Below are 115,343 nucleotides of genomic sequence, written 5' to 3'. Positions count from 1 at the left end.
GTCCTACAAAACATGGAGAGTTACCTTCCGTGCATGGAAGGGGTAAGGATGGTAACTCATCCGATCAACGCCCATGTATCTCAGTTTGACCTCATGCTGGAAGCGATCGAGAGAGAGGACGAAGGCATCCAGTTGAATCTGGAATATTGCGTCAAGCTGTTTGCCAAAAACACGATGGAGAGGTTGCTGCACCATTACCGCAATCTGCTAGAACAACTGGTCCGTAATGTCGATCAGCTTCTGGAAGATATGGACATGCTGTCAGCAGATGAACGAGAGCGCCTTGTCTATGGCTTGAATCAGACCACCACCGAATTTCCTTCTGAGCTAAGCATTGCACACATGCTGGAGAAACAGGTTGAACAACGCCCCGAGGAGATCGCTGTCGTGTTCGGTGAACAGCTCCTCACTTACCATCAATTGCATGCGGCCTCCAACCGTATCGCTCATGCCCTGCATCACAGGGGAATCGGAGAAGGAGACGTTGTTGCCGTGATGGCCGAGCGTTCGCTGGAACTCATTACAGGCCTACTTGGAGTGCTAAAAGCCGGAGCTGCCTATACCCCAGTTGACCCCGGCTATCCAGCGGAGCGTCTTCGTTACTTGCTACACAATTCGAGTGCGAAGTTGTTGCTCGTCCAGCGTGCATTTCAAGACCGTATTGCCGACACGGATGCAGATGTTGTTGCGGTGGAAGACCTTCTAGTGGCTGAGTTTCCAAGTGAAAACCTGCTTCTTCCATATAATCCTGAGCGATTGATGTACGTACTTTATACCTCTGGTTCAACGGGAAATCCCAAAGGTGCTATGATCCGGTCTCATGCCTTTGTCAATCTACTTCACTGGTACACAAGGGAGTTTAGGTTTACCGAGAACGAACGGGTCCTGCTCATTGCTTCAGCCAGCTTTGATCTGGCGCAAAAAAATCTATATGCGCCCTTGATTACTGGTGGACGCTTAATCCTTTTCGAACCGGGTTTGTATGACTACGAACAGATGTCGGCGACCATTGAACGTGAAGGCATTACCGTAATCAACTGCACACCTAGTGCGTTTTACCCGTTGCTCGAGGAGAATGCAGACGACGACTACAAAAAACTGAAAAGCCTTCGATGGGTATTATTGGGCGGCGAGCCGATCCACATGACCAAGCTGGGTCCATGGGTGCGCAGCGAGAACTGCCAGGCGGAAATCGTAAATACCTACGGCCCGACTGAATGTACTGACATCGCTTCCTATTACCGCATGCGCAGCGAAGACTGGCAAGGCGAAGTCGAGCTGCCGATTGGCAAGCCAATTGATAACGTCCGATTGTATGTGGTGGACAAAGAGATGAAGATTGTCCCGGAAGGTATGGAAGGTGAGTTGTGTATCGGGGGCGTGGGGGTCGGCCTTGGCTATTACAATGCTCCCAAGTTAACGGAGGAACGCTTTGTACAGAGCAACGAGTTGCCCGAGAGAGTTGTGTACAAGACAGGAGACATAGTCAAGCGGATACCAGATGGCAACGTGGTATTCATAGGAAGGGTAGACCACCAAGTTAAAATCCGTGGATTCCGCATTGAAATTGAAGAGATCGAGAAGAAGCTAATCGATCATCCTCAAGTAAAGGAAGCAGTGGTTACGGCTGTACAGGATGTGGACGGGGACGCGATACTCCGAGCATATGTAGTTCCGGTCAGCTCTTTGACAACCGACCAGCTCTATCATTACCTGCAAGACGAGCTTCCAGGCTATATGGTCCCGCAATACCTCATATTGCTAGAGTCACTACCGCTGACTCCGAACGGCAAAATTGACCGCAAAGCGTTGCCATTGTGGCCCGATAACATGGTTCTGATTGAGGAGGACGAACCGAGGGGAGCAACAGAGCAACAATTAGCCGCTCTGTGGCAGGAAACACTTGGAATCCGCAAGGTAAGCGTTCATGATCATTTCTTTCAGTTAACAGACCAAACCTTCAAAGCGCTTGATGTAATCGCCAAAATAAATAAGGCTTTTGGCGTTAAATCGAATCTTAATCTGTTGATTCGTAATCCTACCATTCGAGAACTAGCTAAACAGATCGAAATTTGCTCTTTGAATCCATTGCCTTCACTGGAAGTAGTTGCCGAGCGTCCTTTCTACCCAGCATCCTCAGCACAAAAGCGGCTGTTTATGATCAATAAACTACTAGGTAGCGGAACAACTTACAACGTTCCAGTCATACGCAGAATGAAAGGGAGACTGGACATTCAACGTGTTGGGGAGGCCATGAAGGAACTTGTCCAGCGACATGAATCACTTCGGACATCCTTTCAATTGGATGTGGAAACCGGTGCGTTGCTCCAAAAGGTGCATTCTGACGTTTCGTTTACCTCTTTCGTATATGAACTGACCGAGGCAGAAGCGACAGAAATGATTCAAGATTTTGTCAGGCCGTTTCGCCTGGATAGACCACCGCTGTTTCGATCAGCGCTAATCAAGCTGATAGATAAAGAAGAGTGCATCCTCATCATTGATATGCACCATAGCATAACAGATGGTATGTCAATAGGGATTATACTAAAAGACTTAGTAGCCCTTTACGAAAAAAGACAGATGGACACCCCCAAGCTTCAATATAAGGACTACGCTGTCTGGGAAAATCAGCTCATGAATACGAGAGAATGGAAAAAGCAGGAGAAATACTGGCTAGAGATATTCAAAGAGCCTGTTCACCCGATACAAATGCCAGTCAGTCGCCAAGCTTCCTTGGCAGTAGATGCCAATACCCGTACGATCTATTTTTCCCTAGAGGAAAACACAGCTGTGGCCTTGCAGAACCTTGCTCAGTCAACAGAGACGACCCTTTTTATGGTGTTGATGACCACCTTTACTATTCTGTTGTCCAAACTCTCTGACCAGGAAGATATTGTGGTTGGTACTCCAATTTCGGGAAGACATCACGATGAGCTGGAGAATATTGTAGGGATGTTTGTCAATACGTTGGCAATTCGTAACTCGCTACGACGCAGCTTGAACTTTCTGGAGTATTTGAATCAGGTGAAAGAGCGACTGCTAGAAGCATATGAAAATCAAGAGTATCCTTTTGATCATCTGGTGGACAAACTGAACGTCCCGCGCGAGATCAGCACAAACCCTTTGTTTAATGTCATGTTCCAATTTGCACAAAAGGACGAAGTAGAGAAAATTGCCGGTCTGGAGATGCTCCCTGTCGAATATGATTGCGCTCCAAGTAAATTCGATATCCACTTTGTTGTCGTACAAGAAGATCAGCGGACCCTGTACCTGGAAATGACATACCGAGATACGTATCTCCCAGATGAATCGGCTAACGAGTTCATTGCTCAATTTATTGACTTGGTTCAGCAAATTGTTCATGATACGAGCATTTGTCTAAAAAAGATCATGACAAACCAACGAGTACAACCCTAGCTTCCGGACATAGTCCCGCCTTCTACATTGGCGGGATTTTTTTACATCCACCCTGAAGTAAATATAGGAAGCACCCCCGAACACGAGGTTGCAGACTGTAGCGTCTAATAGAAGAGAACAAGGACAGGAGAGAGATTGAATGATGGATAGCAACGTTTTGTTCAAGGAGTTTCCAGTATTGAAATCGGACAAATTAACACTTGGCCCGATTGAAGATCATCATTTAGAAGAAGTGTTTGAGATATACAGCAATGATAGAGTATTTGAGTATTGCGGTATTATTCCAAATCACAAAAAGGACAGCGTAATGACCATGATCAGGCATTTTAAAAGGGATTATCATAAAAAAACAAGGTTGAAATGGGGGATTTTTCCTGATAACCAGAGCAACACATTAGTTGGTATTATCGAGGCTTTCGAGTTTAATCAAAGAATAAACAAGGTAACAATCGGCTACTTTTTGGCCGAAAGACACTGGGGAAAAGGAATTGCCTCAGAGGCGGTCAACATGGTCGTACGCTTCTTGATTGAAGATGCCGAAGTGAGCAGAATTCAAGCAGATGTAATGCCTCCGAATGAAGTATCCAAAAGGGTATTGCTTAAGAATGGCTTCATTAAGGAGGGAACGCTAAGGCAAGCAGCATCCTGGTCCGGTAAAGGAATTGTAGATTTAGAGATATATAGCTTGTTAAAAGAAGATTTCCAAAGAGAGAAATAGTAAGATAGTAGATCGTGAAGAGGAGTGCTAAAATCATAAATGAGAGAAAAGTGGAATTGATAGGATAGCACTTTAAATTAAAAAAGAAGGTTTCATCCCCGAACCGGATTTGAGGATGAAGCCTTCTTTTTTTTCAAAAAAACTTGACAATACGGGGGAGAGTTTTCACAAATTAAATAACAAGAATGTTGGTCACCCTCAATCATTAAGAAAAAACTGAACAAATGTATTCAAGGCAATGATCTCAACCGTTTCACAAAACTTGTCGTTCTGCGCGCAAGCAGTAAGAGTATATTGGTCATCGAGAAAGAATATCTTAAAATACCAATTACAATGATCATATACACGCAATCCCTCAACCCCGCCTCCTCGAACAGTTGAAAAGCTATTTAGTGGAATCGAAAGTCCATGGCCGATTGCTTTTACATAACTCTCCTTGGCCGTCCAGACTTTAAAAAAGCGAGAGTGCCTTTGCTGGGCATTCTGTTCATTCTCAATAAACTCATATTCTTCTTTTGCAAAAAACTGTCTTGCAATTTGTAGATCAATCGTATGAATTCTTTCTATATCAATACCCACAGGGTGCTCGTCTATTATGCAGACTATCCATTTTCCCGAGTGTGAGATATTAAAATGAAGTAGGTTCAACGGAATGTAAAGGTACGGTTTTCCAAATGTGTTCTTGCTAAACAAGATACTTTTCGGAGGAATAGCAAATTTTTCAGAAACGATTTTTCTAATAAGGAGGTCGCCCAATAGTCCTCTGATCAGATCTTCACGGTGGAGGAACTTGGATAGTCTTTGTTTCTTTTCTTCAGTAACAAAGGTTAAGAGGTGTGAAATGTACTCATCTGGTAATGTAGATATAGGGACAGCGTATATTTGCATAATGTTCAACCTCCAGTACAGTAGTAATGCTTTCAGGGGATTTGAACATTTAGCATTTACCTATGATGGCTAAATGAATTACACACTAGGCTCAATAAATTCAATACCAAGGTCGATAATTCGCTCATCTCCCATAAGGGAAACAAGCACTTTTACCCTTCTCCTGTGCTTATCGATTTTTTTAATAATACCTTCCATTCCTTTTAATGGGCCTGATTCTACATAAACTTTAAAGTCTTGCGTGTATACTTGGGAAAAATCGATCTGATCATCATTATTCAGAAGTTTAAGAATAATCGACATTTCTTCTTCGGGAATCTTTTTAAAATAATGCGCTTCTTCATAATTTTGATTCCCACGGCAGTTTCGGGGGGAAACGGTACTATCGTATGTTAGGTCTATTTTATTTAGATAGTTTAGTATGCGGATGATTTTTGAATGCCGTTTAATGGAGTAGTATGTTGAAAAATTCATTTCTGTTTTTACAAAAATATATCCGGGGAACAAATTCTTCTCGACACGCAAAAGTTCACCGTTTTTTTTCTCAGGAATGATTCGTTTTGGAACGATTGAGTACAAAGTTTCTTTATCAAAGGATTTATTCAGCCAATCTTTTACAGAATGTTCATTACCCGATTTAACAAAGAGAACATACCAGTTCATAGAGGTAAATGACTCCTTTTCGAGATGTTTCTCAGATAATTGGTAGTAACAGCAGCCCTAGAATTAAATGCTCAACAGTACTTGAGTCATGTAAAACGTTGTCGTGTAACAATTATTGAGACCCTCTACTCTGAATCCCTTGATCAAAACTTTTTCAAGTCCATCAACTTAAAATGATAATAGACATTTTGATTGTAATTCACGTTAATTGAAAAAATTATTATTTTTTATATTTATTACCAACACTATGGTAACCCCACACTAGCTTATCGTCAAGTTCATTCTCGCATTTCAGTTGAGGTTCAATTGCTGTCGAATTATAAAGGAAAAGCTATCCTGCTGGTAAATTCCATGCCCGCCCAAATTGTTCAGAACTTTAGTAATGGTGGGCTCTGCTAAGTTACCATGAGTAAGCGTCACCAAGAGCTTGTATACGAAGTATTGTATTCGGAAACAGAAAACGTGAAGGACTTGTTTACATGAGAAGGTCAGTTTGGTTATGAATCTCGTAATCTTTATAGCCTACTGAACCCCAGTTGTACACGGAAACAAGGTACCAGTACTTAAATGGATTACTTGTATAGAACACTTTTTCGCTTTATTAGAGTACTGAATCTGCTATGACTGCCTAATGCAAAGGTTTACATTTAGCATCCAGATCAATGGTGAACCGACTGGTAATCGATTAAGGCCTATATAGTATTCTTTTTTACTTGTCTATAAAGTAGCGATGTATGAACAATTTTAAATCATAAAAAAATCCGACTAATATATGATTTACATATATTCACAGTACAAAAAATCATTTACACTGGAAAAGTCAGGCAGTTCCTGTCCGATCCAGCGTATTGGGTCGCTTGTAACAAGAATTTCCCTTTTGCTTTAATTCGGTAACTCATTAAGATTCTAGAACTGTATCAACCAGTATACAAAACTACTGTTGGAACGATGTAATCACGCTAGAGTAGGAAGCCATAGGAGATAAATCAACTAAACTCACAGATTTACTTGTGTTATTTAAGACAAAGAGTATCTGTGCTATGGTGTTGACTATAATAACACACCAAGAGATTCATCAAGTGGTTCTTGCGGAAAATAGTAACGTTCTTGCCAAGATGGGAAAGCAGGCGGAAGCACACTTTGCTATTCAGTACGAAATTAAACAAAAGAGAAATTAGAATGAGGAGGGCTTTCAATGATTTGGAAAGGTAAAGAGCTAAAAACAATCGAAGACCTAATGTGGTACGGTATCGACCAGTGTGAGTCACCAGAAGAGGCTCAAGAGTTTATGCGCCAGTACCGTCAGGAAAACCCGGATGCTGATTCAAATGTCGGATATGTCAGCGGTTATTATTCGTCTGAAGAAATGGAACGCATCCTGCAATGGTTTGGGGTTGCTCATCCGAAATTCGGAACGAAAATTCCTAATGCTGCGGAAACATTTTATGGTTTAGGGTTTGAAGCGGCAATTAATTTACTCCGAAAAGGAAACTATAGCGCTGATGACATAACAAATATTAACCAAGATCTAGATGGGTTCGGCTTCACACTTAAAAAATCTGTGGTGCTAAAATCGGTAACTAATGATAGTTCAGGTGCATATGGGATTTTTAACGTCTTAAAAGCACCTATTGATCAAAGTATCGTTAGGGATATAGGCATTCTTTCAGCCCATATTCTTGGGGATGACACACTTAAAGATATAGTGGAAGAACTGCTGATTGAAGTGATTAAAGATAAGTCGGTAAGAGAAAAAGTATTTAAATATGGTGAAGTGAAAATAGCTATTGAAGAAGATAATTTGGTAGTCACTATTACACAAATGTTAAAATAATTCTTTTGAGTTCCAGGTAACAATGAACCCCAAAGAATAAACAAACGTCTCTCTGAGACCACCGCCGAGTAGTGAAATTATGACGGATATTTATGTGAAAACTCATGTGATACTTTGCCTTAATGTTTGTTTCGATATTCCAAATTCATTTAGACTAGGACATGCTATCGGTCATTCCACAAATCTTGAAGAGGGACTTAGTTTATTAGGCCATTATTTAATAGGCTAGATAATAACTCTGTGAAGAAGAATAGGGAGGGGGAAAGTCAGTTAGATTTTCCTCTCTATTGCTTGAGGATGATGAATCCAGAAACGTCGTTATCCTTTGGGTATAATTATAACGATGTGACCTTTGAATAACCGCGCGGGGTAGAGAATAATTTAGAGCATGCTAAAGATATCAGTTCCAATTCCATTACTTCATAACGTCAATGTTGCCCCAACAGGCGATGCCCTTCTGAATGCTATATCTGGTGACCATGGATGTCTTACTGGAACGGACGGGTCAAGTCCAAAACTGGGGACAAATTCTTTTGCTACTATCCGTTTTCTTCGAAGAAAGTGTAAAGCCGTACATCCGTTAACAAATGAAAGGCTTTATCCCCGAGGGACTTCTCTTTCTCTCCGCAAATCATACTTCTCTCCAATAATTGGAGAATACATTACAATAACTCCACTAGTGATGTCCCAATTTGATTGAGGTTACTAATCGAAAGGCAAATCCAACGGATATTGTTTGGTTAATATCTCATCTGAAACATTTTCAGTATGATATAGGCAAGATGGCAACCGTAATTTCATCACACGATAATTTAGCAATTGTATGCAAAAAATAGTATTCCCTTTTGTCTGCCAGTTGGGTTTAATTCTTTTATCGGATATACCAAATTGGGTACATAAGAAAAATCAGCTCAATACTGGAAAACCTCCTTTTATAAGGAGGTTTTATTATGTCCATAGAAACGAAAAACGTACCAGAGATTAATCATCGGAGGCAACAAGCACTAAAGCTTATCGAAGAATGAATCGAACAAGAAGAGGAGAGGTTCGTGAAGTCCAAAAATGAGAACATTCCAACAGGCTTGATTGAAAAATGTAACACTCGTTTCGAAAAGCCATCTGATACTCGAGATACTACGCTAAAAAACGTAAAAGAAAAATAAAATGAGGTTGGGAAACATATGGTGGATCCGTTTTTAATTGATGAACAGATCAGTTCGAATTCAACCATTTCGGAAGCATTAGAAGCTATGCAGGAATATAAGTGTTGGTCAGAATCTGCAATTACAAGTTATCGAAAAGATGTAATGCATTTTGAAGAGTTCCTCTGTGAAATAAATATGAATTGTAGTTTATTAAATGGGAAGATCCACCTCATACAAAAATGGATAGAAAAGCAGCATGAAGAAGATGTAGCATATTCCACCATAAAGAGGCGAATCGCACCCTTATCTTCTATTTTCTCTTTTTACCATGACCTTGGGGTCATCCAGAACAATTGTTTCAAAGCTATAGAAATTCCACCGGGTCATCAAGAACACCATTCACCAATTCTCGAGATTAATCAGCTCAAGCATGCATATCAATATGCAAATGAATTAGAAGAGGACGAAGCTCATATTAGACCAACCATAAAGCTCCTTATTTTATCAGGTCTTCGGAATCATGCACTTACGAACTTGAAAGTAAAAGATCTTCACATTGAAAAATCACTTTTATGTTTAAATGAATACGCAGAAACCATAAACACAAAAAAGAAGGTTCTGTATAGAGATAACAAAGTTTTAGACTGATTAATAAAGTACTAGACTGGATAATAAAGTTTTAGACTGGGGCCGTTAAACTAACGGGGAGTTTAGTTCAACAATTCGCTGAAGTCTGGCGTGTTTAGCCAGCATTATGGCACCTTGTGCTAGTTACAGCGAGGGTTTGTCTGTGTTCAATGACACTTACTCGTACCATGATCGCTTAACTTCATGATCCATCTCACATCGAAATCCAAACTTCTTGTAGAAATGCTCTAATCGTTCTATATGTTCCCAATCAAATCCACCCGGTAATTATTGTACATCCAGTTCGTGTGCGAGCTGCATAAGGTCATTCATCATGATCGATCCATACCCTTTGTTAACTTGATCGCCTTCCATGCGGATGTCCGCAATCCGCAAATGCTTTTGTTCGAGCGATATTAAGCGGAGGTCTCGTGCAACGCCCCTCCAGTCTCCATGAACGTATTATCACTTTCAGCTGACGTATTAGCAGTTGTGAAATAAATGAACGCCAAACATTATTGGAATGGGAACAGAAACACAGTGTGATAAATTTAACTATCCAACCTGGGGGGCCGACAAGGTGATTGGCCGCCTTTTCTCAACTGAGGGCAGAATAGTCCAAATGATCAGGAGTGGAACGGATGGTTCTTAAGCATTTACTCCTGGTCTGTTGATTTTTCGTATACCTTGATTGATCCACCGCTTACTCCATATGCTTCTGATGTATGTGTCCAACCGTATTTTTCGTAGTAGTCTTCCAGGTCAGTCGTTAAATAAACGCTTTTAAAGCCTTTTTTGGCCGCCTCTTGAATCGCATGTTCCAAGAGTAGGGAACCGATTGCTTTTCCCCTATACTCAGGATCGACATATAAACAGGCTAGCCACGGATATAAATCTTGACGGCTGTTTAGATCGTTCCTGATTAAGGCATAAGTACCGATGATCCTCTCATTTCGTAGGGCAATATATAATCTGGGGATTTCATCGTTTGTCTCACAAGAATGTTGCATGCAATCGCGGTAAAAGTTGTAATTTTTCTCATTTCCCCATTGTTTCCAAAAAACCTGTACTGCTTCATCAAACAGGTCCATTTTCTGCTGAATTTGAACGATCTTCACTGAGTGCCTCCCTATGAAATCAATGTTATTGAAGGTTCTTCAAAGTATATAGTCGGTTATCTTGGCTTGCGGATACTAACTCAAGATGGCCGGTAGATGTTTTCTCATCTAAATAAAGTGCAACCAGGTAATATGTACGAGGCTTCCCAGTAAGGTAACGATCGTGTTGCAAACCCAATTCATTTGCGACTATGTTCGCTACATCCAGTGCAGTTACAGACTTTTGTGATGCTTGTGTCAATGACTTGAGGCAACGTTCAATGGCATTAATCCATAAAAGGGGGATTTTATATTCCACTTGCTCACTCATCGATGTAGATGAAAAGCGATTTCTATTAGATTGGGTGAGGCTCTTGTCTACTAGAGAAGTGGATTCATCATAAAAGTTTGTAAATAGGTCGACTTGATAATCCTCTGTCCGTGATTTTTCATTTTCAGCTGCTCTTGAGGAACACTGCCGCGCGTAGTTCTGTACGAGGACATTCAACCTAGCTAGTTGTCGATCAAGCAGAGGTAAGCCTACTGAAAGGTGTTCTCGGATATCTGCGGGCAACTCAAGATCATCTGGTACAAAGAATGGTAGACGCCATCCATCTTCGATTTTACGCAGTATTTCATCACGTTCTAAATCGATGCTTTCCATTCCACGCTTAATGCGTCCTACGGTAGCAGCATCTAAGTTGGTGTAGTCTTGTATGCACTTGCTACCCAGGAGGAGCTCATCTCGGGTATCAAGATTTGTTACATGGTACACATGGCGGATCGGTCGCCCACATTCACATTTTTGATCGCGGACCCCTCGATCTTCGTAATTGCTAAGGACCCAACCTCCCACCTTACTAACAATGGTGTCATAGTCATCACTATCGACTAGAGATATTCCCTTAATCTCGGCCATTATGTTTAACCATTGAGTTCGTTTACCACGGCGCATATGATTATCTATGAAGTCTTTTTGTTCAGGAAGCAAACGACTAATAACCTCGTCTCGAATTAGCTCATTTAACTTCGAATACCCCATAAAGCACCTCTCTTAACAAAACTAATAACCCGATTTAGGATTTAATATGATTCCTTTCTTTAATCCATCCTTTAACTACGGATTCAGTTTTTTCAAGCCTTGTGACCCGCTCCTTTGCTTTCAGAACTTACGCAAATAGTGCTACTTCTAAATTGACCAATTTTTCTTTACTTTTGTTGGTATTCAGTTATTACTAATATAACCAATTTGTTCTAAATCGTCATGCAATTTGTACAAGTAGGATAAATTTATGGTTTCCCGAAATCTTCATCTAAATCTTTATACGCATAAGCTAACGGAGAACGTTAGCGCAAAATAAGCAGCCGCAGTCTAAGACTTTATTTTTCAAGTCATTGTCGGCGGCTTTTTAAATGTGGGTATGAGTCTAAATCTTAATTTGTACGACTGAAGATTTTTCCTGAAACAACTCCCTCCATATCAAGGATTCCAGTCTATTACTTTATTATCAATGAACAGGTTCAAATCATCCCATTGCCACCTAATTTAATGACAGAACTTATCGAGCATGTAAATAAACATCAATTAAAAGCAGAAGACAAACTGCTATTCGGATTAGGTGGACTTCCGTTAGGTGACAAAGCGTTAAACCGTATTACGAATCGCTTGTCGTCAGTTTTACAATTAAGCGGGGATGAGAAGATTACGCCTCATGGTTTTCGTGCAACAATTAGTACTCTTCTTTCCGAAAGAGGGATCGACCTTAACTCCATTCGATTTTTGCTTGGGCATTCAGAAAAAGATAACCTTCATTTTTACATCCGACGTTACGGAAGACATATCCAAGTCCTTCGTCGTGAGTTAACACGTCTCGAAGAAGAACTTTCCCAAAAGGGCGATGAGGTGATAATTTGGAAACCAGACTTTAAAGAATCGTCAAATAAGGAGCGGGAAACTGATACGTCGCAATCTCCGATCATTCCAAAAGAAACATTGATACAATTGCTCCAAACTCATCCAGACGTTGCAGCTATGATCCTACAAAAAGGATTGGTTCAGCTGTAGGGAGGAGTAGTGATACAAAACCCTATTGTCGTCCTGGATTCATAACATACCATGAGAGTAGCACAGGTTTTAGTCAATCGGTAACAAAACCATTGTAGTAAACGAGGGTTAAGAGGGGGAGGTTCAAAACAAACTAAAGAGCGTATAGGGTAATTGAGAATACAGTGTGTGAACGAAAGAATATGTAGAAGAGGAATTATAGAAAAGTCAATAAAAAGAATCATCTGAAAATTTTGTTTTGTTAAAAGCTCGATCAAAAAAATCTATAGTTTTAATAAGATTAAATCTAGTTCATAAAATTGCTATTTCATGAACTGAATTCCATCCAGAATGAACATATAGGGTGTATACCTATCATAAATACGTTCGGGCTTTTGGATCTCTTATATATGCCTTGGCTTAAGATCACAACATCATTTTATCGCTGCGCTTTTCTTTTCAAATTATGTATTAGATTACACTATATACAAACGTTGTTATATCAAGGCTTTGGCGTGCATTTAGGTAATTTCAATCTATTATGTAACGTGTATAATACCTATAACAACTTGGACAAACAACAAGAACTAATGTGATTAAGTTATCATTCAATATCATAAACGGCACTAAAGTAAAGTTGCAATTTTTTTGTCGACAAACACCAAACAACGTTTTTCCACGTAAAGGAAGTGACTTTGATTAATAATTTTTACTTCGCAAAATATGGATTTTGTGTAGTAAAATATGCTATTCTTTGTAAAAAGTGAGGTGATCTAGTTAGTGGAGAAGAGAACAATTGATGACTTGAACGATCAATTTGCAGTCTATTTGGAAATTAACCGCGGTTATTCCAAAGGAACTGTTGAGAACTACCATCGTTCAGTTTTTCGACTTTCGACCTGGTTAGAAGCGCGCCGTAACGTCTTGTATATTGATGAAATAACGTCTGCAGACCTTGAATTATTCCTCGGAACTCTAAAAAATCCTGATGGTACAGTATTTGAGCCTACAACCCGTCACACGATAATTTCAGGAATCCGTCAGTTTTTTCGCTGGGCTGTTAAATATAAGTATTTAGCTTACGATATATCCCAGAATATTGAAAACCCGAAGTTAAAAGAACAGCTTCCTAAAAGTTTGAGCGTTGAAGAAGCTTTAAAAATGATGAATTCCGCCCAAAAAAGAAAAATGCATGAACGCGACTATTTAATGACATCGATTTTTTTAATTCTTGGGATCCGGGTTTCAGAGTTAGTCGGAATGAATCTAAACGATATCCATGAATCCAAAGGCATAATAAAAATAAGGGGTAAAGGAAGTAAAGAACGCGAATTAACCTTCACCCCAAAACTGATTCAAGCAATCGATCGATACAAGCCCGTTCGTAAAAGAATTCTTGAAGAACGGAATAATAAAGACGAAGTCGCACTGTTTATAAATGAAAAGCATGGTAAGCGTTTAACCCGACGTGGAGTTGAACATATTATTGAACAAATTGCACAAGCAGCCGGTGTAGAATGTGATTTTAATGTATCTCCACATAAATTAAGACATACATGCGCAACCATTCTATATAACGAAGGTAACGCAGATCTACTTGCGATTTCTGAACTGCTTGGGCATAAAGACCCCAGTACTAGCAAAATTTATACGAAGATTAAACATGAAAAAATGCGTTCAGTGATTGAATCCAACCCATTAAACTATTAGAGATCTCCTTCTTTTGAAGCAAATGTGGTTGCATAACGTACAATTGAACCAAAAGTGATTGCAGATATGCTAACAGCTACAACTGTCAGTTTTCAACCGATTTATGCAATCGCTCTGGGTTCATTTTTACGTAATGCAACCTATTTTGCTTCATTTATGCAACCACTTTTGCTTCAACGGACACCAGACAGGAACCAAGAACCTTTAGTTATTCTCCCACTTGCTCTTTTTATCAGTTTACATAATATATATTATCGGACTCAAAATGAAATGCGTAATTTCTGAGAGGGGTACTCACCTGTTTATCAGTTTTATGTTACAAACTCGTTCGTGCATGGATCTAAAGATGGTGAAAAACATGCATGCGCCGAAACTTGTCCTTTTAAGAATCTAATTAGCAATCAGAAACTCTTCCAGTATGTTTATCAGTTTCACCATAAGATATTAACAAGCAGTAACAAAATTACTGTCTGAACCAGACATCATCTACAATCTACATAAAGCACTTAAATTCCAATAAAATAAAAAAATTCACTTTAAATAAAAAACATTATTTACATTTATTGTAAATTCATTTATATTATAATTAAGATCAATATAACTAAAAACGCCCGGAGGTCCCCAAATGACCAAAGTAATCCCAAAATCTAAAACGATCGCCCCTACACCGAAAAAAAGATCGTACGAAAATACGTTGAATAACCTGGCACAATACCTCGAACGAAATAAGAAAAAATAACCAATAAAAAGAGTGCCACTGAAGGCACTCTACTTTGGCGTCTATAAGCTTTTCTTCTCTCTTCCTTCCCCGTTTACCCCGACTTCTATTCTTCAGCAGTTCTCATCCAATCCAACAAGTAAAAATCTGTTACCAAACGTGCGATCTGTCCTTCCGTATCATAACCGATATAGCTCGCGTAGCTGCCGTCTCCCCAACCTGTTGAAAACATAGCAACATTAGAGCCTTCCGCCAAATCTATTAGCCCCCAACTCCGCGTGTGTTTATACGTTTGATCCATTTTCTTTGTCAATGTCTCAAAAAACATCTCGTCCTTCTCCATTTCTCGTTCCAAAAGCGCGCAAGCTTCTGTATCCATGAACGAGCCTGTCCCCGCATCCACACCGTAGCCAAAAAATTCACCTTCGCCAAGCTGTGACACATCTGACTCCGGCCAAACAGCCATTTTCCAAGACACGACAGGTTTATCTGAGAAGACAATCCGTGCCAATGCTACCCGTTCATCTGGCTCCAGAGCGTCATCCGTCTGCTCATCCTTTGACAGGGATTGAACTTGCGCAATAGCAAGCTGTACGGAAAAGCTCCCTTTTGGGAAAACCTCCTGAAACGGTTCAGTCTCAAACATGACAAACGGATCGTTCGCCACGATTTTTCCGGTTTTTATCTGAAGCTTGCCCATATCTTCACGGAACAACCTGTATATATAGCCATCCTGCTCTTGCGTATACCCTTCGTCAAATGCCGTTTCAAAAAAGGCAGGGCAGTTATGTTTCATGATTCCATCCCCTTTTTCCATTCTCTACATAAAATCCCACTGACGATAGTTTGCCAGTGGGATGTCGTCTGCATGCTAATTTACTTGATCAAAGCTGCGTCCAGCGCCACTTCAATCATTTCGTTGAAAGTCGATTGGCGCTCGTCAGCGGAAGTTTCTTCACCGGTAAGAATGTGATCACTCACGGTAAGGATAGACAATGCGTTGCGTTTATATTTTGCAGCCAATGTGTACAGCGCGGAAGATTCCATTTCAATAGCAAGCACTTGGTAGGATGCCAATTTTTTGTACAAATCCAAGCTCTCGCGATAGAAGCTGTCGCTCGTAAAGATATTCCCTACCTTGACGGGCAGATTACGCTCAGTCGCTACTTGATATGCTTTGTGCAACAATTCAAAGTTAGCAGTAGGAGCAAAATCAATCTGGTCGAATAAGAGACGATTCGTTTGGGATTCGGAGGATGCGCTCATGGCGATAATCACGTCACGAACTTTGATGTCTTCCTGGATCGCGCCGCATGTGCCAACGCGGATCAGGTTTTGAACGCCATACGATTGCATGAGCTCATTGGCGTAGATCGAGATAGAAGGAACTCCCATGCCCGTTCCTTGTACAGAAACGCGCTTACCTTTGTATGTACCTGTGAAGCCGAGCATGCCACGCACGTTGTTGTAGCACTCTGCTCCTTCGAGGAAAGTTTCAGCAATGTATTTGGCCCGTAGCGGATCTCCCGGCAGCAGGATGGTTTCAGCAATTTGACCTTGCTGTGCTCCAATATGGATACTCATAATCTGTTTGCTCCTTTATCAAGAAAAAATGACCTACTTGCCTATCGTACTACAAAAACCGAACAATGCAAAGTCAAGAGATCAAATGATTCCAGCGGCTTATGATGGCGCTTTTGCGCGTGACTTTTGAAAATAACGAATAAGCGATACCCACAGTTGGCATCGCCTCGACAACGGTATCATTCATTTGAGGGGCATTACGTAATCCATTGCTTCTAGATGATCTCCCAAGATCGTCTGGTTAACGCTCGATTTCTTCTTGCTTGGTGTCGCTCTTTTTCTCGTAAGCTTTGGTGCACTGTAAGAAGATGACACGACATGCAATTGTTTGTGTAGTGCAATGGCGTGCGCAACGGCAGGTACGGCCAAATGTTGAACGCCGATGGTAGCGGCAGCTTGTCGTGTCATAGCAAAAGGTAAATCGTACATCGAGGAAGTTCTCAGTTCATGACGTGAAGCCAAGGAATTGAGAAATGTCTTCGCTAGCAAAATGGTATCCGCTTCCATAGATGATTGTCGAAGGGGTGTCATGCACCTTCTCAACGCGATGTCTGCTCCTCGGTAACACGTTCTGACAAAGGATTGCATATCATTTGCAGCTACGACTTGATCTGCATCGAGAAACAACCACACATCTCCTGTGGCCTCCCTGGCACCAATGGCTCTCCATACATCATCCCCCAAAGAAAACGGGTACACAAGCGCGGTGAGTGGACAGGAGGAATAAGCGAGCTTTTTCACCGATTGATCCGGCCAGCCTTCCACAACGAGTACGATTTCCATGGGCCGAAGCTTCTCAATTTGTCTGAGTACTTTTTGGATTGTCCGCTCGTGGTGAACAGAAAGGATGACACTTAATCGATATCCATTCTGGCCTTTTTCTTTGCCATTAATGTGCTCTTCTCTGCGTTTTTTTGTGGGATCGCGCATATTTCGCTTTGCGTTTGCCACCCCGTCCACCGCCCTCCTTAACGCGCGATTCTAGATGAATGACCGAGCGCAGATGCAAAACGTCCGATGCATGCACCAAGTCACGGTGTCGTTGACCATCCTGCTCTGCGCGGCGCTGCTTCGTTCCACCCGTTAGTAGCTGGATTGCCTTCGCATGCTCCCGATAAATCGTACGAATGTCTTTTTGCACGATATCACGAGTACCAATTGGTTGGTTTTCCGCAGCAAACGGGGCGATTGTCGTCATTTTGAGCCCCAAGACAGACGCTTGAACCATAGCAACCGCCGGATGGCATAAAGTCTTGAAACCAATGGCCTCCAGAGCATTTCTGCTCAACGCAAACGGAATATTTTCAAAGGAAGCGGACCCCATGCTTTTTTGACCAAGAAGATGGTTCAACAGGCAATAGGCACTGTGTGCTGAACGTTCTCCTCTTTTGAATCCCCAGTGGTCGGAGCATGTCGTGATAATGACATCCCATCCCTTTTTGACCAGTGTGACATATTTCTTCAAATATAAGAGAGGCATGGCGAGTCGTCCGTCGATAAAAAGGACAACGTCTCCCCTCGCATGAGCAGAGCCGATCGCTATTGCCTCATGACTGTCAACTTCCAGACCGGTTGAAAGGACTAGTACTCCCCATTCATTGGACAGATTAGCTTCTTGGGAGCTCACTCCGTTGCACACGACGATTACTTCCGTGTGTGGATCTATTCTTTTGACAACAGAGAGTAGTTTTTTCATATTCCTGGTGTTGTCACTCATTGGGATGATGACGGACACGGCAGGGCGATCATAGATTCGGTTGTCCATCTCACTCCCCCTCACCAGAGAAAAGTTTCTTTCTCTAATGTACGCTCGTTTTCCACAATTGGACACGGCATCTATCCCCCACAGAAGACCTAACTAAAAAACAGGACGCGCATAGTGCTACGTCCTGTTTGGATTCTCATATTTGTATTAGTAGAACCGCCGTTGCAGACTGCGTTCGCGAATTCGTTTATTCCTCTGGACACGGGAAAACGTATACACGATTAAGAAAAAGTTCATTCCTAACCAGACGATTAATACGCTATAGCGCGCCAGTGGATGTGGGTTGCCACTTTCTGAATCCCCAAATATAGTAGCAGGAGCTGGAGCAGGCGGATCATGGCGAAGCAACGGATAAGAGATGGCTAGCTTGCCAGCCTGGACAGACAGGCTCCCATTTGCTTCTAGCTCTACCAAAGGCTCCACCCCTTTGGGAACCGTCGCATACAAATCTTCCTTGGCTGTAAAAGTCACAACCGAGGTATTACCAGGAACAGCTACTTCTGAAAAGGAATCTCCTTTTTTGGCAACAGATTTGGTCTCAAATCCTTGAAAGCCAAAGTCCAGTAGCTTTTTTATATCTTTGTATGCATTTGCACTAGTAGAGGCTTTCATTGTGACAGCGATGAGCTCTGTTTCTCCACGCTTGGCAGAGCCTACCAGCGTATGCATCGCCTGATCTGTAAACCCGTTTTTGATGCCAGTCGCCCCTTCGTATTCGCGCAGGAGCTTGTTATGATTCACTAGCACTGTTTCCCACGTTTGTCCATGCCAAGGCAGCCGCTTGGTACCGACAATTTCCCTAAATACGGGGTTTTTCATCGCGTACCGCGATATTTTGGCCATGTCAGCGGCAGTCGTGTAATGATTCGGGTCATGTAGTCCGTGTGGATTGGCAAAATTCGTTTCGGTGACCCCTACTTTTTCTTTCAAATAGGCGTTCAAATCCACTGCAAAACGCTCTGTCGTCTGACTCATATGCTCCGCAATCGCTGTACCAGCGTCGTTGCCCGAATTCATGAGCAGTCCGTACAACAAATTGCGTAGGGAAATCTTTTCTCCCTCTTCCAAATAAACACGTGTTCCTTCTTCACGGCGTGCTTTTTTTGAGACGGTGACAGTGTCATCCAGATTCCCTTTTTCTATCGTGTAAATACCTGTTGCGATTTTCGTAATACTAGCAGGGTACAACTTCTCATGAGGGTTCTTTTCAAACAAGACTTGTCCCGTTGTAGCATCAATCAGAATGGCTGATTGTCCAGTGAGAGTGTTAGGCTCCATGCTTGATGACTCCTCGGCAAAAGCGGAAGGCATGCCTAGGTTGAACAAAACCATCACCACAACGAGTAGGTTCGTTAGTAAAAAGCGCATGTTAGTCTATATCCTTTCCTACTTTGTCGCGTTTTTTCAGGTTACATTTGGTCTGTAGACAACTAGAGACGTTATTTCAACCGTATTCCCAACAAATCGTGAATCATTTTAAACTTAGGATTGTCCGCAAAAGCCTCTTCGAAACCACTGACATGTTCCCTGTACAAGGCTGCGGCGGAATCCAAATCTTGCTTGACGTACAAAGAAAATATTTCTTCCAGTTTTTCTTCCAGTGTCGTATCAACTTCTGCCGGTGTGAGAATTTCTTGGCGCAAATTGTTCATCAACACGTCGAGCTGATGCGTGATTACAGACGCTTCATGAAGCTGTTGCAACACGTCTGTCGGAATGTTGCCCGCATATTTGTAGCGCAGTTCATGTTCATTTGTCGCCCAGAAGTTCATTCCCAATGTACGGATTTGAATCTCACAAAAAAGTGTTCTCTTTTCGCTGCCGTGGTAGACCGTATACGAAACGATCATGTGAATACTTCTGTAGCCGGATTCCTTCGGAGCTGCTATATAGTCTTTGACATCGTGAATGACAATATCCTCCCGCTCCTGCAACAACTGCAGCACCTCGCGCACGTCGTCTACATAGCGGCATACGACTCGAAGGCCCGCGATATCCTGGACTTCCCTGGCGACGTCACTTTGCCAATGATCTCCCAAAAAGTCGATTCCTTTTTCATTTGCCTTCTTTACTAAACTGTCGACTTTTTTCACTCGTCCGACAACGAATTCAATAGGAGAATAACGGCCGCTTTTTTGAAAGCCGTATTTAATTCCTTTTAGTTTTAACTTTAGCTCTTCAACTGCCTGTTCATACGGCGCCAAGAAATGAACCATGTTGTTGAGTACTTTGCTTGGCACATTTGTGACTCTCATGAAGACACCTCCAAATTACTTCCAGAGGAAAGGTGATGCATCAAAAAACGGCTGTGGATTTACATACGTATTACCTACTAACATGCCGTAATGAAGGTGAGGACCTGTAGAAAAACCGGTGCTACCCATTTGTCCAATCACCTGTCCCTGTTTCACTTCTTGCCCTGTCTTTACATCTAGCTTGGACAAGTGAGCATAGATGGAAAAAATATTTAACCCGTGATCGATGATGATGGTATTGCCTGTTAAGTATAAAGAGTCGGCCAGAACCACTTTCCCGTGGTTGCTCGCCCCAATTGGCGTACCTGTTTTGTTCGCGATGTCAATCGCCGCATGTCTGTTGGCTGGTACACCGTTTACTACGCGCTGATAGCCAAATGGAGTCGTTAATTTTCCGACTGCTGGCTGTTGAAACGGCTCCGAGAAATACGGAATCGCTCGCGAGTTTGATCTAGCTGCATTGATCTTTTTTTGATCTGCATTGATTCGTTTTGTATCCTGTCGCATGTTGTTGAGCTGTTTACTTACCGTAAGCTTGTCTACTTCAAATTTTTTCGGTGCGATTGTCACCGTTACGGAAAGTTTTTTGTCAGCAGATGTAACTTTATAGGTCCCTGCTTTCGTGTTAAAAGGAATCGGGATAAACCGGGCATACTCATCCTGTGTCTTTTGCAATTGATAGTTCTGAGAGAATACCGTTACGGTTTGTGGCTCTTTACTGCGTACAAAAATAACGTCCCCAGGATATGTTTTGGCTGGCGTTACGCTAATCGCTGGTTGTTGTTTCGTCGTTTGGGCGTAAACCCCTTCTACTGTCTGGCTAAATATGCTTGTCCCAGGGACGAGCGTCAATGCTGTGGCCAACATGAGACTAACCATTGATTTGAACATAGACATGCTCCCTCCCATTTTCTAGTATAACAAAACACACCCTGAAAGGAAAAAGAAAAAGAAGGCTAATGAGCTAGCCTTCTCCAATCATTCCAAATGTAATCTTACTGTTTCTTCGAATAATCCGACATCATTTCCATGATGGATTGCACGCCTGTCAGCATTTCGCTTGCACGTTTAGTTTTTTGTGAGATGCCTTCAAAATCAAGTAACCCTTTTTTCCGTTCGTTCCATCTTTTAAACAATTCTTCCGCCATACCGGGGTTGCTTTTAACCGCTCTAATCCGCATGGAATCTTCGAGGACCCATGCTTCAAATTCGGGATGCTTTTTTAAAAGCTGCTTGACCTCTTTTTTCTTCATAGCCGGACGTCGCTCCTTTCCACTGGACAAACGAGGATAGTTAACTGTTCGTTACACCATATGACTAGTCCGCGATTGTGCTTGTGTGTTTGCACCACACAGGAAAGAAAAGGGCTATTCATGGCAAACATAGAAAGGCCCCTAAAAAGGGACCTCTCTTCATCCAGCTATTTACTTGTCAGTACGTTAGACTTGGCGACCAGCCATTTGTTGCTCAGCAAAGCTCACCAGACGCTTCGTAATTTCTCCACCAACAGAACCGTTTTGGCGAGAAGTAGTGTCTGGTCCGAGATTTACACCGAATTCAGATGCAATCTCATACTTGAGTTGATCCAAAGCTTGGTTCGCTTGAGGAACTAGCAGGTTGTTGGAGCTTCCACCGTTGTTTGCCATGATTGATTCCTCCCAACGCTTTTTTTCTCCCGGGACGGATTTGAACCGTCTAGCGTTTATTGCTTCTCACCTTGAGACCGGAAGTTGATTTTCAAGAGGTGGTTGCTGACCTCTTGTGGTACTATCATCCCACCGTAAGAAAAGTACATGCACGTTTTCTCCCGATATTTCTGTTGTAAAATCTGACAAGGTTGTCCCGCTCCTTTATGCTATAATGGTGCGTATAGTTTGGTAGTGAGAGGGGCAAGGTTTTGTGAGTGATTCTGGAAAAGTACTGCTCATCGATGGTATGAGCTTTTTATTTCGCGCCTTTTATGGTTCTGCTTGGGGTGGAGCCTATCGCCAGACTTCAACAGGTGTGTACACAAATGCGGTTTATGGATTTACAAAAATGATGCTCGATTACGCAGAGTTGACACGTCCTTCTCATCTCGTAGTGGGCTGGGATGTCGCTTCGCGCGAGTCTTTGGTGCGCAGTCAATGGTATGACGGCTATAAATCAAATCGCCAAGCAGCACCGGATGAGCTCATTCCACAATTCGATTTGGTAAAAGAAGTAACGGATGCGTTCTCGGTTCCGAACTTGGGTTGCCCTGGCTATGAAGGTGATGACGTATTGGGTACGCTCTCCACACGTCTTTCCGAAGAAGGACACGAGGTCATCATTGCGACAGGTGATTACGATAGCTTGCAGCTCATATCTGAGCGAGTGAGTGTAAAAATCCTGAAAAATGGCGGTAAACACGAGCATTATAATCCTGCGAGCCTCTTGGCATTGCGTGGAATTACACCTGAACAGGTCGTGGATGTCAAAGCTTTAATGGGAGATGCCTCTGACTGTATTCCAGGCTGCCCAGGAATTGGTGAGAAAACAGCGACAAAATTGATTACCGAGCATGGTGATCTGGACAACCTATATGTAAATCTGGCAAGCTGTACGCCAAAAATGCGCAGCAAGCTGGAAGAAAATCGCGATCAGGTATACTTAAGCAGAAAACTGGCTACGATTATTCGGGATGTTCCGGTGGAGTATGCGCTGGAGGATGCCCTATGGGAATACGATCGTCAAGTCGTTCAGAACAAATTCGATGAGCTTGAATTCGGACGTACGATGGCCGCGAGAGTTGGCTAATTAGGGTCATGAGCATCGGCTGAGAAGAAGCGGACTATCCCTTTTTTTCAGCCGATTTCTTTATGCACTGCATAATCGCTCTGTCAGTGAAACCCACACAATCCTGCGATCCATTTGGTCTCGGTACCTTCGTACCAAATTTTCCTCCTCCAGCCTACTAATTAAGCCTGAAGTTGTACTGTTTGACAAATCAATAGCCTTACTAAGGTCCCCCATTGTTCTTGGCCCGTTTTCAAGAATTTCGAGAATCAATACTTGTTGCCAATTGATTTCATTTGTTTTTAGCTCTTTTCGTGCAATATTTGAAAATAATACATTGGCTCCACGTATAAGCTTGGCCAGCTTAATCAGTCTCTCCATAGTCTCCTCCTTCTGCTATTTAATTGGCTACGCTCAGCATAGGCGAAACAATTAAAGAAAACAGTGGGTAAGAGTTAAAATTTTTCTTAACTGAAATGAAAAAATCCCGTCCCACGAGTGAGACGAGATTTGGAAGTACGTCGAACAACTTATTTGGCTGTTTGAAAAACATCTAGGAGCAACCCTGTATTCTCCTCCCCATCCGCTTCCCAGCTCGTCGCAAATTTGACGCGATGAGAAACTCCCAGCAAATCATACGCTTGTACGAGATGCTGCCTCGCAGAACCCACAATCAAGCTGTGCAAACGAACTTGTTTATGCTGGCCCAAAGAGATGAGTTTTTCTTGGACATAAGGAGAAATTCCCCCAATTCCATCCGTTACCATGACAAAATCTGCTCCACGCCACGCCTGTTCCTTTTCAACCAGCTCGATGGCTCGCTTCATCGGAGCGTCAAAGTGAGTCCCACCGCCAAACGACATTTGCGCCAGGCCGTAAAAGGCAGGCCAATCTGGCTTCTTGTGGTAGAGCGGTTGCTCCTTAATCTCTCCTTTTGCCCCGAACAAGAGGAGGATAAAATCGCGCTTTTCCAGCATCGAGAGGGCAGCAAACGTCATGATGAAAATTTGTGCAAGCCGCAGCTTACTTCCGCGCATCGAATGGGATGTGTCCAGCATGCAGATCACCGGACCCTTTGGCGGCTCTTCTACCCATCCCGAGGTATCGTAGGTCATGAGCTTTTGCTCCAGCCATTTGAGCATGAAGTAATTCTCGAAGTCCGGATCAGCGAGAAGCACAGCTTCACCAGGCAGCATGTGCGCAATATCGCCCGATTGTCGCAAATCATAGTATTCCTCAGGAAAATGTCTGGAACGAATTTCTTTGCGCTTAACACGAAAGCGATGGACTTGCCTGCCTACCTCGTTCAGAAAAGCGACCAGATCCGGATGGCGCCTCAATTTCTCAATCCATTTCAAATACTGCTCAAAGCTTTGCCTACGCAGCTTTCCTAACTCATGCCCCCAGCTTCGGTTGGCAAAACGCTGACTAGCCGTAAATACCTCTTCGACAAAAAGCGTATCGAGTTCCTCGGTGGATAACGTCGCCTTTAACGATTGCTCCAGCCATTGTCCCAGCTCTTTTTCAAAAGCGGCGATCGCTTCCTTCTCTTGCTTTTCCAATCGATCCAGCTGCTTTTCGCGTTGGACGAGCTCCCCCTCCAATTTTTTCACCTTTTGCAGAAGCTTGGTCCGTTTCGTGAACTGCACTTTCATTTCTTCTTGCAGCTCGGTAATGCGATTTTGCAAGGACAGTACCTCTGCCCGCACTAATGGCTTGGTGTCCATGGCTTCCTGCTTATCCTCCACGACGCGCTTCCCCTGTTGAAGGGTATAACCGACTAACTCGAGCTTGGCCTTTTGTTTTTCTGTCAGTAGCTCGGAAAGCTGTGCTTGTTGACTTCCCTCCCGGCCTTGCTGGTCTTTCAAGCCAGTTAAGAGCGGAGAGGGCCGTTGATCCTTCTCCCGCTGCTTCACTTCCTCGGAAAACGTCTCTGTTAGCCACAGCAAGGCCTTGATTGCTGTTTTGAACGATGAACTTTCCTGCCCGAATGTCCGCGGATGAATCATACGTGTAAAATACTGCTTCATAAGCGTACGAATCATCCAATGATGAAAAGGAGTGGATTCTTGCGTCAGATCGATCTCCGGCTTTTCCAAATAAAAGACGAGGAAAAAGTCAGCCAAGAGATCCAAATCAAACCATGCTGCTCGTGCCCGTGCTTCATGAACCCATTCCTGAGCCGTGCGCGAAGAGGCAAGGTATGTTTCAAATACATAACGATCAACACCACTAGCGCGAATGATCATACGAGCTACCCCCTACAACGTAAAATCATAATCCGCCCCGGGGATTTCCTTGTCAAAAATCGTCCGATACGTGCGCTGGAGTTGTTGTAAAATCCGTTCGCCTTCAATTCGCAGGTACGAATATTTGACCGCGTATTTTTCTACATGGGGAATCAAGCGGTTTTTTTCCAGGACATAGGCATGCAGATCGTGCTCCCGCTTCTCCCACTGAATAAGACGATTACGCAAGTCTCGTGCCGTCTCTTCTACCTCTTCGCGACTCTCCTCTAACAACCGGACATTGCGCTCCATCGCTTCCTTGCCCAGCTTTGCGCCCACTTCTTTTTTAAATTGGAAGGCATGCAGCTCTGATTCTTTTTCCTTCCATTTATCTGCAATTTGTCCGAAGCGTTGGAGTGGTAATTCATTCTCCATATCACTCTTCAGCATTTCCGTAAATTGTTGTTCAAACGCTTCCTGCATAACAGGTAAATCTTCAGGGACATTCCACAGCATATGCGGAGTGAAAACCGTGTCCCAGATCGTCACTTGCTCACGTCCATGCAAGGCAGCAGAAGTACGCCATACATTTGCGATTTTGCTCCAACGGCGGTCGGAGAGCATATACTCTTTTGCTTCCAAGTCTTGTTTGAGGCGGTACAGAAAATAAATGATGGTTTCTGGAATGACCACTTGCTTCGCTGCTGCTTGAATATCCTTCACGTCATACAGTGAGAACACAACGGGAAGAGGAGTCGTCGGCAAAGAAAACATGCGCTCATAGCTTGCAGCATGTTTCAAATAGTGAACCTCATAACGGAACAGGAAGCGGTCATAAAGAGCTGTCAATTGATCATCGTCATCAGGAAGCTCATTTGATGCAGCGATTAAAAACTGCAACGGAACCTCCTCTTTTTCTCTGCCATTGAAATAAACTCGTTCGTTCAATATAGAAAGCAGCGCATTCAGAATCGCGCTGTTCGCTTTGAAAATTTCGTCTAAAAACGCAAACTGAGCGTTGGGTAAATAACCAGCTGTTTTTCGTACGTATTGATCCAGTTTCAATTGCTGAAGGGAGACTGGACCGAATATCTCATCAGGAGTCGTAAAACGGGTAAGCAAATACTCGAACCAATGCTGCGATCCAAAAAGCTGAGAGACTGATCGTGCCAGCTGAGACTTCGCTGTTCCCGGCGGACCAATTAACAAAGCATTTTCCCCGCTCATGATGCCCAGCATTAAAAGGCGAATCAGTTCACTTCTTTCCAGGAAACGGCGCTCCAAAAGCTCAATTGCCTGGTCCATTTTACGTTGGATGGGTGTAGTCGAATTCATCGTAGTTGGCTACACGACGGACTGATTAGGAACGTCGATGTGCCGATCCCCCTCTCTTGCTTGGAACCCAAAGTTACGTCATTCATTAATAGTGGCATATCGTGGACAAAAATGCCAGTTTCCAGTTGGTTCACTCGTCTGCTCTGTGATGTGCGTTCACCCATGGCCTATTTTTCGCATATGTTGTGGCAACAAGGTACTTCCACCGGAGTAACGAAGAAGGAGGGAGCGACATGGGAATCGAGCTTTTGTGGATACATGGTGTGTATGTCTTGTTCGTGATCGGCATTATTCTCGTAATGGTTTTGCGAAAAGATACGAGTCTGATTAGTATCGTAGGCATAGCGATTATCGGCTTCGTCGCGACTAGCTCTGTGACAACAGCCGTCGGTGGAATATTCGGCAGCTTCATCTATGCGATTACCGAGCTATTACCGACGATTTTAGTCATCTGTATCATCGTTGCGATGAGTCACATTTTGACTGATACAGGCGTAAATGAAACGATGATTCGGCCGATGACCCATTTGGTTCGAAATCCAACATTGGCTTATTGGGTCATCGGGATCGTCATGATGGTCATTTCCTGGTTTTTCTGGCCTTCTCCAGCTGTCGCACTGATCGGTGCTGTCATGTTGCCCGTCGCATTGCGCGCTGGCCTGCCGGCGATGGGTGTCGCCGTTTCGATGAACTTGTTTGGACATGGAATTGCACTGTCCGGTGATTATATTATTCAAGGCGCCCCCACTTTAACCGCCAAAGCCGCAGGAATTCCTGTCACGGACGTGATTTCGGCCAGTGTCCCTCTCGTGATTATTATGGGCGTCGTGACAACTGCAATCGCATTCTGGTATTTGAAAAAAGACATGAAGCTCGGCGTGCTTCCGTCTCCCAAAGAGACTGTCGTACCCGATGCTGTTTTTACTTCCGCACGAGTCCCTTTGTCAGATGGCGTGCGGCGTACGTTGGCTGGACTCGTACCGTTATTATTTGTCCTCGATGTCGTGGCCATGTTTGCTTTTGATTTACACGGTGGTGATGCAACGGCGCTTGTGGGCGGAACTGCCTTGCTCATTCTCGTCATCGCGACGATGCTCGCGCACAAGAAAACTGGTCTCGAGCAGGTAACCACCCATCTCATTCAAGGCTTTCAGTTCGGTTTTAAAGTATTTGGTCCGGTCATCCCGATTGCTGCTTTCTTTTATATGGGGGACAGTGGGTTTATTAAGGTGTTTGGGGAGGTCCTGCCGCAGGGTTCACACGGAATCGTGAATGACCTCGGCGTGGCGCTCGCACAGACGATTCCCATTAGCAAGGAAGTAGCTGCTCTCACTGTATCCGCAGTAGGTGTCATTACAGGGTTAGATGGCTCAGGCTTCTCCGGGATTACACTGGCTGGCTCTTTGGCTCAACTATTTGCAACTGCTCTCGGTGCCGGTGCCGCTATGTTAACTGCACTCGGTCAAATTGCCGCTATCTGGGTCGGTGGTGGAACGATCATTCCTTGGGCATTGATTCCTGCTGCAGCAATTTGTGGAGTAGACCCTTTTGAGCTGGCGAGACGAAATTTGTATCCCGTGGCGATTGGGCTTTTGGTCACGACAATCGCAGCGATGTTTCTTTTGTAAAATGTCGGTATCTATTCGAAAAAGCGAATGGTCACGAGCCATTCGCTTTTTTCATGGGATAGCTAATCAGATTGACGCGTTTTCTCATTCTGTTTTTCTCCGAAACTCATACACTTGTACTAGCCTCTATTTGGATGAGAAAGGAAAAAACCAGTATGAAGTTGTGGGGAAAAAGTATCCAGGTCGCAGCAACGTACATTGGAACCGTCGTAGGCGCCGGGTTTGCGAGCGGTCAAGAAATCCTCGCGTTTTTCACCGCCTACGGCCATGCCGGAACAATTGGCATCCTGCTCGCCACCTCTCTTTTTGTTTGGCTGGGCTACAAGATGATGCTAATCGCTCATCATTTGCGCACACCTTCCTATGAATCCTTTAATCAAAAACTGTTTGGACCGATGATCGGTCGTACGATGAATATTTTGGTCTTTCTCACCCTTTTTGGCGTCACGACTGTCATGTTGGCGGGAGCGGGGTCGGTCTTGGAGGAGCAGTTCGACATTCCGTATTTGGTCGGGACCGTCGCCACCGTTCTGTTCGCCCTGTTGCTTCTGCGAAAAGGGTTGGAGCAGTTACTCGTCGTGAATGCGATCGTCGTTCCGTCCATGGTATTGTTCGCTTTGCTCATTTTGCTGGATGGCACCGCAGAATCTCCCATGCCGCTCTCGCCCCCATCTGATTACTCCTTCTTATGGAAGACAGTCTTATACGTGTCCTTTAATCTAGCCATGGCCCAATCCGTTCTTATCCCGATCGGCTATGCGATCCGCGACAAGGTTGTTTTGTTACGGGCAGCCGTCATTGGCGGAGTCGTGCTTGGATTTATGCTCCTCGTCGTCCATACGGCCATGTTGGCCAACTGGGACGATGTCCGCCTCATGAATATCCCGATTCTTTTTGTAACAGAGCAATGGAACGAATGGCTCCAGCTGTTCTTTGTTTTCGTGCTCTACTCCGAGATTTTTACCACGCTGATTTCCAATGTGTTCGGGATTGGTCAGCAGCTGCGTGAATTATTGGATGTTCCGGAAACGCGGCTTTACTTGTATTTGTTTTCTACTGCTTTCGTATTGTGCCTGATTGGATATAGTCAGTTGCTCATGTTTTTGTATCCATTGTTTGGGTATTTGGGGTTGTCTACGCTCTGTCGGATTTCACTTCCAGGAAATGGAATTAGAAAGCGGTTTTGATTGGACGACCATTAGACATTTTCTATCCATCATCCATGTCAAGAACGTTCGGATTTAAGGTAATCAAATGGTCCACTCAAAAGTATTACCCCCGTAATTTTTTTAACAACGAGCAAAAGGCTATCTAAAAAACCGAACAATTATCATATGTATAGTCATAAAGTATGGAATTCGTTATCTCAAACATTTTTCTTTCGTAATAGTTCTGCATACTTTTCTATAGATTCCAGTTCCATGAGCCGAATCAAATTCATAGCCTTGCTTTCCCATTTCTCGATTTGATCCTCTTCATATAGCATTTCTATGAATGGTTCGTACAAACACGGGCTTTTGGTTGCGACAGGATGTTTTCGGTCCACTAGATGCGCCCACTCTAGATATCGCTGGCAAATCGAGTAAGCGATGCTGCCGTCATCAGTCTGTAACAACGGGTAATCATAGCATAGTTTTGACAGGACTTGATCTGTATGAACAGAAGCGAAAGGCGATTCAGAAAGAGCATTCCCTAGACGTCTTTCTGAACGTGTAAGCGCTGCTTTCAACGCTTCGTCATTTCTCTTTGATTTACCAAAGTCCCGCTCCACCGTATACCCGATTTTCTTATCCCATTTCACGCGTTTGATTTGATCAATGGCAAACTCTACATTCCGATTTCTCCAGGCTTCAGCTGTTCTTTGAAACACATCGAATGGTTCTTTACCAGCCCTCGCCTGCCAACTTGAGGGATAAAAGGCGTTACCACCAACCTCAATAAGCCCATGATCTACCCGTATACTTCCTTCGAGTGCATATAGTAAAAGCATAGGTTCATAGATTCGATAGATGCGAGCAGCGATCTCATTTCCTTCTTTGGCACAAGTCATATAGTATAACGTTAGCTCACTAACGGATTGTGCATGGTTCCCCCTCATTCTTGCCACAACTGTATTTTTCTTTGCGATATCATGCTCGGCTGGTACACCTGCTGCACGATAGGGATGAAAGTACAATGGATGAACATTCATTGGATGAGTTTCGATGAATACGTGGATCCGTCGCAAATATTCATGGAAAAGTAAATAATCCACGTTATTCTCAGCTGAAGTACTTCTATGGTTATGGTGGTTTGCCAGATTGGCTATATAAGTGATCAGCTTTAAAATCCGTTCATCTCCGTTGCACAAAGCAAATTCCAGCAGACTATGATCAAAATCTTCGATAGGCAGTTCAAGCGCTGGAAATTTCAATAAAAAGTCTTCGATTGGTCGCTCTCTCTGGTAGGTTTTCTGTCCCGTTACATACAAATAGATGTCTTTCGCTTCCTTTACCTGGGGAACGGTGATCCTGGAATAATCACAGGTTTTGTATAAACGAGATTGAAAATGAAACATTTCCATCGTATTCTTGACTTCAGCACGTTCACGATCATATTGGTAAGAGCAATCAAACGGAAACCCACGCAGAATGAAATAACTGCTAAGGTCGAGCTGCGTAAGATCATCGAACTCCATCGCATAAGCCACCGCATATATTCCCAGTCCATTTCGAACATGAACATATAACCGGCCATCTTGGCTCTTCCACCACTTTTGATATCCCTGGCTCGCCTGCTCAATAAGAATTGGTTTCTGTTCTATATGTGAGAGCCAATGTGCAACGTCTGATTGTTCTATCCATTTTACTACCCATTGTTTTTTCTCTCGAAGTAGGCTGTATTTGACACCTTCACTCTCTAGCAGTTCCTCCATATTTTCAGCAAATACTTGAAACGTAGTATAGAGTAACGTATACAACTTGCCGTTCTCATCTATATATCCACCCTTACTCAACCGATCATCCATCACATGAAAGCACTCTACAACCGTTTGACCTTCATAATTTAAAACCTCGGGTATTCTCCGTTCCTCTCCATCTCGATGCGCAAAGCTCCCCCATAAATCGATGCAAAAACGATTGTCGATCTCTCCCCCAAATGAATAGCTCAAACCTCCATACTTTTCCTGCACATCCAACAAAGCATCAAAAGCTGGAATGCCCTTCTGTTGTAGGATTTTTTTTACTTGCTCTCTGTCCGTAATGGTTTCCCTTCTTGTACATTGCTGAACAAAAGCCTTCGCTGTTTCTGACAATTTGTCACCGTCAGGCATATTCGTAGCCTCCTTTCGAGATTTTAGATTTAATTTTTACACCAATGGTAACATTTGTCACAGTTGAAACGTCATTCGTTAAGGCCCAACTCATCAACCTACTAGAAAGGGATTCCTATCATGAAATTTTCTACGCTATTAAAAACCATGCTCGTTCTGTTACTCATCTTCTTCTCTACTTCGCCAATCAAGGCCGAAGAGCAGCAAGACCCATCAAGAGAACCGCAATTACCAGTGGTGTATCAAAACCTGCAAATACCGTCTCATTTGACAGAGCCATTCTTTCTTTTCACGAAGCAACCACTTTACAAGTATGATTCACCTCCAAAGAGTTACACCATGTCATTGGTTTCACCGTCTGGAAAAGTAATAATAAGCACTTCGCTCGCTTATAAAAGTGAAGTGTACCCGCTCCAAAATGGATACGGATATTATTTTAATTCCCCCTTTTTAAACATATGGACTATTTCCTTTACGATAAACAGGGCAATGTTAAGAAAATGACTACTTGTTGCGATATTGGCTCTTTCAAGCAGATACATGGGGAATGGTTTACGGGCGGACTATCCAGGAAACCTGCCGTATCTGTACAATGCCAAAACAGGGAAAATTACCAAGAAGTTTCCGGACGCGGATCATCCAATCTACTTAGCCGAACCGACTACGAAAACGTTTGATCCGTATTACTTGCCCTATGGTGGACTGGTAAAAGACGCAAAAGGGGACGAATACTACAAGTTGGGCATGAGAAATATTCATGGAAAAATACTGAGTAAGCCATTTTTTGATGAATATTTCGGATATGGTGAAGGCTGGCATCGTGTGAAAATAAACGGCCAAACGCATTTTATCAGTAATGAAGGCAAAATTATGCGGAAGCCTTCCCGTAACTATAAAGTCGAATCGAATATGCACAGTGGAGCATTCATTGTCTCAGGCAAGCTGGGGAACGAAGAATTTTATGTGCTGATGAATAAAAAAGGACTCATTGTTTCTAAAAAGTATGCGTTTATCCACCCAACATCCGATGGACACTTTCTCGCTGTGACGAAAACCAACAAGCAATATACCTTTACCAAAATAAATGCAACGGATAAAGTCGTCTCACCCCAACAATATGTGCTAAATAAGCCAGAACAAATGAAAGAGCTCAAGCAGACGGGACAGTTGTTCCATACCGATACCCAAATCACTGCGAACACAGCTAACAACCAAAGCTTCAACTTTCCACATCAATTGCTGATCACTCCTACCATTGAGACAGTCGCCATCGAGTACACCATCTCAGGGACTAAAAAGATCGGCGTGTATACGCATGACGGCAAGCTGATCTACGAGGAGATTATCAAATAAGTAGGTACCAGTGAGCCTGACTTCTCTTACATTCTCATACTAATAAATAAAAGCACGACAATGCCCTGAAACAAGGGGATGGTCGTGCTTTTTCCTATTAAGTTCCTTGTACTCCCAAGTGATAATGATTATTCCAATCCCGCAGGTTTTTCCCTTCCATCCAACGGATACCAGCGAAGCACATCACGCGGAGGACTTGCCAACCCTTCCTCCAACAAGACACACTTCCAAATTTCTTCACCTGGCCCATCAGTTGTATCGCCGTCATTGATAACAGGACCATTCTCGTATACATAGTTCGATATATTACGCAGGAAACTCGCAACCTCATTCGGATCGTAGGCATCCCCATTAAATACCGCCTCATGATCGATCACATCCAACTGCTGCATGCCGACGGTATCCATCAAGAGCCATCCCTCTGGAAGATTGAACAACCGAACATTGGACCATAGCTCCAGTGGAAGAAGCTGGATTTGCTCATAACGTTGATTCAGCTCTTGCATCAGCTCGGCAGACGCGAGGCACTCTCCATTCGGATTAAAAAAGCAAAGAGCTTCTGGCATTTTCAACAGCGACTCTGCAATGGCGGCGACAGTCATCAACTCCGGGAGCGACTCATAATCCTTAGGCAGTACTGGAGCCTGATCGTCCGACTCCCCCAAGACGAAAGAAGAACGAATACGGATAAACGCTCCGTGCTCGGATGCGGCTTGCTGTCCTTCGGGAAATCCCCACGACTGCTGAGCTGCCCGCTCCAGGCTATTCGAGAATGTAAACGGTCCGAAAAAGCCCATCGACCAAGCGCCAAACAGCATCGTATCTTCTGCCGGATCTCCCATACTATCCGGCCAAGACTTATCGACGATATCGACCTGGATATATCCGTTTACTTCTGGACGGTACGGAATAAGCAGGCTAGGGCCGCTGAACACCCATTGGTCGAACGTTTCTATGATATTCGCAATTTCGAATTGATCCTTGAGTCTGTCTGCTATTTTGTGAATCGGAACCGCTGTTGACAACAGAACGGCAACCCCTTGAGAATACATACCTTTTGGCATATCGTCATCTTCTTCCTAATTGTATTTGTATGAGTCAAGACGTACTTTACGCAACTGTAAAACCGATTGCTTGAAACTCCTTCATCGCCATTTCCAGATCAACTTCTGGATTCAGCTCCATCATCATTTCTTTGGTGATGGAAGTATTCGTAAATACATAACCAATTACATCAAGTGGGACCTGCACCTCGTAGTAGTCCTCTGCCCACTCCAGATAGTCTTCTGGGTTATCATATATCATCCCAAGCAAAAAATCTGATCCGTCATCCAGCCCTTGGGGATTATGTACCTCTCCCGTTTTCCATACGTGATCAGCAGATTCTCGCCATAAGCAGAAAGTAACTTCCTCCTTGGTCAACGCTTCGTCATTGAGACGGTGAAGCAAAGCGGGAGGGACTTTCTCATAGATACCAGGCCAAACCTCGTATTCTTCCCTAGCATGTGGACTCATTTTCGATTCATGATCGAATCCTTTTACAATAATGCCCTCGGGGGTGAACAGGATATAAAGATCGTCGCCTGAACCGTTGCTAACGCTCGCGAATGTGGTGTTTTCATCCCATTGCGGATCGAAGTGATATCGGCGCAGCCATTCCTCTTCACACAATACAATATCCAGTGCGCTCAGGATAAGCAGACGCTGTTTTAATACTTCTGGCTCCAAGAATGGCTTAGGCCAAATGTTCATGTTAGATTCTCCTTTAATTCCCTATATAATGTCAATAACCAGACTAAATACTCGCCCCTGTCTAAGAGCTTCTCACCGATTGGCTCAGGCGGCATTTTCTCTGTACATCGGGGACAATCATAGCTGTTCTTATATGTATCGGATTCTGACTCCATATGTAAATAGGTGGCATTTAGCATGTAATTGCATTTCTCGCAAATAACTGTATGAGTTTACACAAATCTTAACAGACTCGAGGACCTTGTTAGAATTTATCCAACAAGGTACTATACTCTATTCAACTAAGTCTACAGGAATCGGTTCTTTAATTCTGACCATGTGGAATTAAAAATTCAGCCTTGTTCGTAAACCCAATGTAATGCTCAAAATTTTCTTCGTCAAAAGTTGCATAATATACTCGTTGGAATATTAGAAAACCAATTTATCGACAAATTTCGCGTTTTTACTATCATTAAACTGATATCTCAAATAATTCAACGCAAAAGGGATCCCCTTCAGGATAAAAGGCAAAGTGACCATCTGCCTTTTGTCCTGAAGGGGACTTTTTTTGTTGTGATGGGATAACCATGCATATTACTACCGTTATAGCCCATGTCCGCCTTTTCTTTTGTAGGACGATCAGTCATTTGCTTCACCTCTATTTTGTCTAGTAGGTTTAGAATCCTGCCGCTTATACGGATTGTCGACGTCATGCTGGATACCTTCCACATCGCCAAGCATTGCGCCAGTAATTGTCAGAAAATCTTCGAACCCGACTTCAAAGTGACCATAGCGGAATTGATACCCCCAATTTCGATTCCCGCGCGTGAAGGTAAGCTGATCCAATAGAGTGGCAATCTTCACTTCGCGACACGGAATATAGCGGATATTCCGACGATACGGCACAAAGGATTCGGACATCGGATATTCGTAGATTTTGTCATCTGCCACTTGTCCAATGGCGGTAAATGCTTGAAGCACTTCCCCCTTAGACAAGTCTGTTCGTGGAGAGTAGTATATCAACCAATCACCGGGAGACATCCGACGCAATGGTGCCGACTTGCCATGGCAGAGCTGGGCGAATCCACCCAGCACCCCCCTTTTCACATGTGAAGCAGATACAACTCCAATCCAGTAGCGACTTTTCTGGATTGTTACATTCATCGGCATCGTTCCTATCCCTTCCTTCTTTAAAATTTATACGTTTGTATGTAGTACACCGAATCACGGATGAGTATAGTATTTTGCCATATAATCATCTTAACGTAACTATATAAAAACGTTACTGACAACAGTATGTCAGTAACGTTAGAAATATCTTTCAGGTCTACCTTCGACTTGATTTTCCGTTGGTTAAAGAAACGACTGGAATGCGCATGCGATGTTTTGCCAATCTCATGCTCCTTGGCTTGTTATCTCTACCATGTGAATAAACAGCCAGTCTTTGCCGAGCCGGTTATCTCCACGTTAAGGGTGCAACCGATTATTTTGTCGAATTAGCTTGTCCATGGGTTATTGTTTCCACCTATTAAAAATCAAATTTGTCCGGGTCTGGTCCGACTCGATGATTCTGATTCAAGCCATCGATCCGATCCATCTCTTCTTTTGTCAACTCAAAATCAAACACCGATGCATTTTCAACGATTCGATGTTCTTTTGTAGATTTTGGAATCGTTACGACACCATTTTGCAAGTCCCAACGCAGGATAACTTGTGCAATGGATTTGTGATGCTTATTAGCAATCTCTTTTAATACTGGATTATCCAACAGTTGTCCTTGCATTAACGGAGACCATGCTTCAAATTGAATGCCTTGCTCCCTGCAAAAATCTTGAAGCTCCTTTTGGGTCAAACGTGGATGGTGTTCCACTTGATTCACCATTGGTTTAATCTCCGCATCTTTCATCAACTCTTTGAGATGATGAATATGGAAATTACTTACCCCGATTGCTTTTACTCGTCCCTCTTTATAAAGTGTTTCCAATGCTCTCCAAGCTTCTTTAAATTTCCCTTCCACAGGCCAGTGAATCAGGTATAACTCCAGATACTCCAAATTCAATTTTTTTAAGCTGGCTTCATAAGCTGCCAAAGTTGACTCATATCCTAAATCTGCATTCCATACTTTTGAAGTAACAAAAAGTTCCTCTCTGGAAATACCGGCCTCTTTCAGCCCTTCACGGATCCCGCGGCCGACTCCCTCTTCATTTCCATAAATAGCAGCTGTATCAATACTGCGATATCCATGCTTGATGGCTGTTTTTACCGCATTCTCAAGTTCTGGACCTTCCTCCACTTTAAATACTCCCAAACCAAACCAAGGCATTTTAACACCATTGTAAAGAATCGTAGTATCTTGCAAATTTTTCGCCATTGAACATTATCTCCCTTATTATTGTTATTTTATTGAGCCAATTTCCATTGCTAATATGAAAACTGTTTACAATTGTCGACTTTTTGAAAGAAAATCTTTATCTGCTCCTGTCACACCACTTTGCCCCCAATTACCTGGTCAAACGTATTCCAAATATCAACTGTAACGACAGCCATACCATTTATTTCAGTGTCATCTGTGTGATAAGACTCTTCTGTAACCCAATTGATACGCCGGCTCTTAAGAGCAAAGTCATGATCCGTTGCGGAAGCGCCTGCCTTCCCCCAGTTTTCTTTTTCAAGTTCATGTATCAACACTTGAATTTTATCCGGCACGATCTTTAATTCGTTTGTTGTTAACTCTGTTGTCTGTGCAATGAATTCTTTTTTCATATCTTTCGACATAGCTGGCCATGTATTTAGTACAATGAATGGCATTTCATACACATCCTTGATTATTTGATAAAAAGGAGCAGCTTACTTAAATATATCCGAACGAATGTTTTTATAAGCTTGAACCACCTGTGAATGCTAATCTAATTATTGACCACTTTGCAGTATAACGCTCAAAAAAAAATTGACCACCTGAGCACCTCTTTCCTATATCTTGAAGTTGCTGAGACTAACAAGATATAGGAGGAAAGGAAATGCTTCAGATGGCTAATTATGAGTTTATCAGGAAACAGCACTTCGTGCTAGGCAAACCGATTCGTCAAATTTCCAGAGAGACAGGATATTCTCGGCAAGTCATACGTAAAGCCTTAACAACAACAGAAATTCCTGTATACAAGCTTTCTAAACCGAAGCCGAAACCAGTCATTGAATCCGTTAAACCAATCATCTTGGAATGGCTGCGTCAAGATGAACATGCTCCTCCAAAGCAGCGACATACTGCCAAACGCATCTATCAAAGACTCGTAGAAGAATATGGCTTCATAGGCGGCGAATCAACCGTTCGTGGCTATGTTAGACAATTACGAGTTTCTCCGCCAAAAGCGTACGTTCCTCTTGAATTCCCACCAGGGAAGTTTGCTCAATTCGACTGGGGAGAGGTGGATATCCTACTGTTTGGAAAGCAAGTTACCGTCCAGGTATTCTGTTTGCGCTGCACGTATAGCCGGAAAATATTTATCCAAACATTCTTTCATCAAAAGCAGGAAGCACTTTTACAAGGTCATGTAAATGCTTTCGAGTTTCTTGGAGCCGTACCTCAAACCATTGTCTACGACAATTTAAAGACAGCTGTGAAAAAAATTCTGGAGGGGAAAAATCGAGAAGAACAGGAACGGTTTACCCAATTACGAGCACACTATTTGTTCGAAAGTTACTTTTGCGAGCCCGCAAAAGGGAATCAAAAAGGACAGGTCGAGAACCTTGTGAAAATGGTCAAACAGCAGTTTTTTACGCCAATGCCCTCCGTATCCTCTTTAGATGAACTAAATCGTTGGCTATTGGAAAAATGCGTGTCTTATGAAAAGACTAAGGTTCCGCGATCAACCATTACAGTGGCGGATGCTTTTATTGAAGATAAGGAGCGTATGTTGCCACTTCCGCCTCAGCCTTTAGATTGCTGTCGAATGGTAACCGTCAAGAGCAATTCGCTCTCCTTGATTACCTTTGAGCAAAACGCGTACTCTGTACCTGTTTCATATGCATCAAAGGAGTTAGTATGCCGAGTTTACGCTGATGATCTTGCGATCTATCATAATGGAGAGCTAATCGCTACCCATAAACGCTGTTTTGAAAAAGGAAAAGAGATTTTCGATTATGACCATTACCTCGATCTCATGTTGATCCGTCCTGGATCTGTTCTTTACGCTCGGCCCTTGCAGAAGGCCAAATTCCCTGATGTTTATCACCAGTTTCTAGATCGGTGCAAACATCGGTCTGGAGGAATGAAAGACTTTATTCGTATTCTCTTATTGCATCGGGAGTTCGAGCCCACCTTAGTGGAGAATACATTGCGCGAATCAGCCCAAAAAGGGATTTTCCAGTACGATGCCGTAAGGCAACTTCTTCTCCAACGAACAATACCAGAGCATCGGGTTCCGTCTCTTGCTTTTGAGACTGACAGCCATGTCCCTGTTATCCGAGTAAAGTCCCCTAATCTTACTCAGTACAATGACTTGTTGCGAAAAAGGAGTGTGGTTCATTGAGTACATCATTTTTACTTGAAGCCTATGCAAAACGTCTACGGTTGCCCGCAATCAAGAAATCCTATAAGGAAATGGCTCATGATGCCATGGAGCGTCAAATCCCTTATGAAGATTTTCTCTTGGCTCTTTTGGAGCAAGAGGTTTTGCAACGAGATGCGAATCAAATTGCATCCCGCACCAAACAAGCAAAGTTCCCTACAATTAAAACCATAGACCAATATGATTTTTCAGTCATGCCAGCTCTAAATAAACCGAAGGTTCTCCAGCTTTCTCGTTGCGAGTACATCGAGAAGGCTGAGAATGTAATCTTTATCGGAAATTCAGGCACCGGGAAAACACATTTATCGATTTCCCTTGGGATGGAGGCGCAATCAGAGAGGCGCTTGCTTCAATTGGAGAAACAATGGTTAAAAGTCGATCTAGCCATTCTTGATGAGGTAGGCTTTGTTCCTTTAAGTAAAACAGGTGCTGAGCTACTATTTCAATTTTGTGCTGCTCGTTATGAAAAAGGAAGCATGATCCTTACTAGCAATTTGGACTTCGCTAACTGGACTCAAGTGTTCAAAGATGAACAAATGACGGCCGCTTTAGTGGATCGACTTACACACCGAGCTCACATTTTTGCAATGAACGGTGATAGTTACCGATTTAAGCAAAGTCTGAAGCAATCGTGATCATGAAAAAGTTACCCACCCGTCGGGTGGAATAATTTTTGCCATGGTGGTCAATTTTTTGATGAGCACGGTGGTCAACATTTTGATTGACATTCACACCACCCCCTTAAATCAGAAGATTACTCTTCTAATTATCTGTTTAAATAAGAGCGGATTGCTTTTGTAACCAATTCATGATCTTCTTCGGGAGTTAGTCCTGATACCGTTATGGTCCCGATGATCCCAACGCCTTTAGCCATGATGGGAAAAGCTCCCCCATATGCCGCGTATTTAGAGGCATCCACTCGAATTGATTCGTGATAAGGAATTCCAGTTATTTCACTTTGTCTTTGCAAATAATAGGAACTGTGATCATGCAGGGCTACCACACGATTTTTGCGTTGGATCCATTCGGTATTTACCTGAGATGTGCCTGTCATCTTAAAGTGAAACAATTGCACGCCATTTTTTGTTATATCTACAGCGATCTGTTTTTCTTCTTGTTTGGCCATATCAACAATCAACAAACCTAATTGAAGAGCGTCTTCGTTAGTAAATGATGTGAATTGCAACGTTTCCTCATCATTTATTATCTTTTTCATCATTTCATCAAAGGATTCTGTACTCATATTTATCACCTCATGGATTTTATGCCGGATTTTTTTGGTCTTTTCGTTCTAATGCCATACTTCAATCAGCCAACATCACAACGTCCAGGCACGTTCATAAAATGAAGTAACCCCATCAAAATAATCGAAATTAACCCAATAGCTGTAAATGGAGCAGTGAACGTTAAGAGAAAAAACACAACTGCTTTCAAAATAAACATATAAAACAGGGCAACAACCGGATTTCGTTTTCCCCCTTACCGGCAAGTGTTATTATGATCCATAACTGTATTTGGCAAGTAAAAAGTGCAGAGTTCGGCAGCCATTTTGTGCATAGCCTTGCCAGGCTAAATTTTTATTATTAACGGTGGGAAAGAGCATGCCGAAGGCGATAACTCTCTCCTGTGAAAGCTACGATGTGAGCATGATGCACAAGACGGTCAATCAAGGCAGCGGTTAAACGGTTATCTCCGAAAACCGTATTCCATTGGCTGAATTCCAAATTCGAGGTAACAATGACACTGATTCGCTCATAACATTCTGAGATTAGATGGAAAAGTAGGTCAGCACCATCCTTGTGAAACGGAACAAATCCTAACTCATCTAAGATTAGTAAATCAGCATCCATTAATTCCTTCTGAAATCTCGGTAGATTGCCAGCATGAAACTTGGTTTGCAAAATGGAAACCAACTCTGCAACCCGATAAAACCTCACATTTTTCCCCTGTTTACACGCCTCTACACCAATTGCCGTGGCCAGATGCGTCTTTCCTGTGCCTACGGCACCCAGCAAAATAACATTTTCCTTTCGTTCTACAAACGAGCCTCTCTTCAATTCCTCAATCGTTACACTCTCAGGTAGCGAAACCGACTCGAAAGAGTACCCTTCAAAAGTCTTTATTTGCGTAAATCTTGCTTTCTGTAACAATCGTCGGATTTTTCCCTGCTCACGGGAACTTCGTTCCGCTGATAGAACCGCATGAAGAAACTGAGTTGGGTGTTCAAACGGTACTTGATCATAGATATTCATGACATGTGCTAATCTCATCTGCTTGCATAGTTGACGTAATTCTTCTCTCATTTTCGTACCTCCGTCCGTTGAAGTTGATCATATCTCGAAAGATCTGGCTGATACCCAACGAAAACAGACGGTGTTCGATTGTCTTTCATAGGTGTTGGGATTATCTCTGGATGACGTAAACGGTACAGAACATGCTCCAATCGACTCACATCATCCTGCTTTTCTTGCGTAAGGCATCTTTCGATCTCCTCAATTTGGTATGTTCTTAGCATTCGAATGATCCAGCCGATTCTTGCTTTGCGACTTTTTCCTTCCACAGATTGAAGAAAAGCTTTTGTTTGGCTGGGAAGCAAAGCAAGGACAGAACTGTAATCGAGAGCCTTCGGCCTATTATAAAGTGGCTCCAACAGCGTTTGCAGATCAATTGGGATCGGCTCGTCTATATATCCCCTTGGTAGTGAAATGAGGACTTCATAGCTGTCATTTAGTACGTCTACTTTGTTCCACCAATACTTCAGCCATACTCGTTCGTGAGAACGGATAGATGGAACCTTTAACGTTTTTTGATCAACGAGAACTTCACCGTATCCATTGGCTTTTACGGATTCTAAACGGAAAGCCTCGTAAGGTACGAGAGGAAGTTCCAAAAGCTTGATTTTCTCTCGCTCCCAAAGCTCTTGCTGTAAGACTCCCTTCGCATAATGGAGTCTTTTCAAATCCTCAAAGGCTTGCTGATTGATAACATACTGTAGTTGTTCCAAATCATTGGCTACAGGTAATGGAACACACCAATTTCTTCGTGCATAACCAACTTTATTCTCAACATGTCCTTTTTCGTTTCCCTGAGCTGGATTACAAAATACAGGCTGGAAGCGATAGTGAAGAGCAAATCGTTGAAATTCGTCTGTAAGCTTTCTCTTTCCATCGGTTCCTACAGATACAACTGCCGCTGAAAGATTGTCAAACCAGATTCGATTAGGCACTCCGCCGCTCATCTCAAATAACCGCCGTAACCCTTCCAAGAAACACTCGGTGTTCTCCTTCGGAGTAACAAAAACAAATGCCGCGTTGCTGTAAGGGTAGGAGAGGATCAACATTTTCCGCTCTACCAGTTCACCGCCAATAATTGCTTGAAATGTTCCAAAGTCCGCCTGAGCTTCTCCACCTGGATGTTTTAAACGAATATAAGGTTCCGATTTTTCGATTTGCAGTTCTAACTTCCGCTTGGCAACATAGTACCGTACGGTACGATCTGATCCTGCAAAGCCAAATTCGGAAACAAGGCGATCATAGATACGTTTTGCCGTGTGCCTCTGCTTTTTGGGGCGGGTTTGATCTTCCATAAGCCAAGTATCCACTTGCTCACGATAAGCTTCCATAATAGGGAATTTTCCTCGAAGAGGACACTCTTCTTTGTTCCAGTCCGAACAATCTGCATATTTCTTTGCTGTTCTCCAGTTAACACCAGTTTGTTCTGCTATCTGGGAGATCGATTGATCTTTTACGTCCCGCAAGTATTTGATATAGTATTGTTGAGCCATTGCCAGCATTCCTTTCATCCCTCTCCTATCTGTTCCGCAAATAGAAGAGTAGGGGGTTGTTTAGTTAGCTGGCAAGGCTTTTTTCATGTTCGGAAATGGTCTGCACTTTTCGGTTGCCAAAGTGTGTACTTTTATTTTGCCAAACACATCCATAACAAATCCAATCAAAAGTACGTACTTTTTTGTGCTATAGGTACTGAAAAGTTCCTATAGCATTTTAGTAGGAGTGATCTTATGAATAAATATAATATTTCGATTGAAGCTACATACCAGTGAATTGAAACGTATTATGCCTGCGATTACAAAAAAATGTTAACCCAGCACTAATTAAGCTGGAAAATGGCGGGATCATCAATCGAATAACATACAGTACGTTCCCCCCAAAAAGTGGATTATGAACGAAGCGAATAACAGTTCCTTTGAATCATTTTCCTTGATATGATTTTTCATTTAAGTTAAAGGCCGCAAGAATCCGATTAACCAATCGGCCTGCGCTCGAGCTTGCGCTTCATAAAATAAAGGGCGTTTTGCATATTCAGGCAACATACTTTGAAAAGATTCATTACACTATCTTTTGTAAGTGAACTCGTCCAAAGCCGTTTAATTGGCTTCTTACATCCAACCAGATTAAGTATGGGTCTGGCGATCACCTCACCAAGCAAAAAAAGAGCAACCCTTATCAAACGAAAAATCGCATGATAGAGTGCTCCTCTGAATGTTTAGTTTCGTTATTTTATACTGCAACCATGTATTGATACGCCCCGATTTTTTAGGTTTTTTCACAATAATTTATTATTTCGCAATATACCCACTAAACCTGAACAAATTTAGAAATTACCAACTCCTATTCATTTTTGCCACCACGTTCTCAAACTGGCGTGGGTTATCTCTGTCGATACGCCTCTCTCACACGCTCAATCTGGGCAAGGTGAACGCGCACATGCTGGATGCGATATTCCAGCAATTCTTTGAAAGTGAATCGCGCTCCATCGGGATACACCCCTACTCGCTCGCTCTGTTGTATTGTCAGATTGGTCAAAATTGGCAGCATACTGTTGCGTAGCAATTGGAAGAGCAGCAGATGCTGTTCGAGATCCAACTGATCATACCCCACTCCATTCACCCATGAGTCTTGGTCAAACGAATAGAGATTCGCCTCTTCCTCCGCCAGGACTTTTCTCATCCGGTGCGTCGACAAAATCTCGGAATCTGTTACATGAATAAGTATCTGGTGGATGCTCCATTTGTCCGGTGCAGGTTTGAAACGAAGCTCCTCTTCCGCCAACCCCTCGATGGCTTCCCGCAGCATTTTGTATCCACGACTGTACTCTTCCAACCATGTTTCCATCTAGTGCCTCCTTCATTTAAAGCCTTTTTCCATATTTTACATCATCTCTCCATTGAATAAATACGCTCTCGAAAGCAGCGGTTCATAATACCTAATTCAAGTTAAGCCTACTCGTCCTTGCAAATTGAGCAATTCTTCCTTTAAATATTGCAAAAACAATTTTTTAGTCGAAGATATATTTTCTATGCTGCTTTTTTGTAACAAGCCAATAGGAATATACGGATCTGACATTTCGACCTGTATGGTGACCACATCAGACGATAGTGGTAAGGAATTCGGGATTACTCCGACAGACGGGATTTCTTGTACGAATGATGGTATTGAAGAAATTTGACTGACTGAATAATAAAATGGCTTAGCAGAATAGCGGGAAAATTCTTTTTCCAAACGCATATGGTACAAGCAGTTTTTTCCCCCGACGATCAACGGGTACTCATACAGTTCTTCCAGTGAGAGAGAGGGTTTCAAGGCAAAGGCATGATCTTTAGACACGATAAAGGAAATCTTTTCGTTGTATAGAGGCTCCAGGTGTAAGGAAGGTAGATTGTACGGTTCTCCACAAACGGCGAAGTCAAGTGAGTTATCAAGTAATGCCTGAGAGAGAGAGTCCGTATTTCCAACGACAAAATTACAGGTAATATTTGGTCTACATTCACGGAATTTGTGAAGGACTATCGGCAGCACAGTTGCTGTCAAGGTTTCGATAACTCCGATATTCAGTATCCCAATCTCTTCTTTTTGCAAAGATTTGGCTTGTTCCAATACATAATTCCAATGATGAATCAGTTTATCAACTTCCTCAGCAAATATTTTTCCTGATGCCGTTAACTCTGCATCCCAGCCTCTTTTAAAAAGTTTGATGCCAAATTCCTTCTCCAGTCTCTGCACTTGATTGGTGACAGTAGACTGCGCGTAATTCAACTTTGCGGCTGCCTTGGTGAACGTGCCCTCTTGAATGATGGTACGAAATGTGGTTAGTTCTTTCAAATCCATGCCATCAACTCCATCTAAAAAAATGAAAAATATTATGTTTTAATTCAATTATACAGATGAAGATGGAAGGCGTAAAATCGAGTTATGAAAATGAAAGGGGTGATACAAGATGCCATTCGTACGAGTGGGTTACTTAGAAAATCAATATACGGAGAAGGATTTGCCCATTATAAGTCAATGTATCATGAGCGCCTTGCGAGAACATTTCAGTGTTCCAGAAAATGATTTTTTCCAAGTCTTTCACGCCCATAGACAGAGCGAATTTTATTACAGTCCTGATTACTTGAATATTGCTAGAACAGACCGGTTGCTTTATATCCAAATAACATGTGGATCAGGAAGGAGCAGAGATCAAAAAAGAGCGTTTTATAAAAATTTAGCCGTGCTCTTGTCCATTCAGTGCAACATCCGAGAAGAAGATGTATTTGTTGTTCTGGTTGAAACGGAAGTGGAGGATTGGACGTTTGGAAACGGAATTGCCCAAATGATTTGATATGCGGCTTTGTGTGGGTAAAAAAGAGAAAGTAGGAATGACGATGAGACATAAACGGATTACATCGACTGTTCGAGAAACCATTGGAGATATTGCTCCAGCCTTTGTCGGTTATACGGAAGAAATTCTGTTTGGTGATGTATGGGGAAGAGAAGAACTGTCGCTCCGGGAGCGGAGTCTCATTACGGTATCCGCTTTAATAGCTAGCGAGCATACAAGTCAACTCCCTTATCATCTCAACCTTGCCAAGGAAAATGGTCTTACTGAAGGAGAACTGATAGAAGTGATGACACATCTTGCTTTTTATGTAGGATGGCCACGTGCTGGATCGGCAATTCTTCTTGCCAAAGAGGTTTTTCATAAAAACGAAAATTGACGATCAAAAACATAACGGGAAACTGACCACCATGTTAGAGCGCTACATCGGCAGTGTTAATTAATAGGTAAGGTATAATAGATTACCGACTTCAACCAAGCTCATAAACAGTTTGCCGATTAAGTAAAAGCCGATTGCGTGGACTTTGACAACGCCCTCAGGAAAGCACTGTGCCTGAACACCGGTCATAAATGGTTTGGAACGGATAAAAAAACAGCGAGTGCTATTTCAGCACCCGCTGTTTTTTATGGAACCATCCATGACAGTAAATTGGACTGCAAATACGTGATAATACCGATTATTACAACCAAGAGTAAACTGTGTTTCACTGTAAAGCGGAATAAATCAGATTCTTTTCCGGCGAGTCCTACCGCAGCACAGGCAACGGCAATCGACTGCGGCGAAATCATTTTACCCGCTACACCACCGCTCGTATTGGCTGCAAGGGCCAAAACAGGTTCCATTCCCACTGAAGTTGCTGTGACTTTTTGCAGATTTCCAAACAGCAGGTTGGAAGAAGTATCTGAGCCAGTAATAAACACCCCTAACCAGCCAAGGAACGGAGAGAAGAATGGGAATAACATCCCCGTGCCTGCCAACGCCATTCCCAGTGTGGTACTCATTCCGGAAGCGTTTGCAACATAGGCAAAACCGACAACAGACGCAATCGTGAGCAGCGGAAATTTCAGCTCGTTCAATGTCTCGCCAAAAGTGGCAAGCCAATCTCTCCAAGAGATGCTGACGATAAATTTGGTTACGATGGCAGCAAGCAATATCGCTGTTCCGGCTGCTGCCAATACTTCCAATTTGAAGAGAGCAGCAATCGGTTTTCCATTCACATCGATAATCAGGTTATGCAGACCAGGGACCTCAGGCGTGAAGCTTAAAGCTTTGCCAATGGGATTGAGACCGTTAAATAAAAGATTAGCCCCTTCATATTTGCCGACCAGCGCTTTTTTCACAGTCGGAATCCCCCAGATAGAGATAAAGGCGGTCAATACCAGGAAGGGAGACCATGCCTTGAATATTTGTCCGGTTGTAAAGGGAGCTTTGCTGTTCTTGATCGCTTGTGAAGCGGCTGCTACTTCTGCGGTAGCTGCTTGTTCCGAGGCAAAACGGAAAATCGTTTTCGGTTTCCAAACTTTTAAGAACAAGGTTAACGCAACCAAAGAAACCAGTGCAGATAAAATGTCAGGAAGCTCCGGCCCCATAAAATTGGATGTGACGTATTGTGTCAAGGAGAAAGAAATGCCGGAAACTAGGATCGCTGGAAGCACTTCAAGAGCCTTTTTAAATCCAGACATGATCACAACCAGATAGAAGGGAACAAAAACAGATAGGATAGGCAGCTGGCGGCCGACCATTTTGGATATTTCCATGGCTGGAACGCCCGTGGGACCTTCCATGGCGATAATCGGAATTCCGATCGCGCCAAAAGCAACGGGTGCCGTATTGGCAATTAGGCAAAGACCCGCGGCATACAAAGGATGAAAACCCAAGCCGACAAGAAGCGCAGCAGAAATCGCTACAGGAGCGCCAAAACCGGCAGCCCCTTCAAGAAAGGCTCCAAAAGAAAAGGCGACAAGAAGCGCCTGCAGACGGCGGTCTTCCGTGATCGATAAGACAGAGCTGCGGATAATATCAAATTGCCCTGTCTTCACCGTGAGCTTGTACAAAAATACTGAGGAAATGATGATCCATCCGATGGGCAGAATACCATAAACGGCTCCTTGCACCGAAGACATTATCGCTATTCCCGCAGGCATGCGATACACCAATACGGCAACTAGGATCACCATCAGTAAAGTGGTCAGCCCTGCCATATAGCCTTTCATACGTTTGATCGCAAGCGCCCAGAAAAAATAAAGAATGGGAATAAGCGCAACAAGCGCAGAGATTCCGAGACTCCCCCCAACAGGAGTAAAAACTTGCGTCCATGTCATGGTTTCCACCTCTTTTTTATTCTTTTCATTTGAAAGCGGTTTCGGAAATGAAATTTTAAAATGGCTTGATATCCCCCTTACGAACTTATATTTACCCGACAGTCAAAGTGTCATCATCTGATATGGTCATCTGATGTCTTCTATTCGACAGTTCTCATTATATGTACCCCAGTTTTTTTTGACAAGTATTTTTTGAATATTCGAAACCGATGGTTTAAAAGTTGAATGATTTCCCTTTTCCACTCGCAGCCAATGCCAGAAAGAATGCAGCCTTGACAACTAACTGACAATTCAGCTAGTATGAACTCATCAGATGACCCTAAGAAAGTAACGGGTGAATGCAGAATGAAAGCGATACCACAATTCAAAGTACGTAAAACGTACGAAGAAGTATCCGACTATATCAAAGATCAAATTATGAATGGAGTTTACAAACCTGGAGATCGCCTGCCTTCTCTTCGCGAATTCAGCGAGCTTTTCGGAGTCGGTCAGTCAACCATGCGAGAGGCAATCAGTGCACTCAAAACGATGGGTCTTGTGACCATTCGTCAGGGGGAAGGTACTTTTGTCACCCGCTTAAATCCAGATGAGGTATTGTCAGGATTTGAACCGATTCAACCTGTCACGGAACAAGACATCATGTCACTCTTGGAGGTTCGGAAGATCATTGAGACGGGAATTGTTCAACTGGCCGCCGAGAGACGTTCTAATGAAGATTTGCAACGCATCGAGGATGCATTGAAAGAAATGGAAGCCGCAGTTTCAAATGGAGATTTAGGAGAAAAGGCCGACTGGAAATTTCATTACGAAATCGCCAAAGCTTGTCATAACTCGGTTCTGGAATCGATCATGCAATCCATATCTGAGACCATGAGCAAGGCATTAAAGGCAAGCCGCGAAAAAATGTTTCAAACGAAAGGAAATCCGGAACGGCTCCTGGCTGAACACAAGGAAATTTTCAAGGCGATCGCCAACAAAAATTCAAAAAGAGCCGAAGAATCCATGCTCTACCACCTGCTTGGCGTAGAAAAAGAGATGTTTGATTAAGATCAAACATTTTCTTTTTAACCAAGTCATCAGATGACATCATGACCATATAGATTATAGATCATTATGGCTAACACATTCAAAAGGGAGCTGAATGAATGAAAGTATCAATGTTTATTACTTGTCTATCAGATGCTTTTTATCCTAAAGTGGGCGAAGCAATGGCACGACTTCTCGCCAGATATGGCATCAAGCTGGATTTTTCCGAACTGCAAGTGTGTTGCGGCCAACCAGCTTTTAACAGCGGGTTTTGGGATACCGCTAGAGAAGGCGCAAAAACAATTATTCATGCATTCGCAGACAGCGATTTTGTGGTTGCTCCATCCGGTTCGTGTATCGGGATGATTCATCACCACTACCCTACTCTATTTAAAGAAGATCCGAAATATCTGGCAATGGCCCATGATCTCATTGGTAAAAGCTATGAGTTCTCGCAGTTTCTCGTTCATGTGCTCGGGGTGACGGATATCGGTGCCCTCTTCCCCCACCGCGTCACCTATCATCCCTCCTGCCACGGCAGCCGTTTACTTGGCGTCAAAGACGAGCCTCACATTCTGCTCTCCCAGGTAAAAGGCTTGGAGTTCGTGCCCCTTCCTTTTGCGGAAGATTGCTGCGGATTCGGAGGAACTTTTGCCATAAAGGTCTCCGACATCTCCGGTGCGATGGTTACGGAAAAAGCAGAACATGTGCTGGAAACCAAAGCAGAAGTCCTGGTGGGCCTTGATATGGGCTGTCTAACAAATATCTCCGGACGTTTACACCATGCTGGACATCCGATTCGCGTAATGCATCTGGCAGAGCTATTGTATGAAGGGGTGAAAGAGAGGGTATGAACGCAAAAACATCCTCAACCGCAACTTTAAATGAACGCGCACAAACTGCACTAAACGATAATTTTTTACGAAATGCCGTAAAATTCACAACAGAAAGACTAAGAACAAACAAAGTTACAGCAACTGACGAGTTGGGTAACTGGGAAGAATGGCGTGAACAAGGACGGCAGATTCGCCTGCATACAATTGCACACTTAGACTACTACCTGTCGCTGTTCGTAAATAATGTGCGAGCGTTAGGTGGGCATGTACATTTCGCCTCTAATGCCAAAGAAGCTATAGAAATCACAATGAATATCGTGAAAGAAAAACATACTCGATCCGTTGTCAAATCAAAATCGATGCTTTCTGAAGAAGTGCATATTAATCAAGTGTTTGAACAACATGGAATCGAAGTGGTGGAAACGGACTTAGGAGAATATATTATTCAACTCGCTGGTGAGACTCCCTCCCATATAATCATTCCCGCCATTCACAAAAACAAAGAGCAAGTAGCAGAGCTATTTTCAAACGTGGCTGGAAAGCGCTTACCAGCAGATACTGCTGTTCTGGCAGGCTTTGCCCGATCCAAGCTGCGGGAGAAATTCCTTGAGGCCGAGATTGGGATGACTGGATGCAACTTTGCTATCGCGGAAACAGGCTCCATTGCATTGTTTTCCAATGAAGGAAATGCCCGCATGGTAAGCACGGTTCCTAAAACACAGATCACCTTCATGGGCATGGAAAGAATCATTCCCTCTTTGGAAGACCTTGAAGTAATGGCTACCTTGCTGCCGCGTGCCGCTACAGGGCAAAAGCTGACGGTATACATGTCGTTGATAAATGGGCCTCGCCGCTCAGATGACTCCGACGGACCAGAGGAGTTACACGTAGTAATTATTGACAACGGCCGTTCTAAGCAGCTGGGAGATCCCGAATTTCAGGAGGTTTTAAACTGCATCCGCTGCGGAGCATGTCTAAATGCTTGCCCTGTCTATCGACATGTAGGCGGACATGCGTATGGTTGGGTGTACAGTGGTCCGATTGGCGCCGTACTGACTCCTCTCCTGCATGAAGACAAGGAATTGGCGAATGCATCCAGCCTATGTGGGGCCTGCTATGAAGCCTGTCCCGTCAAAATACCGCTGCATGATATGCTCGTCTATCAGCGTAGACGAAATGTGGAAGAAGCTTTGACAAAGAAAGCGGAACAACTGGGAATGAAAGCCTTTAAATTTATTTCTTCCAACCACAGGCTGTTCCATCGAATTCTGCGAATCAGCCAACTGGGACAAAAGCCTTTTGTCAAAGGTGGAGTGATCACAGCCAAAATCGGACCTTTAAAGGGTTGGAATACCTATCGTTACGCACCAAAACTTGCCCAACACTCCTTCCGGGATACGTGGAAAGCGCTTGATACTGAACTTCAGTTTGAATTGCAAGAAATGGGTCCGGAAATGAAAGATCGTCTAGCCGACATCCTGAAAAAACGGGGGGACACACATGAGTCACAGTGAAAAAGAAGCACAATTCTTCGACACGATCGCAAATCGGTTAGGCAGAAGACGGATGACCACTCCTCCCCCACAACCCGTTCGCGGTGCTCCGGACTTTTGGAAAATGTACCATCTCAGCTCTGATGACAGAATAGACCTATTTATTAAAAATTGGGAGATGCTTGGTGGTGTCGCTAAACGTTTTTCTTCTCCAGAAGCGCTTTGCTCATATATCGCTGAAGTAGTCCAAACCTTTGAAGCAAAACGAATCATTCACGAAGACCACGCCCTTTTTCAAAGCATGCACCAGGACGGCTCATTTAATGGTGTAGAGATGACGATATGGCGGAAACAGGAAGAGTCTGATTTGCTGAGTAAAGCGGCGCATGCTGATATTGGGATTTCTATTGCAGATTTTGCTATTGCCCATACTGGCACAATCGTAATGACTTCGGCAGCGTCAAAAGGCCGCTCTCTCAGCCTACTGCCCACCATTTTTATGGCTGTCATTCGAACTGAAAATATCAAAACACGTATGGGTGAAGCTCTACAGGAAATCAACAAATGGAATAACGTCAAAATGCCTGCGGGCGTTCACTTTATTTCCGGTCCCAGCCGTTCAGCCGATATTGAGAACGACTTAACCATTGGCGTTCACGGTCCAGGAATTGTTCACGCACTTATCCTTGAAGAAGAGACCAAAGCATAAATGGAATCACAGACGAATGCCAGATGGAAGGGGGCTACCGGATCGAATGTTCAGTAAAGCAGTGGTAAGTCTAGGACTTTATTTTCTCGTCCAAGACTACCACTGTTTTGATTTTACTGTTCAGTCTACATCCTTCTGCCCGAATATCCTTTCATGCCTCGATTGTTTGTAGAAGATGTTTAAAGTGTTTGACCATTATCGATTGTAAAAACTTGGCCTGTAACAGATTCTTGAGTCAGTTGAAAAAGAATAGCCTCTGCAATATCATTAGGTGTTGAAATTCTCTTAAGTGGTAAATTGCCTGTAAGTTTATACATCTTTTCTTCATGACCAGACCACCACCTTGTATCAACTGCACCAGGAGATATACAATTCACTCTGATATAAGGTGCTAATGCGATAGCTAACGACCTTGTCATTGTGTGGATTGCTGATTTTGTTGCTGCATATGGGATAGATGAGCCTATTCCGGTCGTTCCTGCAACGCTTCCTATAATAAGAAAAAGTTACAGGAAATGCTTTCCTATGGAGAACTTGATGGTATTTTTATAAATGATGCATATAATTACCCACAGTTCGAAACCGTTTATAGTTATTTCGAGAAACTCGTACTCGTTTTACCTCAACATAGTCATTTTGAAAAGAAGCATGAACAAACGTTAATTGTTAATAGTGATCCAAATTGCATATATAGAAACAAAACATTAGAATTTTCCAAGGAGAATAACTTTTATGATCCGACTATCATGGAGTTTGATTCACTTGAATCTATTCTGCAAGCAGTTCAAGATGGGCTTGGTATCAGTATAATACCGGCAGACGTTGCAAAAAATCGAACAGAAGTACAATTAATTCGATATAAAGAACTGTCTGAAACAATCAAGATTGATTTTCTAATCAAACAGAGAAAACAGCAACCACAAGGTCTAAAAAAATATATTCAGTTTTTAAAGAGAAAATAATTATGGTAATAGTCTATTGCATCTAATTTCCGTAACATCTTGGTGCTGATTGATCCCAAGGAGCTGCAACATATACCTCTAGTATTAATCTCCCTCTCCCTTCGTGAAGCTTCTGTTTTTCATTCCACACACTCCTTTTCAAAAATTACACGCCAGGTTTTCTTTCCGGTATACCGACTATCTAAATTTTGGAGAGGTGAACCCCTCTTTTTCCTCCATAAGCCCTTGACCTTCACATTAGCGTGAACGTTTAGACTACATGCAGAAAGATAACTCATCCACTCAAGGAGGAACAAAAATGAACAACTATAGAGGGAAAAAAGCTGTCGTAACTGGCGGTACACATGGTATGGGCTTGGCTGTGGCAAAAGCACTGCTGGCAGGCGGGGCCGAAGTCATTGTCTCTGGTCGCAATCCGAAAAATGCCGAGGAAGCAAAACGTGAGCTGGGAGAACGGGCACATGTTGTGGTGTCTGATGTATCGAGTATGAAGGATGTGCAAGCATTCGGAGAGTATGTTGAAAAGCATTTTGGCAAGATCGATTTTCTCCATGTAAATGCAGGCACTTCCATTCTGGAACCATTTATGGAAGTTACTGAAGAGACCTACGATCGAATTTTTGAGGTAAATACAAAAGGGGCATTTTTCACCGTCCAGCGCGTGGCGCCACTTATTCATGAAGGCGGTTCGATCGTATTTACATCTTCCGTAGCAGATGAAGGCGGCTATCCTGGCATGAGCGTCTATAGTGCGTCCAAAGCGGCATTGCGTTCCTTGGCCTCCGGTTTTGCGGTGGAGTTGCTAGACAAGGGCATTCGCGTCAATGTCGTGAGTCCCGGTTTCATTGATACACCTTCCATGGGAGTTGCCGGTTTCACAGATGCGGAACGCGTTACCTTTCAGGAGCTTGGCGACAAGGTTACACCCATGAAACGTCATGGTTCATCAGAAGAAGTGGCGAAAGCGGTGCTTTTCCTCGCTTTTGACGCCACTTTTACGACTGGTGCGAGGCTAACTGTAGATGGTGGCATCGGGCAAAACTTGCATTCCTTGTAAAAAGACGGCCCCGGAGCAGCTGATCGCTTCGGGGCCGTGACTATGAACTAGTTCGTAATCTTTTTATCACGTGTAATGGATATTTGCCTCTCCAACGTTTTTTTCCACTCTTGGAGCGCCTCAATCTGTTCGTTCACTTTGCTGAGCTTTTGTTCGTAAATCGTCAGCATTTCCTCGCAATATTCGTAATCGTCGGGAGATGCTACTTCCCCTCGGAACACCATTCTGATTTCATCTGCTGTTAAGCCCAGCTTCAAGTACAGTTGAATCATCTTGACACGGTTGACTGCCGATTCATTGAAATAACGATAATCATTTTCCAGTCGTTCTGCCTGTAGCAAGCCCTTCTCTTCATAATGGCGGATTGACCGGGTACTGACATTGGTTAATTGTGATAATTCGCTTATTTTCACGCAGCAAAGATCCTCCTCGTATGAGATTGCTATCCCAATTATATGCCAGAATGGCAGAGTATCCATATCGTTTTTGATTACGAACTACCATCTATTTCATTTTTCATCCTACTAAATTAGGTAACAAAATGAGACTACCAGTCAGCAAGTATAGCGCTACCGGAAGTCTCATCTGTCCTTTTTCTATGTTTTTTTCCTACAGCTATGCTACCATTTTTTCTTAGGTGGACATATCGGTTTGCAAGGTGGCGGAAATGTCGGTTTTGGAGGTGGTGTAGGTGGTGGGGTCGTTGGAATTGGAACTTGTTGATCCTGCAAAACTTTTAGACCAAGACGCAGAACGATTTTTTCTCGGACGGTCGTGAAAGTTTTGGTTGTGTCTTTGCACCGCTTATTTTCCAAACCGATGTCTAATTCGGTGAATTCCGTGAATACCAATTCACAATACGGTCTTTCGTTGTAAACTTTTCGGTTGCCGAACAAACCTACGTTGATCTTTGCCGCATGCCCTGATTTATTCAAATATTCTCCGTGTGACTCGAAATCTGGTGCCAGTTGCAAAGTCGGTCCTGTAGCCGGAAAGGTCAGATCCGTACAGAAATCGAATGGTATCAGAGCCGTTGTATGTCGGACATCACCGCATACTGCTGTTCCTGTTACTTGGTCGACTGTGGTGTACTCGATATTTTTGCGAATAAAACCACTGACGAACAGCTTTGCAGACAACGGGTTAAATGTAGGAACCAGCTCACATTGCTCCAGAATGACACTCTTCAATACCCGAATGATCTCAAGTGCAGGCCTCTCCAAATGAACATTAGCCTCTACACATACGACAACAGCCGTTTCTGCCAACGTTACAGGTACTTTTATCGTTTTAGGAAAAATGGTTTCGGTTGAAGCCATTCCGAACACACGGGCGTTTTCTACCGTGCAGCTATTTTGCGTAACTTGAGTTTGGCCACAATTACAGCCATCGCCATGAATACCCATTTTTACTCTCTCCTTTATCAGCCACCTACTCTCTTTATATTATATGGACTAGACACAACATGGATTTGGCTGATGCCAAGCGTTATCTGCCCTTTTTTCTAAAAAAGACTGTTCACCTTTTTCGTTATGTATGGAGGCGGAGCAGGAACCAGCTGCTTCCGATACCACCATACACGACCGCTAATGGTTGCCAAGCCGCTGAACTCCTTCCATGCTGATTGCGAATGGGTGAGCGGATCTGCTGTGATGTTGATTTGCCAGTCCCCCGTCTCTATCCATCTATTCGTCGGACAAGTTGGTGTTGCATGAAAAATGGCGTTTGTTTCTACATTTCCTTTCGGTATGGAAGGGCGTAATACTGTAGCGGTAAATGGAATGCGAATCGTTTCATGCTCTACTTTTTGCGAATGGACAGTGACGCCCAAAGCCTGGACTTCCAATTCACCTGACAGCCAGACAATCTTTTTACTATCATCATGCCGAACGTGCTGGACATCGATCTTACTTTGGCATTCCACCTCTTTCCACTCAAGCTTCCAGGGAACGCGTAAGGAATGGACCCACTCTACGTCCCAAATTTCTTCTAAAAAAGCAACCTGCATAAACGATTGTCCCACGTTTTCCACGTAGACTACTTTTGCTTGAATCAGTTCTTGCTCGGATCTGTTGTTTTCTTCCGTAAGAGTCTTGGCCTCCATGGAAGTTGGAGGCGTGAGAGAAGTGGACTGCGGTGTGACTTGTTCAGTAGCTGCCTTCTTGACCTGAGATAAAGGCGCATGGTTTCGTTTACCCTTGGGTTTCCTGGAGCGATACATTTTCTGCTTATCCATGGCACCTTCCTGAGGCTTCATCTGTTCCTTTGGTGCGACAAAGAGGAGCGGGAGTGATGCTCTCGACTTTTGCAAGGCTCCTCGCTGGTTAAGAATTGGTCTTCTATTCTTCGGATTTCTCTTGTCGTTCGGCATGTCCTCACTCCTTTCCATCAAAATACGCCTTCCTTTATCCATACGTGATCGCCCGTCTGGTTGTATAGACACTTGCCCCTTGAGTAAACAATTCGTCATCGACCTTCACCAATGCCTCTGTCAGTACACTGTATGTAAGCAAAAGAAAAATCCCTCACAAGGAGGGATTACAGGCGAAACATTTGCTGTTCCGCGTATTGTACCAAACGCTTCGTCATCTCTCCGCCGACTGAGCCATTTTGGCGTGCCGACGTATCTGCGCCCAACTCAACCCCAAATTCAGCAGCGATCTCGTACTTTAATTGATCTAATGCTGCACGAGCTTGTCCATTCACCAAGGAATTCGAACGTGCCATGCTGTTCACCTCTGGTTGTGATTGTTTTCGTGAATGGTAGTATGTGCAGATTATGGGAGTGTATTCAAACATATGGTATCTCCTTTCACAAGGCCAAGAGCTAGCCCTGGAGATGCACATGATTTGAATTTTTGATCGCTAAGGTATTCTGCAGGAAGCTCTTCTAAAACGGTTCCCTGTGAACTTGTGCCAGCAAAAACCTTAAACAATGTTAATTTATTTTCCATATAATGCTAAACACCTATCTCTTTCTTTGTATAGACAGCTCATCCGGATGCTGGGGACCTATTTTTCCCATGTTTCTCGAAGTATGATGAGAGCTTGCAATTCAGTCCTGCTCTCAATTGCTTTTTTTGATTTCTTCGAACCCAACCCTGGAAGGGAGATTCTTTACATCCTCACTATGATAAGCATGGATGATATCCGGTACATACGCTTCCGTCAATCGGATGCCTGCAAGAATCATTTCCTTTTCTTTCTCTGACACGCTAAAAAACGGATCACCGCATTTTTCACAAGCCATCACCCACCGCTCCCCCAGCTTTTGCAGGTGATTCATATCCCATTGCACGTCTTGCTCACACGTTGGGCAAGCAATGATTTTCAACATCTTTCCCCCTTGTACACACAGCCTACTTTTCTTATATTTTACTAAAATGGATAAAAAAGACACTAACCTCGTGTTAGTGCCAGGCTGTCGAGAAAGTCGACAGCCATTTTTATTTCACTTAGTTTTAATACGACACCGCGTTAATTTGTTATAATTCTTATAATTACATTTTATAGTAGGTGATAATTGTGCTTACCTCCAATGATAAAAATCCGCAAATGCATTACGAATTTGTGTGCCTTGATGAATTGGTCCCAGAAGACCATTTATTAAGAGTCATCCAGAAACATATAGATTTCTCCTTCATCCGGGAAAAAGTACGTCAATATTATTGCGAGGATAACGGTAGACCTTCCATTGATCCTATTGTTTTATTTAAAATGATTTTCATTGGATACCTTTACGGTATCCGCTCAGAGAGGCAGCTCGAAAAAGAAATCCAGACTAATATCGCCTATCGTTGGTTTCTTGGCCTTTCTTTAACAGATCGAGTTCCAGATCACACAACAATCAGTTGGAATCGTCGAACCCGTTTTAAAAATACAAATGTTTTTCAGGAGATTTTTGATGAAATTGTGCGCTTGGCGATTCAGCATCGAATGGTCGCTGGCCGTGTATTGATAAGTGATTCCACACATCTTAAAGCAAATGCGAATAAACGAAAATTTAAGAAGCATGTCATCGAGAAAACGAGTCGTGCCTATCTCAAAGATTTAGAGGTAGCAATTAATGAAGACCGTGAGGTACATGGAAAAAAGGATTGAAGCCTAGAGAGGGTGTGAAGGAAGAAAAGGAAATCAAGGTGAGTACCACTGATCCGGAAAGTGGCTACATGGTTCGAGACAGCAAGCCCGAAGGCTTTTTCTATCTCGATCACCGGACTGTCGATCATAAGTACAATATTATTACCGATGTCCATGTCACTGCTGGCAATGTCCATGATTCCGTTCCTTACATAGATAGGCTGAATCTCCAAATCGAGAAGTTTGGGTTTCAGGATACAATTGAAGCTATTGCATTAGATGCTGGTTATTTAACTACTCCAATCTGCAAGGCACTTCACGATATAAATGTATTTGCTGTCATCGGTCATCGTGCCTTTACACCTGTTAAAGGTCTTTTTGCTAAATGGCGCTTTAAATATGATCTGGAGTGCGATGTGTACACATGTCCTCAAAAACATACGCTTACTTATTCGACTACCGATCGAAACGGATACAGGATGTATAAGTCCAATAAAGAAATATGTAAAACTTGTCCAAGGCTTACTGAGTGTACCCGATCTAAAAATCACCAAAAGGTGATAAGCAGGCACGTTTGGGAAGAGAGTAAGGAATGGGTTCGACAGAACCGTTTAAGTAAATGGGGAAATATTTATATAGATTAAGATACCAAACCATAGAGCGAAGCTTTGCAGATGCTAAAGAACTGCATGGGCTTCGCTATTGTAGGTTACGCGGACGCGAAAATGTCCAAGAGCAAGTATTGATGACAGCAACAGTACAAAACATTAAAAGGATAGCACTACACCTAGCGAAAGCAAGTTAGGTGCAGGCTATCCTTTTTTCAGCACTTCGTGCTGGAACAATACCAAAAGAAATCCCCCAAAAGGGGGTTTCTCTTCAGTCTGACACTAACCTCGTGTTAGTGCCTTCTCATGTGATCCTTGTGATGGGGAGGTTCCTAAGGTGATGAGAATCCCCCCATATATGTAAAGCTTATCTCCCGAACCTGCACCTGTTGTCTGCCAACCGGACTTTCCAGCACAACAGAATCGTGTGGAGCCGCTAGCAGCAGTTGCCTGCCTATGGGCGATAAGAATGAAATTCTGTTGTTATCCGGGTCAATGTCTGTGGGATACACCACAGTAAATGACTCCTCAAATTGATCTTCTTCAAATAGCACTTTAACGCTGCTGCCTAATAATGTAATTGCTTTAAGCGATTGAAAGAGTGCACTGTCTTCTTTTGCCAAAAGGCTTTCAAGTGTTTGCTTGTAACGAACGACAATCTCATCGATGGCTTGCTTTTCTTTCCCATAATTGCGTACATATTGATCGTAAAAGAGTGAATACTGCTCGTCAAAAAAGACTAGCTGGTTGATTAGATGATTTCTGGTGCCATTCAAAATACTAGGGTTCATAGTAGATTTCACCCCCCAGTTGCTTTTCATAAACATGTTTGATGAACGTAATGTTCTTCATCAGATAAACCCTCCTTAAAAAAATAGCCCCCGAAGGGACTCTCATCATTGTATCAATAATTACAAAATGATTCCATCTACTGTTAGAAATGCTTTACATTTGATCCATGGCGATGCTGATGCTGAATGATACTCTTTAGGGAACATTTAGAGTCTGCACGCTTTATGTACAGACTCTAAATGTTCCCGTTACTTTTTCAAATCGATCGCTTTTTCCTTTACCAGAGCTGCTACCATTTGCTGTTGTGCTTCTTCTTCCACTTCTTTGAACGTTACTTTATAGCAGATATCTCCTTTTAACCAAAAATAAGTGTGGTTGTACTTATCTGTAGGACTACTCAGTGTATCATCGATTTTATACGGCACTGTGCGGAATACTTCTTGGCCACCGATGTTCAAAGAGGTGACTGGAACTTCAAATTTTACCCCGTCTATTCTCTCAAAAGGGATCTTTTTTGTTTTTCTCATGTTTTCCACAATGGATTTGTCCTTGATTTGAGCAAACAACACAATCGTTTTTGGTTTTTCAGGATTTTCAAACGTGAGATGGATGGTGCGCTTTTGTTTATCCTCTTCGTTTTCAGGATAACTAAAATTGAGCTTCTTGTTCACATATGCATCTGTTGCCTTGTATCCTCCAGGGAGCTCCAACGGAAAGGCTGGTGCAAAGCCGATTATTCCTGAGAAGTACTCCACATCCTCTAAATCAAGGATGTTGTAATTCAATAAGTCGTAATTGACGTACCTTTTCCTCAGTTCTTCATTTGGAGCTTGAAACGATTCAATGACTTTTACGATCTCTTCATTTTCGAAGGAGCTATCTCCTTCGATTGAGTAATAGAGACCTTCATCACTCCAGAAATAAAGTAAGTCTTGACCAACCGAATCCTTATCATAAGTTGTCTTTCTTTTGATAACTTTTACGGTTTTTCCATTCGCAGATAGGTCTTGTTCTGCTGAGAGTGTGGAGAGGATACTACCGTCTTCCGATTTCACGTGTAAAGAATTCTCGGTCCTTTCGATTGTGCTCGTTACTATTTTGAAACTGGTATCGGAACCTTTGAAATAATGGAACACGCCATTATCCGAAGGTTCAGATTCCTCCAAGTGCTTGCCCCCAACGAGGTGTAGCACATCCACAAAAAAACATTCCCTAGAATATCCATTTATTGGTCCCTCATCACTGCTTTTTCTTTTGTTTTTCCGTCAGTATTTTTTGCAGCTTATCGATTTCTTCATTGGATAGCTGCACATCTTCGAGAAAATTGGTCATCATCGTGCCTACTGCCCCGTTAAATACTCGTTTCAAAAAGGATTCGCTTTCCGCCCGTTTGCATTCATCTTCCTGGACGAGTGGGAAATATCGGTAGCTGCGGCCAGATTTTTCATAGCTGATTGCCTTCTTTTTCAGCAGCCTGTTCAAAAACGTGCGTACCGTTTGCTCCGTCCATTCGATATCGGCTGGTAAACGCTCAATGATTTGCTCCGCTGTCGCTGGATGATCTCGCCAGATCACCTTCATGATTTCCCACTCGGCTTCCGATATTTTCGGAATGTTGTTCATCCATACATCACCTCTTAGATTTACAAGTGTAAATTCAGCTTCTATGAAAATATTACAATTGTAAATTTAAACTGTCAACCATCTTTTTCCACAACTTCTAAAAACGGCAAAATAAAAAGCACAGTAGAAAAAGAACACTCCCACTGTGCCGTTTCATCCTTTCTTTTATTGTCTGACCCTATCTGGTTGAAGCTCACCTTTTCCGTATGGGTTATTGCCAATCAATACGATCTTATCAGCTTCAGTGACCAGCACATGATAATGCGAGCCTGGCCCTTCGATCGCATAGTCGTACGAAGAAGAAATCAGTCTAACGGGAGCCGCCACTTTTTGTTTTTGAAGCGGTTCCCATTCGTGTTCGAAGATTTGCCCATCCTTGGTAATCCGCAAACGTCCGCTCATCATCGCAATGCCTTCTTCCGTTTGGGGTTCCAGCTTCACTTTGATAGCTCCAGCGTCCTTTCCTTCACTCTCAGGGTAAACCTGAATTTCCTGAACCTTGCCTGCATCATTGATTGCCCAAACTGATGCGGTATCCTTTGTATAACGGACAAAATATTCAGGCGCAAGCTCACGAATTCCTTCCAAACCAGCTATTGTCGCAAATGAAGTGAACGGTTCATCTTTCTTCCGTTCTGCGTACAATACCTGACCATTTTTCGTCACAGCAAAAAACGTATAAAGATTGGCATAAAGCTTGGTCACATCCGCAGCCATTTTTGAATCTATTTGGAGGGGTTCCACTTTTTGTGGGCGCATGTTCGTGATGACATATACCCCTCCGCGTTCGGCAGAATCAAAGCTGAATTCCACAGTCAGGAATTGGTCATCCTCCGTACGCAACAAGAGATGCTCCTCTCCACCAACAAAATCCTTAATGCGAGAAGGCAACGCCAATGTTTGACAGCTGCTAAATTCACGGGTCCACAACTGGATTTGTCCGTTCTCATTCAAGGTAACCGGAGAATCCAGGATGCTATCCATTGTTTTTACTTTCATAGGTCCTTTTACTTCATATGGCACTCGATCCGCGCCAAAACCCCATACAGAACCATCCTTCCGAACGAAGTACGGTCGATCCAGCTCAGTTACTACCTGTTTTACATCACGTAATTCGCCCAATTCTGTCCAAGTGTCAAAGGTAACAGGGATTCGCCCCAGCTGTCCTGTCATATTGCTGCCAAATGAATAGACGTTTCCTTTTTTATCGAGAGCAATTACATGGTCAGTGCCCGCTTTTACGTCCGTAATATCAGAAAGACCCGCTATTTTAACTGACTCCTCGAGCTCATTTTCCTGATTCGCACCGAGCATTCCAAGTGTATTATGTCCCCAGCCCCAAACAGTTCCGTCCGCTTTTACGATTAGGTACATTCCTTCTCCGCCAACTGCCATCCGTATGGCACCATCTGCATGAGCAGCACGCACTACTTTTTCATTTTCTTTTGTATTGTAGCTGTACACTTCGCCCTTATCTGTTTGGATCAGGGCGCGATCCGTGTAATCGACGGCTACGTGTTTGACTTTCCCAGGGATATCCATTACCTGTAGATTTTCTGTGTTCAGCTCTCCGGATTTGCCATCGAGATAAAGAAGCTTCCCTTGGTCATCTACTAGAAACAAGGAAAAGGCAGAGCTATGCATGTCACGGATATTCGAGAGCTTCGTCACCTTTTCCGCTGCTTTCGCTCCTTTTTCCCATTTCAGTACAGTACCGTCTTCATTCAGTAAAAAGAGTACGCCTTCATGAAGATCGAGCTGCTGAATGTTCTTGATTTTATCCAGACCAGCCAGTTTTTCTGGTGCTTTCTTCTCATCAATCTGCCATACTTCACCAGTGCTCGTGAGGACATAATCCGTCATGACTTGCTTGGCATCCTTGATCCCGGCTAGCTTGTGCGGTTCATACTTCTTGTCAGATTGAAAGCCCCATTTCCACACCTGCCCATCCTCGGTGAAGGCGTAAGAAATACCTGGCCTCCACCCATAGCCTGCTTCATCAAAAATGACGCCTGTTGCAATCGAAGTAATCCCTTCCAAAACCGGCTTATTCTCCAAAGGTTTCCAAGACTTCATCGTTGTATTCGATAGATCTGCTTTTGCATCATCTTGACCGCAAACCTGTAGCTTCACCTCAGTATTGCCCGTCGTGCTAACCGTTGCTTCAACCTTTTGGGAAGCTGCCTTCGCAGGGGATGCAGCAACGACGCCCCCTGTCGTCAATAGGGAAAGTACCGCGGTATAGCTCAACACTGCTACCCATTTCTCTCTTTGTACCATCATGAGTCTCCTCGCCATCGTCAAATGTAAACAAATGTAAGACGTTGGCAACTCGAATTGCGTTACTGTAGATCGCCGGCTTCGTGATCCCTACTTCTGTAGCAATTGCAACCGGATACAAAAAGAGCTTTACCATAGATTCGGCAAAGCTCCGCTATTCATTCAGTCTTGTTTTTCACTCGGGTCATCAGTAAGGCTTGGACGGGCGAGACTTCTGTTCAGCTTCCTTGACAGCCGCTCCAGGATTCGTTGCCCCCATCGGTCCGCCCATCTCTTTGTGATTTCCGCCATTACCCTGTGCAACTCCAGCTTTCAAACGTTGACCGTACTCTTCGTCACATTGGGAGAAGTAACCAAGCATTTTCTCTTGAATGCGAGGATCACAGGAGAGGAGTGCATCCGTCAGATTGGCAATGAGGTCTTCTCTTTCCCAGTCTTCCAAGAGGCGATATCGTTCTCCCGCCTGTTTAAAATCGTTGGTACGATCAATTTTTTGACGAACGACCTTCCCTTCCACTTCTGGCTGATGATCAGGAGCTGCTTGCTTGGCTTCCTGCAATCCGCCAAGCGTTGATGGCTCATAGTTAATATGCCGCTGGGTCCGATCAACTCGATACAGCATCTGACCGCCTTCCTGATTGGTAGCGACATGCTTTTTGGGAGCGTTGACTGGAAGCTGCAAATAGTTGGCGCCAACCCGATACCGTTGCGTATCGGAGTAAGAAAAGGTCCTTCCTTGCAGGAGCTTGTCATCAGAGAAATCAAGTCCATCCACTAAAACACCTGTCCCAAATGCTACTTGCTCGACTTCAGCAAAATAGTTATCCGGGTTTTTGTTCAATACCATTTTGCCTACAGGAAGAAACGGAAACTGATCTTCAGGCCATATTTTCGTTGGATCAAGCGGATCAAAATCGAGTTCAGGATGATCGTCATCACTCATGATCTGGACGCACATTTCCCACTCCGGATATTCTCCTCGCTCAATCGCTTCATACAAGTCCTGCGTGGCATGATTGAAGTTTTTCCCTTGGATCTCTTCCGCCTGTTTTTGTGTCAAATTCTTAATTCCTTGTACTAACGGCTGCCAATGGTATTTGACCAGGACCGCTTTTCCTTCATGGTTTACCCACTTGTACGTGTTTACGCCAGAGCCTTGCATTTGTCGATAATTCGCAGGTATTCCCCACGGGGAGAACAAAAACGTAATCATATGCATGGCCTCAGGCGTGTTCGAGATGAAGTCAAAGATCCGTTCCACGTCTTGAATGTTTGTGGCAGGATCAGGCTTGAACGCATGGACAAGATCAGGAAACTTCATGGCATCCCGAATGAAAAAAACTTTGAGGTTATTGCCCACCAGATCCCAGTTCCCGTCCTCTGTATAAAACTTCACCGCGAACCCACGTGGATCGCGCAAAGTTTCGGGCGAATGTGTCCCATGATTAACCGTAGAAAACCGCACAAACACAGGCGTTTTTTTCCCACGCTCCGAAAACAGCTTTGCTCTCGTGTACGTAGAAATCGACTCACCACCTACGGTTCCATACGCTTCGAAATAGCCATGTGCTCCTGCACCTCGACTATGCACGACACGCCCAGGTGTTTTCTCCCGATCAAAATGTGTGATTTTTTCAAGAAAATCGTAATTCTCCAGAACGGTTGGCCCGCGATTTCCAACTGTCCGCAAGTTCTGGTTGTCTGTAATCGGATGGCCTTGACGATTCGTCAGGATATTATCTTCTGCCTGGTTGATGGCCTTGCTCTTTTCATCCATATGAATCCTCCCTGTCCAGTTTTTCTCATGTGTAGTTCATAACCATGGTTACCGAATGAGGGATTCTTTATGCGAAAAGACTAAATCGCTTCGTACGCAAAATCATCGTTAAGCACTGGAACTGCGCCACTCTGATTCCACTGCGCTGCAAGTTCGACATCTTCCGGGTACCCCATGCTGATCAGTTCTTGGCCAGAAGCACAATTCTGCAAGTAAGCAAGATGATGATCTTGAGCCTATTTCGGCCTCTGGTGACAATCGATATCCCTTCAATTCATGAAGCAGCGCACCTGCCGCAATCATATCTTCAATAGCAGGTCGCAATGCTCCATTTCCCCACCGTTCACCGCAAGCAATGACGGTTACCGTTCCATTCTGCTGCTGTATGTATCTGGCCACAGATGGCGCGTTTCGCAAGCACGCAGCGATTACCTTCGCACCTGTTTTCTTCGCCAACACGGTACAGGTCGATCCGTTTGGCGAGGGTAATACGATTCTCCTTCCCATTGGAACCGTTTTCAAACAGGTGGGGGAAAGGGAGATTGGTTCTCCGCGTTTTCCAGCGAGCAGCGCTGCTTTTTGTTTGGCGAACGCTACGGTTGACTCATCCTTTACCTGATAAGGATAAACGATACCTCCTCGTCCCGTTACGATATCGACACACGTGCTGAAGGAGAGCACATCGATAATGACGATCATATCCGATGCTGCCCCGACCTGTTCTACCCCTTCGTATCCCCAATCAAATCGAGCTGTATAGTCAAGTTGTTTGCATACAGTTCTATCTCCCAACCCCTCCACCATCCTCTATCAAAAATAGGTACTCGTCCCCTTACGTTCGCCGTTACGAATTAAGACAAGAAACAATATCGTATTATTGTCCCACTAGATTACACAAGAATGGAGTGAACATGGATGTCTGAAATCGAATACGACGACGATCAAGGTAATTCGGAAAAAAGAAATCACAGACGCCCAAGAAGAAATACTGTGAGAACGACCGGTATTTTGCAAAACAACCTCGCCCGTGCTCTCACCGCTCACCTCGACCTGGTAAATCTGAACACAGAACCGGTTGAAGTACGTGTGCAAGTATTAAACTGGGGTAACGCAGTTACGCAAACGAATCCAGTTAGCACCTTGCTTGACATCACGCAATTTATCCCTGCGAATACTCGAACTGCTTTCAATGCGCTGATCCCCGCTTCTTTCCACTATGAAGTGCGCCTTACCGTAGCAGAAAACAACAGAAATGTCCTTCTCACCACTTATGGCCGTACTACTATCGGCGGCGGTCAAGTTGTTGGTCTTACCGTTCTTGACAGTCAATTCCAAACTGTCGAAATCGAAACTTGTATTTAACTATCTTGTAGGAAGAAAATGAGGAATTATGGTGGGACGCCATAGTTCCTTTTTTTATCCATTCGCATGCAGGAAAAGGCGCTTGGGACGATCCCAACGCCTTTTTGCTTCTACGACCACGACAAAAAAAGAAACTGCCCTCGAAAGGACAGTTTCTTTGAAAAGGAGACTTACAGTTTTACTACGTTCTCAGCTTGTGGGCCACGGTTGCCTTGAACGATGTTGAATTGAACTTTTTGACCTTCGTCCAAAGTTTTGAAACCGTCACCTTGGATTGCGCTGAAGTGTACGAATACATCGTCTCCGCCTTCTACTTGAATGAAACCGAAACCTTTTTCTGCGTTAAACCATTTTACTGTTCCGTTCGTTTGCATCTAAAAAAACCTCCAAAAATTCAATTTGAATATGCTAGTCATATTTACCGAAGCAAATAAAGCTCACATATCATGAAGAAATACCAGATCATGTGCGATGATACGCCTTCATGATATGTGAATTTTACTTATTCAGCAAATATGCGAATGTAATAGGACGGAACTGCAAAATTAAAAACTAAACCTTTTGAAAACCTAAAACAATGAAAGCCCTTCCTCTCTTCCATCCTTGCGGCTCCGATGACCGCGCCAGTGTGAATCGGGGATTCAAAAATGTTATCCATCAGCATACAAACACCTCGATGAATGATTAGGTATCAATTTTTCAAGTAGCAACCTCATTCTACCATGGTTGTCCAATAAAAGCAACCGTTCACCCTTATTCTGGACGAAGCAGGACTCTGATACAATAGGATTGGGAGGGATTACATTGCAAAATCATATTTTGACAACCATTCAATTATCCGACATGCTTGAAAAGAAAGTGCCCGTACTTTTATTGGACGTACGCGACGCCGAGAAATTTGTTTCCGGCAGCCTCGTTCACGAAAACGCATCGACGCAAAACGTCCCCTATCTTCTTATGAAAGAACAGGACAAGCCGCTTGATGAAGAAACCGAAAAACTCGCGCAAAATGTCCAGATCGTTACCTTATGTACAACAGGTAACAAAGCTCAAAAAGCTGCGGCTCTCCTTCGTGAGCATGGTTTTCATGCAAATGCATTGGAAGGCGGCTTAACTGCCTGGAAGGAACAATCAAACGAAACGAAATGAGCCTAATTTATCAACGATTCTAGGTATTTGCCATATATTACTCCTTTATTTCGATTGGGATTGTCTGATATCGTTGTTCATGCCAAACGAAATAAGCCGAGACTTCCTCTTTGAAAAGGAAGTGCGGGGGACTTTTTTGTGGATGAGCTATTCCACATTGGGGTGAATCGCCGAACTGGCGTAGGGTTGTTTCCTCAATCCGAATCCGACAACTAACCTCGTAGGCAAAAAAAAGGAGAGATTTGTTTTTATGAAACGTTTTGGTTCTGTTACAATCGCGATGACTCTTGGTCTGGGCTTGGCTTTGACAGGGTTTGCTTCTTCTGCTTCCGCAGCATCTAACTGCCCATTGAAGAACGGACAATTCCAATTCAATGTGGGTCAAAATATGGGACAATTCCAAAAAGCACCAAATGCTCAACAGTTCTTTAACTTTTTCCAAAAGCAAGGCTTTGTTCCTGGCCAGCCACAAGCAGTACAGCTCATGCAACCTGTTAAGCAAGGACAAGCTACACCTGTACAACAACCATGCCCGTATCAACCAGGATCTTACCAACAAGCACCCGTACAACAAGCTCCAGTACAACAAACACCAGTACAAACAGCACCAGCACAACCTACCAATAATGTCACTGAGCCTGCCGCTCCAGTAAATCAAGCGGATCAAGCTAAGACGGGTGATTTTGCGAAACAAGTCGCGGATTTGGTAAACCAAGAACGTGCAAAAGCAGGTCTCAAGCCTGTTCTAATGGATGCAACACTGTCCAAAGTAGCTTTGGCAAAAGCACAAGATATGTCTGCTAACAACTATTTTGACCACAACAGCCCAACGTACGGTTCCCCATTTGACATGATGAAGCAGTATGGCATTCAATACTCGACTGCAGGTGAGAATATCGCCATGGGTCAACAGAGTCCACAAGAAGTCATGCAACAATGGATGAACAGTGAAGGCCACCGCCAAAACATTATGAACCCTGACTTCACAAAAATTGGTGTAGGCTTCACAAATGGCTACTGGGTACAAGAATTTATCGGGTAACACGCTTTACACGAAACGAAAAGCCGGTGTCTCTTAATCGAGACCCGGCTTTTTCGTGTAGGCATTAATCCGGCTGTGTTTCAGAAGCCTGTTTTTTGGGGGTACAGCAGCTTTCCTGCTCATCTAGCAAAGCAACGTCCTTTTGATTCATTTCTTGCTTGGTTGGGTAAGCAGATACTTGCTGCAACTCGGCATTGACATCAGACGATTGTTTCATCCGTATGGCCCCCTCGCCGTTTTTGGTGGTGCATCCCTAGTATGCACGCGGTTCTAAACGACTCATTCCTAAGGAACACTGGAAGCACATGCGAATGAACCTATCTGCTAATAATATGTTCAAGGTCTTTTAAAGCAGCCGCTGCTGCCGCGACAGGATCTGATTTTCCTCCAACGACCAATAAACCCCCCATGACATCTGTTTCTACCCGGATGGCTTTTGTCGTACCTGATACGGATGCAAACGGATGGGTAATATCCACCGCACACAGCTCAACTGCTACAGAAACCGTACCATTCGCTTCCTTTTGAATCGTTCCGATCAGCTTGGGAATCTTCATATGCTTTTTCCACGTCTCGATTTGTAACGAGGTTATTTCGCGAATACTTGCGCGTGCGATATCGGTTAGATTTACTTGCCCACCAAAAGCAGCGTTTGCCAGAATCGTGAGCTTCGAAGCTGTATCCCAACCATCGATATCGTAAGAGGGATCCGGTTCGGCAATCCCCATCTTCTGAGCGAGCTCGACTGCTTCTGCACAGGTGAGCCCCTCTTCCATCATTTTTGTGAGCACGAAGTTCGTCGTTCCCGTAAAAATACCTTCGACTCGTTTTACTTCACAGCCTGCCAAGTTATACTGCAAAAGATCGATCGTCGGGAGAGCTGCCGCTGTTGCTCCACTAATTTTCAACGCGGTACCATGTTTTTTGGCAAGAGCGGCCAAACCAGCATAATCAACAACAAGCGCACCTTTTGAAATAGCGATCGCATGCATGGCATTCTCCAATGCATACCGAATATAAGTCAGACCAGGTCCACCCTCTTTTTCAGATGGCCCTGCCTCGATGAGTACATCTGCTTGAACTGATTTGATAAATTCCAGCGCGTTCCAAGATGCGTTCCATGTTTGTTTTGTATGAGCATAGTCTGCCCATTTCCCTGAATCGATTCCGTTCTCATCGTAGAGGCCGGAAGTTGAACGAACGATTCCCACGAGTCTGACATCCGCTTCATATAGCTCGTAGTACCGCTCCCGTCGCTCTTCCAGCAGTCTGGCTACCTGCTGTCCTACTGTTCCGAAGCCTGTCACCATAATATTCCAACGTTTCATGAGTCAATCTCCTTGCTGTTTTATACTCCGTTTATTTCCACCATTTTTTCTATTTTTATCCTGTATCCGGTGCAAATCCTTGCGATTCAGTTTCTTTCCTGTTTTTGCTGAGTAGAGCTCTTCCGTATGATCAAAAAACAATATTCCTTCCAAATGGTCCATCTCGTGCTGAATACACCGAGCAAGGAAATCTTCAGCTTCGATTGTCTCTACTTCTCCTTGGCGGTTCAGCGTCTGGACTTTGACATAATTCGCCCGACGTACAATTCCGAAAACACCTGGTATCGAAAGACAAGCTTCTTGCCCTACCTGCTCACCTGATTTTTCCATCAACACCGGATTGATTAGTTCAATCAAGCCGCTGCCGCAATCCATGACAACCAAACGCTTCGGAATACCAATCTGGATCGCAGACAAGCCTGCTCGACCTTTCGCAGCGTAAATGGTTTGGGCCATATCATCCAATATCTTTTCAACCTGCGGAGTAATGGATAATACTCTTTTTGAAGTTTCACGCAAGATAGGGTCCCCCAGGCGAACGATCATGCGTTCAGCCATTTCCTTCTCCCTCCCGCATTACTCAGTTTTCGATTCCAAGGTAGCAAATCAGGTCCTCGCTGTCAAAGAGAACCTCGCAAAATCTGAAATATCCCGTTAGGCAAGGGTGACAAATGCATGTAGATACGCTATCTTTATTGGTAAAGAAAGATGTTTGTATATGAAAAGGGAGGCTACCATGCATTCATTGGCATCAACGCTGAACGAAACCATCCAACGAGAAAACCCGCACGTGTATGAAATGCTGTCCGATATCGCCAAACTGATCTATTTCCCAAAAGAGGGGATTCTCAGTCAATCGGCAGAAGCGAAAGCAAAAGCGAAAAAGTACAACGCAACCATCGGGATTGCACTGGAAAACGGTCAACCGATGCACCTTAAGGTCATCCAAAATAACCTGTCAGCTTACCAGCCAAAAGACATTTACGAATATGCGCCCCCAGCAGGAAAGCCTGAACTGCGTGCAGCATGGCGTAAAAAAATGATCGAGGAACAGCCTTCACTGGCTAATCATACGTTCAGTAACCCTATCGTTACAAACGCTTTGACGCATGGCCTGAGCATCGTGTCGGATTTGTTCGCTGACAGCGGCGACAGTGTCATCATCCCGGACAAAAACTGGGAAAACTACGAGCTTACTTTTTCGATCCGCCGTGGTGCGGAAATGGTCTATTACCCATTATATAACGACGAGATGAAATTTAATGCTGCTGCTTTGCGCGATTCCATTCTCGCACAAAAAGACAAAGGCAAAGCCATCGTCGTACTCAACTTCCCGAATAACCCAACAGGCTATACACCAGGCCCAGAGGAAGGAAAACAAATCATCGCTGCGCTCAAAGAAGGCGCAGAGGCTGGAATCAACATTGTTGCGGTGACAGATGACGCGTACTTCGGCTTGTTCTTCGAAGATTCGATGCACGAATCTCTCTTCGCGGGACTGTGCGACGTTCACCCTCGCATTCTGCCTGTAAAAGTAGATGGGGCTACCAAAGAGGATTACGTATGGGGCTTCCGCGTTGGCTTCATTACGTATGCATCCCCGTCCAGCGACTTACTCAGCGCTTTGGAGCAGAAGACAATGGGAATCATCCGCGCGACTCTTTCCAGCGGATCACATCCTTCCCAAACGTTCATCCTGCAAGCAATCACTGCACCGGAGTACAAAGCACAGAAGCAGGAGAAATTCGATATCATGAAAGGCCGCGCCAACCGCACCAAGGAAGTGCTCGACAGCGGTAAATACAATGACGTGTGGACGTACTATCCATTCAACTCCGGCTACTTCATGTGCCTCAAGCTAAAGACTGTCGAAGCAGAAACATTGCGCCAGCACTTACTGGAACAGTATGGCGTGGGTACGATCGCTCTCGGTCAAACCGATTTGCGCATCGCCTTCTCTTGCATTGAAGAAGAAAACATTGCGGACTTGTTCGATTTAGTCTACAGCGGTGTGAAAGATTTGGAAAATGCATTGACCAAATAACAAGCTCTCTTGCAAAAGCGTCTTGACCTCGTGTCAGGGCGCTTTCGTTTTCCGTGCGCCCAGCATGGGCGATAACTCTAGGGTGTAAGTCCCGAACGGGGGTTGGCTGTACCAACCGTTAGCTCAAGGCAAGGGTGTCTACCGTGAGGTGGAATCTGGAGGAAGCCGGCGGCAAAGTCCCGACCTGAGGTACACGAATCCAATTTGAGGCTGTTGTATTCGGGCGAGTCTGCTGAACAAGACGAAGCCCTATACAGCCAAGGAATACAGCAGTAAACTTGGGCAGGTACATGGGATGAAAGTTATCGTTCTTACCTGGGGAGGTCTGCATGAAGTGCCTTCAAATGTTGGTAACCGTCTCCGTAAGGAGTCGCTGAACATGCAGAAGTCAGCAGAAGCCATAGTACCCAAGTATAGGACGCTTGAACGGGGAAGGGCTGAACATTAAGTCAACACATCCGCTAATCACTTTCGTGATCAAACTGTGAAGCAGAATTCCGTAAGGAACTACTCTTGGAGAATAAGGGTGAAGCCCTGAGGGTACAAGAGAGGGCTGAGTATTGACCGACAAGACTAGAAGGATGCGTGCGAAGGAAAGGGTATCGTCATGGAGTTGTTGGAGAAAGTCCTATCACGGGAAAATCTATTAGTGGCGCTCGAAAGAGTGGAAAGAAACAAAGGATCGGCGGGAATCGACAGTGTTTCAACCGAACAACTGCGCGATTATATCCGTGAACACTGGTTAACCATTAAAGAACAGATTATGAAAGGAACCTATAAACCTTCCCCTGTCCGCAGAGTCGAAATCCCGAAAACTGACGGAGGGGTAAGGTTATTAGGTATTCCTACCGTGATAGATCGCTTAATCCAACAAGCCATTCTCCAAGTTCTTACTCCCATATTCGATCCCCACTTTTCAGAATCCAGTTTCGGATTCCGACCGAATCGCAGTGCGCATGACGCTATGAGACAAGCACAATCTTATATTTCCGAAGGATATCGCTTTGTCGTAGATATGGACTTAGAGAAATTCTTCGACCGGGTAAATCACGATATTTTAATGAGTCGGGTTGCCCGAAAAGTAAAAGACAAAGCTTTGTTGAAACTTATTCGCGCATACTTACAAGCAGGCATCATGATCAATGGAGTCTGCCTCTCGGCAGTAGAAGGCACACCACAAGGTGGCCCGCTTAGTCCGTTATTGGCGAACATCCTGCTTGACGACTTGGATAAAGAGCTGGAAAAGAGAGGACATCGCTTTTGTAGATACGCAGACGATAGCAACATCTACGTGAAAACAAAGCGGGCGGGAGAACGGGTAAAAGAGAGTATCCAAAACTACTTGGAGAAGGTACTTAAGCTAAAAGTAAATGAGCAGAAAAGTGCAGTGGATCGACCTTGGAAACGTAAGTTCCTCGGTTTCAGTTTCACTAACGCAAAGCAAGCAAGGATTCGGCTTCATCCAAAATCACTTCTGAAGTTGAAAGAGAAAATCCGCTTCATCACAAATCCGGTATGGAGCATCTCTATGGATGAAAGGATTCGGAAGCTAAACCAGTATCTCATGGGATGGGTTGGATATTTCGCCCTTGCAGATGCAAAGAAAATTCTACAATCCATCGAAGAATGGATACGGCGTAGACTCCGACTTTGCTTGTGGTCTCAGTGGAAGCGAATAAAAACCCGATATCGAGAACTTCGTTCTCTGGGTTTATCACACGTCCAAGCAATAGAAATTGCAAACACCCGAAAGGGTGCGTGGCGTTCCACAAAGACTCCTCAAATACACAAAGCCCTCGGAGTTGCATACTGGCAACAACAAGGGCTGAAAAGTTTAGTACAACGATATTCTGTTCTTCGTCAAGCTTGATGAACCGCCGTATACCGGACGGTACGTACGGTGGTGTGAGAGGACGGGAGTTAGTCACTCCCTCCTACTCGATTTTATAAAAAAGACCCGGATACCCACGAAATAAAAATGCGAGGGTTTCCGAGACCTTATCATCAAGCTATTTCCATTCACTTTCCATCGAAGAACGTATACGACGAGGCTGCTGTGTACCGATAAAAATGGAGGCAAGCACCAGGATCATCCCCACCCCATGCAACCAAGTAAATGCTTCATTCAAGAAAAAGACAGCCACGAGAGCAGCACTTATCGGCATCATTCCGGTGAACAAGCCCGCTTTGGATGCCTCCACCTTCTCCATTCCTTTGTACCAGAGAAAGAAGGATAAGACACTGGCCGTAAACGCATAGTACACAAGAAGCCACCACACATTTGCAGGTACGGCACTCCAATCAAACCGCAAGCTTTCCCAGATCGCAAACGGAAGAAACAAGACAAAGCTGATGACATTAATCGCAGCCGTCATTTGAAAAGGCGTAATTTTCCCAGACAGTCTTTTGGCGAAAATCGTGAAAAGCGCTTCGCTGACGACTGCAAAAAATACGAACAAATTGCCAAGCATGCTTACCCAGTTTTGCTCCATTCCGCTACCTGTGAACGTAATGAAGCCGATGCCGCCGACTGAAAGACCAATCGCCACTAAGCTGTTGGCGTGTAATTTTTCCTTGAGAATCCAGAACGAAAACAAAGCGATGCAGGCAGGTACTGTACTCGTAATGATACCCGCGGCAGTAGCGGTCGTCCACTGAACGCCGTACAGCATGCAAATACTAAACAGAAACACGCCGAAAAACGACTGCCAGAATAGCACCTTGCCTTCCTCACGGCTCCAAGACGTTTTCCATTCTCCACGCATAGCGAGCAACGGCAATAGGATGACGATCGCAAGCAAAAAGCGCAGCTCCGAAAACAAAAACACGGGAACATGGGAAACAATTTCTTTCCCGATGGAGATGTTGCTTCCAACCAAGGCCATGGCCATGGCTAACTGTATGTAAGCGAACAGCATGACGACCCGCTTCCCCCTTTAACCTCCTACCATTCTCTGCATCTGGCCAAACTACCTGCGATTATCCTGCGTTTTGCCATTCTTTTTGAGAGGACGGAACCTTTTTTGTCTTTTTCTCGGCTGTCCCTACTAGCCAGGAGCCAAATGGCAGTTTTCCCAGCCCATATGATACGGCAAAAGAAAGAATGGAGCACAAGACGAATGCGACCACACTCCCCCACACGCCCGTGTGAAAAAGCTGAAGCTCGCGCAAAAGCTTCATCAAGTACGTTAAGATCAGCGCATGAATCAAATAAGCTCCATACGAATATTTCCCAAGGAGTCCTAGCCAATGTGTCCATTTGGACTGCTTCTTGCTCATCCATAGGCAGAGAGCGTACACAGCAAGTAAGCAAGCCATCGTATAGAGGAACATGGACGGTTTCAAGGATGTCGCTTCGTTTAAATTGATTTGGCCTTGCCCTGATTCACGGAAAAGCTCATAGCCAATGACTGCGTACAGGACACTTACCCAAATGATGATCCAGTACCAGTATCTTTTCAGCATGGCACGAAATGCAGGCAACGTGAAGGCGACCAAGCCACCGAACAAAAAGTAATAGAAATAATAGAACGCATTTCGATCTCGGTATTTGATGAAATACGTATCAAGCCAATTCATATCGAACCGAAAACCGTGCGCCGGGATGTAACGGGCTGAAAACCACATGAGGCCCCCATAAATCAATCCGGTGACACCAAGAGCGAGAACGAGACGAAAGCGGCTTGTCACGAATCTGCGGAAAAGTTCAAATACTCTTTGCCAAAACGGATACAAAAGATAGAACTGAAAAATCATCACGACGAACCACAGATGATACGAGGATGTCCCAGTCAGGAAATTTTTGCTTACATTCCAAATGAACGCTGCTCCCTCACCCAGGGGCTTCTCCATCAAGTAAAGATAAACCACCGACCACACTCCATACGGAACCAAAATCTCGGTTATCCGTTTACGCGTGAAGGAAATATAGTTCACTTTTTCGGAGTAGTTGTAAAACAATACAAGACCCGTGATGAAAATGAATGCTGGAACCGCGAATTTTAGCAAATGAAACAACATTCCGTAGATGATCGACACCTGCTCTGTCAATCCCGGCTCACGGATGTATACACCAATGACATGCTGATAAACCACAGCCAAGAATGCAAAGGCCCGGATCAGATCCAACTCACCAATTCGTTCTTTTCGAGCCATAACCAAATACCAGATCCTTCCTGTTCTTGCGAAAAAAAGTGCTACCTTCCATCTTACCGACCAAAAGTCAGTCTGGCAAGCTCAAATCAAAAAGACTGATACCCTTTGGAGCAGTATCAGTCACTACTATCCCCCTTGATCCGAAGGTATATCCGCTAGACTTCGAATCGGCCAAATCAGACTTTGTACACCACGTGAATACAGTGCTAAATGTGGAGAATCCGTGAGTGGGATCGACAGGTTTTCGGTCATCGCATTTTCACGAATATGAAAGGCTGTCTCCTGTAGCTGCCACGGCTCGTGTACTACATCCGCAAACATCAATTGCTTTGTTCTGCTACACCTGCAAAAGAGCGTGTATCGCTCTGTTAGCCAATGCACTAGCGTTCCCTCTTTGGCCAAAAATTTGTCACTGAGAGGCTGGTAGCTGCCTTCGAACGAGGGTGACTGAGGTAGACCAGATAGTCGTCGAGAGGTAAAATCGATCACATCCCCTTGGCGTTGAAAAGCCATTTGGGCCCGATAATACGGCAGTCGGTACCAAAATTTCGCAATCTTGATCACGAGAGGATTCGACGTATCCAGCGAAAGAAAATACACGCCCGTCTTCCCTTTCGCCTTCACATACGTCCGCACATTAATTTCGGGGAAAGTCGTCGTGAATGGTACAGCTGGCATCCGCCGCAGACGCACGCCACTCAGCAAAAACGGGATAATACTGATCCATGCCTTGCCATCGTAAGTATCGAGCTCAAGCCCTGCTGGAATCAGCGCTTGGATAGACACCGGGGAAATTGCCCAATGCAAAAAAAGAAGATGCTCCCACGTCTGCGTCATGGTCCATCCGTTATACTGGGCAGGTGACTTGATTTGGATGATCCTCTGTTCGATACGAATCCCTCCCATTCGTACGTCGATCAAGCGATTTTAACTGGAAGAGGATGAATGATAGGCAAGGGGTACTTTCGTCACTTTGCTCGTCATCTCATCGAGTGAGACGAGATCAGCAGCGGTCACTTCACGAAGAGACGTTTTCCCAAGCGCGAGAATGGCAATTTCCATCTCATCCACAAACGAAAGAAAAAAGTTAGTCAAGTATTTCGCGGCTGAATCGGGGTCGAATTTGTTTTTCAAGCTCCCTGGATAGGTGACCAGTTCTGTCGGTGGTTCCCATGGTATTGCTTTTGTCACCTGATCATGAGTCATCGCCCACAAAAGAGCCGTCCCCATAAAGATGCCGTCTGCTCCCAAAGCAATTGCTTTCAAGCACTCCCCCGGGGTATTATAGCCGCCCCCAGACAATAAAGTAATTCGTTCTTTCACACCTTTTTTCTTCAAATAGTGCACGGCGCGGCTCAGCGCATAAATCGTTGGCAATCCGAAATCATCCTCCAGAATTGGAGGTCCTCCTTTTGTCCCCGCTTGTCCGCCATCAATACTGATAAAATCTACACCGGCTTGGATGACAATCTCCAGGTCTTTTTCAAGAATGGCACTGGCGCAGATTTTGACGCCAATCGGGACGCCGTCTGTTATGGTGCGCAGCTTGTCTACGAGCTGCTTGAGATCTTCCGGCTTCTGTACTTCTGGATGCCGAGAAGGAATGACGATCATTTCTTCGCCCTGAACCCCCATGATTTCAGCAGCTCTTCCCTGAATATATTCAGCGGGGATAAAGCTCGCGGAAGCTGCAGTCGCCCCCTGTCCAAAATGGATTTCGATGGCGTCCGCCTGTCGCAAAATTTCCGGCTCCTTTGCCCACTTTCCCGAGTTGTATTGGAGAATCAGATGTCTAGCGAATTTCCTTTCTTCCGGCAGTAACGGACCTTCCCCCGTATTCGTCAAACTCCCCACGGCGGCCGTTCCTTTTGCAATCGCGATTTTCACATCCTCACTTACACCGATACCGTATCCCATCGCCCCTGCCATGATCGGAACGTCCAAGGTTAACGGCTTTTTTGCCATGGGTCCAATCGTGATTTGCATATCCACTTCTATATCCTCACTCGCAGGCATCTTGGCCAGCTGTGCAGGAGAAAATATCAAGCTATCGAAGTTCAAGAACTTGCGTGGACTTCCGAAAGGACGTTCGATGGCTTGTCCAGTAGCTGCTCGCAAGCTGTTTTCCAGAACATAGCGTGGACTGACTTTGGTCATTGCAGAGACCATCTCGAAAATATTTTCCGGATAGCGGTCTGACATAAGGCGCTTCATGAACTTGGCGAGTAACCACTGTGTAAGAGGACGAAAAAGACAGATCAAAAGCAGTCCCACCACGATGAGTGCTACCATCGATCCTACAAAGGAGCCGATCAAAAACGGAATCCAGTTGCCAGCCATCCTCTTTCTCCTTCCTACTTTCAGAGCGCTGCTGCTTGTTACTCGGCTTGTGAGATAGGAAAATTTTGCCCCAACCCTTCCCCTTTTATCCGATGCTCTACCCTCACGCTGAAGGAACAAAAAAACGTCCACCTTAACTGGACGTTTTCGAGAGAAGCCCTCCTTTTCGTTTCATTGGTACAAATTTGCCGTATGTCAAACAACGCCAAAGCCATTCTGCCGGACCAAACTGATAATTGGTGAGCCACCAGCGACTAGCCAAGATTTGCGCAGAGAAGATCACCAAGCTCAACACCAATCCGAGAGCCAACCCATACGTTCCATACAAATGTCCAACACGTACAACCAATATGACGATGATGGTTTGGCTTAAATAGTTGCTTAATGCCATTCTGCCGACCGGTTCCAAATGCTTCAGTATGCGCTGCCCGCTCTCTTTCCGATAAAGAAGCAGCAGTGACGTGATGTAAAAAGCGCACAGACTAAGACCGCTCCATGTGACAAAAGTCTGAACGGCGACCGAGATTGAGGCAGGAAATTTTACGATGCCAAATTGAACAAGTGGAATCATCGGTACAAGCACAACACTCAAGCTCAGCGCCAGCCACCATACGCGGCGAATGGCTGGAATAAATTCTTCCGTCCTCGCAAATACTCCCCGCTTGGCTGCCAAGAATCCGAATAAAAAGAGAGGAAATACCGATAGGATGACAAAAAACTCAAAGGGAAGAACTACCGGAATTTCGTAACCAACCCGGAATTGCAACCTCTCGATAATCGATCCATTCGTATAGGTATTGATTGCCTTTTGAATGAGCGATGACTGATCTGGCACAGAAACCAGGTCCTCGGGAACAGTCAGAATCAGAGCAGACAGGGTCTGCATACCAATCAAGAGCGTCCACGCCCATCTTTTGATTGTCTTTTCTTGCCTGTGGTAAAACAGCAACAGGAGAAAACCAGCTAGGGCGTACGTATGAAGAATATCTCCATACCAGAGGAAACCGAGATGGGCCATACCAAAAATCAGCAGAACGGCTAGTCTGCGAGTAAATAGACTCCGATAAGGCAACTGCTTGCTCTCGGCACGATGCATAAACAGAAAAAAGCCTACCCCAAACAAAAACGAAAAGATGGTGTAAAACTTCGCTTGTACAAACATGTTAAACAAAAGCCGTATCCAACCATCTATTTCCGAATGGGTATTGACCATCCCTGCATCTGGTAAGAACATGATGGGAAACAAAAATGACGGCATATTCACTAGCAAGATCCCCAGAAGGGCAAAGCCTCGAATCCCATCTAGCTGTCGGATTCGCTCACCTTCCGCAACAGGTGCTACTTTCACGTCAATGAACCTCCTTAACCCCCAATATTTAACACTTTTAATACGAATGAATCTTGAAAAAAGTAACAAAATGCTTCTTCCACAACAAAAAGAGCTTCGCAAAAACGAAGCCCTCTCTTTCGTGCTGCCTTATTTGGATGGGGTGGTTGTTGTTCCTGTTCCTGTGCGGTTTGTCCTTTTCCGAAAGTCGAGCAAAACACCGACAAAACCTGCAAATATTGCTGGCATGATCCAACCAGCGCCTTCCTTATAGAACGGGAGGACACCCAAGATCTCGTTCCAGCTTTGATGAAAAAACGTAAGATTGATCAAATCCACGACACCAAAAACCGTCACAAAGGCGACAGTCGTCATATACACAGACGAATGTGCAGATATCCAGCGCTCTAGCAACGCCAACAAAATGAGTACGATAGCAATCGGGTAAATGGCCCCCAAGATCGGGACAGATACACTTAAAATCTCCGATAGACCCAAGTTTGCGACGCCCATGCTCAGGACACAGAGAATAATCGCCCATGCTCTGTAGGATAAGCCTTTGAATCGTCCATGAAAGTATTGACTGCAAGAAGTTACGAGTCCGATGGATACACAAAGACAGGCAACAGTGAAGATGACACCAAGAATCAGCGTACCGCTTGTCCCAAATAGCTGCCTCATGATTGCTGTCAGGAGCAGTCCGCCATTCTCCGGCCTTCCTAAAGACGCACCGGATGAACCAAGCAATCCCAAAATGACATAGATGAATGTCAGCAACATACCTGCTCCAATGCCTGCCTTGATCATATTCGCAGACAGTTGCTTTTTGTCCTCAATTCCCTTGCTACGCAGTGTATTGGCAATCACGATACCAAAAACGAGTGCAGCCAAAGCATCCATCGTTAAATACCCGTCCAGAAAACCTTGCACAACGGGATTGGTGGCATATTTTCCTGCTGGTACCCCTGTTGGACCAAGTGGTGTGAATAAGCTCTTAACGTAGATCAACGCAATCATAGTCAACAGTGTAGGCGTCAGTATTTTCCCAAAGCGATCAATCAATTTGGAAGGAGTCAGACTGAACCAAAAGACAATGCCAAAAAATACGAGCGTATAGAGGAAAAGACTCCAGGGGGAATCCACGGCTTGCGCCGGCAAAAATGGCGCCATTCCCATCTCGTACGCGAGACTACCTGCACGCGGGATAGCAAGTGCGGGTCCAATCGATACATAAATCAAAATAGGAAAAATAAGAGCAAAGCTTGGGTGAACACGACTTGCCAATTGGTAAAAGCTCCCTGCTTTTGCGATGGCAATCACACCAAGAATGGGAAGACCAACAGCAGATAATACAAAGCCTGCAATCGACAGCCAAACAAAGGAACCAGCCTCTTGACCCAGATAGGGTGGAAAAATAAGGTTTCCTGCACCAAAAAACATCGAAAACAGCATAAAACTGACCAGCAGCATTTCTTTCTTAGATAAGGTTATCATCGACGTGTATATTACCTCCCATCTTATTGAGAGGCATTCTATCAACTTTTGCGCTCCTTCGCTAGTAGTAACGCCATAGTTGTAATTGAAAGATTTTTCTAACTACCATTCGTTGAAAAAAAACAGAGAAAACCACCTGTCCATCTCTTACCGTTTGAACCACATCGACAAGTGGTTTTCCTCTTATCGTTTTCGCATGGAAACAATTCGTTTGTAAAAGGTCTTATCCTCCAGCTTTTGAAAGAGAGCAAGTGAAGGTCGGAAGTTGGCCTCAATAATCCACGGTTTGCCATCCACATCAATCCCTAAGTCCAAACCGATCTCCCGGAGTGTCGGATAGACCCTTCCCAATCGATTAGCTACTGCCGATGCTATCATGCGGATATCACGCAAAAGATGTGGGTCCGCTTTTATATTCGACAGCTTGATTGCCGTCTGGATGGGCAAAACTTTTCCACGGCTGCGAGCCACATTTGTCACGACAAAGCCCGGACCTGCAAGCTTTGCACACCACCCAGTTATGATCCAAGGCTCCTTATTGCTCCTGCGCTGGATCATGACACGCACATCAAAAGGCTTGCCCTTGATTTTCCCGAGTGGGATACGCGGCTGGAGCAGGTATGTTTTAGGTCGAAACAACGATTCCACGTATCGGATCGTCGCCTCTTTCCCCTCCACGAGACGCTGACGACTCCCACTATGGACCAAATACTTCTCTCCTCCTCGTGCCGTTACTTGAATAATCCCTGCCCCACCGCCGCCTCCCGAAGGCTTCAGCATCACGTGTGTAAACGCTTCTGCATACTCCCACAGCTCTTCAGGAGTGTACACGCGGGTTTTGGGCAAATACTCCAGCAAAAGTTCGTCTTTGACCATGTGCTTATGCTTGCCCCATTTTCCTACGTTTGGCGGTTTTATGGCAGTGTCTCTCCATTCTTTATCAGATGATGCTCCTCTATTTTCGTGATACGATTCTGTCCATCCACAAACACGACCTTGGGAACGAGCTGTTCCATCTCGGATTCATCGTACATGCCCATACTCAAAATGATGACGAGATCTCCCGGCGAGAATAAGTGGGCAGGTGGACCGTTCAGACAGATGACTCCGCTTCCCGATGCTCCGGGTAACGCGTATGTTTTCCAGCGCGTGGCATTACGCAAACTGGTTACTTGCACGATTTCATAAGGCTTGATATCTGCCGCATCCATGAGAGCAACGTCAATTGTGATACTCCCCACGTAATCCAGTTCGGCCTGCGTAACTGTCGCCCTGTGAATTTTGCCTTTGCACATGTGTCGTTGCATAGACGGTTCACTCCTTTCCAAACCGATGACATTAGTCTATGTGGGATGGATTGTCCATGAAACCACCTGCGAATGGAAATCTGGTTAGGGCATATAACACGCTGCCTGCAAATCAACTCCATAGGTTCGGCATAATTGGCTCAGTTCTTTTGTCAGATTTGGATCGAAAGGAATACCGTTTTCCATGCGTTCTTGCTTTTTTCGGCTCTCGATCTCCCCAGGAATGAAAATTTCCGAGACACCTTCTTTCCTAGGTACACTTTTCACATCGCGAATGTAGGCATCCATCATGGCGCAAAAATCGGGGAGTGGCATAAATCGTTCAATATCCACTGTCAAGAATAGATGTCCTACGTTTTGTGGATCGTGCCAATTGTCATACAGGCTTTTTACATGTGGTCCCGTTGCTGCACCCGTTAGCAGCCCACACAAGATATCGATGAACATCGCCAATCCGTACCCCTTTGCTCCCCCGATCGGCAAAAGTGAGCCTAGCAAGGCTTTTGTGGGATCAGTCGTTTCCTTCCCATTGGCATCAATGGCCCAATCTGCAGGAATGGATTCTCCTTTTTTAACGGCTAAGGCGATTTTTCCTCTGGCAGCGACACTTGTAGCCATATCTAGCAAAAAGGATGGCTCTTCTCCTGACGGTATCCCCGCTGCAATCGGATTTGTTCCGAAAAAAGGGCGAATCCCACCTGTTGGCGCCATGGCTTCGGGGGCGTTGGAAAGGACAATGAGAATCTTTCCTTCCGTGATCGCTCGTTCTGCATAGTACGAACAGGAGCCGAAGTGGTTGGAATGACGAACACCAACTAGCCCGATTCCCATCTGACGTGACAATTTAATCGCTTCCTCCAATGCCGCAACCCCGACTACCGCACCCAAAAGGTTTTTTCCGTCTACTAGTGCTGTTGCTCCCTCTTGTTTCCATACCACAGGTTCATCATTCAATTCGATCAAGCCTGCTTCGATACGTTGGATATAGATCGGCAGCCTCGCCAAACCATGGGATTCGATGCCGCGCAAATCAGCATGGACGAGGGATTCTGCTACAAGCCTTGCATGCTTATGTCTGGCACCTGCCTGTACAAGCACTTTTGTTACGACTTGCTCCAAACGCTTCCAATGAAAGAGTGCAGGGTGCATCTTTTCTTTTTCCCCTCCTTCACCGCTGTTCTGTACTTCGTCTGCTTCCTAATCTGAATATAGATATGTCGCCTGCTGATTGACCGCTACAGGCATTGACCCAGTTCAGGAGACGATACCAACAGAAAAAGGAGCACCCGGTAATTGGGACTCCTTTTTCGTATATCTATTCGTAACTGGCTAGTATCGTAATAATCTGATCCTGCATCTTGGTAAACAGCTCTTCATCCTCGACATAGCCATTAAATAAAATCGAAACGATGAGCTTCTCCCCGCCTTTTGTCGTGATATAGCCTGACAGTGTGTTCACACCCGTCATCGAACCTGTCTTCGCATGAAGATTATTTGTGGCAGGTGTGTCCTTCAAGCGGTTTTTCAGTGTACCATCTATTCCTGCTATGGGTAAAGATTCATCATAAGCAGCAAATGTTGATTCCTTGGTCATCCCTTCAAGTAAGGATGCGATCTGCCGAGCAGAAATTAGATTGTAGCGGGTCAAACCAGATCCATCCATCATGTCGAAGGTGGTATTCCCGCCAAGTGAAGCTACGGCTTCCTGAACGACCTCTGCACCACTGGCTGCGCTCCCTTTGCCTTTCTTTGCCGCTCCGAGCGTCTTGAGGAGCATTTCTGCGTAGTAATTGTCACTTCGCTTGTTGAGATACTGAACGATGTCCTTGAGCGGCAGTGACTCAAATTGTGTCCATTTCACTGCTGCTGGAGGTACTGGCTGGATCAGCACTTCACTCTTTGGAGCAAACGCAATTCCTTGCTGCTGCAACGTTTCCTTCAGTACGGTCCCCACGTACTTGGCTGGCTCCTCCACAGGAACTCGCTCGTAATCCCCTTCATGATCAAGCGGGAGGTTCCCTGACAGTCTGATGGTATTTGTTCCACGGTCACGCAGGATCGCAAACGTATTTTCTTCCCCTTTTTGTACCGTCTTGGCTTCATTGATCACCTGCACATACGCTGTTTTGGGTAGCACATTGATGTCCACTGGTTTGCCAGCATCGTTAGCGGGCTTGAATTCGATCATGACCGTCCCTCGGTTTAATGCGAGAGCTCCTATGGTCGGGTTGTAATAGTAGCTCTCGTCATCCCATGCCCAGCCGAGGCCAAGCCTTTGTTGATCAAAGTAGCTGTCATCCATCACAAGGTTCCCGTTGATACGCGTGATTCCTTGTTGCTTGAGCCACCCTGCTATTTTTTCAATCGACACACCTTCCTGCACCTGGAGTGCATTCTCCGTGTGCAAGGTAGGGTCACCGTATCCTTTCACATACAGATTGCCTTGTTGTATGCCCGAGGAGGTGATCGGGGCCTCTCCATACACTTCTGTTTTAAAGACGTAATCCGAGCCAAGCTGGTTCAGCGCTGTTGCGGTCGTCAACAGCTTCAAATTCGAAGCTGGGGTAAGCAGTGTGTCCGCATCCCGCTCGTATAAAACAGGGTCACCTGTTGAATCCAACGATTTGATCATGATTCCAGCCGTTACCCCTGCTGCTTCCGGCGTATCTAGGATGGGATCGATCATAGCAGAGAGTGGGTACGTCTTTTTCTCTGGAGGGCTGAATCCTTCCGGTGCTGCGATATCCGGGTAGGTTGTTAACAAAATTCCGATCCGATCCTGTAGCTCCCTTGCATACTTCGATTTATAAATGCCGTTGATCAAAATCGAGAAGGCCAGCTTATGACCATTTTTTGCCGTTACATAACCCGACATCGTATTGACTCCGCTTAATGAGCCTGTCTTCGCTACCAGGTTCTTTTCCGCACTGGTTCCTTTCATGCGGTTTTTCAAGGTGCCGTCTACTCCCGCGATTGGGAGTGATTTTTCCAGTTCCGTTCGATATTCTTGCTCCTGCAAAAAGATGATTGTTTCGATTATCTGTTCCGGAGTGATCATATTAAATCTCGATAACCCGGAGCCGTCTACCTGACGGAAGCCTGACTCAATGCCAGCTCGCTTCATCACGTCCGCTACCGCCTCACTGCCTGCTTCAAAGCTGCCCTCACCTTTCTGGGTTACGCCCAGTGTCTTTACAAGCATCTCCGCATAGAAATTGTCACTATCCTTGTTGAGCTCCACCGTGATCTCACCTAATGGTTTGGACAAGTGGGTATAGAGAGGCACTCCGCCTTGCAGCACGGTTTTTTTCACTTCCGCCTTCGGATATAAGGCAATCCCTTGTTTTTGCAACTGATCCTTCCATAGATCGCCCACATAAAAAGCCGGGTCTTCCATCGTGACATCTTCATCATAAGGAGCTGCTTGCACCCCGATCGTACCGGTTACGATGATTTCATTTTTTCCGCGCGGACGCTCGACAAGCACGTTGCTCTCCTTACCCGCTGTCGTTTTCAACTGGTTTGTGACTGTTATGTATGTGGTAGCTGGGTTCATCGTCAGGACGGGGGCATCTTTCACCGTTTTTCCAGGGGTTGCGGTTAGGGTCGTAACGTTTTTATTTACGGCTAATCCACTTATCTGAGCGCTATACCCATACGGTTCGTCATCCCACATCCAGCTCGTGCCCAGTCTAGTCTCATCGAAATAGCTGTCATCGAGAAGCAGGTTTCCATTGATTCGTTTGATCCCCAAATCTTTGATGGCTTTTGCCATTTGCTGCAAATCGTCCGGGGTCAGGCTAGGGTCCCCATAGCCTTTTAAAATCAGATCTCCTTGCAAAATACCTCCGTTATTTACCTTTCCTGAAACAAACACCTCGGTTTTCCATTGATAATCCGGCCCCAGCTTATCCATACCCGCAATGGTCGTAAACAGCTTCATGTTGGAAGCTGGGATAAAATTACGTTCGGCATTGTGCTTATATACGTATTTTTTGTCGGTTAGATCGTAGACCGCAATTCCAGCGTACATCCCCTTGCTATTCTCATCGTTTTTCAAATCGGCGAAGAATTTTTCTATGTGGAGTGCAAGAGGACTAGAAGAAGTGGCCTCTTCCTTGGCTAGCGCAGGCGAAGCCGCTACCTGCAACAAAAGAGCCAACACGAAAAACCACGTACCGACACGTCGAAAAGCAAATAAATGATTCATGATAACCTCCTTGTCATAGTCTGGGCGATTTCAACCAACAAATCACAGTACGCCCCCATGATAGCACGGATTCTATTTATTCGGAATATTACCATTATACTAAAAACATACAGGGATGAGCGATACCCATTCTGTTCATACTATCTTCAAGACTTCTTTTGTTTGGAGGAAATGGGTTCATGTTCTATCAATTGCTGCTTTGTCTGTCACTTCTCTGCAGCTTTTCATTCCCTGTCCATGCCCAAACGGACATCGGGCGGGTACAAGTAGATCCCTCCTCCTTTTCTTCCCTTGCGGAGCTCGTCAAAAAGTGCGACTTGATCGTCATTGGGCGGGTAGACAGGACCCATCGGGCGTATCCAACGGGACGCACCCTTCCCCAGGGCAAGATCGTGAATTACACACAAAGACTCCATGTAAAAAAGGCCGTAAAAGGCACAGCATCCCGACTATTAACAGTGGTTAGCACTGGCGTAGAGCCGCTTCCTGATGCCTCCAGTCCGCTCAACCTGCAATATCCTGGGCCGCTAGCCGAAGGGAATTATTTATTGTTTTTACGAAAAGTGAGTGGATCACAGATGTACAGTACAGCAGGTCTCTGGCAGGGCATTTATCCAATCTATCAAGGAAAAACAATTGCTCTTTCCAAGCTTGGCTTTACCGAGCTGAACCAGCTATCACAAGAAGAAGCCATCCGAAAAATAACAGCGATATCCCGCTAGCACCACAGCAAAAAACCGCTCTATGGAACGAGCGGTTTTTTGACGCTTCCATCATGTGCTGTCAGTTGCGCATCACGTAGATAAAAATCACCATAGACACAGCACAAGCGAGTACGCTGAGAATAAACCCCCAGATCACCCATTTGCTATTCGTCTTGTTTATGTGTTTATCGTCCATGGAAAACTTCTCCTCATTCGATCATTCACCTTCTATTATAAGGTTGTTTGACAGGAAAGGGAAACCGTTAATATGGCGAAAACTGTTAAAGACCTTCTCTCGTAAGACGACGAATCCCCAGTGCACAACCGCTCGTCACGAACAGTACACACATGACGACGAACGCCCCCAGCTCTCCTAGTGACAAACTTTCTTGACTGAGCACGCCCATGCCAATCGTCAAAAGTGACTGGGGAAAGAACATCCCGAGCCCAGACACATACAAGCCCAACCCTACAAAAACAGAGCAAACACTAATGCCGACAGGTACAGCAAAGCTCTGTATCCGCGTAGAAAGCCATAGCTGGAAGGAAATAATGGTGAGCGAAGCCAGCCAGCCTCGCATCATCCACCCGAACACTTCCAAAGGAAAGGAAAAATGTACATGTAGTCCAGCGATGAAACCCGCGCAAATATACAGCACGAAGAAGAAAAGCTGCACACCAAAAAGAAGAACGCCAACCACCACCAGCTTCGCGAAAAAAATCGTTGGAGTCGATACAGGCGCTGTCAGGATTACATTCCAGTTTCGGTTTACATGCTCCAATCTGCACGCAAACGAACAGCAGATCGCGATGAGAATGGGCAAGAAAAATTCTCCGTAGAACAAGCTCACCTGCGTCCACAGGCTGTACCAGCCATTTTGCAGGATCGCTTGGTTCATCCAGTAGTTGGCAAAACCGATCAGCGTACTGAAAACAGGAAGCACAAGCAAAACGAGCCATATACGAGAGCGTCGAAGTTTTACCCATTCTGCTCCCAAACATCTGATTAGCATACAAGGTCCTCCCTATACGTCTTGCCGGGATACGTGAATGCTCCCAGCAAGGTAAAATGCGATGCCCATGAGTACGACGATGATCGGTAAAGAAAGACCGATTTCTCGTGTAGTAAACCGCATAGCTTCGTTCACGTACTGATACGTAACGGGCGAAAAGTTTACATAGTACGACCAGATGAAAAGGCGTCCGACTTGTGGCGGAAACAAGCTCGCCGTCATGCCAATGAATCCCCCGATCATCCCGAGACATAGGCTGAACGCCTGATTTTTGATGGCGAGAGAGACCCATTGTTGCAAAGCGATCACCACGAGTGTTGTCACCGTGGTTCCTACCACAAAGCGGAGTAATAGGCCAATCGGGACTGGCTCGGATAAACCAAAGCCAATGCCAAAGGCCACGATCGCCAAAGCTTGTAGAATGACGGCACCCCCCATCAAAACAGCCGCAGAGACGAATTTTGCCGTATATACAGCTTTCCTGCTGACAGAAGCAGCCATCAGCAGCTTCCATGTACGCCCTTTGTGTTCCATATCACAAATCCGTGAAACAATGACAGCCGAACCGATCGGCAAAAACAATCCGTTCATGGCTGTAATCGTGACCAGTATGGCGCTCCACATCTGTGCATCAGGATTTTTTGTCATAGAGATACTGACAGCCATAAACCCCCATGCCAGTTCGATACTCAAAAGAATGGCGAGCATGAGAAACAATCGCTTATGTCGAATTTTATAAAACTCCAGCCAAAGCATCCGCATTACAAACTTCCCTCCTTGCCTGTAAGGGAAAGGAAAATACTCTCCAAGCTTTGTTTGTGCACTTCAATGCGATAAACATCAATGCCCGCCATCATCAGCGCCCGGTTTGTCTGCGCTACCTCTCTATCCCCCATCTCTTCCATAACAAGAAAGCCATCTTGGAGACTTGGAGAAAGCTCCCGATCTTGAAGAACTCTTCTCGCTTTGTCATTGTCCTGCGTTTTCAACCAAACACGAGGCCGACTATTCCGTTGCAGTTCCTCCATACTCCCTTGAAACAATAGTTTCCCCCCGTGGATAATGCCGATGGACGTGGCGACTTGCTCGATTTCCGAAAGCAGATGGCTGGAGAGCAAGACCGTCATTCCATACTGGTGTGGCAAGGATTGAATCAATTCCCGAATTTCACCGATTCCAGCAGGGTCCAGACCGTTTGTCGGTTCGTCGAGGATGACGAGCTTAGGAAAATGCAGCAAAGCCATGGCAATTCCCAGTCGCTGCTTCATCCCGAGCGAATACTGATCTACCTTTTTGTTCTGTTGTTTTTCCAAACGGACAATTTGCAGGGCCTTCTCTACTTGTTTGTCCGGGACATCTCGCAGCCGCTGCATGACGCGCATATTTTCCAGGCCGGTAAGATGACCGTAATACGAAGGAGCCTCGATCAAGGAACCCGTCTGACTCAAAATCTCAATTCGGTTCCTGCTAAAATCCTTCCCGAATACAGATACACTCCCTTCCGTCGGCTTGACTAATCCTAGCAGCATTTTCAAAGTCGTCGATTTTCCTGCACCATTTGGACCGAGGAAGCCATAGACCTCCCCTTCGCCTACCGCAAGATTCACCCGCTGGACGGAATAGACTTCTCCATAGCGCTTTGAAAGGTTTTCCGTTTGAATCAAAGTATTCATCTTTTCTCGCTCCTATCTATTGGTCTCTCCTACAAAATCATAGAGTCCCAACCCGTCAATAAGCTGACAAGAACCTTACAACAACCTTAAATCGACTCCGAGTGGGTAGAACACACAGATCGAGCGAGTATAATGAATACGGGTGATTCAATATGGAAGAGTGGAAACAGAAAAAAGTGCTCATCGTGGAAGATGAGCTGGAAATCAGAAACATGATCGATGGATTTTTACGTAAGGAAGGATTCTCTCGAATTTTTCATGCGGGTAGTTGTAAAGAGGCGTTAGTGATATGGGCTTCGGACAAGCCAGATGTCGCGATCCTGGATGTCATGCTGCCTGATGGCGATGGATTTGGACTATTGACTTCGATCCGTCGCTTCTCGCAAATCCCTGTCATTTTTCTATCAGCGAGAGGGGAAGATGAAGATCGATTGCTCGGACTTGGCCTGGGCGCTGACGACTATATTGTGAAACCATTTTTACCGCGCGAGCTCGTTCTGCGTCTCCTGGTCATTTTACGACGCGTTTACGCTCCTCCCCAAATCGATCGTCTGCCCGTTGTCCAGCTTGGTGACAGTACGATCGATTTGGAGGCAGCAATCGTGACGAGAGATCACCACGAATATGCTCTGACTGCAAAGGAACACGCGCTCTTGCGAAAACTCTATGAAAATCGAGGACGAATCGTCACGAGCGATGCCCTGTGCCAATCCGTATGGGGGGACGATTACTACGGGTATGAAAACACCCTGATGGTTCATATGAGGCGCATTCGCGAAAAGATCGAGCCATGCCCGTCCACTCCTGAATATTTGCTCACGGTAAGAGGACTCGGATACAAATTACTCGTAAAGGAAGAGTTGTAGATGGATGGAGCCGCAAGAATTTTACGTCGTTATACAGGTGCTTCTATCCTGATCGCCGTCTTTTTGCTCATCGTCAATTACATCATTCTCGGCACATTTGTTTTCAAAGGGATGAACGAGGGCTCTCCTCCCATCCACGTCACACAAGCTGTCGCAGAGGGGCTGCACAAGAACGGTTCCCACTATACATTGGAACCAAATGCACAAGAGTGGTTGCAAAAAAGCCAGGCTTGGGCCATGTTGATTGGAAACGATGGGAAGGTCATCTGGGACTACGCCTTACCGAACGAATTGCCCCGCACTTATTCTCTGGCAGGAGTGGCGCAGTTCTCGCGAAATTACTTACAGGACTATCCTGTTTTTGTTTGGGAGCATGAGTTGGGGCTGGTCGTCGTGGGCTACCCGAAGGACAGTCTCGCCAAGTACCAGTTTCATTTTCCGATCAGTTGGATAAGCGATTTGCCGTATCGGTTACTGGCTTTGCTTTTCGGAAATATCCTGCTCGCCGCTCTTCTCTCTCTGTTCATTGGCTCTCGACTCATTCGGGCAATCCGCCCACTGATTTGCGGGATTCACGCTCTGTCAGAAGATCAACATACACATGTCGAGGCAAAAGGAATGTTCAGCGGGATTGCAAGAAGCATCAATCATGCATCGTCGCTTCTGCAAGAGAAGAACGCTTTGCTAAAAGCCAGAGACGAAGCACGCTCGAATTGGATCGCTGGAATCTCCCACGATATACGCACGCCACTATCAATCGTGCTCGGGTATGCCAGTGAACTGGAAGACAGCGACGCGGTGCCTTACGAGCAGCAGCAAAAAGCAAGCATTATTCGAAAGCAAGGGGAAAAGCTCCGGTCTTTGGTCAGTGACTTGAATCTCGTTTCCATGCTGGAATACGAAATGCAGCCGATTCATACCAAACCGATTCGGCTATCGACACTTGCGCGGCAAATTGTCACTGACTTTTTAAACAATGATTTGGCAGAGACGTTTACCATTGAGCTGGATGTCACGACTGAGCAATACTTCGTAATGGGCGATGAAAAACTTCTCGTCCGCGCCATCACGAATCTGATCCAAAACAGCATCGTGCATAACCCATCAGGCTGTCACATCCACGTGCAAACGGCCCTGTCACCCAACCAGCGCAATGCTCTTTTGATTATCACTGACAACGGAAAAGGCATTGAGCCACGCATGCTACCTGACTTGGTGGAATTGCCATATTCGTCGAAAAGAAAATCTCCCTTACAAAATGGTCATGGTCTCGGGTTGCCCATGGTTGCACGTATTGCTGCCGCTCATCATGGACACCTGCTGTTAACAAGTGATACAGGACAAGGGATGACAGCAGAACTTTGTTTCCCCCTCTCCTCCTAAAAGGAAGACATCATAGAGAAAGCACCTCCTCTGACTCGCCAATGGAGAGTAGACTCTCAAATGCGTGCAAAGGGGGTGCTTTTTGACTGATTACTTCACGAGATCGCGCATGATCTCATCTGCTTTGATGTCAGCTGTTATCAGCTTCTCTTTTTTCATCCAATCAATCAGTGTTTGCCAAGATTCGGCCGTCTGGTATGCAAAAGGCTTTTCCCCCGCATCCATCAACGGAATCAGGATATCCAAGCTCTTGGTCTCAATGTCTTTTTCCAGCGGGAAATCGGCAGCCTGTTTGGCAAGTAACAGATCGAGTGCCTTTTCCTTATTATGTTTCACATAGTCCTGACCCTTGCCAATCGCACGCAGGAAACCTTCCACTGCTTTCTGCTTTTTGCCCAAAGTCTCGTCACTTGTTGCCAATACGAGCTCATAATAGTCTGGAACCCCAAAATCAAAAGGCTTGAACGCATTGACTGGAATGCCGTGCTTCTCCAAAATCAGTTGTTCGTGGTTGATATAGCCACCTACCACTGCATCGACCTTTTTGGCCGTCAATGCCGGGACGATGTCGAAGCCGATATCCGTGAAGGTCAGTCCGGAATCATCGCCACCACCATGCTTCACAACCTGACGTACAATCGATTCATCAAGTGGAAGTGACGGATAACCAATATTTTTTCCAGCCAACTTTTGCGGAGTATCGATTCCACTGTCTTGGCGCGTCATGATCACGTTTAACGGATGACGAACGAGTGCACCTACAGATACGACAGGAACTCCTTCTGCACGAGCTTGAATAAGCTGTGGTTGATAGCTGATTGCCAAATCCACTTTGCCCGCAGCCGCCATCTTCAACGGATCATTACTGTCCGAAGGCATTTGCATGGTCACCTTGAGGTTCTCGTCTTTGAAATAGCCTTGCTCCTCTGCGGCGTACAAGAAGGAATGAACGGCATTCGGATACCAATCGAGCGCAATCGTCAGCTCTGTAGGCTCCGCTCCTTTATCAGCAGGGGCTTGCGTCTGACCAGCATCCGAGCTCGCCTGATTGCCGCAAGCAGCAAGACCTGTTGCCAATGTAAGTGCCATGAATGCTTTCGTCCATTTGTTGAAAGGTTTCATTGTTGTTCTCCTTTGATTTTCATATGCGGGGAAAAATGACGTTCGATTCGTCCAGCCAGCCAAAACAGCAACATACCGAGAATCGAGAGCAACAGGACCGAGGCAAACAATGCAGGTGCCTGAAAATTGCCGGATGCCCGTCTGCCAAAGTACCCGAGTCCTTCGCTCGCTCCCAGCCATTCCCCAATGGTCGCCCCAGCCACACTGTAGGTGGCTGCCACTTTGAGACCACTGAAGAAATGGGGTAAACTCGACGGGAGTTGCAGCTTGGTGAAAATTTGTCCGTTTGTTGCCCCCATGGTTTTTAACAGCTGTAGCATTTCCTTGTCCGTCGAGCGAAGTCCATCATACGCGTTGACGACAATCGGAAAGAAAGTAAACAGAATCGTAACCGCGATTTTTCCAGATAAATCATACCCGAACCACAAAATGAATACGGGTGATAACGCGATAATGGGGATCGTTTGAGAGATGACGATATACGGATAGACCAAGCGCTCCACAATCCGATTGCGAATCATCGCAAATGCAAGGGAGATTCCAAATACAATCGAGATCGAAAGCCCCAGTAACACTTCCTTTAACGTCGCCCAAAGATGTACACCTATTAGAGAGGCGCGTAAATCCCACAAAGACACAATCACAGCGCTAGGCGGCGGTAAAATGAATGGCTGCACTCCGAGGAAGCGACATCCAGCTTCCCACACCAGAAGAAAAATGGCGATGGAGATACCAAACCAAATGCCTCTCCCCATCATGCTTCTCTCCTCAACGGCTTCATTGTTGCTTGGCGATCCTGTCGAAGCAGTTCCCAAATCTGTTCACGCAATGCCAAAAATTCGGCTTGGTTGCGGCTGCTCGCCGTTCGCGGTCTGCTCACCGGAACGGTTAATTCGATCGGCTTGGTGATCGGACTACCTGCAAGCACGATAATCCGATCGGCAAGTAAAATGGCTTCGTCGATATCGTGCGTAATCATCAGCATCGTGCTGCCTGTTTCCTGCCACTTTTCCATCAGCCACTCTTGCATGTCCATTCTTGTAATTCCATCCAACGCACTAAACGGCTCATCCAACAGCATCATCTCTGCGCCTGAAAACAATGCCCGTAAAAAGGAAACTCGCTGACGCATCCCGCCGGAAAGCTGGGCTGGATAGCTGTCAGCCCAGTCCTGAAGCCCATACCTTGGCAATTGCTGTCTGACGCGCTCATGCGCTTCTTTTTTCGTCATACCTTTGATTTCCAGCGGCAAAGCTGCATTTTCGACAATTGTACGCCATGGCATGAGCAAATCGCGTTGGGGCATATAGCCGACCTGCCCCAAACGATTTGCTACCGGTACACTGCCGAGCCTGATTTCGCCTCGTCCCGGCTCAAGAAGACCTGCGATGAGCTGAAACAACGTGCTTTTCCCGATCCCGCTCGGACCGATCAAGCTGACGAATTCCCCTTTTTCCACACGCAGATCAAAATGATCGAGAATTTGCCTGTCGCCATACGAAAAGCTGACGTCGGCGAAAGCTAGTTGTTCTCCCACGGCCACATTTCCTCTCTGTAGGACATGTCCCAGAACATGTACTCCATTTTGGAGGTGTTGACAAAATACTCCTCCAGCTTGGCCAGCTCTTGCTCACTCTTACCTTCTGCCAATTGGTTCATGATATCAATCAGCCAGATCGCCAACTGCCCAAATTCATCGGAGCTGTACATGCGTACCCATTCGCCGTACAATTCGTGATCCAGTGCCCCTTCTACTTGTGCCAAGCGCTTGCCGATTTCCCAATAGCTCCATGTGCATGGGAGTAGTGCACTCACCAATTCCGCCAACGACCCTTGATGAGCAACACGCAGCATGTAGCTGGTGTATCCCAGCATCACAAACGAAGGCTCTGTCGCTTCCAGCTCCTCGCGAGAGATACCAAAGCGCTCAGCATATTGGCGATGCAGCTCCATCTCTGTGTTTAGCGTCGATTCTTGCAAAGCAGCGAATCTGGCGCTTGTTTCCAGATCGTACGCCTTCACACTCGCAATCGCGAACATTTTCGCGTAATCAATCAGGTAGATGTAGTCTTGTTTCATGTAATATTTGAATGCACCGACAGGCAGGCTGCCATCTCCAAGTCCCGTGACGAAAGGATGTTGATGAACACGCTCCCAGATCGGGGCTACACTTTTTCTCAGACGATCAGTAAAGGTTGTCATGCGATACTCACTCCTTCGCTTCCTTTGGGGTATTGCACCAGGTGGCAATAAATCGGGCCATGATCTGGGCAAAATGAACAAGCTGGTCAGGATCAATTGATTCATCGACGGCATGAGCATGCGTGAGCTCACCAGGCCCGAATAGAACAGCTGGAATGCCTGCATGCGCAAACCAGCCTGCATCGGTCACTGTAGGCGACATGTTAACGATAGGTGTTTGATGCATGTGACTTTCATATGCGGATTGCAGCGTTACCAACCCCGGATGCTTCGTATCCAACTCCAGTGAAGGGAAAATTTCACCGCGCTCCTCAATCATCGAACGTCCACCCCAGCGGAATGTTGGAGGATTGTCTCTTAGCCAAAGATCTGCGGCAGCCGCACGCCCGACGTGATCCTCGATCTCTCGAATAATCTCTTCGTAGGATTCGTTCGGATAAAAATGAACGGTAATCCATAGGGCGCAACGGTCTGCGATGAACGCAGCGTGCCGGCCTCCCTCAATGACTGCAGGATTGATCGTATTGCTGCCTGGCGGGAAGCCGGGATAGGACTTCATGACAGCCCAGTCCCGCTCCAGCTCCTGTAATGCGGTGATCACCTTCGTCATTTTTTCAATAGCAGAAGCTCCCCGGACGCGTCCGCCTGCATGAATCGTCTGTGCACGCATTCCGTCATGCAGTGTCGTCGGACTTTCAATCGTGATCCAACCTGTAATGACCCCGCCCTGCCCTTGCATTTGCAGATTGCTCGTGTCCACTACAACGGCGTAGTCAGCCTGATAGCCACGCTCGATAGCGACCAATGTCCCCGCTTCACCCGCTTCTTCTCCGATGACGGATTGGAAAAGCAGATCACCCTGGAGCTCCACTCCGTGTTCGCGCAGCATTTGGATCGCAAACAAGCTCGCTGCGAGTCCGCCTTTCATATCCGCAACTCCACGGCCGTACAAGCGCCCATCCTTGCCGTGTGTCAAAGCAAAAGGTGGATAGGTCCACCCGGTGTCATCACCGACTTCAGCCACGTCGATATGCCCGTTGACAATCAAGCTGTTTGCGTAGGTCGAGGCACTCCCTGATAACCGACCGACAATATTGTCGTCTCCTGGATATACCGTCCAGCGATCTACCTCGAATCCCATCGCTTGCAGCCTGTCGGCGATTGCTCCTTGTGCGGCATCACTGTTTCGCGCGGGAGGACTCACAGTCGGATGAGAAACAAGCTCTGCCAATAAAGCGAACAGCTCTTCTTTGCGGCTGGCGATCGATTCTACCGCTTCTGTCAGTCGATCCACGCTACTCAATCATCCCTTCGACCGGGCTGCTCGCGGACGCGTACCGCTTTTTCGCGATACGGCCTGCCAAGAAGCCTTTGCGACCTGCTTCCACGCCGAGCTTCATCGCTTCTGCCATCAGGACAGGATTGTCAGCGAGAGCGACTGCTGTATTCAACAAGACACCATCAGCACCCAGCTCCATCGCTTTCGCGCAGTCTGCCGGCGAGCCAATTCCTGCATCTACGATAATCGGTACTTTGGCATCCTCAATGATAAAGCGGAGGTTGTTTTCGTTGACAATCCCTTGTCCGGAACCAATTGGTGACGCTCCTGGCATAACCGCATGTACGCCTACCTCTTGCAGTCGTCTGGCAAGAATCGGGTCGTCATTGGTGTAGGTCAGCACGATAAAGCCTTCTTCCACCAAGATTTTCGAAGCCTCGAGCGTGCCAATCGGGTCAGGGAGAAGTGTTTTCGGGTCTCCAATAACCTCGACCTTGATCATGTCACACAGCCCAGATGCTTTAGCCAAACGGGCAATGCGCACTGCTTCTTCTGCTGTATAGGCACCTGCTGTATTTGGTAGCAGGGTGAATTTTTTCAAATCCAGTTGTTCCAAAAAGTTCGGTTCTTGCGGATTTTCCAAATTTAAGCGACGAATCGCAAAGGTCAAAACTTCTGCTTCCGACACCTCTACCGCTTTCCCTTGTGTATCCAAGTCAGCGAATTTACCAGTACCCAGAAGCAAGCGGGAGCGAAACTCGTACGGTCCAATTTTCAATGTATCCATCATGATGATCATCCTCCTCCAACAAAATGAACGATTTCTATGCGATCTCCGTCTGCAATCGGTGTTTGCTCGTACGCTGAGCGATCAATAATTTCACCATTTCGCTCAACGACGACAATCTTCTCTTGCAGGGAATAAGAAGCGAGCAAAACCCGCACTGTCGTGATCCCTTCCGCCAACTCTACTTTTTTCCCATTCAGCTGAACAATCATTGATTACCTCCTTCTACTGGAAAAAAAAGGCTTCTCCCGCCTGCCTGAGTCGATTCAGACAAACAGAAGAAGCCGTATACCCATCCCATCTCACCGGACGAATGGCATAAAAAAACCATCCGCCTCGGATGGTTGAGTGTCATCTTATCATACATGCGCACAAACAAACATAGTTCCGCTCGGATGCGACACGTGATACTGATTCCAAATACCTCTTCCTCCGCTGGCATGACCCAGGTCAGGTTCAACGGTCAGTAACACACTCGTCACAATCTCAGCCAACGTTGCTTGGCCCCCGTTTGGTAGTAAAGCTATGCAATTGTCGTTCATTCGAGTACTACAGTACCACTCTATTTCGTGTTTGTAAAGGCTTCCTTATGCATCTTTTCCAGCTCAACGAGACAACGTTCTGCCCAAGCTGCCATTTTCGAAAGCTTTTCCATTTCTCTCTCCATCGCTTGTCGGACAGATTCCTTGTAGTCGGGAATCGCTCCGTTATAGCGAATGAGCCCTTGGACAGGCGTCATGAATTTTTCCATGTACGACAGTGCTGGACGCTGGTGAAACAGCGGCACATCTACTTCGTAGGAAGAATGCAAATCGCCTTGCGTCGGGTATTTGGTAACTGCCAGCACCTTTACCAGCAACTTCGAATCGTGGATTTCCAATACTTCTGCAATATATTCACCCGTTCGCTGCGCAACGCGAACGATATCTCCCGGATTCCAGTTCATCGCGGTCTCCTCCTTTTCTTGAATCGAATGCATTTACAACAGTGAGGCTTCCAGCAGTTTGCGTGCATGCAGCAATACTTCTTCCGCATCCACTACTGCCTGACCGCCACCCTGTGCCATGGCAGGATTTCCCCCACCTTTTCCATTAATGAGCGGCAAGGTTTCTTTCAACACTTGATTGATGGCTACGTTGACTTCTTGCCCACGACCAAACACGATTTGCATTTTGTCTTCGGTAGTAGCAGCCAAGAGACAAATCGCATCTGGCGCCAGAGCAGTAGCCAGCTGTGCGAACTGCTGAAGCTGTTGAATGGTTTTGTCTGTGAAGGTACACATAATGAGGCGCGACTGACCGAGTTGGCTAGCAGCAGCTAGTTGTTGATTGACTTCTACTTCCAAGAGCTGCTTATCCACTTCTGCCAATTTTGCCTTTAAGGTGTCGCGTTCTGCAAGGAGGCGTTCCGTCTGTGCGATCAGTTCGCCTTCATTGGTAGCAAGCAGCTTCGCCGTATCGCGAACAACAGCTTGCTTTTGGTTGTAGTCCCGCAAAGCTCGCCAGCCACAGATGAATTCCAGACGAATGTTTCCGCGATGTCGCTCCCAGCCCAAGATCTTGATCATCCCGACTTCGCTCGTACGCGCTGGATGTGTTCCTCCACATGGGTTGTAATCAAAATCAGGTATCATCACGACGCGAATATTTTCGGTAACGGTCGGCTGTTTTTTCAAGGGCAGCGTTGCCAATTCTTCGTCATCAACAAACCGTGCAAGGATGGGGTGGTTTTCCAAAACAATCTGATTCGCGCGCTTTTCTACCTTTTCCCATACCTCTGTTGTCAACTCATCCAGTCGTACATCAATGGTGACGCGCTCTTTTCCCAAGTGAAAGGCAATGGTCTCCGCTTGCACAACTTCCAGGAAGGACGCAGATAAAATGTGTTGGCCAGCATGCTGCTGCATATGATCGAAGCGGCGGTCCCAATCGATGTGCCCCGTTACTTCCCCTATGCTTTCGGACAAAGGAGCCTGCAGTCGATGACGAATTTCACCGTCGACCTCTTCCACATCGACCACACGAATCTCTTCCAATACGCCCAGGTCGGAAGGCTGCCCGCCTCCAGTAGGGTAAAAAGCCGTTTGATTCAGTACCACGTAAGGTGTCCCATCTTGCTCGACACCAGTCTTCGTCACCTGGGCCGAGAACGTTCTTGTATAGGCATCCTGATAATAGAGTCTGTCGTCCATCGTTACTCCTCGCTGCATGGAACCATGGTTCCTGCCTGATTCTCCCACTCGGGGGCACAACAAAAAACGTATGTATAAAGCTTAGCCGAACAAGAGATCCATTTGTTTTTCGCGCTCTTGGCGCTCCTCTGGGCTTGCCAGGTCATACTTTTTCAATAGATGGAACAGCTCGTTTAGACGCTCTTGGCTGAGTTCGCCATTCAACTGATTTTCGAATTGACTCACACGCAACTCCGACAGATGCGGAGCTTGTTCTGCCAGTTTTTTGAGTACATCCTCATGGCTGTGATCCAATTTACATTCTCCCATGATTTCTCCCCTTTTCCTTCCTGTCATCTTCATCATACCATGATTTTTCATTCAAAAAAAAGGCGTACAACCCGCGATGGAATGTACGCCAGATGACTATGCACGCTTACGGACGCGAAAGTTCTCATCGATCAACAACCAATTTTGCGGAAATGGCAAACCGAGTTTCCAGTAGCTGACGCCTCTCAAACCGAGCTGTTTAACCAGATTGAACTTCGCTTGAATCGACCGCGCATCCTCAAACCATACCCGATGTTGCTTGCCTTGATCATCGGTGTACGTAAAAAATGGAGCCTGCGCGCGATAATCATATCGAATGACAGCATTATGTCGCGCAGCCAGAGCAATTGCCGCTTGCGGACTCAGCGCTTTCGCTGTCGTTCCTCGCTCGTACGGTAAGGTCCAGTCGTATCCGTACAGATTTTGGCCCATCAAAATTTTATCAGCTGGTATTTCGGTAATGGCGTATTGCAAGACACGCCGCACCGGTCCAATCGGAGAAACTGCCATAGGAGGACCACCACTATAGCCCCATTCATACGTCATAATCACGACAAAATCGGCAAGCGCTCCTATCGCCTTGTAATCATGGGCGGAATACCATTTACCTGCTTGCACGGCACTCGTCTTCGGGGCGAGCGCAACAGACATCATCAACCCCGCCGCATGTATACGTCCCCTTGCTTTTCGCAAGAAATTCGCGTACGCTTCTGCACCTGTTGTAGGCAAGGCTTCCAGATCAAAATGGATATCCCCCATTCCCAGCTCATGGGCGGTCGCGAGAATATTATCCAGCAATTTGTTCTGGAGTTCTTGATCGTTCAAGATGAGTGCGCCCAATTCCGTACTGAACTGACCTTTTTCCAAATTCGTCACGACCATCATCAGGAGGACTTGGTTTTCTTTTGCGATCGCTGGAAAATTGCTCAGATTTGGTCGTTGGAGGGTTCCATCCCGTTTGATGCGAAAGCTGAACGGTGCCAAATACGTAAGATGAGGGGCAGCCCTGCGAACATCCGCTTCCATCGCGGGTGGGACAGTGCGACGCGGTTCCACATACGCATTGAAATCAGCCGCTCGTCTAGGGCGAGGCGGGATATATAGCTTTTGCCCAACTTGTAGCGGTTTATAGGGAGTAATCCCATTGACCCGAGCAAGCTCTGCTGCACTGATATGGTTACGCTGGCCGATGGTATACAACGTATCTCCTTGTTTAACCCAATAGTAGCTTCCTACAATCGGGATCACCATCGCCTGTCCGATTGCCAGTTTATTGGGATCTGGTAATTCATTCGCCTTATCGATCGCTTCCGGCGTTGTGCCGTACGTCTCGGCGATGCTTGCTAAGGTTTGTCCTTCTTCCACCACGTGGATTTGCATACGCCTCCTCCTTCGCATTTCTTCTCTCTTTGTCATATTCATGGCGAAGGGAATAGGTGTATGTCTAGGCCAAAGGTTTCAATACATCGTATAAAAATCCAACGGACTGGATGGCATAATGCCGTGCTACCAATTCGTTTCGTTGAAAAATAAGCAAGGCGGGTACGCTGGTCACTTGCCATTGTTCTGCCAATGCAGGCGCCGTATTAATGTTAATCTGATACAGAGGAACGGTAGGCAATGCTTCTTGCATGATGCCGAGCATACGTGCTGCGAGCTTGCAGGTCCCGCACATTGGTGTATAGACAAAAAGAGCGACCGACTCCTTTTCTTGCAGGTATTGGATCAGTTCTATGGAGGATAGTTCTTGCAAGTGGTTCACTCCTTTCAATCTCATCGGACATGTTCATTCATGCTAGACCCACTGATTGTAGCTGTCAACAGCGTGATGCACAGGCTTCGTAAAAAATTGATAGCCCATTGAATGTAAAATTTTGGTGCAGAATTCATTATTTTTGTATAATATAGCTAAAATTCGTTACGTTAATCTCAAAAATACGTTGAATGGTGGATTGGTATGCGTTTTTTCAGCTATTTGTTTCATGATCGAAGAGATAATGTCAGTGCGTTCCTTCTATTTGCCTGTTTTTTCGTGTTTTATTTGTCGATGAATGTGCCTTTTCTCACTTATATGAATCAAAACATCGCTGTTCTTGCCCCGATCAGCCCTTTTAACGGCGTTCCATTTACGCTTAATCTGTTTAATTTTGACCCGACACTGTACTATCGCTCTAACAACCCGACGGTGATCCATCCGTTTATCAATTTGATTTCTTTTCCTTTGGCTTATTTATCGGAATTTTTCAAGGAAAACTTCTTCTTCGCGGTGGTTCAATCGATCATGAACGCGCTCGGCGTTGTAATGGTTTACTACTACCTGCGGAAGGGATGGAATAGCTTCTATACCTCATTGCTTTTTGCCGTATTTTTCGGGACGGCCTCTTATCAAATTTTCACGGCAATGATTCCCGATTCCTATCCGTACGCGCAGTTCGTCATTCTATTATCGGTACTTTACACGCAGTACAGTCGTACGGAAAAGAAATTGGCTGTTTGGCCCAACGCTTCATTCGCCCTTGTCAACTTCGGTGTCAGCTCGACGAACATCATTCCATTTATGAGCGTTTTGGCCGTCAATCTGTTTCACAAAGAAAAGAATGGCGTTTTTATGAAGCTGGTGCGGATTGCGTTGGTATTTCTCCTGTTGATCATTAGCTTTACGATTTTGCAGCATGTCATGTTCGGTCAATCCTGGTTTTCTACTTGGTACAAAGCGATTCATACCGGAGGGTTCATCTACACGGCTCAGTTCTCGTTTTGCGAGCATTGGAAAGCTCTGTATATGCTCGTTATCAGTCCTGTACTGACCCCAGACATTGCGCTCATCGATCCAAAACCGGGGATGGTCGCATTCGCTACGAACCTTACGCTGCCGTATCCATGGTATGTGCATGTCATCGGCTTGACGCTGATCACTCTGGCTATACTCGGTTTCATCAAAGGGATTCGTACACAAGAAGCCTGGTCACTCGCCGCCTATATCGGGTTTGCTTTCGTGCTGCATATTGTAATAGGGTTTGGACTCGCCACGTTTACATACGATTTGTACTTGTATGCCGGACATTACTTCTTCGCCTTTTTCCTGCTCGCCGCGCGGTTCATCATGCATCTGCGCCATGTGAATGTAAAAAAGACATTACTCGGTCTTATCCTATTGTTCGTCATTGTGACGTTGGGCAACAATGTCGTGAAGCACGATGAAGCTTTGCATGTGATTGAACGGTCTTATGCACAAATGAATAAAGCGAGTAAGTAAATGAGAAGCTGCTTCATGAAAAAATGTTATCAAAAATTGAACGTGAGATATATAATCGTTTCTAACTTTGGGGAACCACGAAAAGAGGTCATGCAAATTGGTGAGTTTTGGTACCTTATTGCCTTTCTATTTGTTTCGCTCGGCATGGTTTGTTCTCCTGGCCCTAACATGATTTACCTCATTTCCCGGACGATTTCACAAGGTCGCAGAGCTGGGGTCATCTCACTTCTTGGTGTCATACTTGGATTCGTGATTTACATGATCGCCACTATGCTTGGTCTCTCTGCTCTTTTCATAACGGTTCCGTTCGTTTACGAATCAGTCAAGTGGGTCGGAGCTGTGTACCTGCTCTGGCTCGCTTGGAATGCGGTCAAACCGGGTGCGACTTCCATTCTCAAGCCTGATACTCTTTCTATTGAACCACCGAAAAAGTTATTTCTAATGGGATTGATGACAAATCTACTAAACCCCAAAATTGCTATTTTGTATGTGTCACTCTTGCCACAGTTTGTAGATCCTGCGCGGGGATCGGTGCTCCTGCAAAGTGCTACTTTAGGTCTCACACAAATTGTGGTCAGCTTTACGATTAACCTGCTTATTGTTCTTGTAGCAAGCAGAGTTGCTGTGTGGTTTGGTACACGTCCCACATGGCTACGGGTGCAGCGTTGGCTCATGGCAAGTGTCTTGACAGGTCTTGCTGCAAGTCTTGCTTTTGATCGCAGATAGTGATCCATACTTCAGTCAATAAGAGCCTTCATAAAAAAGTAGACTACAAGCAATAGTTGCCGTAGTCTACTTTCTCTTTCGTCAAACTCAACACTTAACGCGCAATCGTTGTATGAGCCAGCTCTTCGGTCACGGTACAGACCGCACTCGAATCCCAGCTACCTTTGCCTTGTGCTTTGGCTGCCTCATACATTTGTGCAACTGTGCCCCCAACGAGAACAGGCACTTGCTGTTCACGTGCAGTTTGCGCATAGAGCTGCAAATCTTTGTGCATATGATCTAAGGAGAAGACTGTATTTTCATACGTACCGTACAAGATGTTCGGCCCAAAAACGGAGAGCACACGATTGTGGGCAGAGCCTTTATCCATGACGGCTGCCAGCTTGTGTGGATCAACGCCAGCTTTTGCTCCGACACTGAACGCCTCGCCCAACGCTGCTGTAATGACTGCAACGACAGAGTTGTGACAAAGCTTCGCCACTTGTGCAGCGCCGGATTCCCCCAAGTAAAAAATTTCCTTTCCAATCGCTCTGAGATAGTCCATGATTTCTGGAAGCCTTGTCTCATCACCGCCGACCATAATGGTCAACGTTCCGGCCGCAGAACCCGCGGGTCCCCCACTCACCGGACAATCATAATAGTAGATCCCTTTTTCTACGCCTTGCTGATTCAGACGTTTTGCTGTTGCAGGATCGATCGTACTGGTATCAAATACGAAACTGCCAGCCCCTAATGATAAGAAAAGTCCGTCCGCACCCAGCATGACTTCCTCAACAATCGCAGGACCTGGAAGCGAAGTGAAAACGACACGTGCTACGCTACCCACTGCCAGTGGAGACTCGACGACCGTCGCTCCTTTTTCCTTTGCCCAGGCTTTTGCTGCCGGACTTGGATCGTAGGCATACACGTGGTAGCCTTTTTGCAACAGATTGCAAACCATCCCTTTTCCCATTGCACCAATGCCGATCACACCAATCGCTTCCATCTTCGCTCCTCCTGCTTTCCCTATACTTATGGCCGAATATAAACCGTTTTTGTCTCGACGTAAAAATCGAGCGCTGACTCCCCTTGCTCTCTCGGACCCAATCCAGATATCTTTTTACCGCCAAACGGAAACTGTGATTCAAAATGTGTCGACGGCATATTGACATGCGTGACACCTGACTGAATCCCTTTGACAAACTGGAAAGCTTTTTGCAAATCGTTCGTAAAAATCGTGGAGGACAAGCCAAATTCCACCTGGTTAGCCACTTGCATAGCATGTTCGAAAGAATCCACATCGATCACGGCGATCACAGGTCCAAAAATTTCTTCGTTGGCAATCGTCATCTCCTGTGTGATGCCGGTAAACACCGTCGGCGCGACGAAATAGCCTTGGGCGAGATCACCATCTACCAGGCGCTTCCCTCCGCATTCCAGTACGCCGCCTTCTTCAATGCCCTTTTGTATATAATGAAGATACAAATTGAGCTGATGCTCGTCCACTACTGGACCATTATGATTGTCTGGATCGAAACCATTCCCGATTTTCAAGCCCTTCGCCCGCTCGATCAGTTTTGCTTTTACTTCTTCGGCTACTTCGGGAACAACCAATACGCGACTGGTCCCCGTACAACGTTGGCCATTATCGAAGAATCCGCTCAGTACAATGGAATCGATAGCGAGGTCAATATCGGCGTCTGCTAGGATGATCGCCGGATTTTTCCCGCCCATCTCCGCCTGAATCTTCCCTCCTCTAGCTCCAACTGCTCTCCCCAAGGCAAGTCCCACTTCAGATGAACCCGTAAATGAAATGCCTTTGACCAGTGGATGATTCGCTAATTCATCCCCGATTACTGCACCTGGTCCTGTTACCAAATTCACAACGCCGCTTGGAACGCCACTTTCAATCAGGAGCTCTACCAGCTTTACGCTAATCAAGGAGGTGTTGCTTGCTGGCTTGAACACCACTGTATTGCCTGCGAGAATGGCTGGAACGATCTTCCACAAGCCAATCCCCAGCGGAAAATTCCATGGCGCAATAATCGCGAAAACCCCGATTGGCTCTCGCACCGTGTAACCAATTACCCGTTCATCAAAGGAAGGCACCGTTTGACCCGTCAATCGAGTGGCTTCCCCGGTCAACTGCTTCATGGAAGTGATAGTCTTGGCAACCTCACCTCTCGCTTCCCGCAATGTTTTCCCGACTTCACGAATGATCGTTTCTGCGAGCTCTTCTTTGTGTTTTTCCAATAAGTGAATGAGGGAGAACAAGAATTCTCCACGTGTGGGAGCCGATTTTTGTGACCATTCACCAAAAGCATCGGCAGCAGCTTCAATGGCAGTACGCGCATCTAGCCCGTCCGATTTTTGAAAATAACCGAGAACCTCATTCGTATTGGCAGGGTTCGTGCTAGGGAAAACCTGTCCAGTCTGGCTAGTCACCCAAGCTCCGGCGATGTAGTTATTGTAAGTTGCTGTCAAATCGTCTCCCACCTTCCGCTTCATATAGGAGTATTGTATCTAGCGAAAATTATGAATACAATGTATATACAGATACTTATTTCCAAAAACGAATGTGTATTTCTCTACATGGAGGACACGTGGATGAATTCTTTTTCGCTCCTGCTTGAAAAGCTGCATGAATGGTTTGGTGATCAGCCTTCTTCCATCTGGTTCCAATTTTCGCGTGATCGACATTTTCGGCTTGTTTTCTCCTCCTTTCACGAAAACGCTACCAGGAATATTCCCCCTATGACTGTACCTCACTGTGGTAGCGATGCGAACGATAAGCGTTATACCTATGAGTCCCTTCCCTCCCAACAAATGTACCGTTTTTTCTACGAAAACGAAGGACAAGCTGTTATCTGCCTTGCACATAAAGCAAACCAACCGGTCATCCTAACCACTGACCAATGGGACCTATTGTGGTTCGGCATTCGTCTGTTGTTGGCAGAAGAAAAAATGACTGCCAAAGCGGAGGAAAGCAAGAAGCTTTTTGAAGGGATTCGTTCGATATCTGCTACTCTCGACGTTGACCAAATCATCCGTGGCATCATCGGTAATGCATTGGCTGTTATCCCGGCTGCAGACGCAGGCCTCCTGCACTTATATGATCCCACTATCGACCGATTGCTTCCGAAAGCGACCGTCGGTTTTCATGATACGGTGTTCAAGGATCTCAAAATGCGGGTGGGAGAATCCATCGCGGGCAAAGTGTTCGAAGACGGACTCCCACGCATGTACGGAACCAGCCAAGAAACAGCCCATGCGATGAAGGATATCTCTGCTGACAACTTTCACTCCCTGAACCACGCAAAAGCATTGCATGACTTAAATGGGTTGTTATGTGTTCCGATATCACGTGGAGAAAAACGGATTGGTGTACTTGTCCTGCATCAGTTTCATCAAGAAAATGTGTTTACCGAGTACGACCTCGACCTCCTCCAAGGCTTCGCAGACCAAACTTCCATCGCCCTGCAAAATGCCGAGCTCTATGCGGAAGTCAAACAAGCGTATGAGCATATGGCTGCCATTAGCGCCCAACTGCAAGCCAAGCACGACGATTTGATACAACGCAACCATATCCATGAATCCATCAAGCAGTTGTCCTTGCAAAATAAAGGCGCGGAAACAATCATAAAAACCCTCAGCAAAATGACAGGCCATTCCATCTATTTTGCCGATTGGCTTGAGCAAAAAATGTATCCTGAAAAGAGTTTTTTATTTTTTAGCTGGGATGAACTGTATACATTGCTGAACAAGAGAAGACAGCCCGTTTCCGTCAACCTGTTCTCACCCGCTTCTGGTGACGATCAACGATTCTGTCTGTATCCACTAATCAATGGAAGCATCTTTCTCGGATGTCTCATGCTTCCCTTAGACCAACGCGGGCTATCTGATCTCACACGTATGACGGTCGAACAAGGGAGCGCTGTGCTCATACTTGATTTGGTGAAAAAGCAAGCGATCAGCTCTGTGCTGTACAAGCGTGCACACGATCTTTTTCAAGAATTGATCGCAAGCAAAGGCAATGAACTGTTTGACCGCGCCCGTTCGATGGGGTTACAGCCACAAGCAAAATACTACGTGATCTATGCCCATCTGACGCAGTGCCACGACCTGGCATTGCTAGAAGCAAACATTCACCGGCTCATTACCCGTTGCAAATGGGCGTTCAACAAAACACAAATGTTTGTTTACGGATTCCACAACCATGTCACCCTCCTCATCCGGACTCTCGGCTCCCAAGATGGAAAGGACATCCGGGAGAGGCTGCAACAGGCGTACGATGAGTGGGAACTTGGCAAGGAAGCATCGTTATCCATTGGCGTGGGAAGTATGGCAAGCGGGATTGAGCAAATCAGCAAAAGCTACGAAGAAGCCAAGAAAGCCGCTCTCTACCTGACCAACCGCAGCCGTTCTGGAGTGGTTCACTATAAAGACCTAGGTGTCAATCGCCTCATGCTGAACCAGAGTCAAGCCGATATTGATGCATTCATTCATGATGTCTTTGCCCCCCTCTGGCAAGACCCGGAAAAATATGAGGAATGGGAACAGACGATCATCACGTATATGAAATGCAGTCAATCCCCTCAACTGACCGCCAAAGAAATGCACATTCACGTCAATACGCTGTATCAGCGTTTGCGCAAAGTCGAGGAGCTTCTTCATATCGATTTGCGAAATCCGGAAGACTTGCTAAAATTACAGCTCGCTTGTCATTTGCGCCAGGAAGGATAAATCGAAAAAGGCAGGAGTAGCTTCGGACGGGAAACTGAGCTACCACTGCCTTTTTTCTTTACAAACGATTTTTTCGTGTGTTCGATGTGTTGTTTACTATAATTTTATTATGTAAACGATCTCTTTATGGCTTTTCTATTTGATGAGAATAGCACTTCAAATTATTTCAAAACTTTCTTTAATGCTTTTTGTAACGCTTCATTGAAAAAATACCAGTCATGATTGCCAGACCATTCTTCATACTCAATGGTAAAGTTAAGATTCTGCATTTCATTGTAGAATCTTACGTTGATATCACGCATAAAATCTTCAGTTCCACATGCCATATATATTTCAGGTCTGACTGTCTGATCTTTGATCTTGTTAGCTAATTCCAATATCTCATGCTCATCACTCCACTCCAAGTTACCTCCTAAAATCCCTTGAAAATCCTTGAGCATCTGTTCTCCATAAACCATTCTAAATTTTTCAATCTCTCCATGCTCATCTAAATCCTCCTTCAAAAATAAGCATGGGGATGAAAATGCACAACAATAACCATATTGCTCTGGTTTTGACAATGCACATTTCAAAGCTCCATATCCTCCCATTGAATCACCAATAATGATCGTATCCTCTCTTTCAGAAGATATGTTAAAGACACTTTTGCATATGATTGGCAATTCTTCGGAAATATAACTAAAATATTTAAATCCAAACTTCATATCCGAACAAAAACTCCTCGAAATTTCCGGCATGACAAATATTGCATGATAGTCATTTGCATAAACAGGCAACATCGTATAATTTGCCCAATCACCATTACCTCCGCAAAGACCGTGAAGTAGATATACCACTTGATAATTTTGCTCCATATTAAATTTGTTTGGAATAATAACCGTTATTCCGGTTTCAATTTCTAGCATACTAGAAAAAACACTACCCCTTAATATCATTTCTTTGCCTCCGTTTATTTTTCTGGATTATGATTTTTCTTACATTACTTTAAAAAAATCTTATCCAAAAATTTACTCCCAGGCATTTTATCTGTCAACATATTCTTGTTGTTATTCGTGTTTTATTCCATTAATTTTAAATTTTTCCAATTAAATTTTATAATACCGACACATAAAACTAAGTCATCAACCAGCATTTCAAATGGTGGTTTGATTCCAGCTACTTCTCTGCCTTTGAAGGAAAAAGAAATGGCTTACCGTTCAAGTAGTTTTTGACCATAGATATTGCATAGGGCTGTTCTTTTTTTAGTCCCTCGGTTTCCCTGGGGTCAGAAGCATGATGACTATAATTTTCAATCATGACCATCACCGCGAAGCTCTCTAGTTTGGGGAGCCAGTCCCCTTCTAGTTTCCGCAAACTCTCGTAGCCTTTCATAACTAGCTCTCTTTGTGCGGGAAATAAACCTAAAATGGTCTGGGCGATATCATAAAGATAGTAACCAAACCCACATCTTCCAAAATCAATCGGACGGGGATCTCCGTTGTGAAAAACGATGTTTCCTTGATGCAAATCGCCGTGAATGATTCCATAGTGGCTGCTATTCTTGTCCAATTTGGCAAGACAAGTGAGTATTTTATCCGCCGCCAATTGATATAGCTCGAATTCTTCATCCGTCAGAAACCGATGGTAATGCTCTGTCAAACGAGTCATAGATTGCTTGAAATTATCCTCTCCCCATATCGGACGTGCAAATTCAGGGGGCAATTGGAAATCTTGAGATCCTGTATGAAGCTTTGCTAACAAGACACCCTCTTTGTATACTTGTTCTTCGGTAATTTTTTCGTCTACATGCTCCCCTTCGACCCATCGCATGACGGATACGAAGGCACAGTCACCATTTGCTAGCTCGATGCTCACTGTCTTGGAACCATTGCGGCACTCTATTCCCGTTGGAATCGGTACGTCCATTTTTTCATGCAAATAGCTGAGCCAAGCAAGCTCGGAATCTATTTCGTTTCTGTTCTTGTTAGCGTGAATGCGGAGTAAATAATCCCCATCCTTCTCAGTTTCTATGACAAATGTGCAAGTGTCGGACAGTTGGTTGAATCGAATGTGCTCCTCATTCAAGCCGTATTCTTGCAGCGCCTTTTGTGCGAATTGCTGCGACTGGGCCACTACCTTCTCCATGTCATCTTCCGAATTCAACTGAAATAGCTTCGTCATGCGAATCCCCCCACCCAATAAATGGATCATACGCTTACATTCGGTTGTTTTCGGCCGTACTCCTCTTTTCATTTTTTTCGCTTGACTCCAACCTAAGGTCAGACTGCAAACTCATCTTCAGGAGGTGAATCGCCATGTTGTATACCGTTAACGATGTAGCCAAAATGTCAGGTACCACAATCAAGACACTGTATCACTATCAAAAAATTGGTTTGCTGATGCCAGAAATCGTTACAGAAAATGGGTACCGCTATTACGGTGAGAATGAGCTCAAGCGGTTACAACAAATCTTGTTTTATCGTGAGCTAGATTTTTCATTGGACAGCATTAAAGCTGCACTTGATCACGAACCTGACAGACTTCGATGCTTATGTGAGCAGCAAGCGATGTTAAAGGCACGCCAGCTACGATTGGAGCGCATCTTGAATACGCTCGAAGAAACGATTCGACACGAAAGGAAGCGAGGAAATATGTCCACAGAAAACATGTTCGATGGATTGAACGAAGAAGAATGGAAGCAAGCATTCACTCAACAAAATGAGCATTTGCAGAAAGCATATGATTTTCAATTGGATACAGAGAATCTGGACGTGGCTTCCTTGAATGAAAAAGCTGCCGAAGCGAAGGCTTTCATGACGTTTATGGCCGTTGCGCTGAAAAACAACAAAAGTGTCGACGATGAAACAGTGGTTTCTGCGATCAAAAACCATCTTGCTTTTTTACAAAAAGACCAACCAATTGATGCGCGAGCATTTGCCGAGCAGTCAAGATTTTTCCTTTCAGATGAGTTCCACCGCGCAATGTTGGAAGAGCAGCAAACGGGTTTAAGCTACTACCTTTGCATGGCTGCCGAAAATTACGCTTCTAAGTAAAGTGTAGTTAAACGACCGTTTAACAAATAAACCGGGTGAGCTGCGACTCCCCGGTTCATTGCTTCCATTCCTATCTGCTGCCTTAGATTACCGCCTCGATAATATGCTCCTTGATCAGTGTCCATCGATCACGAGAATTCGGCATGAATTCTGATGCAATGGCTACGACGAGGTTTTTTTCTGGGATGCAACAGATAACATTTCCTCCATCGCCCAGTGCAGCATAAGAAAAAACACCGTCCTCTTCACGCAACCACCATAGATACCCGTAGTGATTGAGATTCATCGCGGTTGATTCATCTATCCAGTCTACTGGAATGATCTGTTGATTACCCCAACAGCCACGATTCAGATAGAGCAAGCCAATACGTGCCATGTCACATGGAGTTAACGTGAGCCCCCACCCTCCTGTGGAGTTGTTGTCAGGATCTTTTACCCACCCTCTCACATCTTTCCCGAATAAATCTTCAAACCCAAACGCTTTCATATCATAATCAGGGATTTCTTCTATGCCGATGGGTTTAAACAAGTGTTCGTTGGCAAATTCCCGGGCACTTTTTCCTGTGCTGCGTGTGAGAATGGCTGAAAGCAGATGCGCTCCAGCAGTCGAATACTTAAACGCGCCAATCTTTCCCTTTTGCCCGAGCATATCCAGGGAATATGTTACCCAATCGGACTGCATACACATCTTGTCCAGTGGTTCGTGCCAGTCCTCAAAAGGATAGGGGGCTGTCATCGTGAGGAGATGGCGTATGGTAATTACTTGTTTTTGCGTTTCCGTATGATCGGGTGCATAGTCTGGGAAAAAATCCAGCACCTTTTGGTCGACATTTTTGATAAACCTTTTCTCTATGGCAATACCAATGAGAGCGGATAGAATACTTTTCGTTACAGACGCTACATGGTGCCTATCTTTCGGTCCATAGCCATGATAGTAGCGTTCATATACGAGATAACCATTTCTCACAACAACGATTCCGTTTATGTTGCTGTACGAGGCTTTTATGATAAGGTCTAGCTCTGCTAGTTTTTCAGCGTCTATGTTCAACAGAGCCGGGTCTCCTGCTTGCCATTCTGTTGTAGGCCAATCGCTTCTTCGCACAATAATTCCCTCCTATACAAGAGAATGTCAATTTTTTCTGACTGGAAAATACACTTCCGTAACAACACTGGCATGATCGGGTTCGGTTACATAGACTTCGTAGGGTGATCTCACCAATTCATAGCCTTCCTTTTCTACCCATTCCCTCAGCCTGGCATATACCGATGTCAATTCGGAGTAAGGCCCCTTACATACAGATTTTGCACAAAGTCCCCCTGGCAAATCTCTTGTTCCCATTACAGCCTCCGCGACCGGGAGCGCAAACTCTGTATCGTTTCCAGCGGGATTGTATTCAGGGCTGTGATAAATCGTCATTGGCGTACCGAGCAAGTTGAGCTTTTCAGTCGCGACCCTTTCATACAGCTTACTAAAATGCTTTCCATATCCTTTTGCATAATCATCACTCGTCAGCATCTCGCGTAACGAGAGAATATGGATTGGCTGGGTCTCCACAAGCTGTACTTCTATGTTGTCAAGGTATGCCATCATGGGGATTCCCTGCTCCATTTTCAAAAGATCATGGTTCAGTTGTTTGATGGTGTAGTCCAAAGCGTTTCGTTTTTCATACATTTCCCTTTGCTTGCGAAGAAGCACGGTAACAAGCTTCTCTTCCGATTGATCTTCTTCCCTTTCCAGAATGGCTTTGATTTCGTCCAGCGAAAAATGGTACGATTTCAAACGATTGATGAAGAGCATCTTCTTCAGTTGCTTGATGGAATAATACCGATAGCCATTTTCAGGATGAATCTCGTCCGGGGTCAATAGTCCGATTTCAGCATAATAGCGAAGCGTTTTCGTTGTCACTCCGCATATCTTTGAAAACTCTCCGATTGATAGCACAGGCTCACCTCCATTCTTCAATCGATATCGATACCCTACTTATACCCCTTCCCCTAAGGGCAAAGTCAACTGCATCATGTGAGATGAATATGATCATTCGCGCATGAAAAGCGGTAGCACCTACTAGGCAATCATTGTACAATTATTGAGAGAATCTTACATACAAAATAATACGAGGAGGTTCTGCAAATGGCGGAGCAATATGTATTCCGTTAAGTCCGCGGTCCCCCTTTCTATCCCTATTCTCACCTTATAAATACAGAGGAGGACGAATATGGATATTTTCATTAGAGAACTGCGGGCTGACGACGATGAGTGTGGTGCAAACATTGATGGGAGCTTTATCGTAGACTCTACCCTTGTCTTGCAACTAATCGGACAGCAAATCGGATATACAGTGAAGGAGAGACCCCTTAGAACGAAAAGCTACGATGATGAACAGCTTGAAGAAGATACGATTGAGGATTATTCGAACTATATCGGCAATCCCCATCAAATCATTTATATAGCGCTCGTAAACAATCAAGTTGTGGGCCAAATTGTTTTGAAAAGAAATTGGAACAAATTTGCCTATGTGGAAGATATCAAAGTTGATAAGCAATATCGAGGATACGGTCTCGGTAAAAAACTAATCGAACAAGCTAAACGCTGGGCGAAGGATGGCGGTATGACGGGAATCATGCTCGAGACACAAAGTAATAATGTCCGTGCATGTAAATTTTACGAAAGTTGTGGTTTTGTCATCGGAGGTTTCGATTCCTTCGTCTACAGGGGGCTTGACAAAGATAGTGATGAGGTAGCAATTTACTGGTATCTCATGCTC

Annotated in this window: 105 protein-coding genes, 7 pseudogenes and 2 riboswitches (3 of these 114 only partly in view); of the genes and pseudogenes, 36 read left to right on the top strand and 76 right to left on the bottom strand. The window is 45.0% G+C overall.

Translation table 11 applies throughout. The features are described 5' to 3' along the window. Together ACUUHJ_RS15850 and ACUUHJ_RS15845 are read left to right on the top strand one after the other, a co-directional pair. On the top strand, positions 1 to 3,417 hold the end of the coding sequence (locus ACUUHJ_RS15850) for a non-ribosomal peptide synthetase (protein WP_472299306.1). Its footprint begins 6,750 nt before the window's first position; only the last 3,417 of its 10,167 coding nucleotides appear in the window; its start codon lies beyond the left edge, outside the window; its stop codon occupies positions 3,415 to 3,417. Between the two features lie 142 nt (positions 3,418 to 3,559). After that, positions 3,560 to 4,135 carry a GNAT family N-acetyltransferase gene (locus tag ACUUHJ_RS15845; RefSeq protein WP_472301201.1) on the top strand — a complete coding sequence of 192 codons (576 nt, stop codon included), beginning with the start codon at positions 3,560 to 3,562 and terminating at the stop codon, positions 4,133 to 4,135. Between the two features lie 198 nt (positions 4,136 to 4,333). Here the strand turns inward: ACUUHJ_RS15845 and ACUUHJ_RS15840 are convergent, their stop codons facing one another. Next, positions 4,334 to 5,023 (bottom strand): 4'-phosphopantetheinyl transferase family protein, encoded by a 690-nt coding sequence (locus tag ACUUHJ_RS15840; protein WP_472299305.1) that lies wholly within the window; start codon positions 5,021 to 5,023, stop codon positions 4,334 to 4,336. A 78-nt stretch (positions 5,024 to 5,101) separates the two neighbouring features. Continuing rightward, positions 5,102 to 5,686, bottom strand: coding sequence for an antiterminator LoaP (gene loaP / locus ACUUHJ_RS15835; RefSeq protein WP_088907667.1), 585 nt, complete (start codon positions 5,684 to 5,686; stop codon positions 5,102 to 5,104). Positions 5,687 to 6,881: 1,195 nt separating this feature from the next. Here loaP and ACUUHJ_RS15830 point away from each other — a divergent pair. The 3 genes and pseudogenes from ACUUHJ_RS15830 to ACUUHJ_RS15820 all read left to right on the top strand — a co-directional run bounded on the left by ACUUHJ_RS15830 (position 6,882) and on the right by ACUUHJ_RS15820 (position 9,313). Next, positions 6,882 to 7,520: a hypothetical protein gene (locus ACUUHJ_RS15830; protein WP_472299304.1), complete on the top strand. Its 639-nt coding sequence runs from the start codon at positions 6,882 to 6,884 to the stop codon at positions 7,518 to 7,520. Between the two features lie 439 nt (positions 7,521 to 7,959). Next, positions 7,960 to 8,104 (top strand): annotated as a pseudogene (locus tag ACUUHJ_RS15825) (IS256 family transposase); the annotation flags it as partial. 597 nt (positions 8,105 to 8,701) lie between these two features. Continuing rightward, a complete protein-coding gene (locus ACUUHJ_RS15820) occupies positions 8,702 to 9,313 on the top strand; it encodes a tyrosine-type recombinase/integrase (protein ID WP_472299303.1) in 612 nt (203 codons plus the stop codon). 635 nt (positions 9,314 to 9,948) lie between these two features. Here the strand turns inward: ACUUHJ_RS15820 and ACUUHJ_RS15815 are convergent. Continuing rightward, positions 9,949 to 10,410: a GNAT family N-acetyltransferase gene (locus tag ACUUHJ_RS15815; RefSeq protein ID WP_472299302.1), complete on the bottom strand. Its 462-nt coding sequence runs from the start codon at positions 10,408 to 10,410 to the stop codon at positions 9,949 to 9,951. A gap of 25 nt (positions 10,411 to 10,435) precedes the next feature. Further along, complete coding sequence (locus ACUUHJ_RS15810) at positions 10,436 to 11,431, bottom strand: hypothetical protein (protein ID WP_472299301.1); 996 nt, start codon at positions 11,429 to 11,431, stop codon at positions 10,436 to 10,438. A gap of 492 nt (positions 11,432 to 11,923) precedes the next feature. Here ACUUHJ_RS15810 and ACUUHJ_RS15805 point away from each other — a divergent pair, with 492 nt between their 5' ends. Then, positions 11,924 to 12,454, top strand: a complete 531-nt coding sequence (locus tag ACUUHJ_RS15805; protein ID WP_472299300.1) for a tyrosine-type recombinase/integrase — start codon at positions 11,924 to 11,926, stop codon at positions 12,452 to 12,454. 759 nt (positions 12,455 to 13,213) lie between these two features. Continuing rightward, positions 13,214 to 14,143: a tyrosine-type recombinase/integrase gene (locus ACUUHJ_RS15800; RefSeq protein WP_472299299.1), complete on the top strand. Its 930-nt coding sequence runs from the start codon at positions 13,214 to 13,216 to the stop codon at positions 14,141 to 14,143. Between the two features lie 824 nt (positions 14,144 to 14,967). Here ACUUHJ_RS15800 and ACUUHJ_RS15795 read toward each other — a convergent pair. The 9 genes from ACUUHJ_RS15795 to ACUUHJ_RS15755 form a co-directional block, all read right to left on the bottom strand. Beyond that, positions 14,968 to 15,657 (bottom strand): DUF4241 domain-containing protein, encoded by a 690-nt coding sequence (locus ACUUHJ_RS15795; protein ID WP_472299298.1) that lies wholly within the window; start codon positions 15,655 to 15,657, stop codon positions 14,968 to 14,970. A gap of 80 nt (positions 15,658 to 15,737) precedes the next feature. Continuing rightward, positions 15,738 to 16,445, bottom strand: a complete 708-nt coding sequence (gene deoD / locus ACUUHJ_RS15790) for a purine-nucleoside phosphorylase (protein ID WP_015891320.1) — start codon at positions 16,443 to 16,445, stop codon at positions 15,738 to 15,740. Between the two features lie 183 nt (positions 16,446 to 16,628). Beyond that, positions 16,629 to 17,375, bottom strand: coding sequence for a glycosyltransferase (locus tag ACUUHJ_RS15785; RefSeq protein WP_472301200.1), 747 nt, complete (start codon positions 17,373 to 17,375; stop codon positions 16,629 to 16,631). Beyond that, a complete protein-coding gene (locus ACUUHJ_RS15780) occupies positions 17,335 to 18,210 on the bottom strand; it encodes a glycosyltransferase (RefSeq protein ID WP_472299297.1) in 876 nt (291 codons plus the stop codon). The genes ACUUHJ_RS15785 and ACUUHJ_RS15780 overlap by 41 nt, the downstream gene beginning before the upstream one ends. A 147-nt stretch (positions 18,211 to 18,357) precedes the next feature. Beyond that, complete coding sequence (locus ACUUHJ_RS15775; RefSeq protein WP_354142392.1) at positions 18,358 to 19,578, bottom strand: D-alanyl-D-alanine carboxypeptidase family protein; 1,221 nt, start codon at positions 19,576 to 19,578, stop codon at positions 18,358 to 18,360. A gap of 71 nt (positions 19,579 to 19,649) precedes the next feature. After that, complete coding sequence (locus tag ACUUHJ_RS15770; protein ID WP_064199339.1) at positions 19,650 to 20,465, bottom strand: GTP pyrophosphokinase; 816 nt, start codon at positions 20,463 to 20,465, stop codon at positions 19,650 to 19,652. A gap of 15 nt (positions 20,466 to 20,480) precedes the next feature. After that, on the bottom strand, positions 20,481 to 21,356 hold the full coding sequence (locus tag ACUUHJ_RS15765) for a M23 family metallopeptidase (protein WP_064199338.1): 876 nt from the start codon (positions 21,354 to 21,356) through the stop codon (positions 20,481 to 20,483). Between the two features lie 104 nt (positions 21,357 to 21,460). Continuing rightward, positions 21,461 to 21,718 (bottom strand): hypothetical protein, encoded by a 258-nt coding sequence (locus tag ACUUHJ_RS15760; protein ID WP_015891327.1) that lies wholly within the window; start codon positions 21,716 to 21,718, stop codon positions 21,461 to 21,463. Between the two features lie 186 nt (positions 21,719 to 21,904). Then, positions 21,905 to 22,111, bottom strand: coding sequence for an alpha/beta-type small acid-soluble spore protein (locus tag ACUUHJ_RS15755; RefSeq protein WP_047067213.1), 207 nt, complete (start codon positions 22,109 to 22,111; stop codon positions 21,905 to 21,907). A 253-nt stretch (positions 22,112 to 22,364) separates the two neighbouring features. Here ACUUHJ_RS15755 and ACUUHJ_RS15750 point away from each other — a divergent pair, with 253 nt between their 5' ends. Next, positions 22,365 to 23,243, top strand: a complete 879-nt coding sequence (locus tag ACUUHJ_RS15750; RefSeq protein WP_016743681.1) for a 5'-3' exonuclease — start codon at positions 22,365 to 22,367, stop codon at positions 23,241 to 23,243. A 60-nt stretch (positions 23,244 to 23,303) separates the two neighbouring features. On the opposite strand, the gene ACUUHJ_RS15745 is transcribed toward ACUUHJ_RS15750, so the two are convergent. From ACUUHJ_RS15745 to ACUUHJ_RS15735, 3 genes are all read right to left on the bottom strand, one after another. After that, positions 23,304 to 23,603 (bottom strand): MarR family transcriptional regulator, encoded by a 300-nt coding sequence (locus ACUUHJ_RS15745; protein ID WP_289672933.1) that lies wholly within the window; start codon positions 23,601 to 23,603, stop codon positions 23,304 to 23,306. 149 nt (positions 23,604 to 23,752) lie between these two features. Beyond that, positions 23,753 to 25,471, bottom strand: coding sequence for a hypothetical protein (locus tag ACUUHJ_RS15740; protein WP_472299296.1), 1,719 nt, complete (start codon positions 25,469 to 25,471; stop codon positions 23,753 to 23,755). A 12-nt stretch (positions 25,472 to 25,483) separates the two neighbouring features. Continuing rightward, positions 25,484 to 26,785 carry an AAA family ATPase gene (locus ACUUHJ_RS15735; RefSeq protein WP_472299295.1) on the bottom strand — a complete coding sequence of 434 codons (1,302 nt, stop codon included), beginning with the start codon at positions 26,783 to 26,785 and terminating at the stop codon, positions 25,484 to 25,486. Positions 26,786 to 27,018: 233 nt separating this feature from the next. On the opposite strand from ACUUHJ_RS15735, the gene ACUUHJ_RS15730 reads away from it, so the two are divergent. Both ACUUHJ_RS15730 and ACUUHJ_RS15725 read left to right on the top strand, forming a co-directional pair. Next, entirely contained in the window at positions 27,019 to 28,413 is a 1,395-nt protein-coding gene (locus tag ACUUHJ_RS15730; RefSeq protein ID WP_472299294.1) for a hypothetical protein, read from the top strand. Positions 28,414 to 28,568: 155 nt separating this feature from the next. Beyond that, positions 28,569 to 29,600, top strand: coding sequence for a YkvI family membrane protein (locus ACUUHJ_RS15725; RefSeq protein ID WP_472299293.1), 1,032 nt, complete (start codon positions 28,569 to 28,571; stop codon positions 29,598 to 29,600). 179 nt (positions 29,601 to 29,779) lie between these two features. Here ACUUHJ_RS15725 and ACUUHJ_RS15720 read toward each other — a convergent pair whose 3' ends face one another. Further along, positions 29,780 to 31,726: a hypothetical protein gene (locus ACUUHJ_RS15720; protein ID WP_472299292.1), complete on the bottom strand. Its 1,947-nt coding sequence runs from the start codon at positions 31,724 to 31,726 to the stop codon at positions 29,780 to 29,782. 540 nt (positions 31,727 to 32,266) lie between these two features. On the opposite strand from ACUUHJ_RS15720, the gene ACUUHJ_RS15715 reads away from it, so the two are divergent. Further along, positions 32,267 to 33,079: a hypothetical protein gene (locus ACUUHJ_RS15715; protein ID WP_472299291.1), complete on the top strand. Its 813-nt coding sequence runs from the start codon at positions 32,267 to 32,269 to the stop codon at positions 33,077 to 33,079. Positions 33,080 to 33,207: 128 nt separating this feature from the next. Here ACUUHJ_RS15715 and ACUUHJ_RS15710 read toward each other — a convergent pair whose 3' ends face one another. The 5 genes and pseudogenes from ACUUHJ_RS15710 to ACUUHJ_RS15690 form a co-directional block, all read right to left on the bottom strand. Further along, positions 33,208 to 34,143: a DUF4261 domain-containing protein gene (locus tag ACUUHJ_RS15710; RefSeq protein ID WP_472299290.1), complete on the bottom strand. Its 936-nt coding sequence runs from the start codon at positions 34,141 to 34,143 to the stop codon at positions 33,208 to 33,210. A gap of 46 nt (positions 34,144 to 34,189) precedes the next feature. After that, the gene (locus ACUUHJ_RS15705) at positions 34,190 to 34,831 is read right to left on the bottom strand and encodes a hypothetical protein (protein WP_472299289.1); all 642 of its coding nucleotides are present in this window, start codon (positions 34,829 to 34,831) and stop codon (positions 34,190 to 34,192) included. Positions 34,832 to 35,449: 618 nt separating this feature from the next. Beyond that, on the bottom strand, positions 35,450 to 35,974 hold the full coding sequence (locus ACUUHJ_RS15700; protein WP_289672952.1) for an EVE domain-containing protein: 525 nt from the start codon (positions 35,972 to 35,974) through the stop codon (positions 35,450 to 35,452). 364 nt (positions 35,975 to 36,338) lie between these two features. Beyond that, the gene (locus ACUUHJ_RS15695) at positions 36,339 to 37,181 is read right to left on the bottom strand and encodes an aldo/keto reductase (protein WP_472299288.1); all 843 of its coding nucleotides are present in this window, start codon (positions 37,179 to 37,181) and stop codon (positions 36,339 to 36,341) included. A 66-nt stretch (positions 37,182 to 37,247) separates the two neighbouring features. Continuing rightward, a pseudogene (locus ACUUHJ_RS15690) lies at positions 37,248 to 37,618 on the bottom strand (tautomerase family protein). A 209-nt stretch (positions 37,619 to 37,827) separates the two neighbouring features. On the opposite strand from ACUUHJ_RS15690, the gene istA (ACUUHJ_RS15685) reads away from it, so the two are divergent. After that, on the top strand, positions 37,828 to 39,336 hold the full coding sequence (gene istA, locus ACUUHJ_RS15685; RefSeq protein ID WP_472298428.1) for an IS21 family transposase: 1,509 nt from the start codon (positions 37,828 to 37,830) through the stop codon (positions 39,334 to 39,336). Continuing rightward, complete coding sequence (locus ACUUHJ_RS15680; protein ID WP_472299287.1) at positions 39,333 to 40,010, top strand: ATP-binding protein; 678 nt, start codon at positions 39,333 to 39,335, stop codon at positions 40,008 to 40,010. Before istA (ACUUHJ_RS15685) ends, ACUUHJ_RS15680 begins: the two co-directional genes overlap by 4 nt. A 131-nt stretch (positions 40,011 to 40,141) precedes the next feature. Here ACUUHJ_RS15680 and ACUUHJ_RS15675 read toward each other — a convergent pair whose 3' ends face one another. The 6 genes and pseudogenes from ACUUHJ_RS15675 to ACUUHJ_RS15650 all read right to left on the bottom strand — a co-directional run bounded on the left by ACUUHJ_RS15675 (position 40,142) and on the right by ACUUHJ_RS15650 (position 45,500). Next, positions 40,142 to 40,618, bottom strand: coding sequence for a heme-degrading domain-containing protein (locus ACUUHJ_RS15675; protein ID WP_472299286.1), 477 nt, complete (start codon positions 40,616 to 40,618; stop codon positions 40,142 to 40,144). A gap of 83 nt (positions 40,619 to 40,701) precedes the next feature. Continuing rightward, positions 40,702 to 40,854, bottom strand: a pseudogene (locus ACUUHJ_RS15670) (MFS transporter); the annotation flags it as partial. 104 nt (positions 40,855 to 40,958) lie between these two features. Next, entirely contained in the window at positions 40,959 to 41,678 is a 720-nt protein-coding gene (istB, locus tag ACUUHJ_RS15665; protein ID WP_092272886.1) for an IS21-like element helper ATPase IstB, read from the bottom strand. Continuing rightward, the gene (gene istA, locus ACUUHJ_RS15660; RefSeq protein WP_472298126.1) at positions 41,675 to 43,177 is read right to left on the bottom strand and encodes an IS21 family transposase; all 1,503 of its coding nucleotides are present in this window, start codon (positions 43,175 to 43,177) and stop codon (positions 41,675 to 41,677) included. Before istA (ACUUHJ_RS15660) ends, istB begins: the two co-directional genes overlap by 4 nt. An 865-nt stretch (positions 43,178 to 44,042) precedes the next feature. Then, positions 44,043 to 44,507, bottom strand: a complete 465-nt coding sequence (locus ACUUHJ_RS15655) for a DinB family protein (RefSeq protein WP_064199326.1) — start codon at positions 44,505 to 44,507, stop codon at positions 44,043 to 44,045. A 96-nt stretch (positions 44,508 to 44,603) separates the two neighbouring features. Then, complete coding sequence (locus ACUUHJ_RS15650) at positions 44,604 to 45,500, bottom strand: LysR family transcriptional regulator (RefSeq protein ID WP_472299285.1); 897 nt, start codon at positions 45,498 to 45,500, stop codon at positions 44,604 to 44,606. A 109-nt stretch (positions 45,501 to 45,609) separates the two neighbouring features. Here ACUUHJ_RS15650 and ACUUHJ_RS15645 point away from each other — a divergent pair, with 109 nt between their 5' ends. Next, positions 45,610 to 45,993 carry a tautomerase family protein gene (locus tag ACUUHJ_RS15645; protein ID WP_472299284.1) on the top strand — a complete coding sequence of 128 codons (384 nt, stop codon included), beginning with the start codon at positions 45,610 to 45,612 and terminating at the stop codon, positions 45,991 to 45,993. 43 nt (positions 45,994 to 46,036) lie between these two features. Beyond that, positions 46,037 to 46,369, top strand: a complete 333-nt coding sequence (locus ACUUHJ_RS15640; protein WP_064199704.1) for a carboxymuconolactone decarboxylase family protein — start codon at positions 46,037 to 46,039, stop codon at positions 46,367 to 46,369. Between the two features lie 245 nt (positions 46,370 to 46,614). On the opposite strand, the gene ACUUHJ_RS15635 is transcribed toward ACUUHJ_RS15640, so the two are convergent. Further along, positions 46,615 to 48,312, bottom strand: coding sequence for an L-lactate permease (locus ACUUHJ_RS15635; RefSeq protein WP_472299283.1), 1,698 nt, complete (start codon positions 48,310 to 48,312; stop codon positions 46,615 to 46,617). Between the two features lie 345 nt (positions 48,313 to 48,657). Here ACUUHJ_RS15635 and ACUUHJ_RS15630 point away from each other — a divergent pair, with 345 nt between their 5' ends. From ACUUHJ_RS15630 to ACUUHJ_RS15615, 4 genes are all read left to right on the top strand, one after another. Next, positions 48,658 to 49,359 (top strand): FadR/GntR family transcriptional regulator, encoded by a 702-nt coding sequence (locus tag ACUUHJ_RS15630; protein WP_472299282.1) that lies wholly within the window; start codon positions 48,658 to 48,660, stop codon positions 49,357 to 49,359. Between the two features lie 98 nt (positions 49,360 to 49,457). Then, entirely contained in the window at positions 49,458 to 50,192 is a 735-nt protein-coding gene (locus ACUUHJ_RS15625) for a (Fe-S)-binding protein (protein WP_472299281.1), read from the top strand. Further along, positions 50,189 to 51,688: a LutB/LldF family L-lactate oxidation iron-sulfur protein gene (locus ACUUHJ_RS15620; protein ID WP_472299280.1), complete on the top strand. Its 1,500-nt coding sequence runs from the start codon at positions 50,189 to 50,191 to the stop codon at positions 51,686 to 51,688. The genes ACUUHJ_RS15625 and ACUUHJ_RS15620 overlap by 4 nt, the downstream gene beginning before the upstream one ends. Beyond that, on the top strand, positions 51,675 to 52,376 hold the full coding sequence (locus tag ACUUHJ_RS15615) for a LutC/YkgG family protein (protein WP_472299279.1): 702 nt from the start codon (positions 51,675 to 51,677) through the stop codon (positions 52,374 to 52,376). The genes ACUUHJ_RS15620 and ACUUHJ_RS15615 overlap by 14 nt, the downstream gene beginning before the upstream one ends. Before the next feature lie 179 nt (positions 52,377 to 52,555). On the opposite strand, the pseudogene ACUUHJ_RS15610 reads toward ACUUHJ_RS15615, so the two are convergent. Next, a pseudogene (locus tag ACUUHJ_RS15610) lies at positions 52,556 to 52,870 on the bottom strand (SDR family NAD(P)-dependent oxidoreductase); the annotation flags it as partial. Between the two features lie 18 nt (positions 52,871 to 52,888). On the opposite strand from ACUUHJ_RS15610, the pseudogene ACUUHJ_RS15605 reads away from it, so the two are divergent. Both ACUUHJ_RS15605 and ACUUHJ_RS15600 read left to right on the top strand, forming a co-directional pair. After that, positions 52,889 to 53,338 (top strand): annotated as a pseudogene (locus ACUUHJ_RS15605) (LysR family transcriptional regulator substrate-binding protein); the annotation flags it as partial. A 298-nt stretch (positions 53,339 to 53,636) separates the two neighbouring features. Further along, positions 53,637 to 54,395, top strand: a complete 759-nt coding sequence (locus ACUUHJ_RS15600; RefSeq protein ID WP_472299278.1) for an SDR family oxidoreductase — start codon at positions 53,637 to 53,639, stop codon at positions 54,393 to 54,395. A 47-nt stretch (positions 54,396 to 54,442) separates the two neighbouring features. Here the strand turns inward: ACUUHJ_RS15600 and ACUUHJ_RS15595 are convergent, their stop codons facing one another. The 5 genes from ACUUHJ_RS15595 to ACUUHJ_RS15575 all read right to left on the bottom strand — a co-directional run bounded on the left by ACUUHJ_RS15595 (position 54,443) and on the right by ACUUHJ_RS15575 (position 57,732). Then, positions 54,443 to 54,808: a MerR family transcriptional regulator gene (locus ACUUHJ_RS15595; RefSeq protein ID WP_289672974.1), complete on the bottom strand. Its 366-nt coding sequence runs from the start codon at positions 54,806 to 54,808 to the stop codon at positions 54,443 to 54,445. A 207-nt stretch (positions 54,809 to 55,015) separates the two neighbouring features. Then, a complete protein-coding gene (locus tag ACUUHJ_RS15590; protein WP_064199317.1) occupies positions 55,016 to 55,801 on the bottom strand; it encodes a CsxC family protein in 786 nt (261 codons plus the stop codon). A gap of 98 nt (positions 55,802 to 55,899) precedes the next feature. Beyond that, entirely contained in the window at positions 55,900 to 56,766 is an 867-nt protein-coding gene (locus ACUUHJ_RS15585; protein ID WP_472299277.1) for a hypothetical protein, read from the bottom strand. Between the two features lie 167 nt (positions 56,767 to 56,933). After that, positions 56,934 to 57,122, bottom strand: coding sequence for an alpha/beta-type small acid-soluble spore protein (locus ACUUHJ_RS15580; RefSeq protein WP_041749454.1), 189 nt, complete (start codon positions 57,120 to 57,122; stop codon positions 56,934 to 56,936). 340 nt (positions 57,123 to 57,462) lie between these two features. After that, entirely contained in the window at positions 57,463 to 57,732 is a 270-nt protein-coding gene (locus ACUUHJ_RS15575) for a hypothetical protein (RefSeq protein ID WP_289672978.1), read from the bottom strand. A 218-nt stretch (positions 57,733 to 57,950) separates the two neighbouring features. On the opposite strand from ACUUHJ_RS15575, the pseudogene ACUUHJ_RS15570 reads away from it, so the two are divergent. Further along, positions 57,951 to 59,280: pseudogene (locus tag ACUUHJ_RS15570) on the top strand (IS1182 family transposase). Between the two features lie 135 nt (positions 59,281 to 59,415). Here ACUUHJ_RS15570 and ACUUHJ_RS15565 read toward each other — a convergent pair. The 6 genes and pseudogenes from ACUUHJ_RS15565 to ACUUHJ_RS15540 all read right to left on the bottom strand — a co-directional run bounded on the left by ACUUHJ_RS15565 (position 59,416) and on the right by ACUUHJ_RS15540 (position 66,347). Then, a complete protein-coding gene (locus tag ACUUHJ_RS15565) occupies positions 59,416 to 59,874 on the bottom strand; it encodes a GreA/GreB family elongation factor (protein ID WP_234123879.1) in 459 nt (152 codons plus the stop codon). A gap of 249 nt (positions 59,875 to 60,123) precedes the next feature. Next, complete coding sequence (locus ACUUHJ_RS15560; RefSeq protein WP_472299276.1) at positions 60,124 to 61,041, bottom strand: hypothetical protein; 918 nt, start codon at positions 61,039 to 61,041, stop codon at positions 60,124 to 60,126. Positions 61,042 to 61,114: 73 nt separating this feature from the next. Beyond that, on the bottom strand, positions 61,115 to 61,498 hold the full coding sequence (locus tag ACUUHJ_RS15555; RefSeq protein ID WP_015891363.1) for a BlaI/MecI/CopY family transcriptional regulator: 384 nt from the start codon (positions 61,496 to 61,498) through the stop codon (positions 61,115 to 61,117). Positions 61,499 to 62,683: 1,185 nt separating this feature from the next. Next, positions 62,684 to 62,872 (bottom strand): annotated as a pseudogene (locus ACUUHJ_RS15550) (RCC1 domain-containing protein); the annotation flags it as partial. 1,093 nt (positions 62,873 to 63,965) lie between these two features. Further along, positions 63,966 to 65,555: a catalase gene (locus tag ACUUHJ_RS15545; RefSeq protein WP_472299275.1), complete on the bottom strand. Its 1,590-nt coding sequence runs from the start codon at positions 65,553 to 65,555 to the stop codon at positions 63,966 to 63,968. Between the two features lie 108 nt (positions 65,556 to 65,663). Then, on the bottom strand, positions 65,664 to 66,347 hold the full coding sequence (locus tag ACUUHJ_RS15540; RefSeq protein WP_472299274.1) for a 2-phosphosulfolactate phosphatase: 684 nt from the start codon (positions 66,345 to 66,347) through the stop codon (positions 65,664 to 65,666). Between the two features lie 123 nt (positions 66,348 to 66,470). On the opposite strand from ACUUHJ_RS15540, the gene ACUUHJ_RS15535 reads away from it, so the two are divergent. Continuing rightward, a complete protein-coding gene (locus tag ACUUHJ_RS15535; protein ID WP_472299273.1) occupies positions 66,471 to 66,917 on the top strand; it encodes a hypothetical protein in 447 nt (148 codons plus the stop codon). A 170-nt stretch (positions 66,918 to 67,087) separates the two neighbouring features. On the opposite strand, the gene ACUUHJ_RS15530 is transcribed toward ACUUHJ_RS15535, so the two are convergent. Next, positions 67,088 to 67,291: a cold-shock protein gene (locus ACUUHJ_RS15530; RefSeq protein ID WP_007729289.1), complete on the bottom strand. Its 204-nt coding sequence runs from the start codon at positions 67,289 to 67,291 to the stop codon at positions 67,088 to 67,090. Between the two features lie 430 nt (positions 67,292 to 67,721). Between ACUUHJ_RS15530 and ACUUHJ_RS15525 the strand changes: the two genes are divergently transcribed. Further along, positions 67,722 to 68,066 (top strand): rhodanese-like domain-containing protein, encoded by a 345-nt coding sequence (locus ACUUHJ_RS15525; protein ID WP_472299272.1) that lies wholly within the window; start codon positions 67,722 to 67,724, stop codon positions 68,064 to 68,066. 84 nt (positions 68,067 to 68,150) lie between these two features. Then, positions 68,151 to 68,308: riboswitch (cyclic di-AMP (ydaO/yuaA leader) on the top strand. Between the two features lie 8 nt (positions 68,309 to 68,316). Continuing rightward, the gene (locus tag ACUUHJ_RS15520) at positions 68,317 to 69,108 is read left to right on the top strand and encodes a CAP domain-containing protein (RefSeq protein WP_472299271.1); all 792 of its coding nucleotides are present in this window, start codon (positions 68,317 to 68,319) and stop codon (positions 69,106 to 69,108) included. A 64-nt stretch (positions 69,109 to 69,172) separates the two neighbouring features. On the opposite strand, the gene ACUUHJ_RS15515 is transcribed toward ACUUHJ_RS15520, so the two are convergent. The 3 genes from ACUUHJ_RS15515 to def form a co-directional block, all read right to left on the bottom strand. Then, positions 69,173 to 69,325 (bottom strand): hypothetical protein, encoded by a 153-nt coding sequence (locus tag ACUUHJ_RS15515; protein ID WP_015891371.1) that lies wholly within the window; start codon positions 69,323 to 69,325, stop codon positions 69,173 to 69,175. A 100-nt stretch (positions 69,326 to 69,425) separates the two neighbouring features. After that, entirely contained in the window at positions 69,426 to 70,436 is a 1,011-nt protein-coding gene (locus tag ACUUHJ_RS15510; RefSeq protein WP_472299270.1) for a homoserine dehydrogenase, read from the bottom strand. Between the two features lie 3 nt (positions 70,437 to 70,439). Further along, positions 70,440 to 70,994, bottom strand: coding sequence for a peptide deformylase (def, locus tag ACUUHJ_RS15505; protein ID WP_472299269.1), 555 nt, complete (start codon positions 70,992 to 70,994; stop codon positions 70,440 to 70,442). Between the two features lie 178 nt (positions 70,995 to 71,172). Here def and ACUUHJ_RS15500 point away from each other — a divergent pair, with 178 nt between their 5' ends. Beyond that, positions 71,173 to 72,480, top strand: a complete 1,308-nt coding sequence (locus ACUUHJ_RS15500; RefSeq protein ID WP_472299268.1) for an aminotransferase class I/II-fold pyridoxal phosphate-dependent enzyme — start codon at positions 71,173 to 71,175, stop codon at positions 72,478 to 72,480. 607 nt (positions 72,481 to 73,087) lie between these two features. After that, positions 73,088 to 74,350, top strand: coding sequence for a group II intron reverse transcriptase/maturase (ltrA, locus tag ACUUHJ_RS15495; RefSeq protein ID WP_106834678.1), 1,263 nt, complete (start codon positions 73,088 to 73,090; stop codon positions 74,348 to 74,350). Between the two features lie 139 nt (positions 74,351 to 74,489). Here ltrA and ACUUHJ_RS15490 read toward each other — a convergent pair whose 3' ends face one another. From ACUUHJ_RS15490 to dacB, 10 genes are all read right to left on the bottom strand, one after another. Beyond that, positions 74,490 to 75,398, bottom strand: a complete 909-nt coding sequence (locus tag ACUUHJ_RS15490) for a DMT family transporter (RefSeq protein ID WP_472299267.1) — start codon at positions 75,396 to 75,398, stop codon at positions 74,490 to 74,492. A gap of 61 nt (positions 75,399 to 75,459) precedes the next feature. Then, positions 75,460 to 76,635, bottom strand: coding sequence for an acyltransferase (locus ACUUHJ_RS15485; protein WP_289673004.1), 1,176 nt, complete (start codon positions 76,633 to 76,635; stop codon positions 75,460 to 75,462). Positions 76,636 to 76,761: 126 nt separating this feature from the next. Further along, complete coding sequence (locus ACUUHJ_RS15480; protein ID WP_289673006.1) at positions 76,762 to 77,556, bottom strand: YqjF family protein; 795 nt, start codon at positions 77,554 to 77,556, stop codon at positions 76,762 to 76,764. Between the two features lie 6 nt (positions 77,557 to 77,562). Further along, positions 77,563 to 78,975, bottom strand: coding sequence for an FMN-binding glutamate synthase family protein (locus tag ACUUHJ_RS15475; RefSeq protein WP_289673008.1), 1,413 nt, complete (start codon positions 78,973 to 78,975; stop codon positions 77,563 to 77,565). A gap of 133 nt (positions 78,976 to 79,108) precedes the next feature. Then, positions 79,109 to 80,323, bottom strand: a complete 1,215-nt coding sequence (locus ACUUHJ_RS15470) for a DUF418 domain-containing protein (RefSeq protein ID WP_289673010.1) — start codon at positions 80,321 to 80,323, stop codon at positions 79,109 to 79,111. 129 nt (positions 80,324 to 80,452) lie between these two features. Continuing rightward, positions 80,453 to 81,796: a branched-chain amino acid transport system II carrier protein gene (gene brnQ, locus ACUUHJ_RS15465; RefSeq protein WP_472299266.1), complete on the bottom strand. Its 1,344-nt coding sequence runs from the start codon at positions 81,794 to 81,796 to the stop codon at positions 80,453 to 80,455. A gap of 183 nt (positions 81,797 to 81,979) precedes the next feature. Further along, positions 81,980 to 82,672 carry a YheC/YheD family protein gene (locus ACUUHJ_RS15460; RefSeq protein ID WP_173606059.1) on the bottom strand — a complete coding sequence of 231 codons (693 nt, stop codon included), beginning with the start codon at positions 82,670 to 82,672 and terminating at the stop codon, positions 81,980 to 81,982. A 38-nt stretch (positions 82,673 to 82,710) separates the two neighbouring features. Continuing rightward, on the bottom strand, positions 82,711 to 83,103 hold the full coding sequence (gene panD / locus ACUUHJ_RS15455; RefSeq protein WP_064199298.1) for an aspartate 1-decarboxylase: 393 nt from the start codon (positions 83,101 to 83,103) through the stop codon (positions 82,711 to 82,713). A gap of 84 nt (positions 83,104 to 83,187) precedes the next feature. Continuing rightward, the gene (locus ACUUHJ_RS15450; protein ID WP_472299265.1) at positions 83,188 to 84,252 is read right to left on the bottom strand and encodes an Ldh family oxidoreductase; all 1,065 of its coding nucleotides are present in this window, start codon (positions 84,250 to 84,252) and stop codon (positions 83,188 to 83,190) included. A 166-nt stretch (positions 84,253 to 84,418) separates the two neighbouring features. After that, on the bottom strand, positions 84,419 to 87,313 hold the full coding sequence (gene dacB, locus ACUUHJ_RS15445) for a D-alanyl-D-alanine carboxypeptidase/D-alanyl-D-alanine endopeptidase (protein WP_472299264.1): 2,895 nt from the start codon (positions 87,311 to 87,313) through the stop codon (positions 84,419 to 84,421). A gap of 179 nt (positions 87,314 to 87,492) precedes the next feature. Between dacB and ACUUHJ_RS15440 the strand changes: the two genes are divergently transcribed. Next, entirely contained in the window at positions 87,493 to 88,035 is a 543-nt protein-coding gene (locus ACUUHJ_RS15440) for a hypothetical protein (protein ID WP_472299263.1), read from the top strand. A gap of 263 nt (positions 88,036 to 88,298) precedes the next feature. Here the strand turns inward: ACUUHJ_RS15440 and ACUUHJ_RS15435 are convergent, their stop codons facing one another. Genes ACUUHJ_RS15435 through ACUUHJ_RS15425 form a run of 3 tightly spaced genes read right to left on the bottom strand, consistent with a single transcriptional unit; the run spans position 88,299 to position 90,703 of the window. After that, positions 88,299 to 89,030: an ABC transporter permease gene (locus ACUUHJ_RS15435; protein ID WP_472299262.1), complete on the bottom strand. Its 732-nt coding sequence runs from the start codon at positions 89,028 to 89,030 to the stop codon at positions 88,299 to 88,301. 12 nt (positions 89,031 to 89,042) lie between these two features. After that, entirely contained in the window at positions 89,043 to 89,792 is a 750-nt protein-coding gene (locus ACUUHJ_RS15430; RefSeq protein WP_472299261.1) for an ABC transporter permease, read from the bottom strand. Continuing rightward, positions 89,792 to 90,703, bottom strand: a complete 912-nt coding sequence (locus ACUUHJ_RS15425) for an ABC transporter ATP-binding protein (protein ID WP_472299260.1) — start codon at positions 90,701 to 90,703, stop codon at positions 89,792 to 89,794. The genes ACUUHJ_RS15430 and ACUUHJ_RS15425 overlap by 1 nt, the downstream gene beginning before the upstream one ends. Before the next feature lie 152 nt (positions 90,704 to 90,855). Here ACUUHJ_RS15425 and ACUUHJ_RS15420 point away from each other — a divergent pair, with 152 nt between their 5' ends. Both ACUUHJ_RS15420 and ACUUHJ_RS15415 read left to right on the top strand, forming a co-directional pair. Then, positions 90,856 to 91,569, top strand: coding sequence for a response regulator transcription factor (locus ACUUHJ_RS15420; RefSeq protein WP_472299259.1), 714 nt, complete (start codon positions 90,856 to 90,858; stop codon positions 91,567 to 91,569). Continuing rightward, positions 91,570 to 92,952, top strand: coding sequence for a sensor histidine kinase (locus ACUUHJ_RS15415; protein WP_472299258.1), 1,383 nt, complete (start codon positions 91,570 to 91,572; stop codon positions 92,950 to 92,952). It begins immediately after the preceding gene. 90 nt (positions 92,953 to 93,042) lie between these two features. Here the strand turns inward: ACUUHJ_RS15415 and ACUUHJ_RS15410 are convergent, their stop codons facing one another. From ACUUHJ_RS15410 to ACUUHJ_RS15355, 12 genes are all read right to left on the bottom strand, one after another. Further along, entirely contained in the window at positions 93,043 to 94,074 is a 1,032-nt protein-coding gene (locus ACUUHJ_RS15410; protein ID WP_289673034.1) for an ABC transporter substrate-binding protein, read from the bottom strand. Beyond that, a complete protein-coding gene (locus ACUUHJ_RS15405; protein ID WP_173606098.1) occupies positions 94,071 to 94,829 on the bottom strand; it encodes an ABC transporter permease in 759 nt (252 codons plus the stop codon). Before ACUUHJ_RS15405 ends, ACUUHJ_RS15410 begins: the two co-directional genes overlap by 4 nt. Next, positions 94,829 to 95,611 (bottom strand): ABC transporter ATP-binding protein, encoded by a 783-nt coding sequence (locus ACUUHJ_RS15400; protein WP_472299257.1) that lies wholly within the window; start codon positions 95,609 to 95,611, stop codon positions 94,829 to 94,831. The genes ACUUHJ_RS15405 and ACUUHJ_RS15400 overlap by 1 nt, the downstream gene beginning before the upstream one ends. After that, the gene (gene tenA / locus ACUUHJ_RS15395; protein ID WP_016743635.1) at positions 95,596 to 96,276 is read right to left on the bottom strand and encodes a thiaminase II; all 681 of its coding nucleotides are present in this window, start codon (positions 96,274 to 96,276) and stop codon (positions 95,596 to 95,598) included. The genes ACUUHJ_RS15400 and tenA overlap by 16 nt, the downstream gene beginning before the upstream one ends. Before the next feature lie 7 nt (positions 96,277 to 96,283). Continuing rightward, positions 96,284 to 97,579 carry an acetylornithine deacetylase gene (locus ACUUHJ_RS15390; RefSeq protein ID WP_472299256.1) on the bottom strand — a complete coding sequence of 432 codons (1,296 nt, stop codon included), beginning with the start codon at positions 97,577 to 97,579 and terminating at the stop codon, positions 96,284 to 96,286. Further along, a complete protein-coding gene (locus ACUUHJ_RS15385; RefSeq protein WP_472299255.1) occupies positions 97,572 to 98,345 on the bottom strand; it encodes a thiazole synthase in 774 nt (257 codons plus the stop codon). The genes ACUUHJ_RS15390 and ACUUHJ_RS15385 overlap by 8 nt, the downstream gene beginning before the upstream one ends. Before the next feature lie 5 nt (positions 98,346 to 98,350). Next, positions 98,351 to 98,554: a sulfur carrier protein ThiS gene (gene thiS / locus ACUUHJ_RS15380; RefSeq protein ID WP_472299254.1), complete on the bottom strand. Its 204-nt coding sequence runs from the start codon at positions 98,552 to 98,554 to the stop codon at positions 98,351 to 98,353. Between the two features lie 198 nt (positions 98,555 to 98,752). Beyond that, positions 98,753 to 98,863: riboswitch (TPP riboswitch) on the bottom strand. A 41-nt stretch (positions 98,864 to 98,904) separates the two neighbouring features. After that, entirely contained in the window at positions 98,905 to 99,288 is a 384-nt protein-coding gene (gene kapB, locus ACUUHJ_RS15375) for a kinase-associated lipoprotein KapB (protein ID WP_173624605.1), read from the bottom strand. A gap of 33 nt (positions 99,289 to 99,321) precedes the next feature. Continuing rightward, a complete protein-coding gene (locus ACUUHJ_RS15370) occupies positions 99,322 to 100,533 on the bottom strand; it encodes an alanyl-tRNA editing protein (protein WP_472299253.1) in 1,212 nt (403 codons plus the stop codon). A gap of 81 nt (positions 100,534 to 100,614) precedes the next feature. Continuing rightward, positions 100,615 to 100,842, bottom strand: coding sequence for a hypothetical protein (locus tag ACUUHJ_RS15365; protein WP_472299252.1), 228 nt, complete (start codon positions 100,840 to 100,842; stop codon positions 100,615 to 100,617). A 96-nt stretch (positions 100,843 to 100,938) separates the two neighbouring features. After that, entirely contained in the window at positions 100,939 to 102,222 is a 1,284-nt protein-coding gene (locus ACUUHJ_RS15360; RefSeq protein WP_472299251.1) for a glycoside hydrolase family 18 protein, read from the bottom strand. 64 nt (positions 102,223 to 102,286) lie between these two features. Continuing rightward, positions 102,287 to 102,604 carry a thioredoxin family protein gene (locus ACUUHJ_RS15355; protein WP_472299250.1) on the bottom strand — a complete coding sequence of 106 codons (318 nt, stop codon included), beginning with the start codon at positions 102,602 to 102,604 and terminating at the stop codon, positions 102,287 to 102,289. A gap of 195 nt (positions 102,605 to 102,799) precedes the next feature. Between ACUUHJ_RS15355 and ACUUHJ_RS15350 the strand changes: the two genes are divergently transcribed. Both ACUUHJ_RS15350 and ACUUHJ_RS15345 read left to right on the top strand, forming a co-directional pair. Beyond that, positions 102,800 to 104,098: a DUF6080 domain-containing protein gene (locus tag ACUUHJ_RS15350; RefSeq protein ID WP_472299249.1), complete on the top strand. Its 1,299-nt coding sequence runs from the start codon at positions 102,800 to 102,802 to the stop codon at positions 104,096 to 104,098. Between the two features lie 90 nt (positions 104,099 to 104,188). Next, entirely contained in the window at positions 104,189 to 104,824 is a 636-nt protein-coding gene (locus tag ACUUHJ_RS15345; protein WP_472301199.1) for a LysE family translocator, read from the top strand. A 94-nt stretch (positions 104,825 to 104,918) separates the two neighbouring features. Here the strand turns inward: ACUUHJ_RS15345 and ACUUHJ_RS15340 are convergent, their stop codons facing one another. Together ACUUHJ_RS15340 and ACUUHJ_RS15335 are read right to left on the bottom strand one after the other, a co-directional pair. Further along, positions 104,919 to 105,809 carry an NAD(P)-dependent oxidoreductase gene (locus tag ACUUHJ_RS15340; protein WP_289673062.1) on the bottom strand — a complete coding sequence of 297 codons (891 nt, stop codon included), beginning with the start codon at positions 105,807 to 105,809 and terminating at the stop codon, positions 104,919 to 104,921. A gap of 26 nt (positions 105,810 to 105,835) precedes the next feature. Further along, positions 105,836 to 107,311 (bottom strand): aldehyde dehydrogenase family protein, encoded by a 1,476-nt coding sequence (locus ACUUHJ_RS15335; RefSeq protein ID WP_472299248.1) that lies wholly within the window; start codon positions 107,309 to 107,311, stop codon positions 105,836 to 105,838. A gap of 99 nt (positions 107,312 to 107,410) precedes the next feature. Between ACUUHJ_RS15335 and ACUUHJ_RS15330 the strand changes: the two genes are divergently transcribed. After that, positions 107,411 to 109,546: a helix-turn-helix domain-containing protein gene (locus ACUUHJ_RS15330; RefSeq protein ID WP_472299247.1), complete on the top strand. Its 2,136-nt coding sequence runs from the start codon at positions 107,411 to 107,413 to the stop codon at positions 109,544 to 109,546. 161 nt (positions 109,547 to 109,707) lie between these two features. Here the strand turns inward: ACUUHJ_RS15330 and ACUUHJ_RS15325 are convergent, their stop codons facing one another. Next, positions 109,708 to 110,481: an alpha/beta hydrolase gene (locus ACUUHJ_RS15325; RefSeq protein ID WP_472299246.1), complete on the bottom strand. Its 774-nt coding sequence runs from the start codon at positions 110,479 to 110,481 to the stop codon at positions 109,708 to 109,710. A 220-nt stretch (positions 110,482 to 110,701) separates the two neighbouring features. Then, positions 110,702 to 111,706 carry a phosphotransferase enzyme family protein gene (locus tag ACUUHJ_RS15320; protein WP_472299245.1) on the bottom strand — a complete coding sequence of 335 codons (1,005 nt, stop codon included), beginning with the start codon at positions 111,704 to 111,706 and terminating at the stop codon, positions 110,702 to 110,704. Positions 111,707 to 111,840: 134 nt separating this feature from the next. Between ACUUHJ_RS15320 and ACUUHJ_RS15315 the strand changes: the two genes are divergently transcribed. Next, positions 111,841 to 112,578: a MerR family transcriptional regulator gene (locus tag ACUUHJ_RS15315; protein WP_472299244.1), complete on the top strand. Its 738-nt coding sequence runs from the start codon at positions 111,841 to 111,843 to the stop codon at positions 112,576 to 112,578. A gap of 82 nt (positions 112,579 to 112,660) precedes the next feature. On the opposite strand, the gene ACUUHJ_RS15310 is transcribed toward ACUUHJ_RS15315, so the two are convergent. Next, positions 112,661 to 113,680, bottom strand: a complete 1,020-nt coding sequence (locus ACUUHJ_RS15310) for a serine hydrolase domain-containing protein (RefSeq protein WP_472299243.1) — start codon at positions 113,678 to 113,680, stop codon at positions 112,661 to 112,663. A gap of 27 nt (positions 113,681 to 113,707) precedes the next feature. After that, complete coding sequence (locus ACUUHJ_RS15305; RefSeq protein WP_472299242.1) at positions 113,708 to 114,520, bottom strand: MerR family transcriptional regulator; 813 nt, start codon at positions 114,518 to 114,520, stop codon at positions 113,708 to 113,710. A 274-nt stretch (positions 114,521 to 114,794) separates the two neighbouring features. On the opposite strand from ACUUHJ_RS15305, the gene ACUUHJ_RS15300 reads away from it, so the two are divergent. Continuing rightward, positions 114,795 to 115,343, top strand: the 5' portion of a protein-coding gene (locus tag ACUUHJ_RS15300) for a GNAT family N-acetyltransferase (protein WP_289673079.1). It continues 6 nt past the right edge of the window; the window shows 549 of its 555 coding nt (coding positions 1-549); the start codon lies at positions 114,795 to 114,797; its stop codon lies beyond the right edge, outside the window. Then, positions 115,328 to 115,343, top strand: the 5' end (the start) of a protein-coding gene (locus ACUUHJ_RS15295) for an MFS transporter (RefSeq protein WP_472301198.1). The gene runs 1,307 nt beyond the window's last position; the window shows 16 of its 1,323 coding nt (coding positions 1-16); its start codon is at positions 115,328 to 115,330; the stop codon falls past the right edge of the window. Before ACUUHJ_RS15300 ends, ACUUHJ_RS15295 begins: the two co-directional genes overlap by 22 nt.

This window comes from Brevibacillus schisleri, assembly GCF_055685845.1.
Note: the sequence above shows the minus strand (reverse complement) of the source record. Positions and strands in the feature narration are given on the sequence as shown.

Excerpts from the sequence above, each read along its gene's own strand:
- ACUUHJ_RS15575 (WP_289672978.1), bottom strand. The coding sequence starts at position 57,732 with ATGTTGAAAATCATTGCTTGCCCAACGTGTGAGCAAGACGTGCAATGG.
- ACUUHJ_RS15720 (WP_472299292.1), bottom strand. The coding sequence starts at position 31,726 with ATGCCTGACGGTGACAAATTGTCAGAAACAGCGAAGGCTTTTGTTCAG.
- ACUUHJ_RS15425 (WP_472299260.1), bottom strand. The coding sequence starts at position 90,703 with ATGAATACTTTGATTCAAACGGAAAACCTTTCAAAGCGCTATGGAGAA.
- istA (WP_472298126.1), bottom strand. The coding sequence starts at position 43,177 with ATGAAAGGAATGCTGGCAATGGCTCAACAATACTATATCAAATACTTG.
- ACUUHJ_RS15405 (WP_173606098.1), bottom strand. The coding sequence starts at position 94,829 with ATGGGGAGAGGCATTTGGTTTGGTATCTCCATCGCCATTTTTCTTCTG.
- ACUUHJ_RS15655 (WP_064199326.1), bottom strand. The coding sequence starts at position 44,507 with ATGGAAACATGGTTGGAAGAGTACAGTCGTGGATACAAAATGCTGCGG.
- ACUUHJ_RS15635 (WP_472299283.1), bottom strand. The coding sequence starts at position 48,312 with ATGACATGGACGCAAGTTTTTACTCCTGTTGGGGGGAGTCTCGGAATC.
- ACUUHJ_RS15745 (WP_289672933.1), bottom strand. The coding sequence starts at position 23,603 with ATGGAGAGACTGATTAAGCTGGCCAAGCTTATACGTGGAGCCAATGTA.
- dacB (WP_472299264.1), bottom strand. The coding sequence starts at position 87,313 with ATGAATCATTTATTTGCTTTTCGACGTGTCGGTACGTGGTTTTTCGTG.
- ACUUHJ_RS15485 (WP_289673004.1), bottom strand. The coding sequence starts at position 76,635 with ATGGCTCGAAAAGAACGAATTGGTGAGTTGGATCTGATCCGGGCCTTT.
- ltrA (WP_106834678.1), top strand. The coding sequence starts at position 73,088 with ATGGAGTTGTTGGAGAAAGTCCTATCACGGGAAAATCTATTAGTGGCG.
- ACUUHJ_RS15435 (WP_472299262.1), bottom strand. The coding sequence starts at position 89,030 with ATGCTAATCAGATGTTTGGGAGCAGAATGGGTAAAACTTCGACGCTCT.
- istA (WP_472298428.1), top strand. The coding sequence starts at position 37,828 with ATGCTTCAGATGGCTAATTATGAGTTTATCAGGAAACAGCACTTCGTG.
- ACUUHJ_RS15345 (WP_472301199.1), top strand. The coding sequence starts at position 104,189 with ATGCAAATTGGTGAGTTTTGGTACCTTATTGCCTTTCTATTTGTTTCG.
- ACUUHJ_RS15640 (WP_064199704.1), top strand. The coding sequence starts at position 46,037 with ATGAGACATAAACGGATTACATCGACTGTTCGAGAAACCATTGGAGAT.
- ACUUHJ_RS15530 (WP_007729289.1), bottom strand. The coding sequence starts at position 67,291 with ATGCAAACGAACGGAACAGTAAAATGGTTTAACGCAGAAAAAGGTTTC.
- ACUUHJ_RS15360 (WP_472299251.1), bottom strand. The coding sequence starts at position 102,222 with ATGCAAATCCACGTGGTGGAAGAAGGACAAACCTTAGCAAGCATCGCC.
- ACUUHJ_RS15725 (WP_472299293.1), top strand. The coding sequence starts at position 28,569 with ATGAAGTTGTGGGGAAAAAGTATCCAGGTCGCAGCAACGTACATTGGA.
- ACUUHJ_RS15320 (WP_472299245.1), bottom strand. The coding sequence starts at position 111,706 with ATGACGAAGCTATTTCAGTTGAATTCGGAAGATGACATGGAGAAGGTA.
- ACUUHJ_RS15565 (WP_234123879.1), bottom strand. The coding sequence starts at position 59,874 with ATGAACCCTAGTATTTTGAATGGCACCAGAAATCATCTAATCAACCAG.
- ACUUHJ_RS15415 (WP_472299258.1), top strand. The coding sequence starts at position 91,570 with ATGGATGGAGCCGCAAGAATTTTACGTCGTTATACAGGTGCTTCTATC.
- ACUUHJ_RS15365 (WP_472299252.1), bottom strand. The coding sequence starts at position 100,842 with ATGGGAGAATGTAAATTGGATCACAGCCATGAGGATGTACTCAAAAAA.
- ACUUHJ_RS15520 (WP_472299271.1), top strand. The coding sequence starts at position 68,317 with ATGAAACGTTTTGGTTCTGTTACAATCGCGATGACTCTTGGTCTGGGC.
- ACUUHJ_RS15515 (WP_015891371.1), bottom strand. The coding sequence starts at position 69,325 with ATGAAACAATCGTCTGATGTCAATGCCGAGTTGCAGCAAGTATCTGCT.
- kapB (WP_173624605.1), bottom strand. The coding sequence starts at position 99,288 with ATGAACTGGAATCCGGGAGATATCGTTCGCGTTGCGCAGCGAACGGGT.
- ACUUHJ_RS15710 (WP_472299290.1), bottom strand. The coding sequence starts at position 34,143 with ATGCCAAAAGGTATGTATTCTCAAGGGGTTGCCGTTCTGTTGTCAACA.
- ACUUHJ_RS15450 (WP_472299265.1), bottom strand. The coding sequence starts at position 84,252 with ATGCACCCTGCACTCTTTCATTGGAAGCGTTTGGAGCAAGTCGTAACA.
- ACUUHJ_RS15335 (WP_472299248.1), bottom strand. The coding sequence starts at position 107,311 with ATGAAGCGGAAGGTGGGAGACGATTTGACAGCAACTTACAATAACTAC.
- ACUUHJ_RS15735 (WP_472299295.1), bottom strand. The coding sequence starts at position 26,785 with ATGAATTCGACTACACCCATCCAACGTAAAATGGACCAGGCAATTGAG.
- tenA (WP_016743635.1), bottom strand. The coding sequence starts at position 96,276 with ATGACAACCTTTACTGATCGTCTGAGAAAAAGTGTAGCCCCGATCTGG.
- ACUUHJ_RS15370 (WP_472299253.1), bottom strand. The coding sequence starts at position 100,533 with ATGGACGACAGACTCTATTATCAGGATGCCTATACAAGAACGTTCTCG.
- ACUUHJ_RS15410 (WP_289673034.1), bottom strand. The coding sequence starts at position 94,074 with ATGAAACCTTTCAACAAATGGACGAAAGCATTCATGGCACTTACATTG.
- ACUUHJ_RS15700 (WP_289672952.1), bottom strand. The coding sequence starts at position 35,974 with ATGAATGTAACAATCCAGAAAAGTCGCTACTGGATTGGAGTTGTATCT.
- ACUUHJ_RS15580 (WP_041749454.1), bottom strand. The coding sequence starts at position 57,122 with ATGGCACGTTCGAATTCCTTGGTGAATGGACAAGCTCGTGCAGCATTA.
- ACUUHJ_RS15420 (WP_472299259.1), top strand. The coding sequence starts at position 90,856 with ATGGAAGAGTGGAAACAGAAAAAAGTGCTCATCGTGGAAGATGAGCTG.
- ACUUHJ_RS15440 (WP_472299263.1), top strand. The coding sequence starts at position 87,493 with ATGTTCTATCAATTGCTGCTTTGTCTGTCACTTCTCTGCAGCTTTTCA.
- ACUUHJ_RS15630 (WP_472299282.1), top strand. The coding sequence starts at position 48,658 with ATGAAAGCGATACCACAATTCAAAGTACGTAAAACGTACGAAGAAGTA.
- ACUUHJ_RS15715 (WP_472299291.1), top strand. The coding sequence starts at position 32,267 with ATGGGGAATGGTTTACGGGCGGACTATCCAGGAAACCTGCCGTATCTG.
- ACUUHJ_RS15615 (WP_472299279.1), top strand. The coding sequence starts at position 51,675 with ATGAGTCACAGTGAAAAAGAAGCACAATTCTTCGACACGATCGCAAAT.
- istB (WP_092272886.1), bottom strand. The coding sequence starts at position 41,678 with ATGAGAGAAGAATTACGTCAACTATGCAAGCAGATGAGATTAGCACAT.
- ACUUHJ_RS15555 (WP_015891363.1), bottom strand. The coding sequence starts at position 61,498 with ATGAACAACATTCCGAAAATATCGGAAGCCGAGTGGGAAATCATGAAG.
- ACUUHJ_RS15500 (WP_472299268.1), top strand. The coding sequence starts at position 71,173 with ATGCATTCATTGGCATCAACGCTGAACGAAACCATCCAACGAGAAAAC.
- panD (WP_064199298.1), bottom strand. The coding sequence starts at position 83,103 with ATGCAACGACACATGTGCAAAGGCAAAATTCACAGGGCGACAGTTACG.
- ACUUHJ_RS15350 (WP_472299249.1), top strand. The coding sequence starts at position 102,800 with ATGCGTTTTTTCAGCTATTTGTTTCATGATCGAAGAGATAATGTCAGT.
- ACUUHJ_RS15430 (WP_472299261.1), bottom strand. The coding sequence starts at position 89,792 with ATGCGGATGCTTTGGCTGGAGTTTTATAAAATTCGACATAAGCGATTG.
- deoD (WP_015891320.1), bottom strand. The coding sequence starts at position 16,445 with ATGAGTATCCATATTGGAGCACAGCAAGGTCAAATTGCTGAAACCATC.
- ACUUHJ_RS15585 (WP_472299277.1), bottom strand. The coding sequence starts at position 56,766 with ATGCCGAACGACAAGAGAAATCCGAAGAATAGAAGACCAATTCTTAAC.
- ACUUHJ_RS15730 (WP_472299294.1), top strand. The coding sequence starts at position 27,019 with ATGGGAATCGAGCTTTTGTGGATACATGGTGTGTATGTCTTGTTCGTG.
- ACUUHJ_RS15785 (WP_472301200.1), bottom strand. The coding sequence starts at position 17,375 with ATGCGCGATCCCACAAAAAAACGCAGAGAAGAGCACATTAATGGCAAA.
- ACUUHJ_RS15795 (WP_472299298.1), bottom strand. The coding sequence starts at position 15,657 with ATGAAACATAACTGCCCTGCCTTTTTTGAAACGGCATTTGACGAAGGG.
- ACUUHJ_RS15475 (WP_289673008.1), bottom strand. The coding sequence starts at position 78,975 with ATGGCTGGCAACTGGATTCCGTTTTTGATCGGCTCCTTTGTAGGATCG.
- ACUUHJ_RS15330 (WP_472299247.1), top strand. The coding sequence starts at position 107,411 with ATGAATTCTTTTTCGCTCCTGCTTGAAAAGCTGCATGAATGGTTTGGT.
- ACUUHJ_RS15775 (WP_354142392.1), bottom strand. The coding sequence starts at position 19,578 with ATGCGCTTTTTACTAACGAACCTACTCGTTGTGGTGATGGTTTTGTTC.
- ACUUHJ_RS15600 (WP_472299278.1), top strand. The coding sequence starts at position 53,637 with ATGAACAACTATAGAGGGAAAAAAGCTGTCGTAACTGGCGGTACACAT.
- ACUUHJ_RS15770 (WP_064199339.1), bottom strand. The coding sequence starts at position 20,465 with ATGAGAGTCACAAATGTGCCAAGCAAAGTACTCAACAACATGGTTCAT.
- ACUUHJ_RS15830 (WP_472299304.1), top strand. The coding sequence starts at position 6,882 with ATGATTTGGAAAGGTAAAGAGCTAAAAACAATCGAAGACCTAATGTGG.
- ACUUHJ_RS15705 (WP_472299289.1), bottom strand. The coding sequence starts at position 34,831 with ATGAACATTTGGCCTAAGCCATTCTTGGAGCCAGAAGTATTAAAACAG.
- ACUUHJ_RS15840 (WP_472299305.1), bottom strand. The coding sequence starts at position 5,023 with ATGCAAATATACGCTGTCCCTATATCTACATTACCAGATGAGTACATT.
- ACUUHJ_RS15535 (WP_472299273.1), top strand. The coding sequence starts at position 66,471 with ATGTCTGAAATCGAATACGACGACGATCAAGGTAATTCGGAAAAAAGA.
- ACUUHJ_RS15490 (WP_472299267.1), bottom strand. The coding sequence starts at position 75,398 with ATGCTGTTCGCTTACATACAGTTAGCCATGGCCATGGCCTTGGTTGGA.
- ACUUHJ_RS15675 (WP_472299286.1), bottom strand. The coding sequence starts at position 40,618 with ATGAGTACAGAATCCTTTGATGAAATGATGAAAAAGATAATAAATGAT.
- ACUUHJ_RS15760 (WP_015891327.1), bottom strand. The coding sequence starts at position 21,718 with ATGAAGAAAAAAGAGGTCAAGCAGCTTTTAAAAAAGCATCCCGAATTT.
- loaP (WP_088907667.1), bottom strand. The coding sequence starts at position 5,686 with ATGAACTGGTATGTTCTCTTTGTTAAATCGGGTAATGAACATTCTGTA.
- ACUUHJ_RS15625 (WP_472299281.1), top strand. The coding sequence starts at position 49,458 with ATGAAAGTATCAATGTTTATTACTTGTCTATCAGATGCTTTTTATCCT.
- ACUUHJ_RS15315 (WP_472299244.1), top strand. The coding sequence starts at position 111,841 with ATGTTGTATACCGTTAACGATGTAGCCAAAATGTCAGGTACCACAATC.
- ACUUHJ_RS15385 (WP_472299255.1), bottom strand. The coding sequence starts at position 98,345 with ATGATGGATACATTGAAAATTGGACCGTACGAGTTTCGCTCCCGCTTG.
- ACUUHJ_RS15590 (WP_064199317.1), bottom strand. The coding sequence starts at position 55,801 with ATGGGTATTCATGGCGATGGCTGTAATTGTGGCCAAACTCAAGTTACG.
- ACUUHJ_RS15545 (WP_472299275.1), bottom strand. The coding sequence starts at position 65,555 with ATGGATGAAAAGAGCAAGGCCATCAACCAGGCAGAAGATAATATCCTG.
- ACUUHJ_RS15765 (WP_064199338.1), bottom strand. The coding sequence starts at position 21,356 with ATGTTCAAATCAATGGTTAGTCTCATGTTGGCCACAGCATTGACGCTC.
- ACUUHJ_RS15645 (WP_472299284.1), top strand. The coding sequence starts at position 45,610 with ATGCCATTCGTACGAGTGGGTTACTTAGAAAATCAATATACGGAGAAG.
- ACUUHJ_RS15460 (WP_173606059.1), bottom strand. The coding sequence starts at position 82,672 with ATGGTCAAAGACGAACTTTTGCTGGAGTATTTGCCCAAAACCCGCGTG.
- ACUUHJ_RS15780 (WP_472299297.1), bottom strand. The coding sequence starts at position 18,210 with ATGGACAACCGAATCTATGATCGCCCTGCCGTGTCCGTCATCATCCCA.
- ACUUHJ_RS15695 (WP_472299288.1), bottom strand. The coding sequence starts at position 37,181 with ATGGCGAAAAATTTGCAAGATACTACGATTCTTTACAATGGTGTTAAA.
- ACUUHJ_RS15620 (WP_472299280.1), top strand. The coding sequence starts at position 50,189 with ATGAACGCAAAAACATCCTCAACCGCAACTTTAAATGAACGCGCACAA.
- ACUUHJ_RS15810 (WP_472299301.1), bottom strand. The coding sequence starts at position 11,431 with ATGGGGTATTCGAAGTTAAATGAGCTAATTCGAGACGAGGTTATTAGT.
- ACUUHJ_RS15740 (WP_472299296.1), bottom strand. The coding sequence starts at position 25,471 with ATGATCATTCGCGCTAGTGGTGTTGATCGTTATGTATTTGAAACATAC.
- ACUUHJ_RS15755 (WP_047067213.1), bottom strand. The coding sequence starts at position 22,111 with ATGGCAAACAACGGTGGAAGCTCCAACAACCTGCTAGTTCCTCAAGCG.
- def (WP_472299269.1), bottom strand. The coding sequence starts at position 70,994 with ATGGCTGAACGCATGATCGTTCGCCTGGGGGACCCTATCTTGCGTGAA.
- ACUUHJ_RS15510 (WP_472299270.1), bottom strand. The coding sequence starts at position 70,436 with ATGAAACGTTGGAATATTATGGTGACAGGCTTCGGAACAGTAGGACAG.
- ACUUHJ_RS15820 (WP_472299303.1), top strand. The coding sequence starts at position 8,702 with ATGGTGGATCCGTTTTTAATTGATGAACAGATCAGTTCGAATTCAACC.
- ACUUHJ_RS15325 (WP_472299246.1), bottom strand. The coding sequence starts at position 110,481 with ATGATATTAAGGGGTAGTGTTTTTTCTAGTATGCTAGAAATTGAAACC.
- ACUUHJ_RS15340 (WP_289673062.1), bottom strand. The coding sequence starts at position 105,809 with ATGGAAGCGATTGGTGTGATCGGCATTGGTGCAATGGGAAAAGGGATG.
- ACUUHJ_RS15650 (WP_472299285.1), bottom strand. The coding sequence starts at position 45,500 with ATGGATTTGAAAGAACTAACCACATTTCGTACCATCATTCAAGAGGGC.
- thiS (WP_472299254.1), bottom strand. The coding sequence starts at position 98,554 with ATGATTGTTCAGCTGAATGGGAAAAAAGTAGAGTTGGCGGAAGGGATC.
- brnQ (WP_472299266.1), bottom strand. The coding sequence starts at position 81,796 with ATGATAACCTTATCTAAGAAAGAAATGCTGCTGGTCAGTTTTATGCTG.
- ACUUHJ_RS15845 (WP_472301201.1), top strand. The coding sequence starts at position 3,560 with ATGGATAGCAACGTTTTGTTCAAGGAGTTTCCAGTATTGAAATCGGAC.